At 60.7% G+C, this 110303-nt stretch carries 124 protein-coding genes and 2 pseudogenes (2 of these 126 only partly in view); 93 read left to right on the forward strand and 33 right to left on the reverse strand.

Annotation, left to right across the window (positions count from 1 at the left end):
* Positions 1 to 372, forward strand: the 3' portion of a protein-coding gene (locus LDL32_RS03110; protein WP_233064448.1) for a phage scaffolding protein. 126 nt of this gene lie to the left of the window's left edge; only the last 372 of its 498 coding nucleotides appear in the window; the start codon falls outside the window, past its left edge; the stop codon is at positions 370 to 372.
* Positions 373 to 378: 6 nt separating this feature from the next.
* Here the strand turns inward: LDL32_RS03110 and LDL32_RS03115 are convergent.
* Positions 379 to 612, reverse strand: a pseudogene (locus LDL32_RS03115) (IS5/IS1182 family transposase); the annotation flags it as partial.
* 670 nt (positions 613 to 1282) lie between these two features.
* On the opposite strand from LDL32_RS03115, the gene LDL32_RS03120 reads away from it, so the two are divergent.
* From LDL32_RS03120 to LDL32_RS03160, 9 genes are all read left to right on the forward strand, one after another.
* A complete protein-coding gene (locus tag LDL32_RS03120; protein WP_233064449.1) occupies positions 1283 to 2635 on the forward strand; it encodes a DUF4043 domain-containing protein in 1353 nt (450 codons plus the stop codon).
* Positions 2636 to 2714: 79 nt separating this feature from the next.
* Positions 2715 to 3317: a hypothetical protein gene (locus LDL32_RS03125; RefSeq protein ID WP_233064450.1), complete on the forward strand. Its 603-nt coding sequence runs from the start codon at positions 2715 to 2717 to the stop codon at positions 3315 to 3317.
* A complete protein-coding gene (locus LDL32_RS03130) occupies positions 3317 to 3967 on the forward strand; it encodes a hypothetical protein (RefSeq protein ID WP_233064451.1) in 651 nt (216 codons plus the stop codon). The genes LDL32_RS03125 and LDL32_RS03130 overlap by 1 nt, the downstream gene beginning before the upstream one ends.
* Before the next feature lie 120 nt (positions 3968 to 4087).
* Positions 4088 to 4948, forward strand: coding sequence for a hypothetical protein (locus LDL32_RS03135; RefSeq protein ID WP_233064452.1), 861 nt, complete (start codon positions 4088 to 4090; stop codon positions 4946 to 4948).
* 164 nt (positions 4949 to 5112) lie between these two features.
* Positions 5113 to 6594 (forward strand): phage tail protein, encoded by a 1482-nt coding sequence (locus LDL32_RS03140; protein ID WP_233064453.1) that lies wholly within the window; start codon positions 5113 to 5115, stop codon positions 6592 to 6594.
* Between the two features lie 71 nt (positions 6595 to 6665).
* Positions 6666 to 7097 (forward strand): hypothetical protein, encoded by a 432-nt coding sequence (locus LDL32_RS03145; protein WP_233064454.1) that lies wholly within the window; start codon positions 6666 to 6668, stop codon positions 7095 to 7097.
* A gap of 16 nt (positions 7098 to 7113) precedes the next feature.
* The gene (locus tag LDL32_RS03150; protein ID WP_233064456.1) at positions 7114 to 7425 is read left to right on the forward strand and encodes a hypothetical protein; all 312 of its coding nucleotides are present in this window, start codon (positions 7114 to 7116) and stop codon (positions 7423 to 7425) included.
* 14 nt (positions 7426 to 7439) lie between these two features.
* A complete protein-coding gene (locus tag LDL32_RS03155; protein ID WP_233064457.1) occupies positions 7440 to 7598 on the forward strand; it encodes a hypothetical protein in 159 nt (52 codons plus the stop codon).
* A 147-nt stretch (positions 7599 to 7745) separates the two neighbouring features.
* On the forward strand, positions 7746 to 8249 hold the full coding sequence (locus LDL32_RS03160) for a hypothetical protein (protein WP_233064458.1): 504 nt from the start codon (positions 7746 to 7748) through the stop codon (positions 8247 to 8249).
* A 571-nt stretch (positions 8250 to 8820) separates the two neighbouring features.
* On the opposite strand, the gene LDL32_RS03165 is transcribed toward LDL32_RS03160, so the two are convergent.
* Both LDL32_RS03165 and LDL32_RS03170 read right to left on the reverse strand, forming a co-directional pair.
* Positions 8821 to 9657 (reverse strand): IS5 family transposase, encoded by an 837-nt coding sequence (locus LDL32_RS03165; protein ID WP_233064459.1) that lies wholly within the window; start codon positions 9655 to 9657, stop codon positions 8821 to 8823.
* Positions 9658 to 9687: 30 nt separating this feature from the next.
* The gene (locus LDL32_RS03170) at positions 9688 to 9837 is read right to left on the reverse strand and encodes a hypothetical protein (RefSeq protein WP_233064460.1); all 150 of its coding nucleotides are present in this window, start codon (positions 9835 to 9837) and stop codon (positions 9688 to 9690) included.
* A gap of 136 nt (positions 9838 to 9973) precedes the next feature.
* Between LDL32_RS03170 and LDL32_RS03175 the strand changes: the two genes are divergently transcribed.
* From LDL32_RS03175 to LDL32_RS03240, 15 genes are all read left to right on the forward strand, one after another.
* Positions 9974 to 10894: a hypothetical protein gene (locus LDL32_RS03175; protein ID WP_233064461.1), complete on the forward strand. Its 921-nt coding sequence runs from the start codon at positions 9974 to 9976 to the stop codon at positions 10892 to 10894.
* A 9-nt stretch (positions 10895 to 10903) separates the two neighbouring features.
* Positions 10904 to 11113 (forward strand): hypothetical protein, encoded by a 210-nt coding sequence (locus tag LDL32_RS03180; protein WP_233064462.1) that lies wholly within the window; start codon positions 10904 to 10906, stop codon positions 11111 to 11113.
* Entirely contained in the window at positions 11110 to 12267 is a 1158-nt protein-coding gene (locus LDL32_RS03185) for a hypothetical protein (RefSeq protein WP_233064463.1), read from the forward strand. Before LDL32_RS03180 ends, LDL32_RS03185 begins: the two co-directional genes overlap by 4 nt.
* Complete coding sequence (locus LDL32_RS03190; protein WP_233064465.1) at positions 12260 to 12937, forward strand: phage baseplate assembly protein V; 678 nt, start codon at positions 12260 to 12262, stop codon at positions 12935 to 12937. Before LDL32_RS03185 ends, LDL32_RS03190 begins: the two co-directional genes overlap by 8 nt.
* Before the next feature lie 178 nt (positions 12938 to 13115).
* Complete coding sequence (locus LDL32_RS03195; protein ID WP_233064467.1) at positions 13116 to 13478, forward strand: phage tail protein; 363 nt, start codon at positions 13116 to 13118, stop codon at positions 13476 to 13478.
* A gap of 42 nt (positions 13479 to 13520) precedes the next feature.
* Positions 13521 to 14645 carry a baseplate J/gp47 family protein gene (locus LDL32_RS03200; RefSeq protein WP_233064469.1) on the forward strand — a complete coding sequence of 375 codons (1125 nt, stop codon included), beginning with the start codon at positions 13521 to 13523 and terminating at the stop codon, positions 14643 to 14645.
* The gene (locus LDL32_RS03205) at positions 14638 to 15264 is read left to right on the forward strand and encodes a hypothetical protein (protein WP_233064470.1); all 627 of its coding nucleotides are present in this window, start codon (positions 14638 to 14640) and stop codon (positions 15262 to 15264) included. Before LDL32_RS03200 ends, LDL32_RS03205 begins: the two co-directional genes overlap by 8 nt.
* On the forward strand, positions 15264 to 16838 hold the full coding sequence (locus LDL32_RS03210) for a hypothetical protein (RefSeq protein ID WP_233064472.1): 1575 nt from the start codon (positions 15264 to 15266) through the stop codon (positions 16836 to 16838). Before LDL32_RS03205 ends, LDL32_RS03210 begins: the two co-directional genes overlap by 1 nt.
* 9 nt (positions 16839 to 16847) lie before the next feature.
* Positions 16848 to 17339 carry a hypothetical protein gene (locus LDL32_RS03215; protein ID WP_233064473.1) on the forward strand — a complete coding sequence of 164 codons (492 nt, stop codon included), beginning with the start codon at positions 16848 to 16850 and terminating at the stop codon, positions 17337 to 17339.
* A gap of 61 nt (positions 17340 to 17400) precedes the next feature.
* On the forward strand, positions 17401 to 17829 hold the full coding sequence (locus LDL32_RS03220) for a hypothetical protein (RefSeq protein WP_233064474.1): 429 nt from the start codon (positions 17401 to 17403) through the stop codon (positions 17827 to 17829).
* Entirely contained in the window at positions 17826 to 18239 is a 414-nt protein-coding gene (locus LDL32_RS03225) for a structural protein (RefSeq protein ID WP_233064475.1), read from the forward strand. Before LDL32_RS03220 ends, LDL32_RS03225 begins: the two co-directional genes overlap by 4 nt.
* On the forward strand, positions 18236 to 18577 hold the full coding sequence (locus LDL32_RS03230; protein WP_233064476.1) for a hypothetical protein: 342 nt from the start codon (positions 18236 to 18238) through the stop codon (positions 18575 to 18577). The genes LDL32_RS03225 and LDL32_RS03230 overlap by 4 nt, the downstream gene beginning before the upstream one ends.
* Before the next feature lie 146 nt (positions 18578 to 18723).
* On the forward strand, positions 18724 to 19302 hold the full coding sequence (locus tag LDL32_RS03235; protein WP_233064477.1) for a hypothetical protein: 579 nt from the start codon (positions 18724 to 18726) through the stop codon (positions 19300 to 19302).
* Positions 19299 to 19433, forward strand: coding sequence for a hypothetical protein (locus LDL32_RS17820; RefSeq protein ID WP_255673774.1), 135 nt, complete (start codon positions 19299 to 19301; stop codon positions 19431 to 19433). The genes LDL32_RS03235 and LDL32_RS17820 overlap by 4 nt, the downstream gene beginning before the upstream one ends.
* A gap of 230 nt (positions 19434 to 19663) precedes the next feature.
* Entirely contained in the window at positions 19664 to 20467 is an 804-nt protein-coding gene (locus tag LDL32_RS03240; RefSeq protein WP_233064478.1) for an MgtC/SapB family protein, read from the forward strand.
* 39 nt (positions 20468 to 20506) lie between these two features.
* Here the strand turns inward: LDL32_RS03240 and LDL32_RS03245 are convergent, their stop codons facing one another.
* Positions 20507 to 20878 carry a DUF952 domain-containing protein gene (locus LDL32_RS03245; protein ID WP_233064479.1) on the reverse strand — a complete coding sequence of 124 codons (372 nt, stop codon included), beginning with the start codon at positions 20876 to 20878 and terminating at the stop codon, positions 20507 to 20509.
* Positions 20879 to 21053: 175 nt separating this feature from the next.
* Here LDL32_RS03245 and LDL32_RS03250 point away from each other — a divergent pair, with 175 nt between their 5' ends.
* The 3 genes from LDL32_RS03250 to LDL32_RS03260 all read left to right on the forward strand — a co-directional run bounded on the left by LDL32_RS03250 (position 21054) and on the right by LDL32_RS03260 (position 22231).
* On the forward strand, positions 21054 to 21329 hold the full coding sequence (locus LDL32_RS03250) for a hypothetical protein (RefSeq protein WP_233064481.1): 276 nt from the start codon (positions 21054 to 21056) through the stop codon (positions 21327 to 21329).
* A gap of 164 nt (positions 21330 to 21493) precedes the next feature.
* Entirely contained in the window at positions 21494 to 21889 is a 396-nt protein-coding gene (locus tag LDL32_RS03255; protein WP_233064483.1) for a hypothetical protein, read from the forward strand.
* A gap of 84 nt (positions 21890 to 21973) precedes the next feature.
* A complete protein-coding gene (locus LDL32_RS03260) occupies positions 21974 to 22231 on the forward strand; it encodes a hypothetical protein (protein ID WP_233064485.1) in 258 nt (85 codons plus the stop codon).
* Positions 22232 to 22379: 148 nt separating this feature from the next.
* On the opposite strand, the gene LDL32_RS03265 is transcribed toward LDL32_RS03260, so the two are convergent.
* Entirely contained in the window at positions 22380 to 22541 is a 162-nt protein-coding gene (locus tag LDL32_RS03265) for a hypothetical protein (RefSeq protein WP_233064487.1), read from the reverse strand.
* A 325-nt stretch (positions 22542 to 22866) separates the two neighbouring features.
* Between LDL32_RS03265 and LDL32_RS03270 the strand changes: the two genes are divergently transcribed.
* Positions 22867 to 23301, forward strand: coding sequence for a hypothetical protein (locus tag LDL32_RS03270; RefSeq protein ID WP_233064489.1), 435 nt, complete (start codon positions 22867 to 22869; stop codon positions 23299 to 23301).
* 102 nt (positions 23302 to 23403) lie between these two features.
* Here LDL32_RS03270 and LDL32_RS03275 read toward each other — a convergent pair whose 3' ends face one another.
* Positions 23404 to 24114 carry a sulfotransferase family 2 domain-containing protein gene (locus LDL32_RS03275; protein WP_233064490.1) on the reverse strand — a complete coding sequence of 237 codons (711 nt, stop codon included), beginning with the start codon at positions 24112 to 24114 and terminating at the stop codon, positions 23404 to 23406.
* Between the two features lie 182 nt (positions 24115 to 24296).
* Here LDL32_RS03275 and LDL32_RS03280 point away from each other — a divergent pair, with 182 nt between their 5' ends.
* Positions 24297 to 24479 carry a hypothetical protein gene (locus LDL32_RS03280; protein WP_233064492.1) on the forward strand — a complete coding sequence of 61 codons (183 nt, stop codon included), beginning with the start codon at positions 24297 to 24299 and terminating at the stop codon, positions 24477 to 24479.
* 248 nt (positions 24480 to 24727) lie between these two features.
* Positions 24728 to 25516 (forward strand): SDR family NAD(P)-dependent oxidoreductase, encoded by a 789-nt coding sequence (locus LDL32_RS03285; protein WP_233064493.1) that lies wholly within the window; start codon positions 24728 to 24730, stop codon positions 25514 to 25516.
* Positions 25517 to 25833: 317 nt separating this feature from the next.
* Here LDL32_RS03285 and LDL32_RS03290 read toward each other — a convergent pair whose 3' ends face one another.
* Positions 25834 to 26010, reverse strand: coding sequence for a hypothetical protein (locus LDL32_RS03290; RefSeq protein ID WP_233064494.1), 177 nt, complete (start codon positions 26008 to 26010; stop codon positions 25834 to 25836).
* A 284-nt stretch (positions 26011 to 26294) separates the two neighbouring features.
* Positions 26295 to 26627 (reverse strand): hypothetical protein, encoded by a 333-nt coding sequence (locus LDL32_RS03295; RefSeq protein WP_233064495.1) that lies wholly within the window; start codon positions 26625 to 26627, stop codon positions 26295 to 26297.
* Positions 26628 to 26972: 345 nt separating this feature from the next.
* Between LDL32_RS03295 and LDL32_RS03300 the strand changes: the two genes are divergently transcribed.
* Entirely contained in the window at positions 26973 to 27824 is an 852-nt protein-coding gene (locus LDL32_RS03300) for an SDR family oxidoreductase (RefSeq protein WP_233064496.1), read from the forward strand.
* Between the two features lie 98 nt (positions 27825 to 27922).
* On the opposite strand, the gene LDL32_RS03305 is transcribed toward LDL32_RS03300, so the two are convergent.
* Positions 27923 to 29110 carry a lipase family protein gene (locus tag LDL32_RS03305; protein ID WP_233064497.1) on the reverse strand — a complete coding sequence of 396 codons (1188 nt, stop codon included), beginning with the start codon at positions 29108 to 29110 and terminating at the stop codon, positions 27923 to 27925.
* A 91-nt stretch (positions 29111 to 29201) separates the two neighbouring features.
* Between LDL32_RS03305 and LDL32_RS03310 the strand changes: the two genes are divergently transcribed.
* From LDL32_RS03310 to LDL32_RS03325, 4 genes are all read left to right on the forward strand, one after another.
* A complete protein-coding gene (locus LDL32_RS03310) occupies positions 29202 to 29828 on the forward strand; it encodes a TetR/AcrR family transcriptional regulator (RefSeq protein ID WP_370636629.1) in 627 nt (208 codons plus the stop codon).
* A 323-nt stretch (positions 29829 to 30151) separates the two neighbouring features.
* Positions 30152 to 31216, forward strand: a complete 1065-nt coding sequence (locus tag LDL32_RS03315; protein WP_233064498.1) for an SDR family oxidoreductase — start codon at positions 30152 to 30154, stop codon at positions 31214 to 31216.
* Positions 31217 to 31599: 383 nt separating this feature from the next.
* A complete protein-coding gene (locus LDL32_RS03320; protein WP_233064500.1) occupies positions 31600 to 31902 on the forward strand; it encodes a general stress protein in 303 nt (100 codons plus the stop codon).
* A 185-nt stretch (positions 31903 to 32087) separates the two neighbouring features.
* On the forward strand, positions 32088 to 32465 hold the full coding sequence (locus LDL32_RS03325; RefSeq protein WP_233064501.1) for a PRC-barrel domain-containing protein: 378 nt from the start codon (positions 32088 to 32090) through the stop codon (positions 32463 to 32465).
* A 288-nt stretch (positions 32466 to 32753) separates the two neighbouring features.
* On the opposite strand, the gene LDL32_RS03330 is transcribed toward LDL32_RS03325, so the two are convergent.
* Entirely contained in the window at positions 32754 to 33155 is a 402-nt protein-coding gene (locus LDL32_RS03330; protein ID WP_233064502.1) for a hypothetical protein, read from the reverse strand.
* Between the two features lie 664 nt (positions 33156 to 33819).
* Between LDL32_RS03330 and LDL32_RS03335 the strand changes: the two genes are divergently transcribed.
* From LDL32_RS03335 to LDL32_RS03345, 3 genes are all read left to right on the forward strand, one after another.
* The gene (locus LDL32_RS03335; protein WP_370636743.1) at positions 33820 to 34851 is read left to right on the forward strand and encodes a LacI family DNA-binding transcriptional regulator; all 1032 of its coding nucleotides are present in this window, start codon (positions 33820 to 33822) and stop codon (positions 34849 to 34851) included.
* Between the two features lie 84 nt (positions 34852 to 34935).
* Positions 34936 to 35799, forward strand: coding sequence for a shikimate dehydrogenase (locus LDL32_RS03340; protein WP_233064504.1), 864 nt, complete (start codon positions 34936 to 34938; stop codon positions 35797 to 35799).
* A gap of 39 nt (positions 35800 to 35838) precedes the next feature.
* Positions 35839 to 37332 carry a sugar porter family MFS transporter gene (locus LDL32_RS03345; RefSeq protein WP_233064505.1) on the forward strand — a complete coding sequence of 498 codons (1494 nt, stop codon included), beginning with the start codon at positions 35839 to 35841 and terminating at the stop codon, positions 37330 to 37332.
* A 215-nt stretch (positions 37333 to 37547) separates the two neighbouring features.
* Here LDL32_RS03345 and LDL32_RS03350 read toward each other — a convergent pair whose 3' ends face one another.
* Complete coding sequence (locus LDL32_RS03350; protein WP_233064506.1) at positions 37548 to 39983, reverse strand: TonB-dependent receptor domain-containing protein; 2436 nt, start codon at positions 39981 to 39983, stop codon at positions 37548 to 37550.
* 395 nt (positions 39984 to 40378) lie between these two features.
* Here LDL32_RS03350 and LDL32_RS03355 point away from each other — a divergent pair, with 395 nt between their 5' ends.
* Genes LDL32_RS03355 through LDL32_RS03370 form a run of 4 tightly spaced genes read left to right on the forward strand, consistent with a single transcriptional unit; the run spans position 40379 to position 45222 of the window.
* Positions 40379 to 41539 carry an acyl-CoA dehydrogenase family protein gene (locus LDL32_RS03355; protein ID WP_233064507.1) on the forward strand — a complete coding sequence of 387 codons (1161 nt, stop codon included), beginning with the start codon at positions 40379 to 40381 and terminating at the stop codon, positions 41537 to 41539.
* A gap of 47 nt (positions 41540 to 41586) precedes the next feature.
* Positions 41587 to 42981, forward strand: a complete 1395-nt coding sequence (locus tag LDL32_RS03360) for an NtaA/DmoA family FMN-dependent monooxygenase (protein ID WP_255673777.1) — start codon at positions 41587 to 41589, stop codon at positions 42979 to 42981.
* 32 nt (positions 42982 to 43013) lie between these two features.
* Complete coding sequence (locus tag LDL32_RS03365; protein WP_233064510.1) at positions 43014 to 44279, forward strand: MFS transporter; 1266 nt, start codon at positions 43014 to 43016, stop codon at positions 44277 to 44279.
* 37 nt (positions 44280 to 44316) lie between these two features.
* Complete coding sequence (locus LDL32_RS03370; RefSeq protein ID WP_233064511.1) at positions 44317 to 45222, forward strand: TauD/TfdA family dioxygenase; 906 nt, start codon at positions 44317 to 44319, stop codon at positions 45220 to 45222.
* Positions 45223 to 45508: 286 nt separating this feature from the next.
* Here LDL32_RS03370 and LDL32_RS03375 read toward each other — a convergent pair whose 3' ends face one another.
* The 4 genes from LDL32_RS03375 to LDL32_RS03390 form a co-directional block, all read right to left on the reverse strand.
* The gene (locus LDL32_RS03375) at positions 45509 to 45898 is read right to left on the reverse strand and encodes a flavin reductase (RefSeq protein WP_370636630.1); all 390 of its coding nucleotides are present in this window, start codon (positions 45896 to 45898) and stop codon (positions 45509 to 45511) included.
* Between the two features lie 89 nt (positions 45899 to 45987).
* Positions 45988 to 46581 (reverse strand): alpha/beta hydrolase, encoded by a 594-nt coding sequence (locus LDL32_RS03380; RefSeq protein WP_233064513.1) that lies wholly within the window; start codon positions 46579 to 46581, stop codon positions 45988 to 45990.
* Between the two features lie 527 nt (positions 46582 to 47108).
* Positions 47109 to 47408: a plasmid stabilization protein gene (locus LDL32_RS03385; protein ID WP_233064514.1), complete on the reverse strand. Its 300-nt coding sequence runs from the start codon at positions 47406 to 47408 to the stop codon at positions 47109 to 47111.
* Between the two features lie 128 nt (positions 47409 to 47536).
* Complete coding sequence (locus tag LDL32_RS03390; protein ID WP_233064515.1) at positions 47537 to 47680, reverse strand: hypothetical protein; 144 nt, start codon at positions 47678 to 47680, stop codon at positions 47537 to 47539.
* Positions 47681 to 47881: 201 nt separating this feature from the next.
* Between LDL32_RS03390 and LDL32_RS03395 the strand changes: the two are divergent.
* Positions 47882 to 49485 (forward strand): annotated as a pseudogene (locus LDL32_RS03395) (B12-binding domain-containing radical SAM protein).
* 156 nt (positions 49486 to 49641) lie between these two features.
* Here LDL32_RS03395 and LDL32_RS03400 read toward each other — a convergent pair.
* Positions 49642 to 50679, reverse strand: a complete 1038-nt coding sequence (locus LDL32_RS03400; protein ID WP_233064516.1) for an AAA family ATPase — start codon at positions 50677 to 50679, stop codon at positions 49642 to 49644.
* Positions 50680 to 51253: 574 nt separating this feature from the next.
* Positions 51254 to 51718 carry a hypothetical protein gene (locus LDL32_RS03405; protein WP_233064518.1) on the reverse strand — a complete coding sequence of 155 codons (465 nt, stop codon included), beginning with the start codon at positions 51716 to 51718 and terminating at the stop codon, positions 51254 to 51256.
* A 714-nt stretch (positions 51719 to 52432) separates the two neighbouring features.
* On the opposite strand from LDL32_RS03405, the gene LDL32_RS03410 reads away from it, so the two are divergent.
* Positions 52433 to 53497, forward strand: coding sequence for a hypothetical protein (locus LDL32_RS03410; RefSeq protein ID WP_233064519.1), 1065 nt, complete (start codon positions 52433 to 52435; stop codon positions 53495 to 53497).
* Between the two features lie 180 nt (positions 53498 to 53677).
* Here the strand turns inward: LDL32_RS03410 and LDL32_RS03415 are convergent, their stop codons facing one another.
* From LDL32_RS03415 to LDL32_RS03440, 6 genes are all read right to left on the reverse strand, one after another.
* On the reverse strand, positions 53678 to 55705 hold the full coding sequence (locus tag LDL32_RS03415; RefSeq protein WP_233064520.1) for a DUF262 domain-containing protein: 2028 nt from the start codon (positions 55703 to 55705) through the stop codon (positions 53678 to 53680).
* A 1-nt stretch (position 55706) separates the two neighbouring features.
* Positions 55707 to 57164 carry a DUF262 domain-containing protein gene (locus LDL32_RS03420; protein WP_233064521.1) on the reverse strand — a complete coding sequence of 486 codons (1458 nt, stop codon included), beginning with the start codon at positions 57162 to 57164 and terminating at the stop codon, positions 55707 to 55709.
* A gap of 77 nt (positions 57165 to 57241) precedes the next feature.
* The gene (locus tag LDL32_RS03425; RefSeq protein ID WP_048856220.1) at positions 57242 to 58078 is read right to left on the reverse strand and encodes an IS5 family transposase; all 837 of its coding nucleotides are present in this window, start codon (positions 58076 to 58078) and stop codon (positions 57242 to 57244) included.
* A gap of 92 nt (positions 58079 to 58170) precedes the next feature.
* Positions 58171 to 60276, reverse strand: a complete 2106-nt coding sequence (locus LDL32_RS03430) for an AAA family ATPase (protein ID WP_233064522.1) — start codon at positions 60274 to 60276, stop codon at positions 58171 to 58173.
* Positions 60277 to 60356: 80 nt separating this feature from the next.
* Positions 60357 to 60680 carry a hypothetical protein gene (locus LDL32_RS03435; RefSeq protein WP_233064523.1) on the reverse strand — a complete coding sequence of 108 codons (324 nt, stop codon included), beginning with the start codon at positions 60678 to 60680 and terminating at the stop codon, positions 60357 to 60359.
* 65 nt (positions 60681 to 60745) lie between these two features.
* Positions 60746 to 61744, reverse strand: a complete 999-nt coding sequence (locus LDL32_RS03440; RefSeq protein WP_233064524.1) for a YafY family protein — start codon at positions 61742 to 61744, stop codon at positions 60746 to 60748.
* Positions 61745 to 61829: 85 nt separating this feature from the next.
* Here LDL32_RS03440 and LDL32_RS03445 point away from each other — a divergent pair, with 85 nt between their 5' ends.
* The 4 genes from LDL32_RS03445 (at position 61830) to LDL32_RS03460 (ending at position 69437) form a co-directional block, all read left to right on the forward strand.
* Positions 61830 to 62036: a hypothetical protein gene (locus LDL32_RS03445; RefSeq protein ID WP_233064525.1), complete on the forward strand. Its 207-nt coding sequence runs from the start codon at positions 61830 to 61832 to the stop codon at positions 62034 to 62036.
* Between the two features lie 152 nt (positions 62037 to 62188).
* Positions 62189 to 64825, forward strand: coding sequence for a PD-(D/E)XK nuclease family protein (locus LDL32_RS17925; RefSeq protein WP_305069316.1), 2637 nt, complete (start codon positions 62189 to 62191; stop codon positions 64823 to 64825).
* Positions 64822 to 68220, forward strand: a complete 3399-nt coding sequence (locus LDL32_RS03455) for an exodeoxyribonuclease V subunit beta (RefSeq protein WP_233064527.1) — start codon at positions 64822 to 64824, stop codon at positions 68218 to 68220. The genes LDL32_RS17925 and LDL32_RS03455 overlap by 4 nt, the downstream gene beginning before the upstream one ends.
* 404 nt (positions 68221 to 68624) lie before the next feature.
* The gene (locus LDL32_RS03460) at positions 68625 to 69437 is read left to right on the forward strand and encodes a mechanosensitive ion channel family protein (RefSeq protein WP_233064529.1); all 813 of its coding nucleotides are present in this window, start codon (positions 68625 to 68627) and stop codon (positions 69435 to 69437) included.
* A 271-nt stretch (positions 69438 to 69708) separates the two neighbouring features.
* On the opposite strand, the gene LDL32_RS03465 is transcribed toward LDL32_RS03460, so the two are convergent.
* Genes LDL32_RS03465 through LDL32_RS03475 form a run of 3 tightly spaced genes read right to left on the reverse strand, consistent with a single transcriptional unit; the run spans position 69709 to position 73466 of the window.
* Positions 69709 to 71943 (reverse strand): xanthine dehydrogenase family protein molybdopterin-binding subunit, encoded by a 2235-nt coding sequence (locus LDL32_RS03465; protein ID WP_233064531.1) that lies wholly within the window; start codon positions 71941 to 71943, stop codon positions 69709 to 69711.
* 12 nt (positions 71944 to 71955) lie between these two features.
* Positions 71956 to 72963, reverse strand: a complete 1008-nt coding sequence (locus tag LDL32_RS03470) for a xanthine dehydrogenase family protein subunit M (protein WP_233064533.1) — start codon at positions 72961 to 72963, stop codon at positions 71956 to 71958.
* Positions 72960 to 73466 (reverse strand): (2Fe-2S)-binding protein, encoded by a 507-nt coding sequence (locus tag LDL32_RS03475; RefSeq protein WP_233064534.1) that lies wholly within the window; start codon positions 73464 to 73466, stop codon positions 72960 to 72962. The genes LDL32_RS03470 and LDL32_RS03475 overlap by 4 nt, the downstream gene beginning before the upstream one ends.
* Positions 73467 to 74068: 602 nt before the next feature.
* Here LDL32_RS03475 and LDL32_RS03480 point away from each other — a divergent pair.
* The 3 genes from LDL32_RS03480 to LDL32_RS03490 all read left to right on the forward strand — a co-directional run bounded on the left by LDL32_RS03480 (position 74069) and on the right by LDL32_RS03490 (position 76810).
* Complete coding sequence (locus LDL32_RS03480) at positions 74069 to 74452, forward strand: hypothetical protein (RefSeq protein ID WP_233064535.1); 384 nt, start codon at positions 74069 to 74071, stop codon at positions 74450 to 74452.
* A gap of 102 nt (positions 74453 to 74554) precedes the next feature.
* Complete coding sequence (locus tag LDL32_RS03485) at positions 74555 to 75058, forward strand: ferritin-like domain-containing protein (protein ID WP_233064536.1); 504 nt, start codon at positions 74555 to 74557, stop codon at positions 75056 to 75058.
* A 447-nt stretch (positions 75059 to 75505) separates the two neighbouring features.
* Positions 75506 to 76810 (forward strand): MFS transporter, encoded by a 1305-nt coding sequence (locus LDL32_RS03490; protein WP_233064537.1) that lies wholly within the window; start codon positions 75506 to 75508, stop codon positions 76808 to 76810.
* 21 nt (positions 76811 to 76831) lie between these two features.
* On the opposite strand, the gene LDL32_RS03495 is transcribed toward LDL32_RS03490, so the two are convergent.
* Both LDL32_RS03495 and LDL32_RS03500 read right to left on the reverse strand, forming a co-directional pair.
* A complete protein-coding gene (locus tag LDL32_RS03495) occupies positions 76832 to 77368 on the reverse strand; it encodes a sugar O-acetyltransferase (protein WP_233064538.1) in 537 nt (178 codons plus the stop codon).
* 60 nt (positions 77369 to 77428) lie between these two features.
* Positions 77429 to 77773: a hypothetical protein gene (locus tag LDL32_RS03500; RefSeq protein WP_233064539.1), complete on the reverse strand. Its 345-nt coding sequence runs from the start codon at positions 77771 to 77773 to the stop codon at positions 77429 to 77431.
* Positions 77774 to 77841: 68 nt separating this feature from the next.
* Between LDL32_RS03500 and LDL32_RS03505 the strand changes: the two genes are divergently transcribed.
* From LDL32_RS03505 to LDL32_RS03525, 5 genes are all read left to right on the forward strand, one after another.
* Entirely contained in the window at positions 77842 to 78963 is a 1122-nt protein-coding gene (locus tag LDL32_RS03505; RefSeq protein WP_233064540.1) for a metallophosphoesterase, read from the forward strand.
* 513 nt (positions 78964 to 79476) lie between these two features.
* Positions 79477 to 79764: a hypothetical protein gene (locus LDL32_RS03510; protein ID WP_233064542.1), complete on the forward strand. Its 288-nt coding sequence runs from the start codon at positions 79477 to 79479 to the stop codon at positions 79762 to 79764.
* Complete coding sequence (exbB, locus tag LDL32_RS03515; RefSeq protein ID WP_233064544.1) at positions 79761 to 80501, forward strand: tonB-system energizer ExbB; 741 nt, start codon at positions 79761 to 79763, stop codon at positions 80499 to 80501. The genes LDL32_RS03510 and exbB overlap by 4 nt, the downstream gene beginning before the upstream one ends.
* A 16-nt stretch (positions 80502 to 80517) precedes the next feature.
* Positions 80518 to 81021: a TonB system transport protein ExbD gene (gene exbD / locus LDL32_RS03520; protein WP_233064545.1), complete on the forward strand. Its 504-nt coding sequence runs from the start codon at positions 80518 to 80520 to the stop codon at positions 81019 to 81021.
* Between the two features lie 101 nt (positions 81022 to 81122).
* Positions 81123 to 81875: a TonB family protein gene (locus LDL32_RS03525; RefSeq protein WP_370636744.1), complete on the forward strand. Its 753-nt coding sequence runs from the start codon at positions 81123 to 81125 to the stop codon at positions 81873 to 81875.
* Between the two features lie 108 nt (positions 81876 to 81983).
* Here the strand turns inward: LDL32_RS03525 and LDL32_RS03530 are convergent, their stop codons facing one another.
* Positions 81984 to 82841 (reverse strand): LysR substrate-binding domain-containing protein, encoded by an 858-nt coding sequence (locus LDL32_RS03530; RefSeq protein WP_233064547.1) that lies wholly within the window; start codon positions 82839 to 82841, stop codon positions 81984 to 81986.
* Between the two features lie 89 nt (positions 82842 to 82930).
* On the opposite strand from LDL32_RS03530, the gene LDL32_RS03535 reads away from it, so the two are divergent.
* Together LDL32_RS03535 and LDL32_RS03540 are read left to right on the forward strand one after the other, a co-directional pair.
* Positions 82931 to 83632, forward strand: a complete 702-nt coding sequence (locus LDL32_RS03535; RefSeq protein ID WP_233064549.1) for a haloacid dehalogenase type II — start codon at positions 82931 to 82933, stop codon at positions 83630 to 83632.
* Positions 83633 to 83653: 21 nt separating this feature from the next.
* A complete protein-coding gene (locus LDL32_RS03540) occupies positions 83654 to 84445 on the forward strand; it encodes an aldolase (protein WP_233064551.1) in 792 nt (263 codons plus the stop codon).
* Here LDL32_RS03540 and LDL32_RS03545 read toward each other — a convergent pair.
* The 4 genes from LDL32_RS03545 to LDL32_RS03560 all read right to left on the reverse strand — a co-directional run bounded on the left by LDL32_RS03545 (position 84433) and on the right by LDL32_RS03560 (position 89280).
* Positions 84433 to 84684 (reverse strand): hypothetical protein, encoded by a 252-nt coding sequence (locus LDL32_RS03545; protein WP_233064553.1) that lies wholly within the window; start codon positions 84682 to 84684, stop codon positions 84433 to 84435. The genes LDL32_RS03540 and LDL32_RS03545 overlap by 13 nt on opposite strands.
* Positions 84685 to 84716: 32 nt before the next feature.
* A complete protein-coding gene (locus tag LDL32_RS03550; protein ID WP_233064555.1) occupies positions 84717 to 87137 on the reverse strand; it encodes a TonB-dependent receptor domain-containing protein in 2421 nt (806 codons plus the stop codon).
* 873 nt (positions 87138 to 88010) lie between these two features.
* Entirely contained in the window at positions 88011 to 88505 is a 495-nt protein-coding gene (locus LDL32_RS03555) for a hypothetical protein (protein ID WP_370636631.1), read from the reverse strand.
* A 37-nt stretch (positions 88506 to 88542) separates the two neighbouring features.
* Entirely contained in the window at positions 88543 to 89280 is a 738-nt protein-coding gene (locus tag LDL32_RS03560; RefSeq protein WP_233064559.1) for a S24 family peptidase, read from the reverse strand.
* Between the two features lie 215 nt (positions 89281 to 89495).
* Between LDL32_RS03560 and LDL32_RS03565 the strand changes: the two genes are divergently transcribed.
* The 34 genes from LDL32_RS03565 to LDL32_RS03725 form a co-directional block, all read left to right on the forward strand.
* A complete protein-coding gene (locus LDL32_RS03565; RefSeq protein WP_048852497.1) occupies positions 89496 to 89801 on the forward strand; it encodes a helix-turn-helix domain-containing protein in 306 nt (101 codons plus the stop codon).
* Positions 89798 to 90634: a ParB N-terminal domain-containing protein gene (locus tag LDL32_RS03570; RefSeq protein ID WP_233064560.1), complete on the forward strand. Its 837-nt coding sequence runs from the start codon at positions 89798 to 89800 to the stop codon at positions 90632 to 90634. Before LDL32_RS03565 ends, LDL32_RS03570 begins: the two co-directional genes overlap by 4 nt.
* On the forward strand, positions 90631 to 91095 hold the full coding sequence (locus tag LDL32_RS03575; protein WP_233064562.1) for a hypothetical protein: 465 nt from the start codon (positions 90631 to 90633) through the stop codon (positions 91093 to 91095). Before LDL32_RS03570 ends, LDL32_RS03575 begins: the two co-directional genes overlap by 4 nt.
* Complete coding sequence (locus tag LDL32_RS03580) at positions 91095 to 91850, forward strand: hypothetical protein (protein ID WP_233064563.1); 756 nt, start codon at positions 91095 to 91097, stop codon at positions 91848 to 91850. Before LDL32_RS03575 ends, LDL32_RS03580 begins: the two co-directional genes overlap by 1 nt.
* A 19-nt stretch (positions 91851 to 91869) precedes the next feature.
* Positions 91870 to 93810, forward strand: a complete 1941-nt coding sequence (locus tag LDL32_RS03585; protein WP_233064564.1) for a transposase domain-containing protein — start codon at positions 91870 to 91872, stop codon at positions 93808 to 93810.
* 65 nt (positions 93811 to 93875) lie between these two features.
* Positions 93876 to 94829: an AAA family ATPase gene (locus tag LDL32_RS03590; protein ID WP_233064565.1), complete on the forward strand. Its 954-nt coding sequence runs from the start codon at positions 93876 to 93878 to the stop codon at positions 94827 to 94829.
* Positions 94829 to 95203, forward strand: coding sequence for a hypothetical protein (locus tag LDL32_RS03595; protein WP_233064566.1), 375 nt, complete (start codon positions 94829 to 94831; stop codon positions 95201 to 95203). The genes LDL32_RS03590 and LDL32_RS03595 overlap by 1 nt, the downstream gene beginning before the upstream one ends.
* Positions 95204 to 95205: 2 nt before the next feature.
* Positions 95206 to 95523: a hypothetical protein gene (locus tag LDL32_RS03600; RefSeq protein ID WP_233064567.1), complete on the forward strand. Its 318-nt coding sequence runs from the start codon at positions 95206 to 95208 to the stop codon at positions 95521 to 95523.
* Entirely contained in the window at positions 95520 to 95852 is a 333-nt protein-coding gene (locus LDL32_RS03605) for a hypothetical protein (RefSeq protein ID WP_233064568.1), read from the forward strand. Before LDL32_RS03600 ends, LDL32_RS03605 begins: the two co-directional genes overlap by 4 nt.
* Positions 95849 to 96097, forward strand: coding sequence for a hypothetical protein (locus LDL32_RS03610; RefSeq protein WP_233064569.1), 249 nt, complete (start codon positions 95849 to 95851; stop codon positions 96095 to 96097). Before LDL32_RS03605 ends, LDL32_RS03610 begins: the two co-directional genes overlap by 4 nt.
* Positions 96094 to 96375: a hypothetical protein gene (locus LDL32_RS03615; protein ID WP_233064572.1), complete on the forward strand. Its 282-nt coding sequence runs from the start codon at positions 96094 to 96096 to the stop codon at positions 96373 to 96375. Before LDL32_RS03610 ends, LDL32_RS03615 begins: the two co-directional genes overlap by 4 nt.
* Position 96376: 1 nt before the next feature.
* Positions 96377 to 96676: a hypothetical protein gene (locus tag LDL32_RS03620; protein WP_233064574.1), complete on the forward strand. Its 300-nt coding sequence runs from the start codon at positions 96377 to 96379 to the stop codon at positions 96674 to 96676.
* Positions 96673 to 97335 (forward strand): DUF3164 family protein, encoded by a 663-nt coding sequence (locus LDL32_RS03625; RefSeq protein ID WP_233064576.1) that lies wholly within the window; start codon positions 96673 to 96675, stop codon positions 97333 to 97335. The genes LDL32_RS03620 and LDL32_RS03625 overlap by 4 nt, the downstream gene beginning before the upstream one ends.
* A gap of 7 nt (positions 97336 to 97342) precedes the next feature.
* The gene (locus tag LDL32_RS17980; protein ID WP_370636632.1) at positions 97343 to 97585 is read left to right on the forward strand and encodes a Lar family restriction alleviation protein; all 243 of its coding nucleotides are present in this window, start codon (positions 97343 to 97345) and stop codon (positions 97583 to 97585) included.
* 226 nt (positions 97586 to 97811) lie between these two features.
* Positions 97812 to 98255, forward strand: a complete 444-nt coding sequence (locus tag LDL32_RS03630) for a regulatory protein GemA (RefSeq protein WP_233064578.1) — start codon at positions 97812 to 97814, stop codon at positions 98253 to 98255.
* Between the two features lie 112 nt (positions 98256 to 98367).
* A complete protein-coding gene (locus LDL32_RS03635; protein WP_233064580.1) occupies positions 98368 to 98568 on the forward strand; it encodes a hypothetical protein in 201 nt (66 codons plus the stop codon).
* Positions 98565 to 98948, forward strand: a complete 384-nt coding sequence (locus LDL32_RS03640) for a hypothetical protein (RefSeq protein ID WP_233064581.1) — start codon at positions 98565 to 98567, stop codon at positions 98946 to 98948. Before LDL32_RS03635 ends, LDL32_RS03640 begins: the two co-directional genes overlap by 4 nt.
* Positions 98949 to 99006: 58 nt before the next feature.
* Positions 99007 to 99612: a glycosyl hydrolase 108 family protein gene (locus LDL32_RS03645; RefSeq protein WP_233064583.1), complete on the forward strand. Its 606-nt coding sequence runs from the start codon at positions 99007 to 99009 to the stop codon at positions 99610 to 99612.
* A 76-nt stretch (positions 99613 to 99688) separates the two neighbouring features.
* Positions 99689 to 100063, forward strand: coding sequence for a hypothetical protein (locus tag LDL32_RS03650; RefSeq protein ID WP_233064585.1), 375 nt, complete (start codon positions 99689 to 99691; stop codon positions 100061 to 100063).
* A 33-nt stretch (positions 100064 to 100096) separates the two neighbouring features.
* The gene (locus tag LDL32_RS03655; protein WP_233064586.1) at positions 100097 to 100348 is read left to right on the forward strand and encodes a hypothetical protein; all 252 of its coding nucleotides are present in this window, start codon (positions 100097 to 100099) and stop codon (positions 100346 to 100348) included.
* 2 nt (positions 100349 to 100350) lie between these two features.
* Positions 100351 to 100656: a hypothetical protein gene (locus LDL32_RS03660; RefSeq protein ID WP_233064588.1), complete on the forward strand. Its 306-nt coding sequence runs from the start codon at positions 100351 to 100353 to the stop codon at positions 100654 to 100656.
* A 3-nt stretch (positions 100657 to 100659) separates the two neighbouring features.
* The gene (locus tag LDL32_RS03665; protein ID WP_233064590.1) at positions 100660 to 101235 is read left to right on the forward strand and encodes a phage protein Gp27 family protein; all 576 of its coding nucleotides are present in this window, start codon (positions 100660 to 100662) and stop codon (positions 101233 to 101235) included.
* A complete protein-coding gene (locus LDL32_RS03670; RefSeq protein WP_233064591.1) occupies positions 101232 to 102806 on the forward strand; it encodes a hypothetical protein in 1575 nt (524 codons plus the stop codon). Before LDL32_RS03665 ends, LDL32_RS03670 begins: the two co-directional genes overlap by 4 nt.
* Entirely contained in the window at positions 102803 to 103033 is a 231-nt protein-coding gene (locus LDL32_RS03675) for a hypothetical protein (RefSeq protein WP_233064592.1), read from the forward strand. The genes LDL32_RS03670 and LDL32_RS03675 overlap by 4 nt, the downstream gene beginning before the upstream one ends.
* Positions 103030 to 103383 (forward strand): hypothetical protein, encoded by a 354-nt coding sequence (locus tag LDL32_RS03680; RefSeq protein ID WP_233064593.1) that lies wholly within the window; start codon positions 103030 to 103032, stop codon positions 103381 to 103383. The genes LDL32_RS03675 and LDL32_RS03680 overlap by 4 nt, the downstream gene beginning before the upstream one ends.
* Positions 103380 to 103625: an acyl carrier protein gene (locus tag LDL32_RS03685; RefSeq protein WP_233064594.1), complete on the forward strand. Its 246-nt coding sequence runs from the start codon at positions 103380 to 103382 to the stop codon at positions 103623 to 103625. The genes LDL32_RS03680 and LDL32_RS03685 overlap by 4 nt, the downstream gene beginning before the upstream one ends.
* Positions 103625 to 105325, forward strand: coding sequence for a DUF935 domain-containing protein (locus LDL32_RS03690; RefSeq protein ID WP_233064595.1), 1701 nt, complete (start codon positions 103625 to 103627; stop codon positions 105323 to 105325). The genes LDL32_RS03685 and LDL32_RS03690 overlap by 1 nt, the downstream gene beginning before the upstream one ends.
* Positions 105318 to 106610, forward strand: a complete 1293-nt coding sequence (locus LDL32_RS03695; protein ID WP_233064596.1) for a phage minor head protein — start codon at positions 105318 to 105320, stop codon at positions 106608 to 106610. Before LDL32_RS03690 ends, LDL32_RS03695 begins: the two co-directional genes overlap by 8 nt.
* Before the next feature lie 136 nt (positions 106611 to 106746).
* Entirely contained in the window at positions 106747 to 107256 is a 510-nt protein-coding gene (locus LDL32_RS03700) for a phage virion morphogenesis protein (RefSeq protein ID WP_233064597.1), read from the forward strand.
* A gap of 207 nt (positions 107257 to 107463) precedes the next feature.
* A complete protein-coding gene (locus LDL32_RS03705; protein WP_233064599.1) occupies positions 107464 to 108468 on the forward strand; it encodes a phage protease in 1005 nt (334 codons plus the stop codon).
* A complete protein-coding gene (locus tag LDL32_RS03710) occupies positions 108455 to 108910 on the forward strand; it encodes a hypothetical protein (protein ID WP_233064601.1) in 456 nt (151 codons plus the stop codon). The genes LDL32_RS03705 and LDL32_RS03710 overlap by 14 nt, the downstream gene beginning before the upstream one ends.
* 9 nt (positions 108911 to 108919) lie before the next feature.
* Positions 108920 to 109870, forward strand: a complete 951-nt coding sequence (locus LDL32_RS03715; RefSeq protein ID WP_233064602.1) for a Mu-like prophage major head subunit gpT family protein — start codon at positions 108920 to 108922, stop codon at positions 109868 to 109870.
* A 3-nt stretch (positions 109871 to 109873) separates the two neighbouring features.
* On the forward strand, positions 109874 to 110173 hold the full coding sequence (locus LDL32_RS03720; protein ID WP_233064603.1) for a hypothetical protein: 300 nt from the start codon (positions 109874 to 109876) through the stop codon (positions 110171 to 110173).
* Positions 110173 to 110303, forward strand: the 5' end (the start) of a protein-coding gene (locus LDL32_RS03725; RefSeq protein WP_233064604.1) for a gp436 family protein. The gene runs 292 nt beyond the window's last position; 131 of the gene's 423 nt are visible here — the first part of the coding sequence; its start codon is at positions 110173 to 110175; its stop codon lies off the right edge, out of view. Before LDL32_RS03720 ends, LDL32_RS03725 begins: the two co-directional genes overlap by 1 nt.

Here is a 110303-nt window from a genome sequence, read left to right on the forward strand (position 1 = left end):
ACCGAGCAGGCCAGCACCGCCCGCACCCGCGCCAGCCGCGCCGTGATCCGTGCCGAAGCCCGCGCCATGGCCGCCCGCATGGGGGCGGTGGAACCGGCCGATGTGGTGCGGCTTGTCGATCTTTCTGCCGTGACCCTGACCGAGGACGGCACGCCGCAGGGGCTGGACACCATAATGGAGGCCGCGCGTGAAAGCCGCGCCTACCTGTTCACCCCGCCCCGGCCAGCATCGGGTGCCGACACCGGTACCACCGCATCCGGCCCCGCACCGCGGGCAGGCGACCCCGTCGCGTTCGATGCCCGCACGGCGGGTGCGCGCGATGTGAAAGCCGCCGCCAGCGCGGCGGGCCTGCGCTGGCCGGTCGCAACCTAGAGGGGGTTATGCACCTTGGGTGAGCATAGCTGCATTTCTAGGCATGAAGCACGCGAACGCAATGGCATGGAGACTTGCGAGTGTTGAAGCGTAACGCTCGTAATCTTTGACGAGCCTACGACAGCGTGTTGCCCCGGCAGGTTTCTCGCCGGTATATTCCTGATCGACATAGGCCAGTTCAACGCTCTCGTCCGTCGCATCCTGAATGGTGGCGGCAAGACGTCCCACCTCGGCGCGATCAGGGAAGCAGGAAATCTTTCCATCGTCCGGTAGTAAGCAGGTCATGTCAGAAAACGCGGGGACGCCATACGCGCTATACGTCCGGTTACAACGCGCACAGGGTGGCTGGAAAATCTTTCAGGTCGATGCGGGCACCGAAGACCCGCTTCCTGATTGCAGTTGTGCAATAACGCAAATACTGACAGTCGCAATATTTACCTGCCCGGCAGGCGCCATAATGGGAGAGGCTTGCCCCGCCGAGGTTGCCGCTTTTTATTCATGATGCTGAAATCTGTCAGTACGTGGATGAATAATGGGACAGCAAGTATGTTTGAAAACCAGAGCAGTCGTGGAACTGTACCAGAATAAAAAATGATAGAATTTTTTGGGTGCCGCCTTTTTTCAAAAAGGCGGCGTTCTTTGGAGCGTTCTGAACCAGTAACTTGCTTATGATTGCAAGGTGGACCCGTGAGGCCGACAGGCCCCACGCCTCATAGGCCGCCCTTTGCCCGTTCCGCGTCCGTCATGCCACGCGGAACAGGTAAGGGGCCTGCGGGCGACCAGACGCGCCGCACCCCCTGATTCCTTCACCCGGCTCCTTCATGGCACAGTCCGCCATGGCCGCCCCTGCCGCCGCCAGTGCAGTCCTGCATGGCGGCTTTTTTGCGTTCTTTCAAAGGAAATGAACTTCATGGCCATTGCCAATTTCCCCGCCGCCCTGCAGCCGGTCATCCAGCAGGGGTTCCTCTCGCGCGCGTTTCAGGATGCGCTGCAGTCGCGGCTGGGCTTCCGCTCCATTGCGGACCAGATGGAATTCCCCGCCCGCATCGGCCAGACCATTACCGATACCCGCGCAGGCCTGCTGCCGCCAGCAACCACACCCCTCAACCCCACCGCCAATACCAGCTTCGATAACGGCATGACTCCTGCACAGTGGTCGGTGGAGCAGTACACGCTCACCATCAACCAGTACGGCAACACGATGGACCTCAACCAGGTGACCGAGGGCGTGGGCATTGCCAACCAGTTCCTGGCCAATGCCTCACGCCTTGGCATCAATGCCCGGCAGACGCTGGATCGCCTGGCACGCAACGCACTGTTTGGTGGCGCGCAGAACGGGGTGGGCGGCTATCTGGGCGGCAATACGCGTGTTACCACCACGCTGGGCGCAGCGGGCAGCGTGGTTGCGGTGGATGATATCCGTGGATTCCAGAATATCCTTTCTGACGAAGGGCAGGTGATTTCAGTCGGCACCAGCAACGGCATGACGGTGACCATCGGGGCCGGGTCGTACACGCTGGTGGGCACCACGCCTGACGCCACCAATATCTCCACCGCGCCTGACGGGGTTTCGGGCACGCTCACGCTTTCGGGCAATGTTTCGGTGCCGGATGGCACAGCGGGCAACGCGGTGGTGGCGGCCACCGCCCCGCTGGTGCTGCGCCCCGCCAGCCGCGCCACCACCGCGGCACTTGTATCGGGTGACCTGCTGACAGTGCAGACCATCCTGTCCGCACTGGCCACGCTGCGCGACAACAACGTGCCCACACCAGATGGTGGGGTGTACCACTGCTATCTGGACAATGCGCAGCTTCTGGGACTGTTCCGCGACGCGGACTTCAAGCTGCTCTATCGTGGGCAGTACGGGTCCGACACGTACCAGACCGGCCAGATCTTTGACCTGCTTGGCGTGCGCTTCATTCCCACTACCGAGGCCCCGCAGCAGGCAAGCCTTGGGGCAGGCGCAATCCACCGCGCGATCATCTGCGGGCAGGGCGCACTGATCGAGGGCGATTACGCCAATATCGGCACCCATTACGCCCCGCTGCTTGATGGCGGCGAGCTTACGGATGTGGAAGGCGTTTGCATGATCACCCGGCCGGCACTGGACCGGCTGGCGCAGATCATCGCGCAGTCCTGGTCGTGGATCGGCGGTTTTGCACTGCCGACCGACCTTACCGCCAACACGACGGTCATTCCGACCGCCACCAACAGCTACCTCAAGCGCGGCGTGGTGATCGAAAGCCTGGGCGCGGGCGCGTAACACCCGCGCGCAATACCGGGGTGGGGGCGCTACAGGCTGCCCCCGCCACAGTGGACCAGCATGCACAGCGGGGGCAGACATGACCGATACCACCACCCTGTCCACGGATACGGCAGGGATCACGACCGCAGATGCAGGCACGCCCGGCACCAGCAGCCCGGCAACCGCCGGCACAACCATTGTCACGGCAGCAGCCGGTGCGACAGGAAGCAGCACGACAGGCACGAATACCACAGGCACGGCAACGGTTGGCGCTACAGCCGGGAGCACCGTTCCCGCACTGCCCACCGCCGCCACCATGGCCGATACGGCACTGATGGAGGGCGAACTGGCACAGGCACGGCGCTACATGGGCTACCCTGCGCTGGGCGGACAGGATAGCGGCATGCAGTCCTGGCGGTTTTTCCGTGTCTATGGCTTCAATGAATGGCGGCTGCGCAATCTGGCCCCCACCGAGTGCGCGCAGGCCCGTGCCTTCATTGCCCAGTGCCAGATATTGGAAGGCGCAATCATGGCCGCCACCGCCAGTCTGGATACCGACCGCGCTGCTGTATGGACCCGCAACCGCACGGAAGTAACCGACCGGTTCACACTATATACGCGCTGGCGGGTGCAACTGTGCAACTTTCTGGGCGTGCCACCAGGGCCGGGACTACGCGGGGCGGGGGAGATCATCATCTGATGGACCAGACCACCCTGTGCCATCTGGCGGCAAGGGGATTTGCCCGCGCGGCCAGCCGCATTGGCGCCCCTGCCATACAGTACCGCCCCGTCACGCCCGCAAGCCCCTGCGCCACACCTCATGCACAGGTCATGGCGGCCTTCAGCAATGACCGCGCTTTCGGCTTTGCCGGGCCTGCACTGTGGGATGTGCCCTTTGTCTTTGCACTGCTGGACACGGCAGATGTACTGGCGGGTGACATCGTGATATGTGGCGCAGACACGTATTTCATCGCGCGGGCCGAACCGTTCCGTCCGCCTTTATGCGTGTTATGCAACGCGGTGGTGGCCATCAGCACCACCACGGCCGTCGTGGCGGATGTGGCCAGTCCGGGTGGTTACGCTACATCTGGCGATGTATCGGCGCAGACCACAATCGCCTCGGGCTGGCCAGCAATGATCCGCCCAGGCAGCGGGGCAGGGGTACCGGGGCCGGTACAGCCTGGTACCATCCATACAGGTGGCTACGAGATGTTCCTGCCTGCCATCCCCACCCTAACCCTGCAGCCCGCCATGTGGGTCAGTGACGGGGCAGGCAGTCGCTACACCATTGGCGGGGCACGTGTCAGCCCATGGGGCATGCGCTGCCAACTGGGCCGCCAGCAGGTCTGAGCCAATACCAAATCGTAAAGAATTTTCCGGATGCCGCCTTTTTGAAAAAACAGTCGCCAGAACTTCTGTTCTTTTCTGAATACTTCCCCGCCGGGTCATCAGCACAGGAACCCGACCAGAATGGCCGATATCGCCACAATCTCCACTGCCATCGCCACGGCGCTGGCAACCACCCTGTGCCCCGATGGTACCGCCAGCGGGGCCATAACCGGGCGGCCGCTTATCATCCGCCGGGGTGGGCTGACACAGGCTGATCTGGGCAATGCCGCCCACACCCTGCAGCAGGGATGCGACTTCATCGGCGTAGCCGACCTGCCGGAAAGCTGGACCCGGCTGGATGAACCGCTGGGTCGCCCCTGGCGGCCGGACAGTCAGACCCCCGCCACCGCTACCATCAGCGTAACCGGCACCACCGCCACCGTATCCGTTGCCAGCGGCACTACGCCATCAGGCACGGTGGGGCTGCGTGTGGGCGGACTGGCAGGAATGGCGGGCACGGCGTGCAGCCTGCATGTGGCGGTGGCAGGTGATACGGCTTCCGGTATTGCGGCCCTGCTGGCCGTAGGCCTGCCGGGCGCCCTGGTAACCGGGACCAGCCTGATACTGCCCGCCGGAACCACCGTGCAGGCCATCAATGCCGACACGCGGGCGGCACGGTGTGTGGCACGCAGGCAGCAGCAGATGTTTGTCATAACCGCATGGTCGGCCCTGCCCGAAGCGCGTGACATACTGGGACAGGCCATAAGTGATGCGCTGGCCCTGACTGACTGGCTGACCGATGCACACGGCTCCACCTTCCGCATGGAGGCCCGCGCCACCAGCAACGACGACACGGCCATGAACCGGGGCCTGTTCTCCCGCCCCGCACGCTATCTTGTCACGTTTGATACCGACCTGACCCACACCACCCCCGTCATGCTGGCGGGCGGTGTGGGCATTGGCCCCGCAGTCGTGGCGGGCGACGTGCTGCTTGATAAATAAAAACAGGAGTTTTCGGCTGGTGCCTTTCCGAAAAAAGGCTTCACCAAAACTCTCCTGACAGTTGCAGCCCGTTTTCCAGACCAACTGATCAGACGATCCCTGAACATCCGCCTGACCCGTTTCGCTCAATACGCGCATCCGCGCCCTACAGGGGAAAGACCCGCATGACCATCTACCAGTCCGGCCAGCTGAACACCAACAGCCTGAATGTGCCTGACCTGTATGTACAGATCCTCAAACCGCAGAGCATTGCGCTCAACGGCGTCTCGACCGGGCGGATTGGCCTGGTGGGCACCGCCACATGGGGGCCGGTGGACACGCCGGTCATCGTAAGCACGATGGGGGACTGCCTGTCCGCCTTCGGCCCCAAGCAGGCGCTGGCCAGCGATATCGGCACGGCGGTCAGCATTGCCATCATGCAGGGTGCATCGGACTTCCGCTGCGTGCGCGTGAGCGATGGCACGGATGTGGCCGCCACCGGCACGCTTGACGGCGTTACATTTACGGCGGTCCACACCGGCAGCGCGGGCAATGCAGTCAATGCTGCACTGGCACCCGACCCCATCATCACCACGAACTACACCCTGACCATCAGCCACGCCACCCTGGGCAGCCGCAGCTACCGCGGGACCACATGGACAGTGCTGGCAGCAGCCATAGCGGGGGACAGCACGGCGCTTGTGCGCATTGGCCTGCCTTCTACCGTGCCGGTCCCTGCTGCCGGGTCGGTTACACTGGCGGGGGGCACGGATGGTGCAACACCCACCACTGCGGCCTTTGTCGGAACTGATGGCGTGACCCGTACCGGCCTGTATGCCCTGCGCGGGCAGGGCTGCGCGCTGGGCCTGCTGATGGGGGTGAGCGACAGCACAAGCTGGACCACACAGGCCACCTTTGGCCTGGGGGAAGGAGTTTACATGATCGCCTGCGGCCCCGCAGGCGACGGCATTGCCACGGCGGTGGCTGCCAGGGCTGCCGCCGGGCTGGACAGCTACGCCGTCAAGTTGATGTTTGGTGACTGGCTGTGGTGGGATGATGACACCAACGGCACGATGCTCGTACCGCCGCAGGCCTTTGTCGCGGGCCTGCTGGGTGGGCTGTCGCCCGAGCGCTCCAGCCTGAACAAGGAACTGTACGGCGTAGTGGGCAGCCAGAAGGCGGGGCTGGTCTCGGGCGGGACAAGCCAGACCTATTCCACCGCTGAACTTTCGGCCCTGTTTGCCGCAGGCATCGATGTGATCTGCAACCCGGCCCCCGGCGGCAGCTACTGGGCGGTGCGCGGTGGCATCAATACCTCCAGCGATGATGTGACCGATGATGACAGCTACACCCGCCTGACCAACTACATTGCCGAAACACTGAACGCGGGCATGGGCGCGTTTGTGGGCGAGGTGATCAGCACCACGCTGTTTGGCGATATACGCGCAGTGCTGCTGGGCACGCTGTCCAACATGGCAGGCAACGGCATTCTGGCCAGCGCATCATGGTCAGTGGTGTGTGACGCCACCAACAACCCGCAGGCCGAGACCGCGCTGGGCTACGTACGCGCCGATGTGCAGGTGCGCTACCAGGGCATCAACCGCTTCTTCGTGGTCAACCTGCAGGGTGGGGCAAGCATGACACTCAGCACCGCCACCGCCAGCTAGACCACGCCCACCCCCTTGCGGGCCGCGCCCTGCCTGCGCGGCCCCGTTTTTTTTTCCTGATGGAGCGATGAATGTCTACCAAACCCTTCAATATCGGCCGCGACTGCCGCGTGGTGCTGGTTTATGACGGCAGCCGCATCGATTTGCCCACGGTTACAGGCTTCAACGCCCAGCAGCGCACCCACCAGCTGACCTCCAACCCGCTCAACGACATGCCGCTGTTCTATGACGTGCCGGGGGGCTGGGGCGGGCAGTTCACTTTCCAGCGCGACAGTGCGGGGGCGGATGACCTGTTTGCCGCGATTGAAAGCGGCTTCTGGTCAGCCGGCACGGTGGTGCTGGGCAGCATCTACCAGTACGTGACCGAATGCGATGGCACGCTGAGCACATATGAGTTCATCGGCGCATCCCTGCAACTGTCGGATGCCGGGCGCTACCAGTCCGAAACACTGGTGACACAGACCATCACGTTTACCGCGCGTGCGCGCAACCGTGTATCCTGAGCAGGGGCCTGAATGCATGACGGAACAGACCATAAAGACCGCTGATGGCCGCACGCTCACCTGGCGCGAGCGGGGGCCGGGCGACGTGCTGGCATTGCTGGAATTCGGTCCTGCCAATCCCACCACGGCATGGATGGAATACGCGCTGATGATCAGTTCGGTGGAAGCGATTGATGGCGTGCCCGTGATCCGTCCCGCCTCGCGCGTCCAGCTTGAACAGCTTGCCAACCAGATCGGCAATGCCGGTATTGGCGCACTGTCCGCCGCACTGTTCGGCACGGATGGGGCGGAAGCGGCACGGGCGGAGGAGATGGCGGCAAAAAACTGAGTCGGCATCCCGTTGTGATCGAGGTCGCGGCCCTGGTCAGGAACGGGGTGCCGTGGAGTGTTGCCATGGACATGCCGCGCATGCGGCGCATGGCTTTTTTTGTAGCCTTCGGGGAACTGGCAGGCGGGCGATATGACTGGAATGCGCAACGATGGGAAGAACCCGATAGCTGATCGCTACCGGGCACTGATACACCTTGCCACCTGCCTGCGCGGCGGACCGATCATGCAGGGCGGGAGGGTATTCACACCACCCGGCGGCAGCAGGGGGACGGAGGCCATCGCGGCACTGGGTCGGATATGGAAGCAGGGTGTACGTGCATGCCTGCCAATATACAGGCCCGGCCCGGTTTCCGCGCTCCTGCCGCACGAACGGATGACCGTGCGCATGCCCGTACCGAACAGGGATATGCCGCGTTCTTCATCCATGCCTGCCCTGCCACCCGCACCATCGGCCTCCATGTCGGTCATACCGCCTGCGATGCAACCGGTGGGCATGACCACAGGCGCTGGCGGGGTGATGGCCACACCGCTGCCGTCGCCGGGCATTACCGTTACAGACAGGCTAAAAAGGCAGGCCCTGCCTCTTGTTACCAGCTGGACAAACCGGAATGCACGGTCCAGCCCCATTCTGGTGCCGTATCCACTACCTGCCATGCCCGCTTCGGACCAGATGGCAGCGGGGCAACGCGCATCGGCATCCGGCCTGCCCACATGGCCCGTGCCGCCACCGATGGAACGTGGAATGATGGACATGTCCATGCCTGCTACGGCACGGCAGGATGGATCATGTACGTCCGCTCCCGGACCAGCACAACAGACTGACATGTCATCAACAAGCCCGCCCGGACTGAACCATCCCACCGCCTTGACCACTTTTATCCTGCCAGACCGGCGGCAGGAGACACGAACCGGGCAGCCCGTTCATCCACCGCATTACGCAGCCCTGCAGGCGAATGTGACGGGCAAACGTCCTCACATATTTCAGCAGAGCAGGATGAGGGCGTCCACCAGGTCCATCCAGGACCGCGCCCGGAACAGTCGCAAAGCTGATGGCCTGTCGCCCGTGCCTCAGGGTTACGGCAGGGTGGAGGTGCCACGTGGCATCACGACAGGGGCCGTGTCCATGGTCGCCATGCAGGCCCGGACCATACAGGGAATGGACAGCAGGTCACGTCTTCCAGCTGTGAACGAAAGACGTTGCATCCTGCCCCGGCCATTCCTGCCGCCTCGGGGAACAGGACTGCCAAAGGGGCAGCCGGCAGGCAGGCCTCCCTTCATCCACCCCGGACCTGCCGGAGGCGGGGATAACATCCCCCTTCCATCGGTAAATGGTGAAGGAGGTGGGGCGGTATTGCAGGTTACCATTCCTCTTAGAGCCCGATCCGAAAGTTTTTCAACCCTGACAATGCCTTGCTGTCCGTCGTGTGAGCATTCGGATCGAGGCGATCAATGTCCATGCGGTTGAGGAAGCAATGGATTGTTCCCAATCTTTGGCGAGCCGCCTGCACCGTCCCAGCCATGCGAATGTCCGTTCCACCACCCAGCGACGCGGCAGGATCTGAAAGCCCTTCGTCGTATCGGACCGCCTGATGATTTCGAGGGTCCATTTTCCCATGGCGGCGAGCGCGTTTCGCAATTTGTCGCCAGCATAACCGCCATCAGCAAAGATGTGGCGCAGCCAGGGAAAGCGCCTGCGTATCGCTGCCAGGACATCAACGGCCCCATCACGGTCCTGGATGTCGGCGGCATGAACGAGGAGAAAGATCAGGAAGCCGCAGGTATCCGTCACGATATGGCGCTTGCGGCCCTTGACCTTTTTCCCCGCGTCATAGCCTGAAATCCCGCCACTTTCCGTGGTTTTCACCGACTGGCTGTCAATCACGCCTGCGCTCGGAGAGGCGTCACGCCCCTCGATCTCGCGCAGGCTCATGACCAGCACCGTATTCATGGCCTCGAATACTCCGGCATCACGCCAGGCGTAAAAATAGCGCCTGACGGTCGAGACCGGCGGAAAGCATTTCGGCAGCAGACGCCACGCGCACCCGGCCGAGGCTATGTAGAGCATCGCGTTGACCACCTCGCGCATATCCGTCGTGCGCGGACGACCGCCCCGTTTCGCAGGGGGCACAAATGGCATGATCAAAGTCCACTCCCCGTCCGTCATGTCCGATGGATATCGCAAGCCTTCCCGGCTATACTCGCGCCGGGCAATACCAGTCCATGTCACCATTCACTCCATCTCTTCGCAAAGACGGATGAATCACAACAGGCTGGTATTGTTCAAAAACTTTCGGATCGGGCTCTTACGCTGGACCAGCATGTGCTGGCCCATGCCATGGCCCGGATCGACACCAGTCGTGCCCTGCACGAACATCGCGCCACCGGCACCGCGCCTGATGTCCTGCGTCACACGCAGCTGCCTGGCCGCTCCATAGGGGCGTAGGGCAGGAATGCCCGGAAATTCTACGGGGCCTTGGGGAGGGTAACGGCTTCATCCCGTATGCCGCCGCCATGTGCGGCTTTTTTTCATTATGCCGGGAATCACCATGTCCCTCACACTCATGAATGCCGAGACCGCCATCGGATCGATCGGACGGCTATGGGCGTCCGCACCCGTTACTATTGGCGGGCTGACCCTGACCGGTATGGAAGTGCCCCAGTTCATACGCGATGGCGGCACCCAGCAGGTAGCTGTTCACCGTCTGCCTGGCGGCAATAAAATCGTTGATGCCGTGGGCAACGACCCCGACCGGCTGGAACTGAGCGGCACCTTTGTCGGCCCGACCGCCCTGGCACGGGCGCGTGCACTCAAGCAGATGCGGATCGCGGGCCTGCCGGTAGCCTTCAGCGGGGCCGGACTGTCGCTTATGGTCAGGATTGTCCAGTATGCCTATGACTACCGGCAGAAGGGCGTCGTCATTCCCTATCGACTGGTACTGGAGCAGCCAGCCCTGGCTCCTGCCGCAGGCACTCTTGCATCCGGGCTGTCAGCGCTGGTGGGAACGGACGCAGCCTCCGCCCTGTCCGGCATTACCGCTGCGATAAGCGATGTCTCGACCATTGCTGACAATATCACAGGCCAGCTGTCAACGGTGGTGGGACAGGTAACACCCATTGCCGACATGGCCGGGGCGGGTGGCGTGCTGGCTGGCGTGCAGGACAATCTGGCCGCGGTGGGCGGCCTGTCGGGAGCGGGGGTCAATCTGGCCTCTGCGCCCGAAAGTGCGGCCAGCATGGTATCAGGGCTGGAATCCGCTGGTACCGGGCTGAATACCGCTATCAGCGAAACCGGCATGAATCTTGATTCCATAAGCCCCGGCAATGCGACGGAACTATCCACCCTGACCCAGAACGCGTCTGTGCACAGCGCGTCCGTCACATCCGGGGCGCTGGTCAACCGTGCCTATGCCAACACGCTCTCGGCCACTGGCAGCGTGCAGGACGGCCCGCTGGTAACGGCAAGATAGGAAACAGGCATGGCAACCACGATCAGGGTTACGGCAGCAGACATATCACTCTATCACGTAGCGGCACGATGGCTGGGGGATGCAGCACAGTGGTGGCGCATTGCCCAGCTCAATGGCATGGTGGATCCCGACCTGTCGGGCTTTGCAATGCCGGTGGGTCTCGTGCTGCCAGCGGCTGATGCATCCCTTGGCAGCGGCGTGCCGGGGGTGACCTCATGAGCACGGACATGACCATCACCGCGACGCGTCCCGCCACATGGCGCGCCCCCCGCGCCCGACTGCTGGTAAACGGGGCCGAGAGCACACAGACCGGGCTGGAGCGGTTCACGCTTACCCGCACCCGCTACAGTCGCGCCGACACGCTGGAGATGACGCTGGCGCTGGACCGCACGCAAGCCGGTGCCGGCCTGTGGTTTGACGTGGCTTCTGCCGGCAATGGCATGACGCTGCCCGATATCGACATCCAGCTCCAGATGCGTGACGCGGCACAGGCCGGTACACCGTGGACCACCATGTTCCAGGGCATTGTGGACCACGTGGAATGGAACCCGGCGGAAACGTCGGTACACATCCAGTGCCGCGACTATCTGGCAAGACTGCTGGATATGCGGGTGCTGGATGGCTGGATGAACATGACCGGTGCCGATGTGGTCAGGGCCATGGGCACGGCGGCGGGACTTACGCCCAATGTTGTGATGTCAGACGGCATGGTTGGCCAGTTCTGGCAGGTAGAGCACAAGCGCATGGCGGCAGCAAGCCACGGGCGGTTCCAGACCGCATTCGACCTTGCCAGTGCCCTTGCCATACAGGCCGGGTGCGACCTGTATGCCGACGGCAAGACCCTTGGCTGCACGCCCTATCCCGCAGCCAGCGCCAGCAACACGCACGTTCTGGATTATGTCGATACCAGCCCCACGGCTCCCATCATCATGGGTGCGAGCAATCTGCGCTTTGCCCGTGACTACCAGATTACCAGGGGCGTGAGCGTGCATGTAATGAGCTGGGACAGCCGCCAGCGCACGAAGGTGGATTATTACTGGTCCGCCGCCGGGGGCACGAGCCTGCCCCCGGCAAGCACGGGCACCGTGCACAGCTTCAGCATGCCCGGCGCACGGCTGGATACGCTCAGGGAATATGCCCGGACACGCTACAACCAGATTATGGCGCATGCGCGCACCATCACCGGAACCATTCCCGGGTGCATCACGCTTGCCCCACGGCAGTTCATGCAGGTCAGGGGCACTGGCACGACGTGGGACGGTACGCTGGATGTCGATAGCGTGACCAGCAGCTTTTCATACCAGGGTGGCTTCAGCCAGCACGTCACGCTGCGCCGCCGTGACACCATTACGGAAGAAGACGATAATGGTTGATACCCGCATGCTTGCCGCCAACATGGCCAATGCGCAGGCGCAGCCCGGCCTCGGGCTGGTCAGTGCCGTTGACCCGCTCAATCACGCCGTAAAGGTCACGGCCCAGCCCGCGGGGGTGGAAACCGGCTGGATACCCTATGCCGCCATGCAGGTCGGTACCCTGCGTATCGCCTGTGTGCCCGACATTGGCACGCATGTGCTGCTGGTCCGGCTTGAAGGCGATGGAGAACACGCGGTCTGCGCCTGTCCCGTCTATGATGCCGTGATCTTGCCCCCTGTATCCCCTGCCACCGGCCATGTGGCCCAGCCGGGGGAACTGCTGGTGGTGGCGGGATGCGGTGCCCCCCCGACGGGTGACGATACGACGCCGGGTGCTGTTTCCCGGAACGCGCCATGGTGGCACTTGACCAGAGATACGATCTATAGCGGGGCAGGGAATACGACCGAGACCCTGACCAATGGCTCCAGGGCGTGGAAGGTAGATGGTGTCACAATGACGCTGGACACGAACGGTCTGACCGTTACCGGGGGGCCCATCATTACCGACGGGAACATCACCGCACAGGGCACGGTTACGGGTCAGACCGATGTAAAAGCCGCCGGTATTTCCGGCAAGAGTCATATCCATCCCGTTACTACGGTCCCTGGCGCTACGGAGGCACCACAATGAATCACGACGTCATTCCATTCTGTCGGGTCATGTTTCCCGACCGGCCACCTGACCCGTTGGCCATGCCCGCCTGTCCTGAACATGCGGTCAGGAGGAAGGAGGGCATCGTGACCTGTCGTAGCATGGCAACGGCCACCACGCGGGAGCCGCACGGCTTGCCAAACGCGATGGAGCCGTCATGAGCGCCCTGTCCCACACCATGGGCGGCGACCTTGACCTGTCCGGCACGGGCGGCGTGGCTGTAGTGAGTGGTGCCGAACAGACCCGACAGGCCCTGCTGCGCCGCCTGTGCACCAATGCGGGAACCTATATCTGGCAACCCAATTACGGTGCGGGCCTGCCCGCGCGTGTGGGGAGCGTGATGGACGAAGCGGGTATCCGCGCACTGGTGCTGGAACAGATGCAGGCCGAGGCCGGGGTGAACCAGACCCAGCCCGTCACAGTCACGGTAACCAGCCCCAAGGTCGGGGCCTACCTGCTGGCCATTTCCTACACGGATGCCGCCACCGGGGCGGTGCAGGAACTGACATTGAGCACCTGACAGGCGGTTCTCCGGAGCCGCCTTTTTTTATTGGAGGCCCGCTTGGCCATCACCTTCCAGTCATTCAGGACCACGCTGGGCAACATGGTCGCAAGCGCACAGGGTGCGTGCCCGTCGCTGCTGGACCTCAATGTCGGCTCCCCCGGCCGCGCCATGCTCGAAGCGGTGGCGGGGCTGGGGCTGTGGTTCCAGTTCATTGCGCTGCAGGTCCTCTCGCGCACCCGGCTTGCCACGTCCATCGGGTCGGACGTGGACAGCTTCGTGGAGGATTTCGGCCTCACGCGCGAACCGGGTACGGCCGCCACCGGCACCGTCACCTTCACATCCTTCACACCCGCCAGCCAGTCGGCCACGATTGCCGTGGGCACCACGGCCAAGACCGCATCAAACCTGATCTATGATGTGGTAGAGGACAGCACGAACGCTGCATGGTCGGCAGCCGACAGCGCCTATGTCCGCCCGGCGGGCACGGCATCCGTCACGGTGCCGGTGCAATGCGAGGCAACCGGCACCACAGGCAACGTGGCGGCGGGCGCGATCTGCCTGCTGGGCACGGCCATATCCGGCATCGATACGGTCACCAACACCGCGGCCCTGACCAATGGCAGCGATGGCGAGACGGACGCTGCCCTGCGTGCGCGGTTCGTGGCCTACATCAACAGCCGGTCCAAGGCCACGATTGCCGCCATGGAAAACGCGGTGACCGATGTTTCCGCCGACCTGATCTACCAGGTGGTGGAGAACGTGGACACGTCCGGCGCCGCGCTGCCCGGCAACGTGGTGCTGTTTGTCGATGACGGGTCGGGCGACGTGTCCGACAGCGTGATCGATGCGGTCTATACGGCCGTTGATGCGGTGCGCCCGGCGGCGGTGTCCATTCAGGTGGTGCGCCCGGATGTGGTGCGGCCCGCCGTGGCCATGACCGTCAGCGTGGACGCCACGGGCGACCTTGCCACGGTGCAGGCCACGATCAGCACCAATGTCGCAACCTACCTGAACGGGTTGGCCATTGGCACCGCGGCCAGCTATTCGCGCCTGATCCAGATCGCCTATGCCGCCAGCACGTCCGTCACCAATGTGACCGGCGTGACCCTGGCCGGCGGGGTGGTGGACCTGCCCGCAACCATCGGCACGGCCTACCGGGCCGGGGCGGTGGCGTTTGGCTGACATATCGCAAAACGGGTTCGCCCTGCGCATCCGGCGCCTGCTGCCGACCGGGTGGTTTCTACCGCCACCCGCGACAGGCACCGCGGAACAGGCCCCGGTGCTCAATGCGCTGCTGCAGGGCTTTGGCAGCGTGTTCGCATGGATATGGGGCCTGCTGGCGGGAACGGCGGACCAGACCCGCCTGGCCACCATGTCCGGCGCCTTCTTGGACATGTTCGCCGCCGATTTCTTCGGCACCATGCTGACCCGCAACCCGGGCGAGAGTGATGACGCCTTCCGCACCCGTATCGAGGAAGCGCTGTTCCCCTCGCTGGGCACCCGGCCCGATGTGGTCAACACCATTGCCGATGAAGTGGGGCAGGCCGGGCGCGTGATCGAACCGCGCAACGCCACCGACTGCAAGGGGCTGGGCAGTCTGTCTGCGCCCGCCACTGGCGGTGGCTACGGCTATGGCGTGGCGGCCCTGCGCTATGGCTCGCGCGCAGCCCCTTTCCAGCTTTTTGCACAGTTGCCGACCGGCGACACGAACCCGCCCGCAACACAGACACTGGACCGCATTGCCGATGTGATGCCCGCAGGCACCATCGCATGGGTTCAGGACGTGGAGAACCCAGACTGATGGACAGGCAGATCGTCTACCCCGCCCAGATTCCGCTGGACAGTGACCAGTTGAACGCCCAGCGCAACGCCTATGTGGGCATCGGCCAGCTTGCGGCCATGGCTTACGGGTGGGCCACGGTTTCCGCCAGCGGCTTTGCCTGCACGCCGGGCAGCGGGCTGGTCGTGACCATCGCGCCGGGGTCGCTGCTGGCGCCCGGCGTAGTGGATGGCGCGGCCTATGGCACGCTGACGGCCGTAGGCAGCGCGCTTGTGCGGCAGTATATCAGCCGCGATCCCGTCACACTGGATGTGCCGGGGGCAGGGGCCACCTGCACCGTATATGTCACGCCCGCCACGGTGGACGCGGATGACACCGTCCTGCCGTTCTACAACGCCGCCGATCCGTCCGTGACCTATGCCGGGGCCGATAACAGCGGAAAGACAGCACCCACCGTGCGGCAGGACGTGGCGCAGATCGGCGTTGGCACATCCGTGCCCGATGGCGCGTATCCGCTATGGACCGTCACGGTCCCGGCCGGTGCCACGGCCATCACGGCAGACATGATCGCGCAGGCCGGTGGCGCACCGTTTTACGACACCATTCCCCAGTTGCAGGCCGCCAAGCAGGATGCCCTTGGGTTTGTGCCCGTGAATGGCCAGTGGGCGCTGGGAACGACTGCGTATCAGGTGCTTGGCCTGACCTACCTGATCAGCGCGCAGCGGCCGCAGTATTTCTATCAGGACGCAACGGGGGCGCAGCATGCGGGTGGCGCTCTGGCCCTGTATTCGGATGTTACAAGCGAGACCGAGCGTGCCGAAGATGTGGAGTCCGGTCTTGTTTCCGGTATCTGGGCAAAAGGAACTTCTGCCTATCAGATCACCGGCCTGACCTACCTGATCAGTTCCGCCCGCCCGCAGTTCTTCTATCAGGACGATAGCGGCAACCAGTACTCGGGAGGCCTGATTGCTCTTTATTCCGACGTGACGGCCGAACAGGCAGCGCGAGCTAGCGCCATTAGTGCTGAGGCCACGGCACGCGCGAACGCCGATGCCCAGCTTGTATCCGGCGTGTGGGCCAACGGTACGGGGCCGGGGCAGGTTCTGGGCATGACCTACAACCTGACTTTCGTCGGCGGTGCGCGCCCGCAGGTCTTCTACAACGACGCCAGCGACAACCAGCAGGTCATCGGGCTGGCCACCTATAACGATCTCTCCGGCTATGTCCCGAAGGGTGGTGTGCAGTACGGCCAAACGTGGGATGTGTGGACGCCTTCCGCCAATCAGGTCACGAACCTGACCCTGACATTCACATGCGCATCCGGCGGGCTGCTGATGATGTCGGCCGGCGTTTATCCGTTCAGCGCACAGCCCAGCAATGGCGGTTCCTCAAATACGGGATCGGATGTCAACCTGATCCTGGACGGCACCAGCGTGTATGACGACAACGTGCGCAGCGCCACGCATGAGGACGTGCCGCAACTGGTGGGCGCGGGCACGCATACCATCACCCTGCAGTATACGGCCAACACCGCCACGTCGGGATGGGTGAGCCAGCGCGCGAAACTGTCCTACTTCTTCATCCCGACCGAATGAGGCCGCGCCATGTCCACATCTGATACCATCCAGAATTACATCCTGTACCGGACGGCCGCATCCGGGTGGCAGGCGGTCGGCTATGTCATTGCCGCCATGCAGCTTACGGCGGAACAGGCGACCGGGGCGGGGACGGGTCTGGCCTACGTGCTGGACGCGGCGGGCAAATATCCGGCTGGAAGCCTCTATCCGGTACCCTCCACGGGGTATGCGCTCACCGGGCCATCCACGGCAACGGCTGGAACGGCCCTGACGCTGACCCTGACGCCCGACAATTACGGCCCGGACACGGCAACGGCGGTGACGCTTTCCGATGGTGGCGCGGGCGGCACATTCTCATCCGCCACGGTCACATTCGGCGCGGGCGTAAAGACCGCCCAGACCGTGACCTACACGCCGAAGGCGGCGGGCAGCGTCACCATCAGCGCCACGAACAGTGTCGGCCTGACCAACCCGTCGGCTCTTGCCATCACCGTCGGCGCGGCGGCTGCCACAACCTGACCGCCCCCACGATCCGCGCCTGCCAGACCGCCCGCGAGGCGGTTTTTTCATGAGAAGACGAATGAGCGAAACCACTACACTGACCCAAGGCGGCCCGGTCATGCCCCAGCGCTGCGCCACGATCGAGGATCTGGCCCGCGTGCGTGAGCGGCTGGCCAAGGTCGAGGGCGGCCACGACAACCTGCGCGACGGGCTGAGCACGCTGTCCCAGCAGTTTACCGACCTCAGGCGCGACCTGACGCAATCCGTATCCGACAACGCCGCCCAGACCCGGCGCGAGATCATGGAGCGCGTGGACGACATGACCGACACCGCCACCGAGCGTAACAACGAAATATCAGGCAGGCTGGCGCGCATCGAGGGCGGCCTGAAGCTGACCTCATGGGTCACCATGACCTTCATCGTGCTGGCCACCGGCCTGCTGGGCTGGGGGCAGATTGGCGATGCCGCGTGGTCGTTCTGCAAACGCGCGTTCGGGTATGCGTCATGAGCGCATACATTCCCCGCGGCATCCGCAACAACAATCCGGGCAACCTTGATTACGTGGGTCAGGCGGGCGCGCATCTGGAAACCGGCGTGGCGGAACCGCGCTTCGCGGCTTTTCCGACCATGGCAGACGGCATCCGCGCCCTGCGTGACCAGTTGCTGCGCTATGCCGAGCGCGGCCTGACCACGATTGCCTCCATCATCTCGGTCTATGCGCCTGCCACCGAGAACGTGACCAGCGCCTATATCGCCGGCCTGTGCCGCCAGATGGGCGTGCAGGCCGATGCCGTGCTGGACCTGCGCGATCCGGCCACCATGCTGGGGCTGATCGAGGGCATCGCCACCATGGAAAACGGGCCGGGGCATATCAGTCCGGTACAGATCAGGCAGGCGCTTGGGGGAGGGGATACATGAACACCACCGCAAAACTGGGCGGTCTCGGGGCCGCCATCGGGCTGCTGCTGACCGAAGTGCCGGAACAGTATGCGCTTTATGTCGCGCTGTTCATCATCGTATGCGCGGCGGCTACGGCGCTTGTCCCGCCGCCCCACACGGGAAGCCGGTGGGCCGTGGCCTATCAGGTCATGACCACCATCGGCCTGAACATCGGCTGGGCGGAAAACCACTTCAAGCCGGGGCAGTCGGGGGTGCGCGTGCCAGTTGCGGACAAGCCCGCAGCCAAGGCGGCGGTTTCGGCGGCCGGCATTCCGGTCCTGAACAGGAAGGGTCAGCCCGAGGCGCCATCGAAATAGGGAAGACAGCCCCAGCGCTTGGGTGGATGGCCGATGCAATCCGGGGCTGCATGATCAATCATACGCAACTTTAGGGCGATAATATGTCCTGAATTGCAACCCAAGGTAACCGCCCGCGAGGCGGTTTTTTTTATTGGAGCCACATCATGAACCCGAACCTTTCCCGCCGGTCCCTGCTGCGCGCCGGGGCCGGAACGCTGGCGGCTGGCCTGCTGGCAGCCTGCACGACCACCAAAAGCGGCACCACGACCACGATCACCCTGAACGTGGCCGAGGTCGTGGATTACGGCAACGCCATCCTGTCCTTCTCCAGCACGGCCATCAACGTGTCATTCGTGGCATCGGCCATGGGCACGGCCAATCTGGCGCTGGCTAACACGGTCATTGCCTCGCTTAAGTCCGCCCTGACCGCGTTCCAGTCAGCCGCAGGATCCAGCACGTCCGTCAGCTACGACAGCGCCAGCGTCAAGACGGCGTTCGACAGCATCCTGGCGGATATTGAGAAAGTGGACACGCTGATCATTTCCACCATCACCGGCACGGCGACCCGCCTGTCCAGCAACGTCGTATCCGAAGCCAAGACAGCGGCAGGGGCGGCAGCAACGCTGATTGATCTGCTCAAGGCCATGGTGGATGTATCCGGCCTGCGCCTGCGCAGTGCTGCACCCGTAGACCCGGATGCGGCCATCGGGCAGATTGCCGTATTCGTGACCACCATGCCATGAATACCTTTTTACAGGGTATGCTGGCTGGCGCCGGGGGTATGGTTGTACTGATCGGCCTGCTGGTGATCATTCCGCTCCGGCTACGGGCGTGGCTGCTTGCCACGCGGCAACACGACAGAGGCCTGTGCTGACGTAGCCACCATCGACATTCCACATGGGAACATTGCCTTTTCGGGCAGGACTGCAACCCCGGTGCCTGGTGGATGGCCGATCGCGACCGGGGCTGCCCTGAGTATTATAACCCACTTTGTGGCAATTGCATGGAGATCATGTAACAACAATCACGTCCCTGTTGCACATGCAGACGGATACCGCTGGTCTGTACACGCAACCGTACGGACACTGTACTGTTCTGGTATGCATGACCGCACCGCCAGAATTTACACATCCCGCCATGGGCGAGGGATGGCTCCAGCTAGGGGAACTGGCGCTGGCCTTCGTGCTATCGGCACTGGTGGGGCTGGAACGGGAGTTCCGGCAGAAAAGTGCCGGCCTGCGCACCTATACACTGGTGGGGGTGGCGTCCGCGCTGTTCATGCTGGTGTCCAAATACGGGTTCAACAATGTACTGGAGGCCGGGCAGGTAGTACTCGATCCCTCGCGCATTGCGGCACAGGTCGTGTCGGGTATCGGGTTTATTGGCGGTGGCGTGATTTTCATGCGGCGCGACGTGGTGCGGGGACTGACCACGGCGGCCTCCGTATGGCTTACGGCAGCATTGGGCATGGCATGTGGGGCCGGGCTGATCGCGCTGGCAGTCGCCACAACCGTTGGGCATTTCATTATCATGCTCGGCTTTCCGCGTCTGAGTCATCTGGTGCCGCGTGCCCATGCCGCACGTGCGGTAGGGGTCTTCATAACCTATCCTGATGGCCATGGCCTGTTACGCACCATCCTGAGCCGCTGCACGAAACTACGCTTTACCATTCACCGTGTGAAGGTAGAGCAGCCAGCCACCAACATTGATGACGACGTGCTGGCCGACCTGCGTGACCGACACCACAACACCACCGCCCAGCCCCCGGATCCCGCAGCCGCAGGCATGGTCACGCTGTTCATAAAGGTGCGGGGCAGACGGCCCATCTCCCACCTGGTAGCGGTCCTGTCAGCCATTGACGGTGTTGCCGGCGTGGAGACGGACGAGCCGGATAACGACCCCGAGTGAACCCGCCAGAAGCATGCTGGGTCCGAAGGTCTGTCCCTTTCAGCTTGCAAGACCTGAGATATTACCCGAAACCGGCAATCGTAATCCGTCCGTCTCGGTACGCACGACAGGACAGGCGGCGACCACCGCCTTCATGGGCAGGGTGGCATACAGATGGGGAAAAAGCTGTCCACCGCGTGACGGCTCCCACCGTACCAGCGCAGGGGCCAGCAGGTCCAGATCCACCGCAACCAGCATAAGCCCCTCGCGCCCCGCAAAATGCCGATCCAGCGTGCCCATCACCTGCTCACCCGTTGAAAGGTGAATGAATCCGTCCGCTACATCGGCGGGAGAGCCGGTAAATGTACCTGCATGGAGAAGATCCCCATATTCATCCGCACTCAGGATTTTGTAGGCGATATGTTCGGTCATGCTTGGCGTGTCCTGTTCTGTTTGCATGGCAAGCATAGGCGAGCCCTACATGACTTTCCAACCTTCTGGCGCGAACAGGACGGGCAAAGCGGTGGCCCATGCAGAGCGTGTTTGATCGCATAACTCTGTGGGCACAGATTAAGCCGTGTGCCAATGCAGCTCTGACAGACCAGCCATGAGCAACGCGCTGGTCCATGCCCGATATCAGCAGGATATGTGGAACGGCCGTGCATACCCTGTAACCATCAGGCTGACGCAACCGGAAAAAAAGACATATAATCTGGCGGCAAGATCCGTCAGTAGCCCTATGGGCATGATTTTGGTCATAAGCCACACAGATGCTCCAATGGAGAGCATGACAGACTATACGGCGCATGAAGCCTTACCTGAAATCAAGCCGGAACGAAAAGCAGCCGTGACGGCTGACGGCCGCCACATGCTACCGCTTTAACGCCATCATGGGGAGCGAGGAGGGGACTTTCTCATGGTCGGGACAGGGCAAGAGCAATTATGGGCTGGTCTTTGTCGGCGTGACGCGTCACCTTGATGAAAAGAGAGTCCCTTTTCCACACCGCGTGCGCGCGGGCCAGACAGAGAATAAGGCTTTGCATTGCGATGCGCCCCGATAACGACAACACCGGACCGGCGGTCCTGCATTTCCCACGCAGGAATATTTTCTCCCCCCCGGAGGCATCGGCCTATCTTGGTATCCGCCCGTTCCATCTGCGCATCATGAAATGGCTACGCTGCGGGCCGAAAGCCATTACCATCAACCGCCAGACAGTCTATACCGAGGAAGAACTGCGCAGCTTCCGCAACACGTTGATGAGCGCCGTGGGTGTAACCGAAAATGGTGGCACATATCGTGAACTGACGATAGGCGAACGGGCGTTTGTGACCGATCCGCTTATTACCCTACTTACACGCAACCTGATCTGGCGGCGTGCGATCCTGATCACGCTATGGAGCATGATGGGGCTGGGTATCGGCATTGACCTGATCCTGTTCTGACTCAACCCGTCATACCGTAACAAAAAAAGGGGCGCCCCGGCAGAGGCGCCCCCTTTTTATGCTGGCAGCAGATTACTGCTGGCCATGATCTTCATGGTGATCGCCGTGCTCATCGCCATGTTCGCCGTGTTCTTCATGGTGCTCACCATGTTCCTCACCGCGTTCCCCGCCATGTTCGTTACCGTCATGCCGGCCATGACCACCGTGGTGGCGGCCATGTTCGCCGTGACGCTGTTCGCCATTATTGTCTTCAGCGTGGGCAACGACCGGCAGGGACAGGCCAAGAGCAGCAGCAAAAAGAAGTGCTTTTTTCATGTAATTCATTTCCTCTTTATCAGCTGATTTTCTCAAATCAGGCTAACCTGTATATAATGTTTACCTGACACGAGAAAAGGCTTTGCCAAAATTTCATTTGTAACAGAATGCATCACAGGACTGTCCATGCGGCAATACCTGTGCGTGGCACAGATGCCCGACCCAGGCATCCGTCTCAGGTTTCATCATGGCGAAAGGCATCATCGGGTATGGCGTAGACCGCATCATGCGGACGGGCGTAGCCACGCCTGTTTCTCCACGCATGAATCAACGCTTCGCGCCATTCCTCATGCGGCTCTTTACGGGGTTTGGGGGTGGAATCGGATGTGACATTCATGATCCGGAAACCTCTTAAAAAGCCCGCACAAACGCAGGCACGCATTCTTAACAAATACCCTTCCATACAAGTGTGATGATTGTATGAATCTCTGTCGCCCTAAATTGAGCCAGACAGGATAGTGACACGGGAAAGGAATAAATACCTAATTCCGGAACTGAACTTTCATCGTGCAGTATATTGATGATCGTATTCCACTTTTCTCAACTATTTCGTATGGCAGGTTCATTATTTGTGCATGGCTGTTCCTGTTTGTAACAATGTTGGGGCTTACATTTTTGGTCATGAAGGGCAAGATTCATGAAGTCGAACCCAAGGAGACATCATGAAACGTTCAATCCTGTTTGCACTGGCGCTTGGCGCTTCCATGCCGCTTGCAGCGCACGCACAGTCCTTTGACAACAATCAGGGCGGCCACGGCCATCATGGCGGCGGTGAGCAGAATGGCGGCGGCTGGGGCGGTCGTGGCGGCGACAACCAGAATGGCGGCGGCGAGCGCGGTGGCCGTGGCGGTGAAGGCCAGAACGGCGGTGGCTGGGGTGGCCGTGGTGGCGACAACCAGAATGGCGGCGGTGAGCGCGGTGGCCATGGCGGTGAAGGCCAGAACGGCGGTGGCTGGGGTGGCCGTGGTGGCGACAACCAGAATGGCGGCGGTGAGCGCGGTGGCCGTGGTGGTGAAGGCCAGAACGGCGGTGGCTGGGGCGGCCATGGCGGCAGCGAACATGGCGGTCGCGGTGGCTGGAACAACAATTCCAACTGATACTGCCTGACAGGATCAAGGCCCGGCTGGTTCCGGGCCTTTTTTCTGTTCCATGCGTACCGATGGAACCTTGCGGGTAACCCGGCTGGCCAGATACGGCTGTCAGGCCCGGGACGGTAACGGCGTGGCGGAGCCTGCCATGCAGGATGCGATCAACGCATAATCCATATGATAGATCTGGCGAAGCCGCGCAATCTGGTCGAGGCGCAGCGTGGTTATGTCATCCGCCTTGGTTCCCCCGTTGATATGTCCGACAGGATTCGGCGTGTAACGGCGGACAAAGGCCTCTATGCCCATCATGTCATCAAGCATGAACAGATGGTTAACAGCCTGTTGACCATGCCGGTCGGTTACATACCACGCCTGTGGGCGGAAGATATGGTCGACCTCGTAAGGCAGGAGGGCACGGGCAATATGGTCTAGTGCTTCGTCAACACCACCAAAATTCATATAGGTGCTTCGAAAGCCGCGTGAGACGCTGCGCAGCGCGCTACCCCCGGCACGCGCATAACGGTAGGCTGACAGGAAGCGCTGCACGGGGTCACGCAATATGGCAAAGGATGGCAGACCCGCAAGCTGCGGCATGCGGCGGTTGAAATAGCGTATGGTCTCATGCCCCACATCCATGTCATAGAGGGCACGCGTCAGCGATGTGCCCGCGTTCTTGGGAATATGAATGAACAGCACGCCAGCCCTGCGCACCTGCTTCATCCGGCGCAGCCGCTTGGGGCCTGGCGGATAGGGAATATGCAGTTCCGCCAGCCGTTCATGCACGTCACTGGACATTTTTACACGAAGAACAGGCTGTAACATGGTTTGCATGCTATATTAATCACGCGGCAAATCTGGTCATAGTGTTTATAAATGTGACGAAATAAAGCAGGCCATTTCAGACTGTAATGCTCCCCCGTGCAAATTTCCGGTGGCTACCACCGGCAGTGCACATTAGGCTGCTCCTCTGGTAAGGCCAGCATGCAGGAAAGGAGAGGGGCAACATGATCAGGGACGACGAAGATGGTATCCTGACGGAGCAGGGGGTACTGATGGGTGAAATACGCTCCGATATGGAAAAACTTGGCACCATGCTGGAGGATAACGGACCGATTACCAATGCGTTGCGTACACAGGTATCCATGATAGCAGACAAGCTGGATGCGCTATCCGACCTCATGCGCTGATCCTGCCGCCAGTTTCATGGTCCCGTGCTGGTCCATGGCCATGTTCTGGTGGGTTCATGCCGCCGTCATCACATGGCTTTGAATGGATTTCTGGCGCTGCGGACCGACTTTTACGGTGTTCTTCCCGTTTTCCTGTAATTCGCCCGGTCGGGTGATGGGTCAGGACGCGCGGCTGTCTGCCGACAGGGGGGGCGTACAATGCCGCCGGTTTCTGGCCCCCGGATTTTTTATTTATGGAAAGAGAAACCATGCAGATCGACCTGACGGGCCGCACAGCCATTGTAACGGGTTCGACCGGGGGGATAGGACTGGCCATTGCCAAAGGGCTTGCCGAAAGCGGGGCGCAGGTTGTGGTCAATGGCAGGCGCGCGCCTGCGGTGGAAAAGGCGGTCCGTGCCGTGGCGGCATCGGGTACAGGGCAGGCCATGGGCTTTACGGGGGATCTGGGCACGGCGGAAGGCTGTGCGGCGCTGGTAGCGGCATACCCTTCCTGCGATATCCTGATCAACAACCTGGGTATTTATGAACCCGGTGATTTTTTTGAAACCCCCGACACGGACTGGACCCGGTTCTTTGAGGTCAATGTCATGTCCGGCGTGCGACTGTCGCGTGCGTATCTTCCCGGTATGGAAAAAACAGGATGGGGCCGGGTGGTGTTCATCTCCTCCGAATCGGCATTCAACATCCCGGTGGAAATGATTCATTACGGCTTCAGCAAGACAGCACAGGTTGCCATTGCACGGGGGCTTGCCAAGCGCATGGCGGGCACGAGGGTTACGGTCAATTCCGTGCTGCCGGGACCAACCCTGTCGGAAGGGCAGGCGGAAATGCTGAAGCCCGAACAGGAAAAAACCGGCCATTCCCTGGAGCAGCTTGCAGCGGCATTCACCATGGAGCACCGCCCCGGTTCCATTATCCGCCGCGCCGCCACGGTGGAGGAAGTGGCGAACATGGTGGTCTACCTGTCATCTCCACAGGCTTCTGCCACAACCGGGGCGGCAGTGCGGGTCGATGGTGGTGTGCTGGACACGATCTGACCTGTGCCATGCACTGAGATCATACGAGCCTAAAATCTATTTTTCTTGAACTATTATATGATTTTTAGGAATATTTTCCATAAGCCCTTTCCATCGCGACGAAAATACATGATCGTCGCGATGGCAGCCCCGCTCCTGATCGACCATCCATCCTGAAGGAGTGGGGCTGTCCCCATCGCTTGCGGTATATGATCCGCTGGATGGAAACGACCACGCATAGACCGGGGTCGCTCCAACCGCTCCCGTGCTTCACACCGGATACACACGGTAGGCGACATGTTTCATCAACCGGATATCCCGGGCTTCGGGAAGGGGTGTCAGGAGATGCCTTGTCCCGATTGCCTGTCTTCCGGTTCACCATCCGAATCAAGCATCTGCAGCAGGCTGTCGGGCAACTGTTCATGCAGGACCGACCCGAACCGGTCATGGAGGCCACGCTTCAGCCATCGGCCGAACATATCCCTGCCTTCCTGAAAATCGGGGTCGTCGCTCATTTCTACATACTCCCCCTTCCATCATGCCCAGCCCTGCTGGTACTCCCGTGCCCACACAGGCATACGGCCGCCTGTAGCAGGCAACCATGCCTTCACGTATGAAGAAACGCGGTTATCATCGGCTATGTCAGATCTGGTGGGCCTCAGGGCTTTAATCCATGTCCACCAATGGCTTCCTGCTCACGTCCATTCCATCGGCATCCGCATGGCGCGGGTAAACCGGACCTGCCAACTCGATGGCTGGCAGAGGAGCGACATCATGTTGATGCCGCCTCTTTCCATCCTTACTGATTCCGGAGGGCTTCCGCCTCTTCTTTCCGGTCTGCAAACGGTACCTCACGCCGGTCATCGAGTTCATCCTGGCTACCGCCGGAATTGCCCAGATTTTCCTCCACCCATGCCTGTTCCACCGGCTGGCCGTTCTCATCAAGGGGAACAGGCGACTCAACAGGAATCTGCCCCGCATCGGGATTGCTTTCCATCCCGATCAGTTCGGATGCCGCCTCCGTATAGGCTTCCGGTCCACAACCGGGCTTGCCATCCGCTACCCACATTTCCTTCGCCTTGGTGGTAATGCGCGCTTGTGTCTTGGCAGAGGTTTCCAGCGGGTTGTCCATATCTCATATCCTTGCAAAATCTTTTAACAGGATGCCTGCGACCCGTTCGGTCCGTTACAGGCAACAGCGGACATCTCTGGCGCACGGCGCGCGGTTCCGGGTGCCATGGGCCTGAATATGACGGCTGCTTTCTGCGTCAGTACACGTAGGATAAAGCTTTGATGCATGTAAAGTTCGACTGGTTGTGCTGCATCTGCCAGATGGCCGCCTCCACCCGCTTTTTATCAAACCATCCGCGCGCTGGATCATTAAGCCTCCTGCACGCGGCCATCAGGGTCGCGCCATGCACGGACGGGCGGCCCGTATCGGGCTGCCACGCCAGGACATGAAATGGAGAAAGACGGCATGGGCAGGACTGTTCTCATCACCGGAGCGGGGTCGGGCTTTGGCAGGGCGGTGGCCCTGCAGCTGGCTGCACGGAACTGGAAGGTCATCGCGGGGGTGGAAATTCCGTCGCAGATATTCCAGCTGGAGCAGGAAGCCGCACATCACGGCGTGGGACTGCAGGTTGAAAAGCTCGACGTGACCGATCCCGCTGACCGTGAACGGTTCAGCACGCTGGATGTCGATGTCCTGCTCAATAACGCGGGTATTGGCGAAGGCGGATCAATGGTCGACATACCCGAGGAGAATTTACGCCGGCAGTTCGAAGTCAATGTGATTGGCCCGGTGCAGCTTACGCAGATGATTGCCAGACGCATGGCGGCACGCCGGGCGGGCAGGATTGTTTTCATGTCGTCCTGCGCGGGGCTGACATCAGATCCGTTTACCGGCGCGTATTCCGCATCGAAACATGCGATCGAGGCTATTGCGGAAGCGCTGGGTAAGGAACTGCAGGAATTTGGTGTGGCGGTGGCCACAATTAACCCCGGCCCGTTCCTGACCGGATTCAATGACCGCATCTTCGATTCATGGAAAAGCTGGGAAACCGATCCGGCACGCAACCTGTTCGATTACACGCGCATTGCCTATCCCTACAGGCAGTTTGGCATTGAACCGGTTGTGGAGACGACGGTGGGTGTAATCGAAGGCACGATAAACAGCTACCGCAATGTGGAACCGCGACAGAATGCGGAAATGCAGCGTCAGCAGATGGATGCGGCATGGACCAGGAAATCCGATGAAAACCTGGGAAAGCGCTTTGCCATGGTTGAAACCGCCTATGCAATGCAGCCCGGCATGCCGGCAGAGGGATAGGGCAGCCCACCTATGGGTGCGCCAATCCGCACATCCATGAGCCGCGCCGGTTCATGTCGATACACAGGCGCGGAAATGCCGCCGTGCCTGTGGTCCGGTCATTCAGGGACAGGGCTGCATTGCGGCGTTACGGCTTGGTCTGACATGACGGCCTGCGTGAAGGCAGCGGAATCAGGCAGCGAGGCATTGACCGTCTGGTCATGGCTGAGTCCCTTGTAGACATGTGCCTGAACCACCGTTCCCGCAGCACAGGCGGCCTTCACCAAGCCATATTGCAACGGTGGCGGCACGTCGCGGTCTAGTTCCCCCGTGCCGATAAACAGCGGCCGGGTCAGTCTGAGCGTCGGGTATTCCATGGCCGCCAGCGCCGGGGCAAGAGCTTTGGCAAAGCCTGGCTGCAACGAATTGCCAAAGGTCAGGCCGTCTTCCTTCACCCGGTCGGTCAGCTGGTAGACGCACAGCTTCGCCGCATCACGGTAGGCGGGCATGGCCTTGGGGGTAAAGGCGTCTTCTGGCCTGAAGGCATGGTCATGACCCGCCAGTCCCTGCGCCAGGTACAGCGTATAGACCATGACCGGGTTATACGACGCGCCCGGTGTGGGGGCCGCCATGATCTGCTGCATCAGGGCAGGGGTAATGTATGGTGCACCCGTGGCCACGGTGCCCCGGATATTCAGTTCCGGCGCGTAGGTCGGGGCAAAGGCGGCGGACGCAAAAGCCGCGCCGCCACCCTGTGACTGGCCCACGATCATGATCCTGTCCTGCAGTCCCGGCACTGATGCCAGTGCCGCACGAACGCCATCAAGCAGGCTGTAGGCCTCCACCCGCGTATCCAGATAGGCATGGCCACCGGGTGTGCCCAGTCCCTGATAGTCGGTGCCGACCACCGCAAAGCCGCGTTTCATCCATGCGGACAGGTACTGCCGGTTGCGTTCACTCCAAGGGTTGCCGGACGGAGCGCAATGATCCGCGACACCCACGGTACCATGTGCCCACGCCACGATAGGCCAGCCGCCAGCAGGCGGCTTGCCCGGCGGCAGGATGACTTCTGCCGTGACGGGCACAAGACCCGTGCCCGTTACACCGTTGGTGGAAAGATAGGTGATGCGCAGCGCCTGCCCCGCATCGGGCAGGCTGAACGCTGCCGGCAGGGGGGTGGAAGCCGTAAGCATGCCCGCATGGGCCTGGCCGGGAACAGACGCCGCACGGGCATGGATACCCGGCGCCACAAGACAGAACCCCATCAGCAGACGGGTGGCGAGGTAAACGGAGCGGGAGAAACGCACGCGATATCCTTCCTGGAATGGCCGGGCTTGCACATGATCATCGTGCAGGTTTAAACTTTACACTGTAAAGAATGATCGTCAGGGAATGCGGATGTCAAGTACCGATGACACTGTCTGTGCCCGCATGGCGCCGTCAGCACCCTCCGGCCAGCCAGTCCGGAAAACCTACCACCACGGCAATCTGCGCGCGGCCCTGCTGCATTCGGCCCGTGACCTGCTGGAAAAAAAGGGAATCACCGCCCTTGGCCTGCGCGCGATCACGCGGCATGCGGGTGTATCGGCTGCAGCGGCCATACCGCATTTCGGCAACCTTGCCGGACTGCTCAGCGTGCTTGCAACCATCGGGTATGAGGAACTGGCCCATGCCCTTGCCCCCACGCTGGGCCAGGGCACACAGCAGGCGGCGGGCATGGCTTACATACGTTTCGCCATGGATAATCCCGGCCTGTTTACCCTCATGTTCCGTAGTGATGCCATTGACCGCACGGAACCCGGTCTTGTCCACGCATCCGCACGAACATCCGCCATGCTGACCCAGTTGATCGGCAGTCTGCCCGGGCCCCATGCCGCCCGGACACGGGCCGGGACGCGGGCGGCTTTGTGGGGCAGGGTACACGGTCTTGCCGTGCTGGCGATAGATGGCCAGCTTGATGCCCTGCCAAGCCTTGAAGGACAGTCCATGTCGCTGGAAGCGCTGGTCGAGGACGCATTGCGATAGGTCGGCCTGACTGATGCCCGTCTGGCCGCATTGGGCATCTTTCGGGCAGACTGGTCCGGTTGCCACGTTTTTCCCCATTTTCGGGATGAACCGCCGGGCTGGCCTGATGCCGTGCGCGCATTGTGATCCGGGCACGGCAGGCATCTTTTGGTGGGTGGTCTTCCGCAATGGGTGCCTGACGGTGCATATCGGTCAGGTGTGCGGAATCCATTGGGCAATTTCCGGAAATTTCGTGGCAACCGGGGCACGAAAATGTGCCGGATTGTCATTTGCAGCGTTTCCCGACAGCGTGTGAAATCCACGTTTCATTCAGGGAGGGGCAGATGGCCCATACGGCTCTTGTTATTGGTGCGACGGGCATTGTCGGCCAGAACCTTGCCAACCGGCTTGTTGCCGAGGGCTGGAGTGTCCATGGTCTTGCAAGGCATGTCGAACACCTGCCTGGTACCATCATTCCGGTCGCGGCTGACGCGCTCGACCCGGCTTCCCTGCGGACCGCACTGGCGGGGACCGTTCCCACGCACGTCTTTTTCACCACATGGACCCGCCGCGCGACGGAGCGGGAGAACTGCATCGCCAACAGCGCGATGGTCCGCAATGTCCTGGACGCACTGCCGGAGCCGGGCGCCCTTGTTCATGGCAGTCTTGTCACCGGGCTGAAGCACTATCTTGGTCCGTTCGAGGCTTATGCACAGGGCGCGCCTCCACAGACTCCTTTCCGTGAGAGCATGCCGCGGCTGGACGTGGAAAATTTCTATTACAGTCAGGAAGACGTACTGTTCGAGGCAGCCCGAAGACTTGGCTTTGCATGGACGGTCCACCGTCCGCACACGGTCATCGGGTATGCGATCGGTAATCTCATGAACATGGGCACGACACTGGCCGTCTATGCGACACTGTGCCGCGAGACGGGGCTGCCATTCGTCTTTCCCGGCTCACCCGCGCAGTGGGGTGGTCTGACGGACGTGACGGATGCCCGCCAGCTTGCCAGCCAGATCCTGTGGGCGGCCACCAGCCCCGCCGGGCGCAACATGGCTTTCAATGTCGTCAATGGCGACGTGTTCCGCTGGAAATGGCTGTGGTCCGAACTGGCTGCGTGGTTTGGCATCCGGGCAGCGGATTATCCCGGCCATGCCACATCACTGGAACAGCTGCTGGCGGGGCAGGGGGCTGCCTGGGCGGATATCGCACGCCGACATGACCTGCGGGAAAGTGCATTCGACCGGCTGGCATCGGCATGGCACACCGATGCCGATCTGGGTCGTCCCATTGAATGCGTGACCGATATGAGCCTGAGCCGCAGGCTTGGCTTTACCGACTACCGGTACACACCGGACTCTTTTTTCGACCTGTTCGAACGACTGCGCGCCGGGCGTTACATTCCCTGACACCACATGTTCCATCCGGCTGACCGCACCAGCCTGACGTATTTGACAGAATGGATGCGCGGCAGGCGTGCGATCAGGCCGGATACGGGGCATACCCCGCCTGCACGCCCTGCCACCGATGCCGGAACAGGGCAGAGGTATGGTTATAGACAATAATTATGAATAATTCAGTCTAATTATATTTCACAATAGGGCCGGTTTCGAAATATAATATGGAATTCATATTTTTATATTGTTTCCACGATTATCCGCAACCATGAATGGGATGTGCCGTTGAGCCTCCCACAGCGTGCATTTTCGGGATCGCTTTCTTGCCAACCTGCTGGAGCGCAAGGAAAAACAAGGGTCCCCTGTAGCCGCTGCGATATGGAAAGGTGAAGATCATGAGCTATCATATCTCCCTGCATGACCGTACCGGCCTGCCCGCAATGGCCCCGGCTGACAGCCGCGGGGGTGGTGGGGCCGCCCACAATCCCGGCAACTTTGCCAATGACCCGGCCCGTGCCGCCGAAGCGGGGCACAAGGGGGGGCAGCACAGTCACGGCGGCACAGGCCACACACCGGAAAAAACGAAGGAAGCCAGCCACGCGAAGGGCACGCACGGTTCGGGCAACTTTGCCGATGATCCGAAGCGCGCGGCAGAAGCCGGGCGCAAGGGCGGCCAGCGCAGTCATGGCAAGACATGAATGATTCTGGTGGGGCAGTAGCCGTAACACGGTCCTGCCGCCCGCCTTCAGGAACGCATCATCCGTTCGCGCAAGCGTGCATGAACCGGCACATACGCCTGATGACAGGTCGATGGGTCGGCAGCCCCAGCCATGGCGGGTGGTACGCGCGGAACGGCCAGTATGAAAAGCAATGGAGAAACATCATGTCCGAGACAATGACAAATGGACTGGGCGACAAGCATGACCTGATCTCCTCCGATCAGGTCGAAGGCACGGCCGTCTATTCCCCGGCAGGCGAAAAGCTTGGTACGGTAAGGTATTTCATGGTCGATAAGATCACAGGCGAGGTTGCCTATGTCGTCATGAGTTTTGGCGGGTTCATGGGCATGGGAAACAGCTATCATCCCTTGCCATGGAAATCCCTCAATTATGACCGCAACCGTGGTGGCTATGTTGTCGCCCTTACACACGAACAGCTTGAAGCCGCACCCGCCTATACCGAAAATACATCGCCGGACTGGAGCAACAGCACCTACGGCAGCCAGATCGATACCTATTATGGTGGATTGCCGCGCCCATAAGGTTCCCGACAGGCATCAGGAACCAGAAATGACGAAAATCCCGGGACATCCCCTTTCCGGGGAAGGCTGTGTTGCGTGAAGCTGTCCGCAAAGGATCTTCATGCCTGCATGCCGTAAAGGAGCCCGGACACTGAAATGCAGGTCATGGTCATGCCATACCTGCATTTTTTTATCTCAGGTTGGGATGATTATCCTGCCACGCCCGTCATAGCCCGTGCTTTACCGTCCCGCCTGCATGCCGTATCCGGTCATGGCAAGACGGTAATACAAAAAGACGCTTACCGTATCTCAGTCATATACGACATCATCCGGCCAGGTCTGTTCCTGCAGGGCCAGTGGGTTGATGCGGTTGACCTGACGTTCTTCCGCGATCCAGCCGGGAATGGTGTGAATCTCACCATGATGATCCAGAATGAGCAGGACGTGGCCCAGGTCATACGTCATCTGCCCGGATGCATTTGCGTGCATCGGACAGAACAGCAGCACACCTTTCACACTGTCCCGACCGGTATCAATCTCTATCCATAGATCAGGCAGTCTTGCCCCCATACGGGCGCGTACACGCCCCATCCGTTCCCATATTCCCTGCAGGACTTCATCTTCCTTGAACTCATGCAGTATCATGTACTGCCGTGGGGTCAGGTTGATATCCTCAAGCTGGTCTGCCGTGATCAGGGCTGTCATGACCATGGTTGTCTCTCCATACGGCGGGTGTGGGTATTTCCCGCCATTGTCATCTGTCCGGATCATCCATCATATACGCCGTAATGGCAGAACGGACGCCCCAGCGCCATGTCCGGCAGTAACATGACGAACCGGCCCATGACGTCAGGCAGACTGGCACGCACAGACGAACACGCCGGTCATGTCCAGTCCATCATACGGCAGTACCTATATTGGAACATCCATGCCATAAAAATGGTGTGAATGCGGGACTGCCATGCGCGGCAGACCGCTGTATCGGAAAAAATCGACATAACCCGGAATACCGGCGGACATCGTACGAGTTTTCCCACCACCCGTCGGCGTACTGGCCGGAGGGCATGGATGCCTGCCGTCCGGCACAAGCAGCGGACATGAGGCGAGCGAGATCACGGTCATGCTCTTCATCGACACGTGATGTTGCTGATGCCCTTTATGGTCCCGGCCCCGCTAACCACCGTGAACGTCCCGGTCGAATTCCATCTTCACCAGAACCAGTTCCCGGAATTCGTGAACGGGTACGGCCTGATATCTGTGTTCCGCCCGCATCGTGTCCTGCGGGGACTGGGGGCGAAAAACGGGAAAAAAGACACGGACCGGACCCGCGGCATGGCGCTGACGCGGGGGTGGGGATAAACTTGATCCCAGCCATATAGGGCAGGAGCAGACCGCCATTCGCACCATTACGTCCATTGATGTCGCCCGGGTTGCCGGGGTATCGCAGTCAGCTGTGTCCCGCGCGTTTTCTCCCGGTGCCAGCATCTCGCCCGAAACCAGGCGGAAGGTGCTGGAAGCGGCGGCCAGTCTTGGTTACCGGCCCAACCGCATTCCGGCCATCATGCTCTCGGGGCGGTCATACATGGTTGGCGTGGTCATCGGCGGACTGGAAAATCCGTTCTATGCCACGGCCATTGAACGCCTGGCGACCGCCCTGCGTGAAAGTGGCCTGCAGGTGCTGCTCATGCATGTGGATGATGCCCTTACGCTTGACAGCGCGCTTGACCAGTTGGTCAGTTACCGGATCGATGCGGTCGTGACCTCACTTGCAATCGGGTCGGAAGCCGTGGCACAGGCGCTGTGCGCGCTTCGCATTCCGGTTGTCTGCTTCAATTCATCGCTGGTGGGGCCGTGGATTTCAACGGTCAATTCCAACAACCACGGGGCAGGGCGTATCGCCGCACGCCTGATGGTGGAACGGGACGTGACGCGCCCGGTCTGGCTGGCTGGTCCCACCAAGAACGCGGCCTCCCGCGCACGTGGCGAAGGGTTCCGCATGGAGCTGCAGGAAGCGGGAATTCCTGAAACCGAACGTATCCGGCTACAGGGTAACGATACATACGACAGCGGGTACGAAGCCATGCGCCGGCTGCAAGAACGGGGCATCCGGCCAGAGGGTATTTTTTCCAGCAACGACATGATGGCCTGCGGTGCAATCGATGCCCTGCGCGAAGAAATGGGCCTGCACTGCCCCGATGACGTGATCATCATGGGATATGACAACATTCCGCAGGCGGCATGGCGCAGCTATGGCCTGACATCCTTCGACCAGCGCACGGGGCGGATGGTCACGCGCGCCATGGAACTGCTGGATGAAGCCCTGGAAAAAAAAGACAGCCCCTTTTCACGCACATGTGTCGTTGACGCGCAGTTGATCGAACGCAACAGCACGGCCCGCACTGGCTGACTGATTGGGGCTTGCGCCCGGACATGAAAAGCGTGTTGTCTTGCATAGCTATGCAACGCAACACCCATCTGCTAGGAACACCGCATGAGCACCCAGAATTTCCGCAGCATTCTGACCGGTTCGTTTTCCACCCCCTGTGCCGACAATCCCACCGTCGCCATGATAGAGGCGGCTTACCGCCACGATGGCATCGATGCGCGCTACATCAACTGTGACGTCAAGGCCGCGCATCTGGCTGCGGCGGTAAAAGGCGCCGTTGCCATGGAATGGGCGGGCTTCAACTGCTCGCTGCCGCATAAGGTGGCCGTTATCGAATATCTGGATGAACTGACCGAAGCCGCACGGATCATTGGTGCCGTGAACTGTGTCGCCATACGCGATGGCCGGCTGGTTGGCACCAATACGGATGGCAAGGGTTTTCTTGCCTCACTCAGGGACGTGGTTGATCCGGCCGGCAGAAAGGTCTTCATGCTTGGCGCGGGTGGAGCGGCCCGGGCCATTGCGGTGGAACTGGGATTGGCTGGCGCCGCGCACATAACGGTCGCCAATCGTGATGCGGCCAAAGCCGAAACCATTGCAGCCGTGGTGCGCGACAATACCGGAAGCGACGCAACCGGCAGGCCATGGGCGGGCAAGGCCCGCATCCCCGCAGGCACCGATATTGTCATCAACGCAACATCTGTCGGCCTGGGGGACGCGCGGGCCATGCCTGAAATCGACCTTGACACGCTGGCAAAGGGGCAGGTCGTGGCAGATGTCATCCCCAATCCGCCCCTGACCCGTTTCCTGCGCGAGGCCCGTACACGGGGCTGCACCACGCTTGATGGTCTGGGCATGCTGGTCAATCAGGGCGTGATCGGCGTGGAATTCTGGCTGGGCAGAACCGTGGATGCAGGCGTGATGAAACAGACCCTGCGCGATATTTTTGGCGCCTCGGACGCAGGCTGAAAGACGGCATTCCTGACATTGTGAAAAGGAAATCCCGGCATGTCTTCCACCCCGGACATCCAGCATATCTCCCGCCATCACGCGCACAGACGCGCCCTGTCCGCGCTGGCGGATCTGGTGCATCGGGGGGACCAGACGCTGTCGGCGCGCCGGTATGTATCCATCGCCGCCGCCGTTGCCGCCGTGGGTGGCCTCCTGTTCGGATATGATACCGGAATCATCGCATCCGCCCTGATTTTTGTGACACAGACATTCTCACTCTCGACAGCAGGGCAGGAATGGGTTGCAGCGGCCCTGAACATCGGGGCGATTTTTGGAGCCCTGCTCAGCGGCCCGGTATCGGACCGGTGGGGGCGACGTCCGGCCATCATGGCAGCGGCTGGCGTTTTCGTCGCCGCATCAATGGGGTGCGGGCTTGCGCCTGATGTCGGTGTCCTGATTGCCGCGCGCCTGTGGCTGGGTGTTGCGATTGGCGCGACCACGCAGATCGTGCCGGTCTATGTGGCGGAACTGGCCCCGGCGTCACGGCGCGGGGGGCTGGTGTCACTGTTCCAGCTTGTCTTTTCGCTTGGCCTGCTGCTGGCTTTCCTGGTGGGATATGAACTGTCCGGCGGTGCCCAGTCATGGCGGGTGATGTTCATGCTGGGGGCCATTCCGGCAATCCTGCTTGCGCTTGGCATGCTTTTCCTGCCCGAAAGCCCGCGCTGGCTGCTGCATCATGACCATGAGCAGCGCGCCGTCTCGATCCTGTACAAATTGCGCGGACATACGGATATTGTCCGTCAGGAACTGGATGATGTCCTGACGGTAGATGCGGCGGAAATACCCGGCACCCACGGGACGGGCCTGAAACAGCGCTGGATCCGCCCGGCTCTGGTGGCCGCACTGGGCATCGCGGCATTTTCCCAGTTGTCCGGCCCCAATGTCATTGTCTATTACGCGCCCATCATCCTGTCACAGGCCGGGCTTGGCCATTCGGCAGCGCTGCTGACGTCCGTTTCCGTCGGCGTCACATCCACGATCACGACGGCCATGGGCATTGCACTGATAGACCGGATCGGCCGCCGCCGCATGATGCTGTACATGCTGCCGGTAGCGGCCCTGTCGCTGTTCGTGCTGGGGGCCGTGTTCCTCAGTTCCGCGCCTCTTGCCGGGGTTCGTCTGGTCCTTATGGTCGCATCCCTGCTGGGTTACATATTTTTCAATTTCGGCTCGCTCTCCGTGGCGGTCTGGCTTGTGGCCGCTGAAGTCTTTCCCCTGTTCGTTCGCAGCAAGGCCATGGGCATGGCGAGCGCCACGGTATGGCTGTCCGACACGCTTGTCTCCCTTGTCACATTATCACTGGTTGAGGCACTGGGCACGACAGGTACCTTCTGGCTGTTCGGTTTCATCAATGTCGCGGCCTTTGTCTTTGTATGGAAATACGTGCCGGAAACCGCCGGAACCACGCTGGAAGAGATCGAAAGCGCGCTGCGATCCGGCACGTTCTACACGAATATGACCAACCGGACCGCCCCACGCCCGAAGTCCTGACCATGCAGGCGACGGCCATCGTGTCTCTGGCCGGGAACGCTGGGCCTATGGGGTGCGCGGGATCGGGCAGCCGGTTGTTTGCGATTGATCTTTCCATGCCTGCCGCCCATTCACAGCACTGGCGGCGTTGTGACCACGCAGGGCGAGTGGGCCTGCCAGCGTTGATGACAGGCCCGATCTTTTGAAGGCTGATGGCTGCCAGCACGGCCATCATGTTAGAAATCGGCCTTGATGGACCCAAAAAACTGACGTGGCGCGCCCAGTGCGACGGACTGGTAATCACCACTCATGGGAAAGCCGTTCTGCCCCATGGTCGAAATGTAGTGCGCATTGGTTATATTATAGATATTCAGATCAAGCGTCAGCCGGTGCAGGATCGATGAATCCGTCCGGTGATTGACAAAATGGGTCAGGTCATACTGAACCCCGACATTGGTCAGCCAGTATGACGGCACCTTCTCATCCCCCGTATAGCTCAGGTTCCGCCTGCCGATATACTGCACGTCCGCGTGGATCTGCGCATCGTGCCAGTGATATGAAAGCTGGCCCTTGTACATCAGCCGGGGATAGGCCACGACCTGCTGGCCTTTTACATTATAGGTCGTAACGCCAGAACTGGTGGTTTCTGCAACATTATCGGAATAGGTGGCATGGTCGTAGCTGATGCTGCTGGCCACCTCCAGGCCCGCAACCGGGCGTACCGAAAAACCGGCATCCACCCCGTTCATCGTAACGGCGCCGACATTCTTGATCACCGTATAGGGGTTGTTGGGACTACCGGTAGAGATCTGCTGCAGGCGGTTTGAAAAATCGGTGTGATAGGCATAGACCGAACCGGAAATCAGTCTGGACGTGTAGCGGTAGCCTACAGCATAATTCCAGTCGGTTTCAGACTGGATACTGCCGCGGGAAGCCTGATAGGCGGCCTGTGTGGTCGCAAATGGCGATGCGCCGCTGTTATAGGCCGAAACGGGCAGGACCTTCACGTTTTCCGCCACGTCAAAGTAAAGCTGGTGCCCCGGCAGAAAGGACCATTGCCCGCTGATATGCGGCAGGAAAGGCTTGGCCGTGGTCAGCCCGTCACCACCCGCAATGGCGGTGGTGCGGGTATAGGTTTCCCAGTTGGCGGGGGCACTGACACGTGTCGTATTCAAAACCGAGCGGAAACCGAAGTGAAACGCAAGGTTTGATGTCGGGTGATACGTATCCTGCACATAGGCCATGAAGGTATTGGTATTGAATATCTGCTCATATTCCTTGCGGTAATATCTGTTGTCGAGATGCAGGCCATCCACCGGGGTGGCCGTGCCATTCTCGACGTCCGACAGCAGGGGTTCGTCATAGGCGTTCTTGTTCTGGGTGTATCTGGTGTTTTCAAACCATACACCACCATTGATCGCGTTTTTTGCAACCTCGTAAGACACGGAAGACAGCACGCCAAAACGGTTGGTATCGGGAATGGTCGCCTGTTCCACAAAGGGTGCGCCGGTGGTCGATTCAATCAGCGGGCTGGTAACGGTACCAACCTTGTAGGAACGGTGCCCGTAGAAGGTGGTGTTCCAGCGCACCCTGTCGGTCAGGGCCAGATCCGCAGTGACGCCACCAAAATATTCCCGCTCCATGCCCGCGCCATCATAATAGGATGCCGTGTAGGGAGAGGACAGCCTGCCATACGCCGCCGGTACCGCCCCGCCGGGCCTGCCATTGGCGGCCAGGGCAAGACGATAGGCCGTGGCATAGCCGTTGGGCGTGCCTTCGAGGTTGTCTATGCCGTAATTGCCGCTGTTGAACATGTTCATGCTGTAGTCCTGATAGTTCTGCATCTGCTCGTTACTGTAATCAAAGAAGGCAGAAATCCTGCTATCCTGACCGATGGGCTGGACAAACTTGCTGTTCACCTGTTCCATGAACTGATCCTGGCCACCGCGCCATTTCCGGGTGTCATTGCGCATGTACGATACCCAGAATCGCGTGCCAGAGCGGTTGAGGTCACCGCTGTCAGCCCGTACGAAGGTATGGTACATCGCGTTGCTGCCAAAGGTCTGCGCCACGGTGCCGCCAGCCTTGTGCGACGGATCACGCGATACGAACTGCACCGTCCCCCCCAGGTTGCTGATGCTGGCCGCCCCTTCCGACCCGGCCGAGGCGGATACATCCATCCGGCTGATATTTTCGGAAGAAATGGCCGAAGCCGGGCTCAGTCCGTTGGAATTGGACCATTGCTGGTCACCCAGCGGCATGCCGTCCATCGTCATGCCAATCTGGTTCTGGTTGAATCCGTGCATCAGGAATGACGTGGCCCAGGTATTGACCCCCTGCGGATCGGCCGAATTGTACATGACGCCGGGCAGGACCGTCAGGGCCTTGAGCGCGGTCGTACCGGGCACGAAATCGGCAATGGTGGCTGAAGTAACCGGCGTTACGACCCAGTTGGCCTGCCTGCGGCTGCGCACATCCACATATTCCGTGCCCGCGTGCGCGGGGGTGCGCGATGCCGCCCTTGCGGTGGCTGGCCGCCGGCTGGCTGCGGGGTCGCGCGTAACGGCGCTGTCCTGAACATCCGCCGCCCAGGCCGGTGCGCATCCAAAAACCACAAAGCAGATCGTAAGGGCAACGGGGCCGGAACTGGACGGTACTCTGGTTTTTTTCACGATACACTCCTCAAGACCCGAAAGGGAGCGGGGCCTCTGGCGGGATATAACTATTTTTAATAGTGGATATATGCAACGCATCACTCAGATTCGTCGCTTACATACGAATCACCAGATTTATGAACGAGTCAATATCGTTGTAATTTTAATTATACGATCGGTGTGAAATTTAATGGTTGTTAAATCACGATGGTACTGCCAACGTGAATGGAGAAAACAACTATAAATAATCGTTGTTTTGGATGGATCGTACCCTGTCCGGGCGGGGTTTCCGCCCGTCAGGCACGGCCCATCCTTTCCAATTCAGGAGTCAGATTGTGGTTACAGCGGTCCAGACATTTTATCCCGCACGCTCCAGAACCCTGTGGGGCGACGACGCGCAGCCGGCATTCCAGGTGGCACAGGAAAGGTTCGCCCCCATCCTGGATAGCATCCGCCAGGCTGCCGTACAGGCGGAAACCGAGCGGAAACTGCCGTTCGAAGCCATTACCCTGCTGAAAAACGCCGGTTTCACCGCCATCCGCATTCCCGTGCGGTTTGGCGGTCTGGGACTGTCACTGGTCGATCTGTTTGAATTCGTCATCGACCTCGCAGCAGCGGATTCCAACATAGCCCAGGCGCTGCGGGCCCATTTCGGGCTGGTGGAACACCTGCTTTGCGTGCCGGAGGGCGATTACGCCACCCGCTGGTTCACCCGGCTGGGCCGGGGCGAAATCGCGGGTGCCGCCGCGGCCGAGGCCCCTCATGCCAGCCGCGACCGGTTCGAGACCAGCCTGACCGAGCACGATGGCCTGTGGCGCATCAATGGCACCAAATTCTTTACCACCGGCTCACTCTACGCTGACTGGCTGACCGTCACCGCCACGACGGCGGATGGCCGCACGGCCAAATGCATTGCATCGCGCCATGACCCGGGGCTCGAAATAGTGGATGACTGGGACGGAATCGGCCAGCGCCTGACGGCAAGCGGCACGGCACATTTCACCAACGTGAAGGCACAGGATAACGAATATCATTTCGGCAATACCGAATTCCCGTATTCGCAGGCGTTCTTCCAGCTCTACCATCTTGCAACCGCAGCAGGCATTGCCCAGGCGGCCGCACGCAGCGTGGCGGACGCCGTAAGACAGCGCAAACGCGGTTTTACGCACGGTAACAGTGAAACACCGGCAACAGACCCGCAGATACTGGAAATTGTTGGCAAGGTATCCTCGGCGGCCTTTGCCGCAACGGCCATTGTCCGGCAGGCGGCCCGTGCCCTGCAGGCCGCTTATGAAAGCGGCGAGCCCGAGCGTGGTCCCGCCGTCATCAGGGCGGAACTGGAAGTCTGGCAGGCGCAGGAAATCATCTTTCCCCTTACGCTGGAAGCAACCACGCTGCTGTTCGATACGCTGGGGGGCACCGCAACCCTGCGCCGTACCGCGCTGGACCGGTTCTGGCGCAACATCCGCACCATTGCCTGCCATAACCCGCGTGTCTATCGCACCCGCGTGGTGGGCGACTATGCGGTAAACGGCACGCTCCCGCCCGAACAGTGGCGGGTCGGCACGGTCTGAACCGGCCCGATCAAGCAGAAATACCAGAAAAAGGGTAGGGGGTTACAATGCCCAGCATTTCGCCGGAAAATAATCATATAATACTGAATGCCTTTACAATGGCGACGGTTTCGCACCTGAATTACGGATTATGGCGCCATCCGGATGACCAGACCTATCGCTATACCGAAATTGAGTACTGGGTCGAACTGGCACGCTCACTGGATGAGGCCGGGTTTGACTGCCTGTTCATTGCCGATGCACTGGGGCTGATCGATGTTTACGGACACAGCCCGGATGCCTCGCTGCGTCATGGCATCCAGTCGCCGCTGATTGACCCGCTGCTGCTGGTGTCCGCCATGGCGGCGGCCACACGTACGCTGGGGTTTGGCATAACGCTCTCCACGACGTACGAGCACCCTTATCTCGCAGCGCGGAAATTCACGACACTGGACCACCTGACACGGGGGCGCATTGGCTGGAATGTCGTGACATCCCAGCAGGAAAGTGCCGCACGCAACCTGCTGGGGCTGGAGCAGCAGGTCCCCCACGGCGAACGCTACGCCAGGGCCGAGGAGTTCATGGACGTGGTCTACAAGCTCTGGCAGGGATCGTGGGAGGATGATGCCGTCATACGGCAGTCCGGCCCGGGCGTGGACAGCATCTATACCCGCCCCGAAAAGGTCCATGCCATCGGGCATGAAGGGCGGTATTACCATGTGCCCGACGGCCATGTGGCACAACCCAGCCGCCAGCGCGTACCGCTGGTGCTGCAGGCCGGTACATCCCCGCGCGGATCCGAATTCGCGGCCCGCCATGCGGAGGTGGTGTTTGTCGTGGGCGCGGGCGCGCAGGGCGTGCGCGACAACGTGCGCCGGATCAGGGACCTTGCGGCCGGTTACGGGCGTGACCCGGCGAACATCAAATTCGTGACGGCCGTGGCCGTGGTGACCGATACAACGGAACAGGCCGCACGGGCCAGGCTGGCGGAATACATGCGGTATTATGATCCGGTTGGCTCGATCATCCATTATTCATCCATGACGGGTGTCGATTTTTCCCGCACGCTGCATGATGAAGTGCTGCGCTACCAGCCGACACAGGCCAGCCAGTCCGTGCTCAGGCAGTTCGATCCTGCCGTAAGCGGGCGTGAGTGGACACTGGCGGAAGCCGCCAACCCGCAAAACGGCTTTGGCCGCGCGCGCACGTTTGTCGGCGCCCCCACGCAGGTCACGGACGAGATCGAACAGTGGCTGGAGGATTCCGAAACCGATGGCATCAACCTGATCCAGCTTGTGAATCCGGCCAGCTACCGGGATTTCGGGGAACTGATCATTCCCGAACTCCGCAGCCGCGGGCGTGTCCGCCCCCGTTCCGGCCTGTCACTGCGGGAAAAGATATTTCCCCATAACGGTTCAGCCCGGCCGGGCAGGGACCATCCGGCGGCACGTTACGCCTTCTGAAGCACCGGCCGCTGCCCAACAGGATACATGCCATGGAAGCCATACGGCACGAAGCGGGACGCACCCCGCTGGATTTCGGATTTCAGTATGCGGGCCTGCTGCTGTTCATGATCGGGGACGGGGTGGAGGTCGGCTATCTTTCCCCCTATCTCGTCAGCCTGGGGGTGAACGAACATCATGTCGCCCTGCTGTTCACGGTCTACGGGCTTACGGCCGCCATGGCGGCGTGGGCGTCGGGCGTGCTGTGCGATATATTTGGCAGCAGGCGTGTCATCGTGGCCGGTATCGTGCTGTGGATCGTACCGCAGGGCGTTTTCCTGGCCTATGCCATTCCCCACCGCGATGCGGCGTCCATCCTGCTGAGCTACGGCATACGTGGCGCGGGCTATCCGCTGCTGGCCTATGGAATCCTGACCCTGATCATGAAGGAGGTCAGGCAGGAACGGCGCGGCTTCGCATCCGGCCTGTTCTGGTTCTGCTTTACATGCGGGCTACCCACCATGGGCACGATCATTGCACAGCTGTCGCTGCCCTTGCTGGGTGAATACCGTACGCTCTGGCTGGCGTTCGGGGCGGTACTGGCCGGTGGCGCACTGGCGCTGGTCTCGCTTGTGGAAAGTCCGCGCCCGCCAGCCAGCCGCAGGGGCAGCGCAATAAAGGGGGAACAGATCGCGCGTCTTGTCATCGGCCATCCCTCCCTTGTGCTGACATGCGTGGCACGTGCCATCAATTCCAGTGCGACGCATGGCATAATCGTTTTCATGCCCCTGTATTTCATCAATGACGCGGGCATGACGAAGAACCAGTGGATGCTGTTCCTTGAGGTCATCTTTGTCAGCAATATTGTCTTCAATGTTGTATTCGGCGCGTTGAGCGACCTCATTTCCTGGACGCGGACGGTCATCTGGGTAGGGGGCGTGGGCAGTGGCGTGACCTGCCTGCTGCTGTACTGGGTGCCGCATCTGTACGGTCATGCATCCCCCTTTTATGTCTATCTGACCGGTGCCCTGTTCGGGCTGGCACTGGCGGGTTACGTGCCGCTTTCCGCCATGGCGCCATCGCTGCTGCCCGCCAGTCCGGGGCTGGCCATGTCCTTCCTGAACTTTGGCGCGGGCTGCAGTGTCTGGCTGGGGCCGCTGGTGGTCTATGTATTCCAGCCCAGCCTTGGCGTAGCGGGGGTCATCTACATCTATTCCGGGCTGTTCTTTTTAAGCGGCCTGCTGGTTTCATGGATCAGGGTGCCCGCCCTGAACACCATTGCGCCACGGAACGTGTCGACCGTCAGGCTGCGTGCCTGAACACAGATCTTCATTCATTGGACAGAGGAGAACAGGAATGTCTTCCATTCCGGCTACCCACGATCTCAGGGTGGAAAAGGCAGGCGCGCGCCTGGGCGCGGTCATACACGGCCTTGACGCGACACAGGTCATTCCCCCGCACAAGCAGGCGTTCCTGCTTGATGCGCTGGTCAGGCACAAGGTCATTTTCCTGCGCGACCAGTTTCTGGATGACGAGCAGCATGAACGGCTAAGCCGTGTTTTTGGCACACCGATCCTGCACCCCACCATATCGGCCCCGCCGGGCACGAAATATACGTTCGAACTCAGGTCCCGTAATGGCCGTTCGACGGATTCATGGCATACGGATGTCACCTTCGTCCCCAATTATCCGAAGGCATCCATACTGCGCGCCATTGAAATTCCCCCTTATGGCGGGGCTACATTATGGGCAAATACCGCCACCGCCTATGATGACCTGCCCGAAGCACTGAAGCGGCTGGCAGACACGGCATGGGGTATTCACTGCAATGATTACGACACCAATTATTACAAGTTTGATTCCCGCAAGGAGGAAATAGCCGACTTCCGCGCCGAATTCATTTCCAGGATATACCGCACGGAACACCCCGTGGTGCGCGTCCACCCCGAGAGTGGCGAACGTTCGCTTGTCCTGGGGCACTTCATAACCGGGCTGAAGGGTTTCCCGACCCGGGAGGCAAACCGGATTGTCGATATCCTGCAGGATTACATAACGCAGATTGAAAATACCGTCAGCTGGAACTGGAAGCCGGGCGATGTCGCCATATGGGACAACCGTGCGACCCAGCATTATGCCCCGGCTGATTTTGACAGCCACCCTCGGGAACTGCGTCGCATCACGGTAGAAGGCGACGTGCCTGTCAGCGTGGATGGGCGCAGGAGCCGGCTGGTTACTGATCCGGATGCACGCGACGCCAGTTGAGCCGGACCGTCCCGGCGGAAGCGGGGCACGCCAGCGGCCAGCACGGGCAATCCCCCCGTGCTGGCCAGACAGGACAGTGAAACGATGCGCTGGCCCTGATGCTATCGGGTATTCACGGCGGCCAAAAACCATGAAAGCACCGGTTGAACCATGCCAGCCCGGTTTTTTCCCGCATGTGAATCCAAATGGCCTGCACGGCGCAGGACATCGTGCCGACCCGATACAGGGACGGCAGCAATGCGGTAACCCGGTATAGCGGGTGCATAAAGCAACAATGGCGCGCCGGTCATGCCCGTGCGCCATGTTGTAGCGGCCGTGAATTTTTTCCGTGCTTCGGCGGCCGCTGGCAACGATACCGGCGATAGTTTCCTGCCCCTGTGCCAGCAGCCTGATCCCTATGAGACACCCCTACGCACAAAAAAGCCGCATGCGAACGCTTGGAGCGGTTCAGACAGACCAGCACCGTAGATGGATCATCGCTGACGCGGGTAATGGCCGGTACCGTCAGGCCGTGCTGCCCGGCGGGACCATTGGGGGTGATGACTGTAAACGGTGCCCCCAGCCGGCTCATGGCATCCCGAAACAGATCGCTCCGTCCGGTCGTACTAGCAGACAGTATCAGTCCGTATGCCGGACGTCCTTTGTGGCCCGGCAGCAGGGCGCCGCCGGGCACCATGGTCCATGTCGGGAAGATCAGGCAGAAGCCTGAGCGCAGGCAGTCTGCCGACGGTTCCGGCAGGTCACGGCACCGGATGCAGGGGAGCGTTATCGGCGGGGAAGGGTACGTGCAAAACCGGCCAGTGCCGCCATGCCCGCATGCCACGGGCCGACATTCGAGGTATTTCCGATATGTCCCAGACTACCGGCATCCACGACCGTTGCGTTCCATTGCCGGGCGAGGGCATGCGCCCGGTCAACGCCAAGCCATTCATCATTACGGCTTGCAACCAGCATGGCAGGAAAGAAAAGCGGGGCTGTGGGAAGGGGTGAAAATCCGGTTATGCGGGCGACATCGGGACCGTCATGGTGGTCGATATCGGCTGGCGCAACCAGAAAGGCACCGGCCACGCCTGCCAGTTCCTGATCCTGCGCCAGCCGGGCAACAAGAACGGCACCGAGGCTGTGGGCCACCATGATGACAGGCCGGGCGGCATGCCGCATGGTGCGTAACAGGCCATGTTTCCAGTCAGGGTAATGCGGGCGCGCCCAGTCATGCTGGACCGCGCGGTGCACATTCACACCGCGAGCCCGCAGAACAGTCTCCCACCGTGACTGCCAGTGGACAGGTGGCGAACCGTCCAGGCCAGGTACAATAACGACATCGAACCCGGCAAGGGCATAGGCCAGTTCGGCCTCCATGCCAGCATGCTGATCATCAGGGAGCTTGCAGGGGCGTGCAGACCGTGACGCACCGGAAAGCGGCAATACAGGAGGCTGGACACCATCCCCATGCCCGGCTGCGGTGACCCGATCCGGGGCAGGGGCCGTATATGCTGCGGGCATGAAACCGCGGACTGGTGCATCGGAAGCGACTGTTCCCGGTTGAGTGTTCATATGCCTTAATCTCAATACGGTCCGTGAATTACCATACTAATATATCACATTGTGCAATATTTTATAGTGATATTTTTAATTATCAGAAAAATCCGTGCGCCATACCCATGCATGGAGTAATCCATTCATTCATACAGGACAGCAAAAATCCAGCCGTCACAGGGAACAGGCACGGCAGGCTTCATCCGTAGCCCACGGCTCCGGCGCGCCCGGTTCCCGATGCCGCCTGTGGTTTGGCTATCTGATTTTCGTGAAGGATCATACGGACGGGTTGGGTCCCGCAGCCTGATCGCTGAACCCGCTACGCTCCGGTCAGTTCGGGGCGGTTCATTCTATTCCGCATCGCTGTTGCCGCGGGTTGCGCCGGCCTTCCGTGCCGAGCCGGCGGGTGCTTCCGCTGACCGGCGGGCGGCGGCACCAGCCTTTCCACCCCTGCTGGCAGGTTCGTGCGTAACCCCGTGGCCTCTGCCTGCGCCGCTCTTCCTGCCGCCACCCGTTTCCTTGTTGACGGTGGCCCAGGCACGGCGCTCGGCCTCATCCTGGCTGACGCCACGCTGTTCGTAGCTTTCCTCGATATGTCCGGCCTGTCGCTTCTGCCTGTCCGTATAGGCGGATTTGTCACCACGTGGCATGATCCATGCTCCCGTTTCCTGCATCCGGCATGGCCTTCATCCGCGTGAGGAATGTAAAGACCACCTGTGATGACAATGCCGGATGGCGGAAAAAGTTTTCGTGGTTCCGGTGCTTCGCATCGTGTCCGCTACCTGTCTTCAGATGGTGCGCCAGGATCACGCCGCGCGACGGCGCGCATGGCGTCCGGACCTTCAGGCCACGGCAGCTTCAGCACCACAAAACCGCAGCGCCCCGTATTCCCGTAACATTTTGCAAGAAGAGTATCCTTCATTGTAAATGCCTTTTTATCGCTATTGTGGGACAGGACGTGTAGAAATGTTCTTTCATCCACATGGAAGATCCATATGACGACCGTTCGCCGGAATAATGCCATTTCACCAGAGATGGATCAGTCCGTCCGCATGGGCCCCAGAGCAGGCCGGGGAGGCCGTTGCAATCATGAAGAGGAGGCAGGTCAGGGGACTTCATCATAATGACCGATCCCTGCAAAGTCCTGATGATCTTCCCGCTTTTCAACGCCCATTCATTCTGGAACTACAAGGAGGCCTGTGACCTGGCCGGTGCGCGCTACCCGGCGGCACCCCTTGGCCTGATTACCGTCGCGGCCCTGCTTCCCGGACACTGGGAAGTGCGGCTGGTCAATCGCAATACCGAAGAACTGACGGATGAGGATTTCGGCTGGGCCGACATCGTGATGACCGGCGGCATGCTGCCGCAGCGCAACGATACCCTGAACATTATCGGGATATGCCATGCCCTTGGCAGGCCCGTGGTGGTTGGCGGTCCCGATGTCACATCAAGCCCCGCCCTGTACAGTGCCGCAAATTTTCAGGTTCTGGGCGAAGCCGAGGAAATCATGGATGATTTCATTGCGGCCTGGCGGGGCGGGGCGAGGCAGGGCGTGTTCGAAGCCCCGATGGGCAAGACGGACGTGACCCGCAGCCCGCAGCCCCGTTTCGACCTGCTGAAGCTCGACCAGTATCTGCATGTAGGCATCCAGTTTTCACGCGGATGTCCGTTCAGCTGTGAATTCTGCGACATTATCGAACTTTATGGCCGGGTGCCGCGCACCAAGACGAACGGCGAGGTCATGGCGGAACTTGATGCCCTGTACGCGCTCGGCTATCGCGGGCATGTCGATTTTGTCGATGACAACCTGATTGGCAACAAGAAGGCACTCAAGAAATTCCTGCCTGACCTGAAGCGCTGGCAGAAGGAAAAGAACTTCCCCTTCGAATTCTCGACCGAGGCATCAATCAACCTTGCCGATGATGCCGACCTCCTGCGCAGCCTGTCGGAGACGAATTTCTTCGCCATATTCGTAGGCATCGAAAGCCCGGACACGGACTCCCTGGTGCTTATGCAGAAAAAGCAGAACACAAGGCGCAGCCTGCAGCAGAGCATCGATACGATTCACAAGGCCGGGATTTTTGTCAACGCGGGCTTCATCGTGGGATTCGACAGCGAAAAGGGCAGTGTTGCCAAAGGTATGATCGACTGTATCGAGGATACGGCAATTCCGGTCTGCATGGTCGGCCTGCTGTATGCCCTGCCCACAACCCAACTGACGCGCCGCCTGCTGGCCGAAGGCCGTCTCTTTTCGGGAAGCGGGGAGACACAATCGGGTGACCAGTGCACTGCCGGCTGAATTTCGAGACAAAGCGCCCCCGTCGCGACGTACTGAGCGATTACAGGACGGTGCTGGCGGCGATCTATGACCCGGTCGCCTATTTCGGCCGTGTACGCAGGCTTGGCCGGATGCTCGGGCGCAAACGGGCGCATCGGATGGTGAAGGGGGACCTGCGCAGCTTCGTCCGGCTTCTTTTCCGCATTCACCGGGCTGGCCCGGGGACGGCCAGGCAATTCTGGCGCATGATGCTGGACTGCGCGGTGCATAATCCGAAGGCGCTGCCTTACGTGGTGATGACCAGCGCGCTCTATCTGCATCTCGGTCCGTTTTCGCGGCAGGTCATCGGGGAAATTGACCGGGAGATCGAAAATGTCGACGCGGGACGCTGGCAGGCACCGCCAGTCCTGCATCCCGTAGCGGCAATAGCGGCCCCCGTACCCGCCTGAGCCATGCGCGACGGCCGTCAACATCCCCCGTACGCCTGACAGGACGCACCCCGGCAGCAGCAGGTCAGGCGTACCGGGCCATGTTGACGAGGGCTGCAATGCGTCGCCCCCTTGCCCATATTTCCCGTATGCGGCAGGAGGCAGGGCAGGTCGGCCCTAACGCCTGAAGCCGATGGATGCCTTCTCCACGGCACGGGTAAAGGAAATCCGCCCGCTTCGCGGTTGCCACAGGGCTGCACGGATCTGGTATTCGATCACCGCTTTCAGTTCACGAATATTGTGGTTCGCTTCATAAACGCGCCTGATCTCGTCCATGTCAGGCACGAACGTAAAGCAGTCAAGATTATAGCGCGATGTCACATCCCGGATGACATGGGGCACGATCCTGTCCAGCTGATCACTGTCGGGCGCCTGTACTGTCAGCATTCTCACACGTGTCATCATCGGTTCAGGTATGGTGTGCACGCTGTTGCATGTCATGATATAGGACAGGTAGCCCAGGTTGATGCTTTCTTGCAGGCAGTTATCCTTGTGCACGGATGCCGTTTCACGTTCCAGCAGCGGCAGGAGTGCCGCATACGGATCCGCACCACGGTGGTCGACCCCCATCTTCTCTACTTCGTCAAGAAGGACGAGGTTATTGATAACCCTGTTCTTCTTGAACGTATCGGCGTAAAACCCTGGGCGGGATTCGGAATAGCCCTGTTCCGAACCCAGCAGGGCCATGTTGCCGCTCATGCCGCTGCATGACAGCATGTCGAACCCGGCGTTGCACAGACCTGCAACCCGCAGGGCAAAGCGCGTCTTGCCTATTCCCGGCGGCCCGTCCAGAAGCAGGGGTGGGAAGTAGAACGGCACGGCCCCGCGGCGGCTGAGGCACACGAACGAGCATATATAGTCAATGGCTTCCCCAAAATTGGGGAATTCCGCGATCAGGGTTTCGTATATGAATTCCGGGGTATTGACGACCGGCCGCCCCGGCAGCGCATCAAGCAGATACAGATAGCGCTCCCTCAGCCGTTCATTATCGTAAAAGCCCTCACTTCCTGCCAGGGGAGCAATGTGTATGCCGTACGTATCGGCCCGGATTTCGTCTTCATTTTGCTCCGCACTTTCTGTTCCAAAGTCGAGCGCGAGCGCATCAATGTCAAAAAACGGATAGTCGTGGCCGCTGTTCGGGATGGATGCCTTCATATCGTCTGGGTTATGGCTGTTATCTGCCATGGGCGATTCCTCAAGGTGCGTGAATGGAGATTATGGTCCCTTCACATTCCTGACAGCATTCCGCCATCGCACTGACGCTTTCCAAGGAAAGATCGTCTAAATAAGAAGACCAGTTTTTCTTATACACACCCCAAACAGAAATTAAAATTAAATAATGTTCATGATCGTGTAGTGGAACAGTGACACCTGTTTCCCGCCCCGGTTGCATTGGGGAAGACAGGAATATGCATGATTTCATACGATCTTATAATAATACCAAGTATTTATAGACTTTTTAGTATAACAGGGTCATCTTTTATTGTGCGCATGCATAAAAGATGCGCTGGCACTGGATGCGGAGGGGACGGATCATTCTGCTCCGTCATTCCGATTCCGGGATCACATAAAACTCATGCGGCAAAATTTTACCGTTAATATTAGAATTTTATATTTAAATAAAGAAAATATGCATTACCCTGCTACATTCACATCAGCATTATAAATTCGCAATACATGGTTTTAAAATATTTTTATCAATCAATTAATGAACAGACATTTTTATTTTTTATTGGTCTACCGATCCCGGCTGTTCGATAATAATTCTCATGATCCAGCTTTTCCCACCATCAGCGGTTGTCATCACAACCTGATATGTTCCGTTATTGGGGATGATGATATGGTCAATCGGCGTATCCGTTGCGGGCCACGTAATATTCTTGTCATCATAATGCTTGAGCGACACGGTCATCGGCACAACAGGTGTTGCCGTGATTCCGCTTATAATCGCCGCTTTCTGAATATCCTTGGGTAACAGGCTTTCGATCGCCCTGATATCAACATCACCCCCGCGGTTGGAGGGAATGCTCAGGATAACGGAAATACACGCTTCGTATTCCTTATAGCTATCACTGGTGCAGGGTGTCTGGGTGGTCACACTCGCGGGAGTACCATCCGGCAGCTTTACGTCGGTCGCATATGCGTGGCCGGCCATCAGTAGCACCGGAACAAGGGCAAGAAAACTTTTTCTCATAGTGCGAGATACCTTACGGGAAAGCGGGACAGACTCACAATCCCATTTAATAGTTCAATTTTTTTCGTCTGCACAGGATATGGTGAACCCACGCCCGCCAGTCGATATACTATTCCATGATTGCACATTTTCAACGTAAATTCCGTTCATGCGCCGCGCACGCGTATGGAAGGCGCGGCACGGCCAGAACAGGAATCCAGGCACGGCTCCCCGCAATGACCACATGCAGAAAATGGCGCATGCCGGACGCCTATCTTGGCATTTTGCGGCATGAGACACCCGCAGCCATTGACTCAGGTACCTGCACGCAACCTGCCTTTTTGCGGGAGCAGGACAGGGAGTATCGGGCGGCGGCCATTTCGTCTTTGCACCACATTGCGGCCTGCTGAACATTTTCCGTGGATTGCCCGGTATGCCCACGCAGTAAAATCAGATAGGGGACAAAAACAGGGTCTTTTCCATCAGAGTATGTGCAACGCGATATGCCTTGCGTATCATTACCGAAAAACATCAGATCACCGGGGCGGTCGCCATTTTCGGCCATCATCTGTTGCCGGATAAAAATCAATGTCGATACAATTTAACCAAACCGCATGCTATCATGACATGGAGTGATCAGATCAGTCCAGGGAACCGACGGTTCAGCCACTAACGATAAAGATAGTCAGACTACGAAACAGCACGCCATACCAGAAGATGCAGAGCTATATATTTATGAAAAAACTCAAGGTTATTCCACTCGTTTTTTTATTGAGTGGATGCTATGGCGTCGGTTCCCAGAGACTGGACCGTGATCAGCTTGATTATTCCCAGGCGCTGATCGGTTCTTCCAAGCAGCAGACGCTTCTGAATGTCGTTCGCCTGAGGTATGCCGACACCCCGGGTTTTCTGGACACAACCCAGTTGATCTCTGGCTATCAGTTGCAACGCAATATTTCCATCGGGGTGGGGTCCGATTCCAACCCGATCCGGCCTGCGGGGGCGATCGGGGCGCAAATACAGGAAAGCCCGACTTTTACATTCCAGCCAGTTACGGGCGACGCATATGCGCAGAGTTTCCTGCGCCCGCTTCCCCCCGGCAGCCTTCTGCCGCTGGCCATGGGTGGCCTGCCCATAGATATCCTGTTCCGGCTGTCGGTCCAGTCAGTCAATCTCATCAATAACGCAGGGGCGATAGGCGGTGATGTAGGCAGGGGATCGCCCGAATTTTTTGAACTGATCTACGATCTCCGTCGATTGCAAATCGCGGGGCTTTTAGGCATACAGCTTGAACATAGCGAAGAAATACCGGGGAAAACGCCAGCTTTTGATCGGGTATTCCTTACGGTATCGTCATCCAATGATCCCATTCTGGCCGAAGTCGTGAAAGCCACGCGTCGTTTCTTTGAAATGGGCCCAAAAGATGAGCGCGTAGAGGTCATATATGGAGCCGGAAGGCCGCAACATGGCCAGATCAGGCTTCTGACACGCACAATGCTTGGCGTTCTGGGGCAGATTGCCTATCAGATTGACGTCCCACAGGAAGATATTGATTCCGGACGTACACTTCCCAAAATCATCCTGATTGGACGCAATACGAAGCCAACGGTTTTTGTTCATGTAAGCAATGAGCGGCCCCGTTTTTCTTTTGTAGAGATAAAATATAATAACAAGTTTTATTATATATCCGATACAGATTTTTCCAGCAAACTGGGTTTTACAATGCTTCAGATCCTGATGGAACTGTCAAAAACCACCAAGAATCCTGGCGCGGTACTGACAATCCCCGTCAATGGATGAAGATGCATGTTTTACTGACAACTCCCGGCAATCCGGGTCGTCACGGCCTGGCCTGATCCTGCCAGGCCGCACGATTGATGGTGACAGTAAAGAATGAAATGCCATTCTTTACCGTCCCGCATCCCGCAGTGCGGGAAGCCAGTCAGAGCCCGGCCAGTCCCGCCTGTTCTTCCAGACGTATCACCCGCCTGTCCCGTAATGCCTTCTGATGAAAAATTCCATTTTACGCTTGTGGCTGTCGATATCTTCCACTTCAAGGTAAAGAGACATTTTTTCTTTCACGAGGGAAAACAGATAGGCAAGCTTTATTGAATCATATTTCTCTTTTTCAAGAAACTGTTCTCTTTTTTCTATTACACTCCGATTGCTGTAGGCGCTGTTGGCACCTGCATTGATCAGGGCAAGATTGCCAAATCCATGCACGACCCCATCGGCAATACGGGTGGAAGACGTGGGGTTTTGCGGAAAAACATGTTCGACCGAATTTTTTGATGTAATACGATACGATAGGATTTTCTTCTCATCCAGACAGGCAGGGCACTGTCCCGTTGCCGCATCTTTCCACAGAATATATTCAAGCTTCTGAAACCAGTAATGGGAAATACCCGGATATTGGGCCTGCATCAGTCCTGTAATGACCGTTTCTGCCATTTCGATTTCTGACGTATTATCATCAGATAGCAGGTCAAAACTTGTTTCCTTCTGGTGTGTGGCGCAGGAAAGCAGGTTATCGATTTTTTCCAGCATGCGCGTTACCTGGTCTGCCGTCTCGTAATCACCTGTCACCAACCGCCCCAGGAACGGAGTCAGCCAGTATTGCGTGCTGTGTTCCGTTGTAAAATACCGTACACTCTGCAACTGCGCCAATATGGTATGGCCAAGGGGTGTACCACTTTTCCCCGGCATTGACCGGTACAGGTTGGCCTGTGCACGCGCGCTTTCTTTTGCCACCGGCAGGCAGTACAGATTGTTATCCGCCTCTGGTATTCTTTTCATGACCCACTGGTCAAACTGATGGCGTACGCTCCACAGACATTCAATAAAGCCCCGTGCATCCCCATTCCTGTCGTCATTTTGCAGATTGTCCAAAAAAGGTCTGAAACTTCCGTTCAGATGATCGGGGCTGACATGCGCAATATCCTTGGCCTCAATTCCCTCGGCTTTTTTCCAGTTATGGATACGCAATGCATGGAGCAGTAGCTGCGGGAAGGTGATGATGGATTTTACGAGCCGGATATGATCCGGGTCCTCATCCTCCTGCCTGCGGGTTGATGGGGCCGATCCGTGCTGCTGGCCCGTGGTAGCCAGAATCTGCCGCAGGCTCAGGGCTGGTGTCGCTTCAGGGCTGGACTCATCAAGATGGAATCTGGTGGCGTCATACACCTTCAGGTCCTGGTAGGTGTATTGCTGCCACGCAGCGCCGGGAAAGACCTGTTTCAGATTATTTTCAAAAAAACCGTTCATGTTTTCACAGGCCTGCCAGATGGCATCATAATCCATCCGCTGGGCAGCGGGGATCATTTCCAGAAGACGCGCCTTTAGGATGTCGGATGCCTCAAGCTGTATTCCGCTTGTATTGAGCGCCGTAAAAAGCTGGTTCAGGTCCGTTCCCGGTGGCACAATATTGTTGACCCATCTTACATTATTGAATAGATACCAGCCAAATTTTTCCAGCTTGTCCCTGCCCGTATCCTTCAGCTTGAGCAGGTAATCCGTAGCCGTAGCCAGAGCATCGCGCATATGCCTGAGATAAGGATCCTCAACGGACAGCGCGTGACCGGTCCTGTCATGCGGCCAGGAATGCAGAAAATCACGCACCTGTTCACGAATGGCGAAGTTCAGGCGGATGTCACCATCACTGCCCGCCAGATGCACGAATTCCGCCAGTACATTGTCCGGTTCCAGCGCAGTGCACGCCAGGGCGATGAGAAACAGCGTCGTCATGCGCTGCTGGCCATCGATCAGTTCATAGCAGGGGGGCGTACCATCTTCCGGAACATGATTTGCGGTAATCAGGGTGCCTATGAAATAATGCCCGTCAGGCCCCCGCGCCATGGACGCATGGATATCTTCCAGGAATTTTTTCACTTCCTCCCCAGGCCATACATAAGGGCGCTGGTAGCAGGGTATTTCCAGTCGGGCCTGGGCCAGATTTAGGATATTGGCTGTCTGTATTTCGGTTTTTACTTTTGTCTGTACACTTGTCATATCAGGATACCCGGTATGATGGGAGAGAAACGTGGCACCTGAACTGCGCCATGAGAAAATTGTCGTAGGTACGTATTATTTCATCTACTTTTTCAGGAGATGTGCTTCCGAATAATTGATAAACACTTTCAACAAAATATTTCTTGGTCCTGCCGCCTTCCAGCCCATCGTGATCAACGCTGTATTTATAGGCAGTCAGGTATTGCATCAGTTCGACATGATTGAAGCTGTAGGCAATGTGGTCCAGAATGGCCTGCTCCCTACAGAAATTCCGGACGCCGGGTTCCGTCACGCGGCTTTTTGTCACACGCAGGCTGAAGATCAGGCGGAACAGCCACAGACATGCCTCGGGCAGGTTTTCCATACCGAACCGGCTGGCATAAAGCAGTATCGCGGTTTCATATAATTCGCGCAGGTAGTTACTTTGTGCCGACTGCCTGACTATTTTTTCATGCAGTGCATGCACCAGATCCCCGTCTGGCCTTTTTTCAGGAAAAAGGCTCTGGTACAACCTACTGAAATATAGCAGGTAATGAATGGTATTGACCCCGTCATGCAGTGGCTGGCGCAATGCGTACCCCTGATGCGCCACGGTATGTGACACACCCCCCGTGGGCAGGTGCTCGACCACGCTCGGCCGATAGGCATTATCCTGCGTCCCGCGCTGCGTACGCTCGGCAAATTCGGCAATGATGTCGTTGCGCGGGTCGGCCCTGTCAAACGTGCGGTAATGCAGGGATGTCCAGAACCGGCCGCGTATCAACCGGTTGACCACGGGTGTCAGAACATCCCCCGTGCTTTCCCACAGGCGCGCATAATGATCCGGCTTTAACGGTGGCGTAATGGCCCGCAGGTGATGGGCCTTGATAATATCAATACCCGACAGGCGCACACCGCCGGCATTCAGTGTCTGGAAAAAGCGCCAGGCCTCATCTTCATCCTGCGTTATGATCACGCTGACGTTGATCCTGTCCAGCTTCACGGCCAGTCCATCGTGAAGCAGCCCTTCCAGCAGGACAAAATTGCGCCTGATCTGCTCATGGCTGGCCGGGGCGCGGTATTCCAGTTCTGGCACGGGGCATTTCTGACCCTGCAGTTCCAGCACCGCGCACAGGATGGCCATGGTGGTCAGGCGTTGCTGGCCATCAATGATGTCCAGTATCAGCTGCCCGTGTTCATCCTCATGCTGATGCAGGACAATGCTGCCAAGGTAGAAGGCAATGCCATTGTCGGATTGATCTGGCCGGAAATACTGCCGCAGGTCATCTTCCAGCTGTCTGACCTGCTTTTCACCCCAGCAGTATGGCCGCTGATAGACCGGCAGGTTCAGCCTGCCATCAATGCTGTCTTTCGTTCTGTCAAACAGATCCGCAAGCGTGATACTGACAGAGCGCGGATCATTGTCGATTCTGGTACAGAAATGGGATTCACCTTCTTTTTTCTGGTAATAATTCGGCACCTTTTCAGATTCCTTTAAAATTCACTCAATATTCGTTATCTTATGGATGATCCATAAGAGCCCGATCCGAAAGTTTTTCAACCCTGACAATGCCTTGCTGTCCGTCGTGTGAGCATTCGGATTGAGGCGATCAATGTCCATGCGGTTGAGGAAGCAATGGATTGTTCCCAATCTTTGGCGAGCCGCCTGCATCGTCCCAGCCATGCGAATGTCCGTTCCACCACCCAGCGACGCGGCAGGATCTGAAAACCCTTCACCGTATCGGACCGCCTGATGATTTCGAGGGTCCATTTTCCCATGGAGGCGAGCGCGGATCGCAATTTGTCGCCAGCATAGCCGCCATCAGCGAAGATGTGGCGCAGCCAGGGAAAGCGCCTGCGTATCGCTGCCAGAACATCAACGGCCCCATCACGGTCCTGGATATCAGCGGCATGAACGAGGAGAAAGATCAGGAAGCCGCAGGTATCCGTCACGATATGGCGCTTGCGGCCCTTGACCTTCTTCCCCGCGTCATAGCCCGAAATCCCGCCGCTTTCCGTGGTTTTCACCGACTGGCTGTCAATCACGCCCGCGCTCGGAGAGGCGTCACGTCCCTCGATCTCGCGCAGGCTCATGACCAGCACCGTATTCATGACCTCGAACACTCCGGCATCACGCCAGGCGTAAAAATAGCGCCTGATGGTCGAGACCGGCGGAAAGCATTTCGGCAGCAGACGCCACGCACACCCGGCCGAGGCTATGTAGAGCATCGCATTGACCACCTCGCGCATATCCGTCGTGCGCGGACGACCGCCCCGTTTCGCCGGGGGCACAAATGGCATGATCAAAGTCCACTCCCCGTCCGTCATGTCCGATGGATATCGCAATCTTTCCCGGCTATACTCGCGCCGGGCAATACCAGTCCATGTCACCATTCACTCCATCTCTCTGCAAAGACGGATGAATCACAACAGGCTGGTATTGTTCAAAAACTTTCGGATCGGGCTCTAAGGATGAAAACCTGCTTTCAGGCACAGAAGCCGATGGCGCGCGGCCGGTCGCGGCCACGGGTTTCTTCTGCCAGCTGCCTGACCAGCTGCTCTGCAGAAAGAGGGCCGCTCATGAACGCCATGCGACGACAGACAAGCGCGAAGTCCGACGGGGTCAGGGTATCGACATGCCGCAGCCCTGCGGGGGCCGGGGTGCCAAAAAACCGCTCGAACGCCATGGCGGCCTGGCTGGCGGTCAGGTAATCGAAGCGCGCCCTGAACAGGAAACGCCGCAGGCAGGCCGGATCAAGCCTGCTGGCCAGATTGGTCGTGCAGGCAAAGGGCAGGGGATGATGCTCCATCCATGTCAGCATCTCGTTTACCTGGCTGACTTCCCATGCGCGCTCGGCGCTACGCCGGTCCCCCAGCAGGCTGTCCACCTCGTCGAATATCAGGAAAGAGCCGCTCTCCCGCGCCTCGGCAAAGGCTGCTGCGATCTGGCATTCGCTCTGGCCCACATACTGGCCCAGCAGGTCTGATGCGCGTTTGTGCACGACCGGCATGTCCATGACCTGCGCCACATGTCGCACCCACGCGCTCTTGCCCGAGCCTGGCGGCCCGGAAAGCAGGAACGAGATGGCCCGGGGGCAGCCCGGCTGGCTTAACTGCGCGACAAGTGCAGGCAGGTCGCAATCCGCATTGACCAGATCCGGGTCATACCCCGCAGGCGCCGTCTGTTCCGCCTGTGGCCCGATCCCGCCATTGGTCGCGCGCGCAATGCTGGTGGCAACAAGGCTGGCCGTAGCCGACCCTCCACCCGCCAGCCGGGTTGAACGCAGGGCATTGCGGAAGATACCGGGGGCCGCCGGAATGGAACGGGCCAGGGTCGCGGCGTCGCCCTCACTCAGCGGAACCTGTTCGCTCCGCGCCATGTCCCGCCACAGCCGGGCGCGCACGGTTGCACCGGGCTGGCGCATTTCCACGCACAATGCCATCCGCCGGGCAATGGCGGGACCAAGTGTCCCGACATCATTGACCGTCCAGATAACAGGTGTCTCCGCGGTTTCCAGCAGGCGATGGAAATAGACGCGACTGCGCCCCTGACGCACGCCAAACCGGTTGGCGGCGATCAGGTCCTCCGCTTCGTCAAACAGCACGACGGAGGGCGTGGTGTTCAGCAGGCGCAGATTGCAGCGCAGGTCGGCCAGCCGTTCCCCTGCCGCGGGTTCGGCCCCCGCGCTCCCCACCTCACCTGCGGAATAGAGCATGGCCCCGATCTGTGCCGCAAGGGTTGCCGCAAATTCGGTCTTGCCCGTGCCCGGTGGCCCATACAGCAGGATGTTGATGCCCTTTTCATGCGTCGTTACGGCATGACGCAGCATCTGGCAGGCCACTTCCGCCAGTTCTCCCAGATGCGCGAAAGCCGGCCAGGGCAGGCGGGCCTGACGCGGCCTGCCCAGCAGCATGGCCCGCACGTCATCCACCACCGGCATGTGCCGGGCAACCAGTCCGGCCAGACGGGGCAGGAGGGTGATGTCCCCTTCCTCATCCACCGCCAGAAGGCCGCTTGTCTGCAACCGGCCATCAGGCATGAGTGCCCGGGCAATGCGGCACCTGTCGCCACCGGTCATCATCCCGAACAGTGTTGCGTCGTCGCACAGCCCCATGTGGCGTCCGTGGTTGCGCACCAGCCCGTCCCAGAACTGTTCGAAATGATGATCCACCTGATAGAGCAGGGCAATACCCATGATCCCGGCTTCATCTTCGTTCAGTCCCAGAGTACGGCGCAGGGCCACAAGCCATGTACCGACATAGTCCGTGCCGGAACCATCCTGCGCGCGGGGTGCCGCAAGCCCCATTCCAAGCCGTGTCCATTCCCGGGCAGTCACCGGCCTGTCACCGTTACGCCGGGAAATCGCGGGCAGGATGCTTTCCGGCAGGCCAAGCCGGACATGATTTTCAACCACGCATTCGACAAGGACGCCGGCATCGCGCTCATGGCGCGAAAGCGCGCCATGGACACGGACAAGGACACCCAGCATGAAGCGGGCACCGTCATCGGATCCGCCATCAACGGCCTTGCCGTGGATCAGCGCCGCCGTATGCTTCCTGCGGGATCGGATGGTCTGTGGATAACCTGCCATGCCTGTTGTCACCTCCGGATAATGGGATATGCGAAAAAGAAAGATCGCCACACAAGCGCGGGCAGGGGCGGAAACGACGCCTAGCGCCACCGGCGGCGGTAGCGATGGCCGACGGTAATCAGTTCGTCCTCCCGACCGACAATGGCGTAGAGTGTGTCCATCCGCTCATCGGGCATGCACTCGCCATCGGCCAGCAATTCCTCGTGGCACCAGCGCGGCAGGTAGACCATTTCCGTCCCCTTGCCCGCGGGGCGGCGGATGCCGTGTTCGAGCAGGCGGGCGATCATGGCGGGACGGATGGCACGCTGCTGCCCGCGCCTGCGGGCATGCGTCGTCACTGGCCCGATGCCATGTCTGTCCGGGTGGGGCGGGAATGAATGGGTTTCATGGGTCATGCAGGCCATTGCCGTCTCCTTTCTGCGCCGTGACAGAAGGAATGGCAGGCCGATACGTCAGAAACGGTCGTCGGTTACGACGCCGCCTGTTCCGGAGCAGGCATGGCGTGATGCTTCAGGGCCTCGGCCAGCAGTGTATGCAGTTCCCCGCGCAGGGCGGGGGGCGAGAGAACCTGAACCGTCCGGCCCCACGTAAACAGGTGATAGGCCAGTTCCCGCAGGCCGCCCGCATGGAAACGCACCACCAGGGAACCGTCGGGCAGTTCCTCATGCGTCTGGGTCGGATGGAACAGGAAACGAGCCGCGTCATGGGCGGCGTCCGGGCTGAAGCGTAGCACGATGTCGCGTGGCTCATCCTGATAGACGCCGAAGGAGCGCGATGCGAAGTCGGCTATGCTCCAGCCCTCGGGGGGCGGATCAGCCATATCGGTCATCGTGATGTCTTCCATGCGGTCCAGCCGCCATAATGCTGGCCGCTCCTTTCCCGCGCTGGGGCCGACAAGGTAATAGGAACGGCCATACAGCAGGCCCCACGGGCTGACCGTCCGGACATGGTTGGCGCCATTGCCATAGCGGAATGTCAGGCCGCATCCGGCCTTGAGCGCCGTGCGGATCGTATCCAGCGCAGCCGGGTCCGCCAGCGGGCGTGGCCCGGCCTGCATGGCGTGGCCTTCGGCCATGACAAGGGCATTCAGGTCCGGCGCCATGCGCGAACGCAGCGTGGGGCGCAACGCCGCACGGATCTTGGCCTGCAGGCTTTCCAGCAGCCGGGCGCGCGTCATGTCCCCCCTGGCATGCAGGGTGGTGATTGCGGTATGCAGCTCGGCCATCTCATCCACCGTCGGCGCCTGCATGAAGCCATCCAGCCCGCCGGAAATGCGCAGGCGCTTGCCCCGGCCATCAACAATTTCCTCGATCTGGGGAAAAAGCTGCTCCACCGCCACCCGCATGCGTTCGACCGTGCGGCGGTTCACATGCATGGCGGTCGCCATTTCATCCAGTGTCATGCCCTCGGCGCTGCCCGCCAGAAGCCGGGCGAGGTCAAGCAGCAGGGCAGCTTTTTCATGGCGCATTTTCGGGAATTTTCCAGCTATGACCGTTTCTGTCGTAGCGTGCCCCCATGCTCGTGCCGTCGTCAAGATACAGGAGGCACGACCCATGGCCATTGCCACAGCAGTCCAGCGCGGACATTTCGTTTACGTTTATGATGAAAAAGGGCGCCAGTTGACCGCCATTCCCGCAGGCAGCCAGCCGGGGGACGGGCTTCAGGGCTATACGGGCACGACAGTCAGCGTGCGCCGTGGCGCCTTCATTTATGTGCATGATGAACGCGGGCGGCAGGTGTCCACAACCCCGGCGCGCTAGGGGCGGCTGCCCCTGCATGGCGGCTCCGGGCGGGGCTGCCATGCAGGCGGTATCTTTTTGGAACGATGCGTCCATGCCACAAGCGGCATGGAACAGAACCGACCGGATGGGATCATAAAGGCGTGTACGAACAGGATGCGGCGGCCAGGGGCATGAAAAGACGGACCCTTATCGTACACGACCGTCATGCCATGCGGCAGTGGCGGCTGAAGGCCGCGCGCGCGGGCTGGAATGGCCTGCAGGTCATGACATTCGGGCAGGTCATTGCCCGGCTGGCCGGTGGCTTTGCCCGTGAGGTGGACGAGGAAACATTGCGTCAGGCCGTACAGGCGGCCCTGCGTGACGTGCGGCTGGCAGAACTGGCGCGCATCAGCACCCTGCCGGGCATGGCCAGTGCGGTAACCGGGACCCTGCGGCGGGTATGGGGCGCGGGTATCGACCTGTCGGCATGCGGCGCGGGCCATCCCCGGATTGCCGAAATGGCGCAGATCGAGGCCGCCGTCCTTGCAGCCCTTCCGCCCGGCTGCCTGTGCCCGGCCGAAATGGCGCGACGGGCCTGTGCACGGCTGGCCCATGCACCTGCGCTGCTCGGGCCTGTAGAAATCATGGACGTACCCGACCTTTCACCATGCTGGCGGCCAACCGTGCAGGCCCTGGCGCGGCACGTGCCCGTGCAATGGCACGCCGGGCCGCGCCAGGTGCCCGCATGGCTGGACGGAACGGGCATAACGGTCGTGACCACCGGGCCAGCCACGCCGGATGTGACGTGCTGCAGCGCGGCGACCCCCCATCATGAAGCCATCGAGGCCATGCGCTGGGCACGCGCGCTTATGGCATCCGGTCAGGCGAAGCCCGAAGAAATCGCCATCGCCACCACCAGCGCGGGTGATCATGACGCAAGTTTTCTCAGCCTGCGGGCCGATGCGGATTTCGCCCTTCACTTCGTGCACGGCCTGCCCGTTACCGCAACACGGGATGGACAGGCGGCGGCAGCCCTGGCCGATATCGTGGCGCGTGGCCTGTCACGCCTGCGGCTGCACCGGCTGGTCAGCCTGACAGGCGCGGATTCTCCGATGCTGACGGACCTGCCGGAAGGCTGGATACGTATTCTGGGCACAGCACCGCTGGATACGCCCGATGCCTGGGGGCGGCTGCTGTCCGGCCGTTCGGCCGGGGACTGGCCCGACGGCATGGACCACGGCCCCGCCCTGCGGGTGCTGGTTGACCTGCTGCACCGTGGCCCCCCGGGCGCGGGCGAGATGGGCGAACGCCTGCTGGCGGGGCGTGCGCGCGTGATCTGGCGGGCGGCACTGGCCGCAGGGCCGGCACAGTCGGTTGACCTGACGGTGGAGGGGATGCGGCTGGATGACAGTACGGATCCCTGCACATCGGTTGCATGGATGCCAGCGGGCGCGCTGGCGGCGTCACCCCGCCGGTTTGTCAGGCTGCTGGGCCTCAATTCCGCGCGCTGGCCGCGTAACGCGGGTGAGGACAGGCTGCTGCCCGGCCACATCATCCCCGCCACCGAACTCAACCCCATGCCGGTCGGCATGGCGGACCGGCAGTCCTTTGCCACGATCATGGCGACAACCGGCGCGCATGTGGTCCTGTCGCGCGCACGGCGCGGCAATGACGGGCGGCTGCTGGGCCGTAGCGCCCTGCTGCAGGATTACCCGGCCGGGACCTACCTGCGCCGCAACCGCGTGCCTGCCCATGCCTGGTCCGAAACGGACAGGCTGACGGCACGCCGGGGCGAATTCGCCCGCACATCGCAGGCCCGGTCCGCCACGGCGTGCTGGCATGACTGGCTGCGCCCCGACATCACGCCGCATGACGGACTGGTCCGCGCGGACCATCCGGCCATGCAGGCCATCATGCAGCGCACGCAGTCCGCCAGTTCGCTGCGCATGCTGCTGCGTAACCCGCTGGGCTTCATGTGGCGCTACGGGCTGGGTCTGAATGCCACGCAGGAAGGAAAGGACAGCCTGATGCCCGACGCCATGGCGGTGGGCAACCTGGTCCACGCCACGATGGAACACGCCCTTGTGCTCATGGCGCAGGAAACACGGCCCGATCCGGACCGCAACGCCATTGCGGAACAGGCGCTTGCGGAGGCCACGGCGCAATGGCAGCGAGAAAATGCCACACCCCCCGGGCTGTTATGGGACCATCTGCTCGACACCGTACGCACCATGGCGCGATGGGGCCTGCGCATGACCTGCAAAGACATCGCTGGCTGCCGGTCCTATGCTGAAGTGCCCTTTGGCGGCATTTCCGCCAGCCGGGACAGGCAGGCCGCATGGGATACGACACGGCCAGTCCCCGTTGCCGATACGGGCTTTTTCATCAATGGCTATATCGACCGGCTGGATATCGCCGCCGATGGCCGGCAGGCCTGGGTGTACGATTACAAGACGGGCCGCGCGGCGGGCGAGGATACCGTGCTGAAGGGTGGCGCTGAACTGCAGCGCTGCCTGTATGCCTTTGCCGTGCAGGCATTGCTCGGCGCCGGGGTGCAGGTTGATGCGACCCTGCTTTACCTGCGTGATGAAACCATACTGCGGCTTGATGCCCCACGGCAGGCCCTGGCGGACCTGACCGGTTACCTGCGCGCCGCGCGCCGGACCATGCTTGCGGGTCATGCGCTGGCCGGCCCCGACACCGGCGGAGATTACGACGACATGCGCCTTGCCCTGCCGGCGGGGCCTGTCGCCTATCGCAAGCGCAAGGAAGCGCGGGCGAACATGATTCTGGGCGATGACGCCATTGCAGTCTGGGATGCACCATGATGGGACAGATGCACTTGCCGCTGAAGGATGATGTCGCCCGCAGGGCGGCGATTGCGGATATTGCCCGCTCTTTCCTTGTGGAAGCCGGGGCGGGATCGGGCAAGACTGCCGTGCTGGCGGGCCGGATCGTCATGCTGCTGGCGGGCGGGGTCCATCCACGCCATATCGCGGCGGTCACCTTTACGGAACTGGCGGCCAGCGAACTGGTCACGCGCATCCGTACCTTTGTAGACCGGCTATGCCGGGACGATGTGCCCGCCGAACTGCGCGTGGCCCTGCCACATGGGCTGGACCCGGCGCAGCAGGCCGCCCTGTCGGCCGCAGCGGCCGATATTGATGACATGACATGCGGCACCATTCACGCTTTCTGCCAGCGCCTGATCGGTCCCTATCCGGTCGAAGCCGACATGGACCCCGGCGCCGTACTGGTGGACCCGGGCGAGGGTGGCCTGATCTTTGGTGAAATTACCGAACACTGGCTGCGCGATGCCCTGTCGGGTCACGATGACAGCCTGATCGCCGCCATGGCGATTGAAGACCCCGAAGGCACACTGGACCACATCAACACGATCCTGCAGTGCCTGCGCGCCCGGCCCGACCTTGTCACGCCTCCTGGAGCGGATCTGGCCACGGCCATGACCGACTGCATACGCGCGCTGGAAGCCTTCACGGCCTTCTGCAATGAGGAAGGCCGGATAGAGGCCGAAACATGTGCCCTTGGCACGGGCTTTGCAGCACTGGCGTCGATTGCCCGACAGGTACGGGATGCGGACACCCCCACCCACCGCATCCGCCTGCTGCGGACCCTCCCGCCCGAGGCCGCGCGCAAGGGCAATGGCGGATGGAAAGCCTACCGCAAAAAAGGCAGGTGGATAGCGGTTGCCGCCGCGAACGCTAGGCCAAAGGCATATGGCGAGGACCTGAACACCCAGGCCACGGCGCTGTACGCGGCCTGCCACGAAACATGGCAGGCGGGACAGGCAGCCGTAGCAGCCCATGTGCTCGATGACCTGCTCGGGCTGCTGCGTCCTGTCATCGGTCGGTTCCGTGACCATAAACGGGCGGTCGGGCTGCTGGATTTCGATGACCTGATTTTCACCGCCCGTACCCTGCTTCGTGATCATGCGGCGGTCCGTCACGCATTGGGACAGCGTTTTTCCCACGTTCTGGTTGATGAATTCCAGGACACCGACCCCGTGCAGACCGAGATATTCTGGAGGCTGTGCGGCGAACCGCCCGCGCGCGCGCCGGATGCCCCATGGACCGAATGGAAGATCCGTCCCGGCGCCCTGTTCCTCGTCGGGGATCCCAAGCAGGCGATCTACCGTTTCCGTGGGGCGGATGTGGGGGCTTACGTGCTGGCGCGCGACCTGTTCCATGCCCAGCATGGCACGCGCGGGGTCATGTCGATCACGACCAATTTCCGCTCCCGCGCGCCGATCCTCGATTACGTCAATGACTGCTTTGCCCGTCCCCTTGCGGCGGGTAACGGGCAGCCGGGCTTTACCGCACTGGATGCCGTCATTCCGGGGCACGGTGCCGACACGTGTGTTGTCGCACTGGATATTCCGGTGGCAGGCCCGGACGGCAGGGCATCCGTGGACGCCATGCGCCAGGCGGAGGCCCGTGCCGTCGCCCGCCTGTGCGGCGGCCTGATCGGGCATGCAAGCGTGCGTGACCGCGAAAGTGGCGAACTGCGGCCCTGCCGCCCCGGGGATATCGCCCTTCTGGCCCCCACCGGCACCGGGCTGAATCATTACGAGGAAGCCCTGGAGCAGCTTGGCATTCCCGTGGCGACGCAGGCCGGCAAGGGCCTGTTCCAGCGCCAGGAAATACAGGACCTGATCGCATTGACCCGCGTGCTGGCGGATGCCCGTGACACCCTTGCCTTTGGCGCGTTGCTGCGTGGGCCGCTGGTCGGGCTGACGGATGAGGACCTGCTGGACATCGTGCACACCCAGCCCCGCAACCCGGATATGCCCGACCGCCTGCCGGTGCTGCGCGTCACGCTGGATACGGCATGCATCGGGCATGAACTGGCCCGCACGGTCATTGAAAAATTGCAGTCGCTGCGCCGCCGCATGCACGCCACCACACCGCATGACCTGCTGGCGCAGGCCATCGACATGTTGCGCATAAGACCGGTGCTGATGGCGCGGCTGGGCCGCCAGGCCGAACGCGCGCTGGCGAATGTGGACCTGTACCTGACCTTTGCCCGCGCCTATGATGTACGCGGCCTGCGTGCCTTTGCCGATGCCATGAACACGGCATGGACCAATGATGCACGCGATGCCGAAGCCCGCCCGGATGCACAGGAGGAAGCCGTCGCGCTATACACCGTACATGCGGCCAAGGGACTGGAATGGCCGATTGTGGTGCCGCTCAACACCATGTCCGGCACGCGTGCGGTCAGCGGTGCCGTGATCGCACGCGGGACGGGACACCTGCATTATCCGCTTATGGGCATAGCGCCAGCAGGCCATGACACGGCATGCGAGCGGGAAGCGGCGGAAGCGCGGCGCGAACAGATCCGGCTGTGGTACGTAGCCGTGACCCGCGCGCGCGACATGCTGGTCCTGCCGCGTTTTGACCTGCCACTGGCCGACAGGGCATGGATGTCGCTGCTGGAACTGAATATCGGGACCCTGCCACCCATTGCCCTGCCAGATGAGAGCGGTCCATATCAACCCGTTGCAGATATGACGGAAAATGCCCAGACCCGCGCGGTCTTCATGGCGGAAGCGGGAGTCATCGCACAGGCGACGACACGCCTGGCATGGAAAACACCCAGCCGGGATGAGGGCGCGGCTTCTCCCGTGCCGGCCACCCCCGTTCCACACATCCTGCTGCCCGGCGGTGAGGGGGCGGAGGAGATGTCTTATTCCCCGCGGGTTCCCGCCATCCGGGGGAGCAGCGAACGTGGCATCCTGCTGCACAAGCTGCTGGAGGAAGTGCTCAACCACGAAACCCCCGACACACCGGAAGCCCTGCAATCGCGTGCGTGCGCCCTGCTGGCGGAGGCAGGCTGCCCCCTGGTGCAGGACCCGGGCGAGGGGACGCACGCCGGGGAACTGGCGCAATCCGTGCTGCGTGCCCTCAACGCGCCCGAAGTCGCACGGCTGCGCGGCGCGATGGTTCCGGAATATCCGCTTTACATGGCACGTGACGGCGCGGAGGGCACGGACGTCATTGCAGGGATTGCCGATGCGGTCGTACCCGGGGAGGATGGGACGCCCGCGGTCATCATCGACTGGAAAAGCGACGTCAGTCCAACCCCCGCGACGATGCTGCATTATCAGGTTCAGGTCCGGGCCTATATGGACATGACGGGGGCCAGGCAGGGGCTGATCGTCATGGCGACATCCGGCATCGTCATTACTGTCGATCCGTCATGACCGTCGCATGCAACGGCACCGGATGATACGATGCGCCCGGGCTTGGGGACGCCCATGAAAGCCGGGCGCAATCCCTGCATCCGCTGGAACACCACGATTTTCCCGAGCAGGTATTCATGGTCCGCACCACATGGGCCAGCCGGTGGCGGGCGTCCGGTTCAGGGACGCCATGCCTGTCCGGGCCTGTGCATATGCGGTGGCCTGTCGCATCGCCGCCGTTACGGCTTCTTGATGCTTCCATAACACAAAAGGCTGCAATGCAGGGCCGGAGCGTTGATACGCTTCGCGGTTGCGGCAGGAGCCCTTCTGAAATTATCTTGTAAGAGCGTAGTGGTGACGACCGGGCATAAAACATCTTACGATACCGCCACACGGTACAAGCAAAAGACGGATCAGGGACAGACATGGAAAAGCAGGTTCATTCACTTCTGGAGCAGGTCGACGGATTGCTTCCCGTTCTGTTGGGATATGCGGGGCAGTTTTTACTGGCGCTGATCGTTCTTTTCGTGGGCTGGAAACTTGTCAACACGGTTACGCGGGCGACAGGCCGCATGATGGAGGCCAGCCATATAGAGCCGACATTACGCGGGTTCCTGCTGAGCGTGATCGGGCTGTTTCTGAAAGCCCTGCTGCTGATCAGTGTGGCATCCATGGTCGGCATTGCAACGACATCGTTCGTGGCGGTTCTGGGTGCTGCGGGTCTGGCGGTTGGCATGGCACTGCAGGGCAGTCTTGCCAACTTTGCCGGTGGGGTGCTGATCCTGCTGTTCCGTCCGTTCAAGGTAGGGGATTCGATTACAGCGGGTGGCAGTTCAGGCACGGTGACATCAATCGAGATGTTCCGTACCGTGCTGCTTGATGCCAATAACGAGATCATTTACGTCCCCAACGGGACATTGTCGAACAACATCGTGATCAACAGTTCGGAATCAGACCGGCTTGTGGGTTCGGTCAGCCTGCTGATCGATTATAACGATGATCTGGACAAGGCGCGCGCGCTGCTGCTCGGCCTTACGGAAGGTGACGCGCAGGTGATCAAGAACCCGGCACCGTCCGTTTCCTTCCTGCCGAAGCCTGCAAACATTCAGGTCACACTGGGGTTCTGGTGTGCGCCGGGCGATGTGTCGGCACTGGTCGCGAAATATTCCGAATCCTCGATCAAGGTGCTTCAGAAGGAAGGCTACCGCCTGGGCGTCACGGCACGAAACGCTGCGTGACTGCGCCCGGTTTCACGATCCTGCCCTGAAACCTGGCAGGGTATGGGCGGGGATCGGACGTCCTCCCGCCCCTGATGGCCGTTTACGGCCCGTAGGATGCCATCCGGCAGGGCGGTGCGGCTCCGGATGGGTGCATCCATCATCGACAGACCCGGTTATTCCGGCCGGATCATGTCGTCTGGCATGGTCCCGGAATGCTGGCGCACGCCCTGCGGAACAGCAGTTCCTGTCAGATATGGCGCCGGTGTCTTCCGCAATCGGGGCTTCATCTTCAGGCGCCGGGCATGATGGGCAGATTGCGGTACCGCCTGCCGGTCGCATGGAAAATGGCATTGGCAATGGCAGCAGCCGTCCCGCACATGCCGATCTCGCCCACGCCCTTGACCCCGAGCGGACTGACTTCATCGTCCTGCTCATGGACGAACAGTACGTCCATGTCCGGAATGTCGGCATGGGCAGGAATATGATACTCGGCAAAATTGTGGTTCATGAAACGGCCGACGCGCTCATCCATCAGGGAGTCCTCGTGCAGCGCCATGCCGGTCGCCATTACCATTGCGCCGCGTATCTGGCTTGCGGCGGTTTTCGGGTTCATGATCCGACCGGCGGCAACAGCATTGACCAGACGGGTCACCCGCACGGTGCCCAGTTCCTGATCCACACGTACTTCACAGAAGACCGCGCTATGGGTGAAGCGGGCCTTGCGCATCTGGCTGATTTTTCCCCGTAGTCCCGGTTTTGCGGTTTCCTCAGCTTCAAGCATGTCGTGCCCCGTCAGGGACAGGGCATCGGAAAGGGAAAGGCTGACCGCACCATTTTCCATCATGCCATGCAGGGCACCGCCTTCCAGTGTCACGGTATCCTGATTGACCCAGGGGGGTGCGTTTTTACTTCCGGCAAGCGCCCTGACCAGCTTTTCACGCAGGCTGTGGCAGGCAAGCCAGACGGCGGCACCGGCGGATGCCGCTGTCCACGATCCCCCTTCCGTCGGGCAGTCCGGCAGGGTGGAATCCCCCAGTTCGACATCAATCTGGCCAAGGGGCATGCCAAAAACTTCCGCCGCGGTCTGCGCCAGGATGGTACGGGTCCCGGTGCCGATGTCGGAGGCAGCGGTGGCAATATGCAGCCGCCCACTCCTATCCAGCCGGGCGCGGGCCGAAGTTGGGGAAAACATGGCATCCCATATGCCCGTCGCCATACCCCAGCCGATCAGTTCCCGGCCATCGCGCATGCTGCCGGGCGGCATGGGGCGGTCATGCCAGCCAAAATGCCGCGCGCCCTGCATCATTGCATCCCGCAGCGCCTTGCTGGTCAGCTTCATGTCATGCATGGCGTCGATATCGGAATAGTTGTGCAGACGGAATGCCAGCGGGTTCATGCCACAGGCATGGGCCATTTCATCGATGGCCATTTCCAGCAGGTTCACACCGGTTGCCGCCCCCGGTGCACGCATGTCGCTGGAAGTATAGGTGTCACGGGGTGCTACCCTGTAGTCAGCCGTGGCGTTCGGGCATCTGTAATTGATCAGCCCCCAGATCACGATGTTTTCCATATTGTGTTCAAAGCGCGACGTATCGGTCACGCCTTCGACAATCATGGACTGCAGCGTTCCGTCCCGGCTGGCGCCAAGGGCAATGTCCATAATGGCTTCGGGGCGGAAGGTGTGGGTAAACATCTGCGGGCGCGTCAGGGTCACGCGCACCGAGCGGTGCAGCATCCTTGCGGCCAGCGTGGCGATGAAGACATTATACACCGCCCGCAGACCCGAACCGAACGCCCCGCCCACATAGGGATTGCGCACCCGTACCTGGTCTTTCGGAAGCGGGAGGGCACTCACCAGATAGGCCTGCACCGCCTGCGGGCCCTGCGTCTTGTCCCAGACCGTGAACGTGCCATCGTCTTCAACAATGACGGTCGTGGCGTGCATTTCCATCGGGTTGTGGTGTTCGGGTGCCAGATGATAGCGCCCCTCGACCTTTATCGCGCTCAGGGCATAGGCATCGGCGGCATGGCCCCGGGATCTGGGCGGCACGTAATTGCTGCGTGTCTTCGGCGGCATGTATTTCTGGTGCAGGGCGACTTCAAAATCCGCGTTATGCGGCCATCGCTCATAATCGACCCTGACCAGCATGGCGGCTTCACGCGCGGCCTCGAATGTTTCGGCCAGAACGACGGCGACGGGCTGTCCGTTGAAGTGGATTTCACCGTCATGCAGCGGCCGGTAGGGGCTGCCCGGCACACCCAGACCATCCATGTAGGATTTTTCGAACAATGCGGCGTGGGGCCGGTTGAGGTGGGTCATGATCTCGACCACACCGGGAACCAGCCGCGCCTGGGCATCATGAACGGTTTCAATCCGTCCGCGCGCGATGGGGCTGTTGACCACCACGCCGTACAGCATGCCCGGCGGATGGGGCTCGGCTGCGTATTTCGCCTGTCCGGTAACTTTTGCAATACTATCGACCCGGGAGGCGGGCTGCCCGATTTGCGTGGATATGACATTCATGGAACCTGTCCTTCAGCAGATGGTCTTGTCTGTCTGGGATTGCGGCGTGCCGGATGCCGCCTGCCACAGCGCGCGTTCGACCACGCGTGGGGCCAGCCTGATCTTGGCGGCGTTGTCACGGTCCGCCACGGCGCCGCGCAGAAGAAGTTCGGCCACATCGCGGAACAGCGCATGCGACGGCGGCCTGCCATTCAGCAGTGCCTCGGCTTCCGGCACGCACCACGGTTTTGTTCCCACGCCGCCCAGTGCAATGCCGCCGCGCCGGATCAGGCCATCTTCCACCTGCAGGCCCACGGCCACCGAGACGATGGCAAAGGCAAACGACAGCCGGTCACGGATCTTGAGATAGGTATGATGCGGACCGAACGGTGCGGGGGGCAGGTCGATGGCAGTCACGATTTCACCGGGTTGCAGGATATTGTCGCGCCATGGCGTATCACCTGGCAGGCAATGGTAGTCACGCAGGCCAACCGTGCGTTCACCCCCCGGACCATACAGGTTGACCGTGGCGTCAAGTGCCGCAAGCGCGATGCACATGTCCGACGGAAACGTGGCGATACAGTCATCGCTCGTGCCCAGGACGGCCATGATCCGGTTACGTCCGCCACGCGCGGCGCACCCCGTGCCGGATGCGCGCTTGTTGCAGGCCATGGCGGGATCATAAAAATAATGGCAGCGTGTCCGCTGGTTCAGGTTGCCGCCATTGGTGGCGATGTTGCGGATCTGCGGACTGGCCCCCGCAAGGATGGCGGAGGCAAGCAGGGGATATCTCTCGACCACAAGGGGATGGGCCGCCGTATCGGCATTGCTCACCAGCGCGCCCAGGCGTAGGCCGCCATCGGGCCGGGCCTCGATACGGGTCAGTGGCAGGGACTTGATATCGACTACATGGACCGGACGTTCAACATCCGATTTCATGAGGTCAATCAGGTTTGTCCCGCCCGCAAGGAAGCGTGTGTGTTCCATCCCGCGGCAGGCTTCCCGCAGGGTGGCGGGACGGGAGTACGAAAAACTTCTCATGCCGCCTCTCCGGCCGGGGCGGGATGCTGCCGGGCCACGACGCGTTCAATGGCGTCGATTATGCCGTTATAGGCCCCGCAACGGCACAGGTTACCGCTCATGAATTCGCGAATTTCCTCGCGGGAACGGGTATGGCCTTCTTCCAGCAGGGCTATGGCCGACAGGATCTGCCCGGGCGTGCAGTAGCCGCACTGGAAGGCATCTGCATCAATGAAAGCCTGCTGCATCGGGTGCAACTGCCCGTCCTGGCTGATCCCCTCTATCGTCGTGACCATGGCATCCGGAATCGAGACGGCCAGGATGAGGCAGCTTTTGACACGCTTTCCATCCAGCAGCACGGTGCAGGCACCGCATTGCCCGTGATCACATCCTTTTTTCGTGCCGGTAAGGTCAAGCCGTTCCCGCAGCAGGTCCAGCAACGTGACGGATGGCGGCAGACCGGCATCATAACGCTGGCCATTGATCTGGAGGCGGCAGGGCACGGCATCAGGCACAGCGGTCATGGGAGGGCGCTCCAACGGTTATATGGTTTTTGCGGATCAGTATTGGCTTAAGCAATCCAGGCGGCGGCGGTTGCGGCGGTATGTGCGAAACCGGATGCATAAAATTTTTCCTGCGTGGCACATGACTGCCGGCCGCCGCCATAACCGGCAGTATGCGGAATTCATGGCGCGAAGAATGGTTCCGTACGGAAATCCGTCAGGTAAATATCGGAATTTTCATATAAAACCATTTTTCGGGAATGATATTACACCCATGCCGGAAGCACCCCTTACCGGGTACAGGGGCATAGGTTTGGCCCGTACAGGTAGATACGGACGCCACGGACCGGCAGTATCCCTGCCATTTTCCGTTGAAGATGTCTGACATATCCATCTGCATTGCAATGCTCCTGACTTACATCGTCAAGCATATTACAATATCCAGGCCACGATCGGCTTTAACATGAATTTATAATTGAAATATTTTAAATATACCATAATTTCTTTATTTACAGAAATATCATCTTTTTCTCTGATTTTTTGAAACCGGGTTCAGGCCGGGTGGTTTGTCATGGGACGGTCGGATGAACGACCGTTCCCTATCAGAAAAAAGGAATAGACAGATGGCAAATCAGGGCGGCAGCCATGAACAACACGTCAAGGCCGGTGAACAGAGCCACAAGAACACCGGCACCACGCATGGCGAAAAGAACGAAAGCACCCACAGCACCGGTACCCGGGGCGGCACACACGAACAGCACGTCAGGGCCGGGGAGCAGAGCCACAAGAACACTGGCGCCGCGCATGATGAAAAAAGCGCGGATACGCACGGAACCGGCACCCGGGGCGGCACGCACGAACAGCACGTCAGGGCCGGGGAGCAGAGCCACAAGAACACCGGCGCCGCGCATGATGAAAAAAGCGCGGATACGCACGGGACCGGCACCCGGGGCGGTACGCACGAACAGCATGTCAAAGCGGGCCAGCAGAGCCACAAGAATACCTGACATCACGCCGGATACCGGGGATGACGGCAGCCGCCATCCCCGGACACTGAATGCCCTACGCCATTCAGGCGGACGGCATGTTTCCCGAAATGGAGAAGATCAATGAGCCTGTTTTCAAAACCGATAGAGACCCTTGATGATCTGTTCGTGCATACCCTGCAGGACATCTATTATGCCGAAAACCAGATCGTCAAGAACCTGCCCACCATGGCTGAAAAGGCCGCGGCGCCGGAACTGAAGGCCGCCTTCCAACACCATCTGACAGAGACGGAAGGCCACGTACGCAGGCTGGAGCAGGTATTCCAGATGCATGACCAGCCCGTCAAAGGGGTTACATGCAGGGCCATGGATGGAATCCTGGCCGAGGCAAAGGAGATTATTGGCGACTGCGATGACCCCGAGGTCCGTGATGCTGCCATGATCTCGGCTGCCCAGGCTGTCGAGCATTATGAAATAACCCGTTATGGCAGCCTGATCGCCTATGCCAGACAGCTGGGTCGGCCGGACTGCGCGACGGTTCTGGAGCAGACACTTGCGGAAGAAAAATCTGCGGACCAGACACTGACACGCCTTGCACAAGCGGGCGTAAACCAGCACGCCGCCTGATGGTCGATCCATTTTCAACTGAAAATCCTGTTCAGCCGGTGCGCCAGGACCATCAGTCCCTACAGGCCGGAAACCGGACGCTGCGCGGTCTTGCATGTCAGGGATGTTCTGGATCCTTTCCTTCATGGTCCGGGCATTGCCTGCGAACACGATGACAAGGGCGTCACAGGCCCATTCCTGATCAGGAATGGTGAGCGGCAGGTCCCTGCCATCATCACCGTACAGGATGGGCAACATGCCACGGGGGCTGATACATCGGGCCTACATCGTCTGTTTAAAAAAACCTGTTCGCCATGATTTTCAGGCAGGCCGGACCCTTCCTTGCGTTTCCGCGGGCGGGCAGTTCCGCTCCTGTTCAAGACATACCGGCTCCGGCTGAATGGCTTGTCGTTTTGCCAGCGCATGATAGCGTACGTCCGGATCAGGAATTTCGTGAACAGGTTAATAATGGCAGACAGGCAGGCGCTTCCCCTGAAGGAAAGGATGGCTTACGGCTGTGGTGATGTCGCCTCCAACATGATGTGGGGCATGACATCATCCTATCTGATGTATTATTATACGGACATATATGGTCTGCCGCTGGCCGCCGTATCGTGGATACTTCTGGTGGCCCGTGTTGTCGATGCCTTCTGCGATCCGGCCATCGGCTACGCTGTTGACCGTCTGGGCGGCCGGATCGTGCCACGACTGATCCGGGTCCTTGCCATTCCCTTCGGCCTGACGGGCTTCATGTGCTTTCTGGCCCTGCCGTTTCCACCTGCGGGCAAGATCCTGTGGGCGGGAGTGACCTATATCGCATTCGGTGCAATCTATTCGTGCATCAACACGCCCTATGGCGCGCTGGCCGTCATGATAAGCCGTTCGGCAACGCAGCGCGTCGGTCTTAATGCATTCCGCATGATGGGCTGCCAGGCCGGGTCGCTGTTTGTGGCGCTGCTGACCATTCCCGCCATAACGTGGCTGGGTGGGGGCGACAGTGCGGCGCAGCACCGGCATGGCATGGCGCTTTATGCGCTGACGCTGTCGGTTCTGGGCAGTGTTTTATGGCTGTGCGTGGCGCGTGGCTGCACCGTGCGGCACCCGCCTGCGCCCGTGCGGCAGGATCTGGTGGTAACGCTGCGCCATCTGTGTGGAAACCGGCAGTGGGTGCTGAGCAATCTGCTCGCGTTCTTCTATTTCGTGGGGCAGGCGGCGCTTTTCGGGTTTGCCCTGTATTACGCGCGCATCATCCTTGGCGGTACGGAGCAGCTGGGGGCCAACATCATTACCTTCATCACCGTCCTGCTGTTTGCGGGCGTGCCAGCATGCGTTCCGCTTGCCAGACATCTGGGGAATATCCGCAGCGGGATCACATGCCTGATGGTGCAGGGGATGGCCTATCTGGCCATGGCCGTGGCGGGCACGTCCATGACCGGTTTTTTCCTGTCCGTCAGTTTTCTGGCGCTGGCGCAGGGGGTTATGTCCCCGCTGTATTATACCCTGCTGGCACAGGCGGTGGATGATGGTGATCCGCGCACCTCGACCGGGTCGGCAGGACTGGCGTATTCGATCAATACATGGGTCACCAAGCTGGCGATGGGCCTGACCGGCTTTGTTCTGGCGCAGTTCCTGTCACAAGGCCATTACATTGAGGGCGGGGTCATTCAGCCACCGGAACTGCCGGTATGGATTACGGCGGGATTTGTCTGGCTGCCGCTGGGGGCGGTATGCGTGCAGGCCCTCTGTCTGCTGGCATGGCGCGACAGGGGCTGAGTCTTCTGCCTGGCCGGGTCATCAGCCGCGTAACACCCGTGCCGGATTACCCGCCACCCTTGCGCCGGTGGCGACATCGTGCGTGACGACGCTGCCCGCCCCGATAATCGCATCATCCCCGACTGTAATGCCGGGTAAAATAATGGCACCCCCACCGATCCAGACATTTCTGCCAATGGTGACGGGGTGGCCGGATTCCAGCATTTTCTTGCGCAATTCGGGATCCCGGGGATGATCGGCAGCAAGGATCTGTACGCCGGGGCCAATCTGCGTGCCGTCGCCGATTTTGACCGGCACTACGTCAAGCACCACGCAGCCGAAGTTCAGGAATACGTCATTGCCCAGGAATATGTTATAACCGTAATCACACCAGAACGGCGCGCGTACGGTAGCGTTCCGTCCAACAGCACCCAGCTGCTCATGCAGAAATCCATCCCGTCCGTTATACCGGGCCAGCCATTGGGCACAGTGCGCCATGTCGCGCTGCAATTCGGGGTCGCTGGCAACATACAGGTCGCCCGCCAGCATCTTCTGCTTTTCAGTCCGTCGGGACATCATATCGGCTCACGCAGTGCCGCGCGGCGACGGAGCAGGCTGAAAGTCCGAAAATCGAATTTTTCACCCCTGCCGTTCCTGCAACAGCAGGTCGCTGATGATTGCCCATGCCCTGTCCATCAGGTCATCGTGCATTCGCTGGTCTCCGCAAATGTCAATTCTTGAGCACATCCATACCAATCTGGAAAGACCTTTTACCAACAGGTTCCGATGTGTTTGGATGTTCCTGAAAGTGTCGGCCCCTGCATGCCCCGCCACCTGCGTCTGGCCCATGATGAATGGCAGCACCACTGTTCGCCCGGTGGTCAAAGCCCGGTGCATGGCAATGTTTCTTTGGAAAAAACCGGATGCGGACATTCCCCCGGGCATTTGTGATGCAAGGACAGACATCTGACCGGTATGTGCCATACTGCATGCCCGGGCGTAGGGTACAAAAGGCGTACCCCCTGCGCTTTCATGCAAGGATATCGATCATAATGCGCCTTGTTGTTTTCAGTCTGCCCCTTCTTGTCGTGATCCTGAACTGGCTCTGGCCGTTACCTTTGCCTTTGGGCCTGAAGGGGCTTGCAGCCGCCTTGGTGGTCGTAGCCGCACTTTACCACTACTGGTCCCGGCTTTCCTCGGGGTCGGTCTTTGCGCCGGAATTCCCCCGGCCTGTGGTCATCCTGTTCAACTGGGCGTTCGGGGCGATCGCATTTCTTACCCTGTTCCAGATCGCGCTTGATCTCGAGGCATTGCTGGTTGCGCTGGTAATGTGGCAGCCGGTGCATATCCCGTTGGCAGCGCGGATGGTCGCGGGTGGTCTTGCCGGGGTGCTTTCCGCCATCGGCGTCGCCAATGCACTGCGGGTGCCGCCGGTCAAGGACGTGAGCGTGACCATTCCCGGCCTGTCGCCAGCGTTTGACGGCTATCGGCTGATCCAGCTGACCGACATGCACATCAGCCAACTGTTTCCCGCCAGATGGGCACGGGCCGTTGTGGAGCGCACCAATGCAGCCGGGGCCGACCTGATTGTCGTGACGGGCGATTTTATTGACGGCTCGGTAGCCATGCGCCGGGCAGACGTGGCACCGCTCGCATACCTCCATGCACCGGATGGCGTTCTGGCGGTCCCGGGAAACCATGAATATTTCTTTGATTACACCGACTGGATGCGTCACCTGTCGGAACTGGGCCTTCACATGCTGCTGAACCGCCATACGGTCATTACAAGGGCAGGGGCCAGACTGGTCATTGCCGGCGTTACCGACCGGTCGGCACCCGGGCATGGACAGGCTGGTCCCGATCTGGCCGCAGCCCTTGCAGGCCGTCCCGCCGGGGCGCCGGTCGTACTGCTGGACCATCAGCCCGGAGATGCACGGGCCGCCGCCCGAAGTGGCGTCTCCCTTCAGCTGTCGGGGCACACGCATGGCGGGATGATCCTCGGTCTCGACCGTCTCGTCGCACGCGGCAATAACGGGTTCGTCTCCGGGCGCTACGATCTGGGGGCCATGACGCTTTATGTCAGCAATGGCACCGGGCTGTGGCCGGGCTTCGCACTCCGGCTGGGCAGGCCATCTGAAATCACCCGTTTCCATCTCCGGGCGGATAAGGTCTGACCCGGCGCCTGATTGCAATGACCCCGGCCACGGGGAACGCCCGATCGCGGTACCAAGGCAGACGTTTTCGGCCTGGGGATTATGGCCTGCACAATGGCATGCCGTTTCAGGGCAAAGCCCGGAACCTGCCCGGCCAGCGGTGTCCTGTCCCGGCTGCGCGGGTGCGGATGCCGGCTGCCATGTCGGCGCGAACCGCCATGTGAACGGCACGGTAACCTGTAGCCGGTAGCGTGTGAAAAACAGCCCTCCCGTTCGTCTTGGCAGATAGAGAGGATGTTCCGGCAGCCGTGGCGGGGTGTGCATGCGTTTTCCGACGCGTCAAGGGGGGCATCATGCGATGGGACGGAACGGACAGGAATGGTGCAGAATTAATTTGCGATTGATTCTCACAATCATTATTGTTCTTTTGTCCGTATGACACTTCATACCCTCCGCCGCCGGTTCACCGTCCATGAGTGGACCGGCCCTGTCTTCACCATCTTCCTTCTGGCCGTGTGCGTAACCGGATTGCCAATGTTTTTTTCCGAGCAGATTTCCAACAGTTCCGTCGGGAATGACGACCGGACCCATGACGTTCTGCCACCCGGCACGCCCGTCGCCGTGCCACGTATCGCAATCTGGCCATGGCCGGACGCACCGGGCGCATTGACCGCCCCCGGCCTGCTGTCCGCCCTGCCGGGCCAGTACGGCAGCTGGCCCGTCCTGCCCGGGGCTGCTCTTGCCATTCCCCCCATCGTGACGGTCGCCTGCCTGATCCGGGCATGGCGTAGCAACCCGTCTGTCAAAGGAGGTCGTGCATGACCCCGATTTCGTTCGCCCCATGGGACATGTTCCTCAACGCCGGTCCCGTCGTCCGGTGCGTGATGAGCCTGCTGGGTATCGCCAGCATGCTGACATGGACCATCTTCATCGCCAAGTCGGTCGAACTGCTGCGCGTGCGCCTGACATTGCGCAAGGCGGAAAAAGCGCTGGAGGAGGCCAATACCCTTGATCTGGGCGAGGAATGGACCCGCACCAACACTTCCATCGCCCACACTCTGGTCATGGCGGCCGAGACCGAGCGCAGCCGTTCGCGCGACATTCCCGATGATGGCGAGGGGCTGAAAGAACGCATCGCACTGCATCTTGAACGGCTGGAAGCTGCCGAAGGACGCAGGCTGCTGCGTGGCACCGGCATGCTTGCCACCATCGGGGCGACATCGCCCTTCATCGGCCTGTTCGGCACGGTGTGGGGCATCATGACGTCATTTACCGGCATTGCGGCCAGCAGGGCGACCAGCCTGGCCGTGGTGGCCCCCGGCATTGCCGAGGCCCTGCTGGCAACCGCCCTTGGCCTGGTTGCCGCCATCCCGGCGGTGGTGATCTACAACCACCTTGCCCGCCAGACAGCGTCATGCCGGGCGCAGGTGGCGGACCTGGCCGCGCTGGTGATGCGCCTGGTCTCACGCGATCTGGGCCGGACGCGGATGGTCATGGCGCAGGACCATGTCGTGCGGCTGGACCCGCAGTTGCGCAACGCCCTCGCGGCGGCGGAATGAGGGAAGGAGACGGATCATGGCCATTCGTATCCGCCACGCTGATGAAAGTCCGCATGAAGCCAGTGAAATCAACGTAACACCATTCATCGACGTGATTCTGGTGCTGCTGGTGATCTTCATGGTCACCGCCCCGCTGACCACGGTGAACGTGCCGGTAGACCTGCCATCATCTACCGAAAAGCCCGCGCCGCGCCCGGATGCCCCGGTATTCCTGACTGTCAGGGCCGATCATGGTCTGGCACTCGGTGAAGATGACGTCACCATGGATGGCCTGGTGGGCGCGCTGGAGAGTGCGACCAGGGGCAACAGGGATGAACGGATTTTCCTGCGCGCCGACAGAACGGTGGATTACGGCACGCTGATGGGCGTGATGGACAGGCTGCGTACCGCCGGATACCTCAGGGTAGCGCTGGTCAACCTGCAGCAGCAGGAGGAAGGCAGCGCCGCGGGCATGGCGACCGTACCGGGCGCTGACCGCGCGCCCCGCGTGACCGGCAGCGGGGCAGGGGACGCACCGTGACGGTCGCGACCGACATGCGGGCTGCGGCGCAGGAGCCTGCCACGCCTTCTTTCACGCACTGGCAGGAAAACCGGCACCGACAGGCCCGGCACGCGGAGACCATGCGCTGGGGCCTGTCTTTTCTTGCGGTGCTGGCGGTAACGGGGGGCACGGTGGCATGGGTCATGCGCCTGCCCCCGCCGCCCGTGGCAGTACCCGAACCCCCGCCCGCGGCCATCGCGATAGACATGGCGCCCGAACCGGTTTCCACCCCCACACCGTCGACTGATGCGCCGGTCGGTCCTAGGCAGACACTGTCCATTCCCGATCCAGCGCCGGCCGAGCCACCCAAAATCACAGCCCCGCCGTCGCCCGCGCCCAACCCGCCGGTTCCGGTGCCCGGACCCGAGAAACCGCGCAAGGTGGTGAAGCCGCACAAACCGGTCCCGCAACTGAAAAAGCCCGTTCCGGACAGGACACCACCGGCCGAGGCCACGACCGCGCCGCCATCATCGGACGCGCGGCTTGCGCCAGCACAGGCAGCACCCGCGCCCGGTTCCCCTTCAGCCCATGCAGCCCATGACCCGCTGACATGGCAGGGCGCGCTGCTGGCGCAGCTGGAAAAATTCAAACGCTACCCTATCGCTGCAATGAGCGATCGGCAGGAAGGCGTGCCCACCGTGACATTTTCCATGGACCGCGCGGGCCGTGTGCTCTCGGTCAGGCTGGCCAGCAGTTCCGGCCACCTCATGCTGGATCAGGAAGCCATCGCACTGCCCAAACGTGCCCAGCCATTACCCGTCCCGCCCGACAGCGTGCCGGGGGACCCCATCACGCTGACCGTTCCGGTTGAATTCTACCTTCATCAGAACTGATCTTGATCGGTCGCGAAAGATTATGGAACATGCCTGTATTGTCCGGCCATCGTCATTACGCACCTGATTTCGGCTGTACCTGCCCCGGCAACGCTTGCCCGTCCGTTTTCAGGGTGCAAGACTGTCGATCAGGAATGCGCCCAGGGCCCTGGCCTCGGCCGAGAGCTTCGACTGCCCCTTGACCAGCGCAAGCTCGGAACTGGGCTGTGGCTCGAAGCCTTGCGCGGCGCTGAGTACACGGTGCTCGGGCAACACGGCATCCGACGGCAGCAGGCTGATCCCGAGACCCGATGCGACCGCTGCCTGCACCCCCATCAATCCCTGGCTTGTATAGGCAATGCGCCAGCGCCTTCCACTGCGTTCAAGGGCACGGATTGCCCGGTCACGATAGATACATCCCACCGGGAAGACCGCGAGGGGGACCGGATCGGCTTCGACGGCGCGTGCAGCGCCTTCCACCCAGATCACCTCTTCCGTCCAGCTGGCCAGGCATGCCCCGTCTCCCGGCTCGCGCTTGATCAGCGCCAGATCGATCTCGCCGCCGTCAAGCAGGCGGCGGAGTTCGGCGCTCCAGCCGCTGATCGTATCCAGCCGGAGATGGGGAGAGGCTGCGGAAAAGCCCGAGAGCAGGCCAATCAGCCGGCGGCCCGCAAAATCTTCAGGAACGCCTAGCCGAACCGTCTTTGGCGCTGACGGCCTGCGCATCGCTTCCGAGGCTTCCTCGGCTGTCAACAGCAGCCTGCGGGCATAGCTAAGCAGAAGTTCACCGGACTCCGTCATCCGGACACCCCCTGTCGACCTGTCGCGCAGCAACAGCGTCTGTCCGATATTGGTTTCAAGCTTCTTGATCTGCAGACTCACGGTTGACTGGGTCAAATGCACCCGTTCTGCCGCCCGGGTGAAGCCACCGGAATCAACGACAGCCACAAATGTCCTGAGAAGATCGAGATCGAAACCGAACGTCATTTTAAAAACCAATAAAGATTATTTCGACATTTAATTTCCAAATGACCTGCCAGTTTGTCAATATCCCCGCATCAACGGAGATAACGAATATGGCACTTTCGGGCGCCCGGCCGGGCTGGCTGACCTTTGACTGCTACGGAACATTGATCCAGTGGGACGAAGGGCTGCTCGCGGCAATGGATCGCATCCTGTCCACCAAGGGCGACAACATCGACCAGCGGGCATTCATCGACATATACGACCGCCATGAGCATGCGCTGGAGAACGAACGCCCACACCGGTCATTCAGGCAGGTGAGCGCTCTGGCGCTGGAAAAGGCGATGGGTGAGTGCGGACTGGCCTTCCGGCCGGAAGATGCCGAGATCCTGACTTCATCAATCGGCAGGATGCCGCCGTTTCCCGAAGTCGTCGAAACCCTTGGGCGACTGAAGAATGCAGGTTTTAACATCGCCATCATCTCCAACACCGATGATGCGATCATTTCAGGCAATGTTGCCCAGCTCGGCGGCCATGTTGACCGTGTCATCAGCGCCGAACAGGCAGGCGCCTACAAGCCTTCCGCGCAGATTTTCCGCCATGCCTGGAAAGAACTCGGGATAGGCATGGACGAGCTCGTGCATATCTGCGCCAGCCCGCATCTTGACCTGGCGGCCGCCCGCGAACTTGGATTTCGCAGCATCTGGGTGGATCGCGGCACGGGGCGCAGGCCGCTGGATGACTACCACGCCAACGAAGTCGTTCCAACGCTTGACAGGGTACCCGGCGTGCTCGCTGCCGCCGGCTGGATGTAACGGATCATTGCGGAGAGAGATATGGCTCACGAACTGAATATTCCCAGGGTCGCCCCGACCGTGCCGCGCGACCTGCCGCTCGATACGGACGAGATCAGGAAAGCCCGGGCGGATCTGGCCGCTACCCTGCGTATGGCAGCAAGGCTCGGTCTTGAGGAGGGCATCTGCAATCACTTCTCGGCGGTCGTTCCCGGTCATCCCGATCTCTTTCTTGTCAACCGCCTTGGCTGGGCCTTTCAGGAAGCTACGGCCTCGTCGCTGCTGATCTGCGATTTCGAGGGTAACGTGGTGGCTGGTGATGGCGTGCCCGAGGCAACCGCATTCTTCATCCACGCACGACTGCACAAAATGTCGCCGCGCGTCGGAGCGGCCTTCCACACACATATGCCCAATGCCACCGCGCTCAGCATGATCGAGGGCGAACCGCTTGTCTGGGCGGGCCAGACGGCGCTGAAATTTTATGGCCGTGTCGCGGTCGACGAGAATTACAACGGTCTGGCCCTCGACGAGCGCGAAGGCGACAGAATTGCCGCTGTCCTTGGCGATAACGACATTCTGTTCATGAAGCACCATGGCGTCATGGTCTGCGCCCCGAATATCGTCGAGGCCTGGGACGACCTTTACTATCTTGAGCGCGCTGCCGAGGCGCAGCTTAAAGCCATGAGCACCGGGCGCCGTCTCGTGCCTGTTTCACCAGATGTCGCCGCTGCTGCGGCCGGGCAGATGCGCAGGGGCGATCCGGAAAGTGCCCGGTTGCATCTGGAAAGCATTCGACGCATCCTCGACCGGGAGGCTCCGGCTTACCGCAAATGAGCCCGGACCCGCTTCCCGCCAGCGCTGGTGTAATGTTCAGGCGCCGTGCTGATGACGAAGGCGCCAGCCGCCACCACGATAATCCGCGCCGGGTGACACGGGCCCGGGCAGCAGGTGCGTGCCCGGGCCGGAGGGCGGATGCCCCGGTGTGCCATGAGCAGGGGCAGCGCCACCAGCGGGGGCGCTGCGGAAACCTGCCGCGTTGCCAGCATGGCCATGCCCGTCAGCGTGCCTGACATGGCCTGTCTACGGGTCCGTATGGCCCGTCTTTTCAGAAGCTTGCGCCAACAGTCAGGAAGAACATGCGCGGTGCCATCGGATATGCCGTGTACTGCCCGCTTGCCTGTGATGTGTTGAGGGTGGACCAGGCGCGGGTATTGGTCAGGTTGGTGATGTTACCCTGTACCTTGAGTCCCTGCACATGCGGAATACCCTTGATGGTATAACCGGCATTGATGCTGAACAGGGCATAGGATCTGACCGAAAGATCGTTGGTATAGGTCGTATAACGGCGGCCGATGACATCGCCGATGAACTGGCCGTAGAAATTGCCCCAGTTGGTGGAGGCCACGAATTTCTCGGTCCAGTCAGGCAACCCGACGACGTTCTTGCCAGCGGTCTGCACCCGCGTCGTGCCCGAGAAATAATCGTCGTTATAGACGGATTTGTTATAGGACAGCGCATTATAGAACGAAAAATGCGGGCCGAACTGCGCCGTAAACGAAAAATCCATGCCATCGGTCGAAACGGAGCCGACATTGGTCAGGATGGTGGATGACCCGATAATGTAGGAAACGTTGCTGTTGTAAGCCGATGAGGCCACGGCAAGCAGGCGGTTGGAGAAATGGACGTGATAGTATTCAAGCTGCCCGCTGATATGGGTAAGGGGGCCGAGCCTGACACTCCGATTGGTACGCAGACCGGTTTCATAGGTCCATGACGTTTCGGGCTTGCCATTTTTCTTGAAGTTTTCGAACGCACTCTGGCTGGTCATGCCCCAGGGGCTGGCATTGCCATAGCCCGTATCCTGGAACGAACGCATGTTTTCCTGAATGTTGGCAAACCACTGCTCATGCGGCGTAAAATTCCACAATGCGCCAAAGGAAGGCAGGAAGGGCCTGACCGCTGCAATCCGGCCGCCCGGAATGGTCTGTGCGGTTTTGGGAGAAAGCGATCCTGGCAGGGCCGCAACCGGCAGGGTGCCATTGGTATAGACCAGTTCCGACTTGAAACCCGCATTCAGCATGAAGTTTTTGGTAATCTGCCAGCTGTCCTGCAGGTGCGTGGTCCAGGTATTGGTATAGAAATAGTTGGTGTACTGGTGGATCAGCGGATTCTGCTGCCGGTCATAGGGCGTGGTGGGATTGTTGATGTCAAAGGCATACCAGCGCCGGGCCTGGGTGTTGTCGTTGCGCTCGTACCAGCCACCCAGTTCGATATGGTGGTGCCCGACCTCGTACCGCAGGGTTGACATCAGGCCGCCCCGGTTATCCCAGTATTCGGTCGTGCGTGTCGCCATGCCCGAGCCACCGAATACGTTGGACAGGTCGGATGCGGACGCATTGGGGAAATAAGCCCCGAAAAGGGTAGGCAGACCGGCCGCGCTGATCGGACCGGCCACGACGCCTTCACCCATGTCATGATGGTAGTATATCTGGTTGGTCCAGTGGAGGTGTGAATTAAAATCATGCGTCCACTTCGTATAGGCCAGAAAGTCCTCACGCTGGGCGTCGGAATAATAATTGCGATAATTGTTGCCCGCTATATTGGCCGAATTCTTGTAATAATTCACGGCTTCGTTCAGGTTGGGATACAGGAACGGACGCACATACATGCTGCCCCCCGATGGTTCGACAATCCCGTCCTCATTGGGTTCAACCTTGTCGGACAAGTCAAAGAAAGTCGTGATCCTGTCTTTCGACCCGTCATGCACGAACTTGGCGTTGACCTGATTGCCGCCCTGATGGCCGGCAAAGTCCCATGCCCGTGCATCCTGCCGCGCCCATGAGACATAGGCCGAGTTGTTATGGCCAAAGTCGCCTGTATCAACCCGGGCAAAGGTGCGGAAGGTCGACCAACTGCCAAAGGTCTGGGAAAGCTGGCCACCCGCCTTGTGCAGCGGGTCCTGCGTGGTGAATTCCAGCGAACCGCCCAGGTTGCTGGTCGAGGCCGTACCCAGCGCGCCGGCGCCCGTTGCAACGGTAGCGGAACCGATATTCTCGCTTATGGCCGCACGCTGGGGGGAGAGACCGTTATAGTTACCGTATGACTGGTCGCCCAATGGCACGCCATCAAGCGTAAAGCCAAGCTGGTTCTGGTTGAAGCCATGAATGTAGAGTGATGAATTCTGTTCGTTATTGCCCCACGGATCAGCATTTTCAAACACGACGCCCGGCAGGATTTCCAGTGCCTTGACCGGGTTGATGCCGGGCAGGATGCGCTGCAGCTGGGTGCGGTTGACAGTCTGTTCGGAGCGTGTGCGACGGGCGGTTGCCATGATCTGCTCGACATTGGCAGAAGAAGACCGCGCATTATCTTTTGGTGCCCCATCTACAGTTTTATGCGGCGCCCGTTCAGGCTTTTTATCCCTGAGGGAAGGCTGGACCGTCTGTGCATGGGCTGTGGACAGCGCCAGGGCAGAGCAGAACAGGCCAAAGGCAACATGACCATTACGCAGTAACTTCGTCGGCACCTGATGGTCTCCTGAATTAGAATACAGGTCATCATCTATCGGCGCATTTATGCCATTTCATGTGAAGGTTTCATGACGGTGCGGTAACGCCACACCAGGGGAATAAACCGTTTTATGCGCATGAATTTTTTATGACAGATACTTATATAATATTTTAAAATGTCAAATTATTACTGTTGTGCCTTCTGGCTTGCATGAGATGTTTTATCAATGGATAACACTGCATTCTATTTAAAAAATTTATCGAATTATCCATTGATTTGGATAGTTGCCATACCGTGCCGCACACCTGCAGGGAAAGCGGGCTTCAGCCTGTCGTAGCGTGTTGCGATACCCCTGAATCAGTCTGACAAAGAAGCGTTCAATTCCGTTTCTGCTCATGTAAGGAAAAAAGCGGTTTTTTACTTTCACCATGACCGATATGATTCCCCATTCCTGTCTTAAAGTGGAACCACGCAATATGTTTGTCGGCAATGAAGCCCGGGCCGTAACTGCATCCGGGATCAGGGCCCATGTAGTGAATTGAGCGACGATTGGTAATTGACGGCCCTGTACGGTGGCAAGGCCGTCAATTGCCTGTTCTTGCTGTCTGAAAATCAGATAATGTAGTTTGCGCCATTTTTTTCCGTTGGCGCATCGGATACCGCGGGTGAATGACCATCGCATTCCGGCCGGGCCTATCCATCTGATCCTTGACGGGATTGGTGAAAAGAGGCGCCAAAGCCCTATGCCCCCCCCACATGCCGCTGCATGACCGCTTCATCCGCTGGAGCCGCCTCGATATCTGGGCCGGAGCTTTACTGCCCTGACGGAACGGACAGACGGGGGGCGGCACCTGATGCACGGCCCATGCGCCTGATTACGGGCATGCTTCTAAAACCTGTCGTCGGACTGGCAGATTTCCAGTGCCATACCAGCAGCCTTCAGTTGTTCATGTATGGCGGGCCTGATCTGTGCATCCGTCAGCACATGATCGAAAGTATCGAGACTTGCCAGTCGGTAGAGCCCACCCATGCGGAACTTTGAACTATCCACCAGCAGGACCGTCCGATCACAGATATCCATGAGGATACGCTTGATCTTGATGGTGTCCGGGTTGTTCTGGAAGGCGGTGCCGTCATGGATGACGGACGTGGACAGGAACATTGTATTGGCATGCAGGCTGTCACCGGACAGTAGGAACTGAACTTGGAGGTTATCCGGGATTATCTGGGCCAGACGGGGATTTCGGGGGATGGGTCGGCTGATTTCTGCCGGGTGCGGCGATTGCAAGGGTCGCGATGTGGATAACTTGCGGGGACAGACAGAGTGGAACTTGTCCCGAGTTATCCACAGATTGAGACAGTAGGAATGGAACCTGACTGTCAATTTGGTAGGGGCGTCCTGAACGTCTCTTAAAGACCTCTTAGAAGTTCAGTTGGAAGCGCCCTACCACACGTCCGATGATGCGCATGTCTGCGTCCATATCGGTGCCCATCCATCCTACGCGGTCCAGAGGAACCTGGAAAGGCTGGTAGCGCGGGTTGTCGCTGCTGACGGATATGTTGAATGGGTCTTTCATGGAAAGGCGCTTCACCATGAGCAGGCCCTGTATGGTGATTACATACACGGCTTCAACAAAATTCTCAGTCTCATAATTAACCAGAATAGTATCCCCGGCATTTAGGGACGGCATCATGCTGTCGCCCTGAATGCGGACAAAGAATACCTTCCTGCTAAAGACACCCAATACAGAGCTTAGGAATGACCGGGATACAGAATAACTCTCTGACCCTACCCATTCTTCTGGAATATTACCGCGACCGGCAGATGGTTCCGCGTCAAAGAACTTCACTTCCAAAGAATCATCGGCAGAGTTGGCGGCCGGGATACTGGCTACAGCGCCGTTGCCGGTTTCTGGACTGCCCTTGCCCTCAGCAAGCCAGTCCAGAGGCACATTACATGCCTTTGCCAACGAGACTAGCGCACTCACCCTCATCTCACGTCCCGCCAGATAAGCGTTGAGCGTTCCGAACGGAATGCCCGATCGGTTGGAGACCCGACGATTGCCGCCCGCATCTTTTACTGCCTGCTTGAGGCGCTGGGAGCGTTCTTCAATGAGGCGTTTCAAGATTTCAGGGTCGGAATTCTCTTTATGAAGCATATTCTCGGAGCCGGTAACTTTATCTAGTGTTATTTCAACGAGTTATCCCGAACGAGAAAGATTACAGAAAATTTAGGTTCGGAATGAGGAATATTGGTTCCACGAATGAATAACCTGCGTCATACTCCGGCTTATCGGTATCGGATTAGTCTCCGACCGATGGTTGAAAAGAAAGGGCGGTTGCCGCCGCCCTGAATCGAGTTAGGAGTATGAGTATGGCACAGAAGCCATGCGGAATGCACGTGGAAGACATCAAGTCCGCACTGCGCCAGCAGTACGGCAGTCTTGTCAGCATTTCCCAGCAGTTGGGCCTGAACCCCAACGCCATCAGCGCGACCCTTTCCCGTCCTGGCTATTCCGTCAGGACGGAGCGGCGCATTGCCCAGCTTCTGGGCATGAAGCCCCATGAGCTTTTCCCTGATCGTTTTCATGTTGATGGCTCCCCGATTTCTTATGTCGTTGATCGGAAACCTACCCGCCGCATTCCGGCCAGTCTGCGTCAAAACGGGGTGGCGGCATGAACGTCAAAAAGATCAAGCTGGCGGATATTGATCCCCGGATTGAGGGGCGCATCCGTCCGATCAATGAAGGCTATGCCGAGATACTGGCAGCCAGCTTTGCGGAGCGCGGGCAGGATACCGCCATTGAGGTCCGGCACGGATCGGGCGAGGAAGGCGCGCCCAAGTATATTCTGGTTGCCGGTGGCCACCGCTTCCGTGCGGCGGAACTGGCGGAATGGACTGACATCAACGCCAGCATCAGCAAGCTGAATGCCGATGAAGCGCGGCTCAAGGAGATTGATGAAAACCTACTGCGGCAGGAACTGGATGTGCTGTCGCGGGCGCGGAGCCTGTATGAGCGGAAGGAGCTTTATCTTAAGCTACACCCGGAAACGCAGCACGGCGGTATGAGGAAGGCAGATCAAGTTGCAACGGTTGCAACTTGCCCAATTCCCCGCTTCGCGGTTGACGCTGCCGCCCGCATGGGCGTGAGCGAACGCACTGTGCATGGGTATATTTCCCTGTATCGCGCCCTTCAGCCGGAAACGGTGAAGGTGTTGCAGGGCACCGCACTGGCCGACGACCGTGCGGAACTGCTGTATATCGGCAAGATCGAAAGCCCGATTGAGCAGGTTTCCATCGTCAAGAAGGCGCTGGAAGCCGAGAAAAAGCCGTCTGAACTGGCCATTGACCCCACGCCTATCCCGACCGAAGCGATGTGGCTCAAGCTGGGCAAGAAAGAAGCGGCCCGCGTGCTGAAACTGGACATGCCTGCGCGGCGCGTCCTGCTGGATGAACTGGTCAAGGCCAAGGTCATCACCCGCGATCAGATTGTTATGGAAGGTGCGGCATGACCCGACATTCCGATGCGCCGCAGCAGCTTTCCCTGCTGGACTGGGTGCCACCCAATCCCGTGGTGCGGTTTGACCCGCGCCTGATCCGGGCCAATCAGTTCACGTCGCGCCTGTCGCGCGCCATTTCCGTATCGCTGGAAACGTGCGGACGGACGCGGGAGCAGATTGCGGAAGAAATGTCTGCGATGTTGGAGCGGCCCATCAGCATCAACATGCTGAATGCGTATGCCAGCGTGCAGCGTGAGGGTCACCAGATCAGCGTGCCCCGGTTTGATGCGCTGATTTCCGCAACACATGACCGGCGGCTGCTGGAATTCATGGCGGAGCCGTTCGGCTGGGCCGTGATTGAGCGGCGTTACCTGCCCGCCATCGAACTGGCGGCGGTTTCTGAACACAAAAAGGAGCTTACGCGGCGGGAAAATGCCCTGCGGCGGCAGGCTATGCGTGGGGGTAGCTGGTGATGAACGATACGACGAAAAAGGGCGCGCAGCAGATGCCGCATCGTGAAATCTTCCTCCCCGAAGGCGCTGGAAGTCTTGGCGGCCGGAAGATCGACTCGCTGGAACTGGCGGAGGAAGCGGTGAGCCTGCTTTGCAGCGATATCCTGCGGGAAATCTGCACGACGGGGCATCTGACCACGGCAACCTATGAAATGGTGACGGAACTGTCGATTGCGCATGGGGCATTGGCGGAAATGATCGGCATCATTTATCCCGATATCAGCATTGAACGGCTTGCGGAAGGTATGGAGCCGCAAGGAATGAAACCGCTTGCGGCCGATTTTTGCGCTAGCGCCGGGGTGGATTTTGGCTCTGACGCAGCGGCGGTAAAGGATCATGCGGACCGCCGGGCATTTGTGAAGGCCGTGCAGGACGAGGCGCAGGAAAAAGCCGACGCGACCCGCAAAGCCATGTCCATGCAGGCGATGATTGATGAGTTAAATGTATGGCGCGATGCCTATTGCGGTTGCCGCGGCCTGCTGATGGAAGTTGTGCAGATGCTGGCGCGCAATCCGCTCGCCATGACTTCCATGATTTCCACGGATGAAAAGGCTGTGCAGCGCGTCATGCGCCTGATTGCATCGCCTCACGCTGTTGCCGATATTCTCACCATGCAGGTTAACCCTGAGCGTCGGGAGGAATTTTCCAATACCCTGACGGCTGAAATGCGCATCAGCGGGTGGCCGGAAGCGGATGTATCCGATGCTGACGCGTGAATGGGCAACCGTTCGGGAGATGGCAGACTTGGGGCTGCCGGGAATACCGGATGCCAGCGCCCTGCAAAAGCGGGCGACTGGGCATCGCTGGAACCGCCCCGAATGGCGCAACATTTCATGGCGTCCGCGCGAGGGTTCGGGTGGTGGTGTGGAATACCACTATCAGGTGCTGGATCGCGTCGCCCAGTTGACGTGGGTCACGCGGTTTCAGGATATGTCCGAGGCCAACGAACGGGCGCGCATTGCTGACGACGATCAGCGATATGCCGAGGAATGGCGCTGGTTCGAGCAGAAGCATGAAGGGCAGAAGGCGAAGGCGCTGACGATCCTCGGCTATCTGGATCGCATCGAGCGCCTGACCGACAGCGGCCTGTCAGTCGAGGAAGCGGTGCACGAGGTCCGCCTTGCGGCCAACCTGTCACGCACCACGGTCATGAACTGGCGTCGTCGGGTGGCTGGCGTGCCGCGCCCCCACTGGCTTCCGTTCCTTGTCAGCAAATGCCAGGGCAATCCCGGCAAGCGCGCCTTGTGCGACGCGCGGGCGCTGGACATCTTCAAGTCGCTGTGGCTCCGGCCCGAAAAGCCAACCATTGCGGCCTGCTATGATGACCTGAAGCAGATCGCGAAAGCCGAGGGGCTGACCGTTCCCAGCCAGCGGACCTTTGCCCGCTGGATGAAGGAACTGGACCCGATGGTCGTGACGCTGGCGCGTGGCGGCAGGGAGAGCCTGAAAGAGATGCTGCCAGCGCAGGAGCGTGACCGTTCCTACATGCACGCACTGGAAGCGGTGAACGCCGATGGCCACAAGTGGGACATCTTCGTTCTGTGGCCCGATGGCACCATCGCACGCCCCATGATGGCCTGCTGGCAGGATCTGTATTCCAACCTGATCCTGTCATGGCGCATCGACAAGTCGGAGAATACCGACGTGATCCAGCTTGCGCTGGGTGACATGGTGGAGAAATGGGGCATCCCGAACGAGGCGTATCTGGATAACGGTCGCGCTTTCGCATCCAAACGCCTGACGGGCGGTGCAAAGACGCGGTTCCGGTTCAAGGTCACGGAAGACGAGATCAACGGCATCATGACCGTGCTGGGGATCAAGATACACTGGACCCAGCCCTATTCCGGCCGGTCAAAGCCGATTGAACGCGCCTTCGGGGATATGGAAAGCCGGATTTCCAAGGATGTGCGGCTCTCTGGTGCATATGTGGGCAAGAACCCGCTGGCCAAGCCGGAGAACTACCGCTCCAGGGCGATCCCGCTTGAGGAGTTTCTCAAGATCGTCTCAGAGGGCATTCAGAAGCACAATGCACGCCCTAACCGGAATACGGCAGTGTGCGCCGGGAAAAAGAGCTTTCTGGATGCGTTCATGGAAAGTGTGGCGGTCCACCCGGTCAAGCGGGCAACGGAAGCACAGCGGCACTTGTGGCTGCGTGCGGGGCATAAGGTTACGACCCACAAGAAGGATGGCTCCATCCAGTTCATGCGCACCCGCTATTATGCGCCCTTCCTTGCGGAACACCTTGGGGAGCAGGTGGCGATCCGATACGACCCGCAAGACCTGACACAGGACATTTACGTCTATTCACTGGCGAACGTCATGCTGGGGAAGGCATCGGTGGTGGGTTCTGTCCGGTTCAATAGCGTGGCGGATGCAGCGCAGACAGCACAGGCCGGGCGTCAAATTCAGAAGGCTACCAAGATGATCCTGGACGCGGAGCGGAAGCTGTCGCCATCCGATCTGGCGGACCTGATGAACAAGAGCGCGCCGGAACCGGAAGAAGACCTTCTGGATACCAAGCTGGTGCGCCCATTCTATCCGAAGCCAACGGTTACGGCTGGGAATACCGCCATCACCCTGGAACCGAACGACGAGGAAGAAGACTGGCTGATTGAAGCCAATCGGCAGGCGCGACCCGAGCGCAATCACCTGCGGATTGTCGATACTGAAGAATAACCGCGCTGCGGTTCTGAATAACCAAACTCAAACGGCCTGAATACAGGCCAAGAATACTGGAAATCATGGATAAAGAACAGATGGACGCCCTGCGTGTGCAGGTGCGTGAGCAGATGGACGCGCATAATCTGCGCATGCGGCAGGTCTCGAATGCCAGTGGCGTGGCCTATTCCACCCTGTCAGCATGGCTGAACGACACCTATTCCGGCGATAACCAGGCGACTGCCGAGAAGATGACGCGCTGGATTGAAGGCATGGGCGCGCGGGAACGCACGCAGGCAGCGACCCCGATTGTTCCGGGCTTCATCATGACCCGCACGGCCAAGCGGTTCATGGCGATCATGGAAAGTGCGCAGTATGAGGTCGATATGGGTCTTGTCGCGGGCAATGCTGGGGTCGGCAAGACCATGGCAATTCAGGCTTATGCCGGACAGAACAACAATGTGTGGGCCATTACAGCCGATCCGACCATGACCAGCCCGTCTGCCGTGCTGGATGAGCTGATGTATGTCGTGGGGTGCCATGAGCGCGGGGGACGGAAAATCCGCATCCTGATCCGCCGCCTGACCGGCACGCAGGGGCTGATTGTCGTGGATGAGGCGCAGCACCTGACCACCCGTGCGATTGAGCAGCTTCGCACCATCCATGACGTGGCCGGGATCGGCCTTGTCCTGTTCGGTAACCTACCATTGAACGAAAAGATCGAAGGGCTGGGGCGCACATCGGAATATGCCCAGCTATTCAGCCGCATCGGCCTGCGCCGGAATGTAAAATCGCCCATTCAGGGAGATATGTGCCCGCTACTTGATGCGTGGGACGTGAAAGATGAAGTCGTCAGGAATGCCGCCAAGGCCATCGGCAAGCGTGAAGGCGGTCTGCGCTCCATGACCAAAGTAATCAAGAACGCGGTCAAGATGGCGCGGGCCAGCGGGCGCGACCAGATCACGGAAGATGACCTGGAACGGTCGTTCAGGGAGCACATGACGGGAGAATTCCCGAAGGTTCGGGGGGCTGTCTGATGTCGAAAGACAATAAAAATATCATCGGATACTACATCGCCAGTCCGATCACAGAGGAACAGGGCTGTCGTTTTAGCGTGATCGGCTATCGCGGCGTGATGGGCGGGCTGGGAAACGCGACTTCCCTGCGCCTTGCCCTGGAAGACATTGGGACTGCCGTTCATGAAGAAGAGAGCATGAACCATGCCTGCGCAGTTCAGGTCGCGCTTATCAAGAATGCAAGGAAACAGCGGGCTGTATTGCAGGCAGATATTGATTGTTTGCGCGATGCATTCCAGCAGATTTGCGACAATCGCAACCTTCCTGCACCGCAACTGGCGGAACTGGCGATCAGGCTTGCTGACGAACATGCCGCTAGCGAATGGAGGGTGTGAGCATGTCGGGAAGTAAAAACGAGTTTGAACAACAGATTGCGAGAATAAGGGCACGGGGCCTGCGCGTTAGGCGCATTGTAGATGCGCTGGCCGTGAGCGATACCGGCGCACGGGAATTCGTGGATAGCATTGTCTGCGCAATACGCGGGCCGGATCAAGAAGAAATCGGACGGCTCAAGCTGGCATATGGAATAGCAGCACATGCGCTGGAACTGGCGGAAGAACTGTCCAGAATTGGGATTGCAAACGCCGATCCCGCCTTTGTCAGGCTTGTCGATGAAGCCAGAAAGGCTGCCCTCCATTGGGGGAAGGAGCCATGAGCCTACAAACCACAGCCGCGCGCCCCGTCCAGGCTGCTCCGATCCCCGTCACCATCACGGTCATGGACGCCTTGCATGCCGTAACCATCGGCACGCCACTGGACCAGCCCGACCGGTTCGATGCGCTTTACCGTGATCTTATGGACCTTCTCGACGGCTTCCACCCTGATGCGGGCATTGATGAATGCCTGATGGTGGTGGGTCACCCCATGAACCAGATCGCGGGCCGCGAAGAACGCCGCGACGTGATGGCCCGCTTCTTTGAACTGCTGGCCCCTACACACCTGACCGCCGGTGAAATCCTGACCGGCCTGGAGACACGCGCATGACTCACATGACCCCACTGGCGCAGCTGCGCCACAGCACAGGCAGCATGCGGGAAACCGCAATCCGCATGCGCGAAATTAAAGGCGACCGCACCCTGACGGCAGCCGAACTGCACGACCTGGGCGACTGGCTCCTGCGGCAGTGCATTGAGATTGACGGGGCCATCGGCACCGCAGCCCTGGCCGGGCACCTGCCGCACCTGGGCTGCGTTGTTGTCGAGGGTGAATGCAGGGAGATCGGGGCATGAGCGACGGATATACAGCTATTACTGGCCGCAATCTGGTCACGACCGCAGCCGTTACCATCGACTTTATTGAGAAGGGTCATGAAAAGTGGGAAGGAAAGGGGCCGAACGACCTGATAGACGCGATCCATAAAGCGTTGTCTGACGCTGCGGATGCCGCCAATTCCGGGAATTTTCATGCGTACAGTCATCAGACGATGCGTGCAGCGGCATATGCGCTTCTTCTGGCGACAGTAACGTGCGCCGTGGCCGACCAATCTGCGCCGTCGGCAGTTCATTGATATGACCTGCACTGCATATTGCAGCAGGGATGGGGTCATCGGCATTGCCGATGGCCTTCACTTCCCCGATGCCTGCCTGCCCATCGCCACCGGATCGCGTGGGCATCTGTCCTTCCAGATCGAGGAACTGGGCGAACGCACCCGCAAGGGCCGCGCCTTCCGCGTGCCCGGCGTGACCGGCCGCGAACGCGACCATGTGGCCTACACCGCCGTCCAGACCTTCGCCGCCACCATCCTGACCCGCAACGCCAGCCTGCGCCGCTGGCCGCTCAACCTGAACCACAAGGAAATCCGCTCATGAACGCCACCACACTTGCCGTCACCCCGGAAGCCGTACGGCCTGTGTACCAGCCTTCCCGCGAAGGAATGGTCCGCAACACACGCGGCAGCGAAACCCTGCGCCAGCATGTGCCGGTGCGCTGCCTTCTGCAGAACGATATTACGGTGAAGATGGTTGAGGGCGCACGTGCGCTGCGCGATCTGGTCGCGGAGCAGAAGCGCCAACTCACGGAAGATGCCGAGCTGTATGTCCGGTCGATGATGGCACTCTACAACGCCAACCCGACAGGACGCAGGGGAGGCTTTACCATCACCTCGTATGACGACCTGCTGAAGGTCGAATTCTCCGTCAGTGATTACCGCGCGGTCGATGGCGCGGTCGTCGCAGCCCAGGCGCTGGTGGCCGAAGTGCTGAACGATCTGATGGGGCAGATTGATCCGTGGATACGTGACCTGCTGGACAGCGCCTTCAACCGGGATGAACGGACCGGGAAGATCAACGTGGAGAATCTGCAAAAGCTGAAAAGGGTCGATATCCCCCATCCCAAATGGCCGGATGCGTGCGCCGCGATTGAGGATAGTGTCCGCATTACAGGGTCGCAGTCATACCTGCGGTTCTATGAGCGCGACAGGCAGGATGACAAATGGCGCGCGATCAGCCTGCAATTTTCGGCATTGTGAGGGGGCGATGATTAAGCTGACAGACAGAGAAATTGCTCGGTTGGGACTGCTACCGTGCCCCTTTTGTGGAAGTAAGGCGGAAATTGAGTGCTGGCATGGGGGCAGTCCAACAAAGCAGATGGTGTCATGTAGCGGGAATGCGAATGACGAACTGATATGTGAAGTATCGCCAATGGTAACGGGAGAAACTCCCGAAGAAGCCGCAGAACATTGGAACCGGCGCCACACAGGACGTAAGGCGGCCACATGAACAACGCCTTACCCATAATCGGGCTGTTTGCAGCCCTGTTGTTCCTGACCTGGGGCGTGCTACATTTCTGCCTGCTGCACGACCCCAATTTCGACAACCCCGTTTACGCCAACTGCATACGGGGGGCTGCACAGCCCCCACGATTGCGAACTGCGCATCCTCGACAGGCAGACCGCCCGGGACAGGGCGCGGCATGTAGCGCAGTCAGCAAAAGGGAGCGAGTGACATGACCAGGACCGACCCGCAGCGCGGCGCGATCTATGCCAAGCTGCACATCGCCCGCAAGGAACTGGCACTGCCGGATGAAGCCTACCGCGACATCCTGTACCGCATGACCGGCCATACCAGCGCGAAAGAGGCCACAACGCCTGCGCTGGAGAGGGTTCTGGCCCATTTCCGCACGCTGGGTTGGAAGCCGAAGAAAGGCAGCCTGTCCAGCAGCGACAAGCCACATGTCCGCATGATCTATGCGATCTGGAAGGACATGGGCCCAATGCTGGACAGCGGCGGCACGCGCGAAGCCCTGCGTGCCTACGTCCAGCGGCAGACCGTGACGCCAGACCATCCCGGTGGCATCACCGCTCCCGAATTCCTGGACGGCACGCAGGGACGGAAGGTGATTGAGGGTCTGAAGCGGTGGAAAGCACGACTTGAGAAGGGTTTGAAATAGTCTTTCGACACGTCACAATATCCGTACCAAGAGACGCCGCCCCTATCCGGGGCGGTTTTTTCGTTTACAGACAATGCCGGATGCCTGTTTATAAAAGGGACGATTTCGCTTAATGATTACTGATGACGATCTGAACGCCCTGCGCGGCAAAATCCGTTCCATCGTCCGGCAGAGTGTCATTGCCGGACGGCATGCCGCCAGTAGCGAGGACGCGGCACGCATTCAGGACCAGATGATCGCGGCAAGTGAACGCACGATCATGCTGGATATTGTCGCCCTGCTGGCGAAGCATGATGGTAAAGAGGTGACATGAATATCCGTCCGCCCGCACAGATTGACTGGATTGTTGCCGATGTCGGTGAAGACGTGGCGCTGTCCTTTGTCGAAAGTGCGTGCGGGCGGCGCATCTGGGTGCCGCGTGAATGGCGCGGGTCCGATCTGGCCATGACATACGGGGAAGATATTGCCCGGTGCCTGTCCAGCCATTATGGCGGTGAATACATCAAGATACCGATCTGCCGCGCATGGCGTATCCTGCTGTATCGCAAGATGGGCCTGTGTATTGACGATATCGCGCACCGGGCTGGCGCTGACCGGTCATGGGTCAAGAAAGTGCTGGCCAACGGCCCGTATATCCCGCCGCCGCAGCGTGCTACGTGGCGCAATGATCCGGCGCAGATGCCCCTGCTCTGACCGGCGGGGCGCTTAGTCGCCCGTGAAGCCCTTCGCCTGTCGCGCGTAACGTGCCGACATGCAGACCAACTTCATCACAATCACAGATTTCACCCTTGGCGAAGAGGGTCTGTACCAATGTTGCAAGAGCGACAGCGGTAACTGGACCGGCGGCGCGGTAGGGCACGGCTTCCTTGTCGGCACCATGCGCGGCATATCCGCCGCGACCATGGTGCGCTGGCTGGGTGGTAAGCCGGGTCAGGTCACGGGCAAGGTCATGCAGTCCATTGACGTGCCGACCTTCCAGGCCATCGCCCGCGCCTTTTACTGGCGGCCACTGAACTGCGACCTGCTGCCCGCAGGACTGGACGCCATGGTGTTCGATTTCGGGTTTAACGCAGGCATCCGCGTGGCAGCGCGCCAGTTGCAGGCTGCGGTCGGCATGAAGGGCGCAGCCCTTGATGGCGATATCGGCCCTGCCACCATTTCCGCCGTGCTGGACGCCATGGGCAGCCCTGCCGGTCCGCACCTGATCGGCACGCTGACCGACATGCAGGCCGCCTATTACCGCAATTGCCGCCAGTTCAACGTCTTTGGCGAGGACTGGATTGACCGCACCATCAGGCGCGAGGCGCTGGCGAATGCCCTGGCGCAGAAAGCCGCGAGAGCGCCTGCCGCCGCGTGACCCTCCATACGGTCATGCGGGCGCGCATGGCCGTTTTCATTCCGGCGAGGACGCAGCGCCAATTTCGGGAAAATCCATGTCCATCAAATGGAGTGCGATCCTGCCGGGCCTGTTTTCGGTCCTGGGCAATATCGGCAGTGCGGCGGCTGGCAACAAGCTGGCTACCTACAACGCTGCCGCCGTTACGGCGGTCAAGTCCGCCGTGACCAAGGTGGATGGTGGCGTTGACCACCTTCAGGCCGCGTTCACCAAGTGGGAAGACGCCAACCCGGTGGCGCAGGAAGCCATCAAGGGGACCGTCAGCCTGCTGCGCGGCCTTGGCGTCACGGTCCCTGACCTCGATGTCGTGACCACGCATGTAAAGGCCGCCGTGGCCGACCTGTCCGGCATTCTGGTGCCGCAGGACACCCCGGCGCAGGTCGCGACCGCAGCCCCCGCTGCTGCGGCCTGATCCGTGCAGATGATGACCCCGGCCACGCCAGGTATGACGCCCGCTGTGCTGATCGTCCTGATGCTCGTCGGGGTCATCATCACCCTTGGCTTTGTCCTGGTCATGTCCCGCCACCGCAACCTTGCCATCCGCCACGAGGCGCTGGCGCAGGATGTCGGCACGCTCAAGGCCACCATGACCACGGTATCCGCCCAACTGCTGGAAATCAGCCAGGACGGGAAACACAACGCGGAATTGCTCCGCACCATCATTCGCGGAACCATTGAGTCCGCCAGCAGGAAATAACCATGAGCGCCGCCGAAGCCCTGATTGAAGACCGCCGCCTGCGCATCCTGAAATCCCTTGAGGAAATGCAGGACCGCCGCCTGAACGAGGACGTGCTTGTGCGCATGATTGCCGCAAGCGGCCAGTCCATCGACATCGACACCCTGCGTGCCGACCTGACATTCCTTCAGCATCAGGGCTGCGTCGCCATCGAGAAGCTGCCCCGCATGCATGGCGACCTGTGGGTGGTGAACATGACCGACAAGGGCGCGCGCGTGGCATCTGGCGTGCAGCGCCTGCATGGTGTCGCCCGCAACCTGATGTTCTGACCCATGGCGCGTCCTTCATCCATCGAGCGCGAAGACGAGGAAATCCGCGAGGAAATCGCGAAGGCCCGCGCGCACGGCATGACGATCGACGAAATCCTTGCCCTTCTGCGTGAAGGCTACGGCAAGGATTTCAGCCGGTCCGCCATGGGCCGCCATTGCCAGAAGCTGGATAAGCTGGGTGCCAAGGCGCGCCAGTCGCGCATGGTGGCCGAAGCCCTTGCGCGCCAGATGGGCGACGCAAACGTATCGCGCCACATGCGGGCCAATGTCGAGATGCTGCATGGCGTCATGCTCAACCTGTTTTTGGCAGCGGAAAGCCCGGACGGGACCGCCAGCAAGAAGGGTGCCGAAGCCCTGAATGGTGATCCCGAAGGGCTGATGTTCCTTGCCAAGACGCTGGACCACCTGGCCAAGGCCAGCAAGACGGACACGGAATTCGTGGCGAAAATCGAGGAACAGCACGAAGCGCGCCTGCGCAGGCAGGTGGAACAGACCGTCACTGCCAACGCCAGACGCCAGGGCCTGTCCGCCGAAAGCGTGGCCGCGATGCTGGATGGTGCATTCGGGGTAAAGAAATGACCGCAACCACCAGCCCGATCTTCCTGCAATACCAGTCCGCCACCATGGAGGCGGTCATGAACAACCGCGTGGTGGTGGTGGAAAAGTCCCGCCGCACCGGCCTGTCGTGGGCTGCGTCGTTCATTGCCGACCTTGTGGCGGGCATGGACCCTGCCGCTGGCGGCATGGATGTGTTCTACATGGGCTATAATCTGGAAATGGCCCGCGAGTTCATTGATTACTGCGCGGAGCACGCGACGATGCTTCAGGTCGTCGCCAATTCGGTCAATGAATCGTTCTTCCGTGATCCGGGAAACCCTGAAAAGGACATCAAGGTTTTCCGCATGGATATGGGATCGGGCAGCAAGATACTGGCCCTGCCATCCGTGCCGCGCGCCCTGCGTGGCATGCAGGGGCTGGTCATTATTGATGAAGCAGCCTTCCATGATGACCTGGACGAACTGCTGAAGGCCGCCCTGGCGCTGCTGATGTGGGGCGGCAAGGTGCTGATCATCAGCACGCATGACGGCGATACCAACCCGTTCAACACGCTGGTCCAGGGCATCCGTGCTGGCCGCAATCCTTACCGCCTGCTGCGCATTACGTTCGATGACGCCCTGCGCGACGGCCTGTATCGCAAGATATGCCAGAAATCCGGGGAGGAATGGAGCGCGGAGAAAGAGGCGGCGTGGCGGCAGGAGATTGTCCAGTATTACGGCGATGACGCCGAGGAAGAACTGTTCTGCATCCCGTCACCCAGCACCGGCAGCGCCATCCCGCTTGCGCTGATCGAGGCGCGGACGGTGGAGAACATCCCCGTGGTCCGCTGGTCGTGCAAGGCGGAATTTGCCCTTGCCCCCGATGCGGTGCGCGCCAGTGAAACCCAGCGGTTCTGCGAAAGCGAACTGCTGCCCCTGCTGGCTGCACTGGACCCGAAGACGCCGCATGTCTTTGGCGAGGATTTCGCCCGTTCTGGTGACCTGACGGTGATCTGGCCCATGGCGGTGGAACGTTCCCTGCTGCGCCGCACGCCCTTCATCGTGGAACTGCGCAACGTGCCGTTCGAGCAGCAGAAACAGATCCTGTGGTTCATCCTTGACCGCCTGCCGCGCCTGCGCGCGGGCAAGATGGACGCGACCGGCAATGGACAGTGGCTGGGCGAAGTGACGGTCCAGCGATACGGCAGCCGGATTGAGGCCGTGAAGATGTCCGAGGGCTGGTACCGCGACAACATGCCCGCCTTCAAGGCGGCGTTCGAGGACGCGCGCATTACCGTTCCGGCTGATCGGGAAATCCATGATGACATCCGCGCCCTGAAGGTGGTGCGCGGCGTGATCCGCGTGCCTGACCAGCGTGCGACCAGCAAGGATGGCAGCAAGCGCCATGGCGACGCCGCCGTGGCCGGTGCGCTGGCCTATGCCGCCAGCCGCGCCGAACCCGAGGAATACGGCTACCGCGCCGTCCCGTCCCCTTTTGCGCCAGGCGGCCTGTCTTCTGACCCCGACCGCTGGCCCATTGAGGACGAGATCGCGGCAGATCGCGGCGGTATCCGCATGGCCAATTTTGGTTTGAGAGGAAGCGTGCAGCTATGACCTACGCCCCATGGATTGCGGCAGGCGTGATTGCCATCATCGCCTTCATCAGCTTCCTGCTGATCCGCAATGACGCGAAGAAAGCCCAGAAAGGCACGGACGAAAGCAGCGCCGTCGCCACCGCGCAGGATACGACCACCGTTGTGGCCGCCATGGCGCAGGCCGGTGCGGACGCGCCCACCACCGACAGGGCGCTGGACGCCCGGCTGGATGCGGGGACGGCATGACCGATCCCCAGCCCCATTACCCCAGACTGTCGGACCTGGTGCTCAATGATCTGGCACGCCTCCAGAAGCCTCGCCCGCCTCGTGATCCGCGCCTTGGCGCGGCAATACTGGCCATTACGATTTCTGCCCTGGCTGTTCTGGCTCTGGCGGGCTGCGCGCACCCTGCGATGCGCCCGGTCTGCATCCCTCTGAAAGCCTACTCAGCGGGTGATGAGAAGGCTCTTGAAGCCGAACTGAAGGCGCATCCCGACATGCCGGTCACGCATGATGTTGTCCGTAACTGGCTGGGCATGCGTGATGAGGACCGGGCATGTCTCGCAAAGGCACGCACGGCCCCTGTCGGGCCATGAGCCGCACATCACGCAAGGTGCGGCGCATCGTGGCGGCGGTTGCCATGCGCCCGCGCCAGACCGTGCTGCGGCATGTGCTGCTGGACGACGGGCTTGGCCTGGACATGCTGGACCGTCTGGAAATCGTGGTGGCGTGCCAGAACGCCACCGGCGCTTTCGTGGAAGGTGAAGGGGACTGGCGGACAGTAGGCGACGTAATCGACGCCTGCCGTAATGCCGTGATCTATGGGGAGTGCCGGTAATGGCGCAGCTACTTGACCAGTATGGGAAGCCGGTCCGCACATCGGACCTGACACGGCAGGTTTCCGGGCCGACGATGCTGGGGCAGCGCCCCGCCATCATCACCACGCCCATTGGCGGCCTGACGCCTGCGACCCTTGCGGCCCTGCTGAACGCCGCCGATACGGGCGACAGCCTGGCGTGGCTGGAATGCGCGGAAGAGCTTGAGCGGCGTGATCTGCATTACCTGGGCGTGCTGAACACCCGCAAGCGCACCATTGCACAGTTGCCGATTACCGTAACCCCGGCCAGCGATGATGATGCGCACAAGAAGCATGCGGATTTCGTCAGCGCCTGGCTGGACCGTGGCGTGCTGGAAAAATCCCTGTTCGACATGATGGACGCGGTGGGCAAGGGCTGGTCGGTCCATGAAATCGTCTGGCATGCCGAGGCCGGGAACTATTACCCCGAGGAACTGGCCTTCCGTCCGCCCCGGTTCTTTGAAGTGTCCTATCAGGATGGCGAGACAATCATGCTGCGCGACGATCCCGGCTGCACGGCCCCGCCATCAGCACCTGGCGGCATCCTTCAGGAAGGCTATACCGCGCTGGACCCGAATGCGTTCGTGATCCACCGCCATCCGTCATGGTCGGGCCTGACCCTGCGCGCGGGGCTGACGCGGGCGGTGTGCTGGGCACTGCTGGCCAAGATGTTTACCATGCGCGACTGGGGCGTGTTCGTGCAGAATTACGGCCTGCCCGCCCGGATCGGCCGGTATGGACCCGATGCATCCGAAGAAGACCGCAACGTGATGTTCCAGGCGCTGACCGACTTTGGCGGCGCGTTGGCGGCGATGATGCCCAAGGGTATGGATTTCGAACTGGTGGAACCGAAATCATCGGGCGGCCATGAACTGCACATGCTGCGCGCGGAGTTCCTGAACAGCGAGATCAGCAAGGCCGTGCTGGGGCAGACCGGCACGACGGACAGCAAGCAGGGTGCCCACGCATCCGGCGCGATCCACCGCGAGGTGCAGGAAGACATTGAGCGCGCCGACGCCAGCCTGCTATCGGCCACCATAAGCCAGCAGATCGTGGCGCGCATGGTGGCCTTCAGCTTTGGCCCGCAGGACGAATACCCAAAACTGCGCATCGGCAGGCCGGACGAGGTGCCGCTCGATACCCTGATCAAGGTCGTGCAGTTTGCGGGGCCGCAGGGCCTGAAGTTCCCGGCGCAGCCTTTCTATGACCGGATGGGCATGGAAGCCCCGCAGGAAGGCGACAGCGTGTTCGGCATGGTTGCCCAGGCGCAGCCGGTGCAGCCCGCGCACGTCCTGCCTGCCCAGGACAGGCCCGCGCAGGTCATGCCCCCGCGTGACCCCAACCCCACGCCCGCCAGCCCGCAGGCGGCGGACCAGCAGGAAATCACCCTGCATACCCGGCTGGGAAAGCTGTTGAGCCGACATGTGCGCGCCGATGGCACGCATATCATCAACCTCATGACCCAGCGCCTGGCGCGCGATGCGGAAGCGGGCCTTGCGCAGATGACGGACGCGGTGCGGGCCGAGGTGGAAAAGGCGGGCACCATGGCCGGGCTGGAAAAGACGCTGGCGGGGATGGACCTGCCCCATGACCAGTTCCAGCAGGCCATGCAGGTGGCGCTGATGGTGTCGGAACTGGCTGGTGAGGCTATGGTGCTGGACGAAATGGCGGCCAATGGCTGACACGGCCGTCAGCGCCGCCAAGCTGCCGCCCCGTGATGCGCTGGCCTTCCTGCGCCAGAAGGTGCCCGTGCCCGCTGCGACCTGGACCGATTTGTGGCATGAGGCGCATGACGTGTCGTTCGCTGTGGCTGGGGCCACGTCAAAAGCCATCGCGCAGGATTTCCAGAATGCCGTGATCCGCACGATGGAGGCGGGCGGCACGCGGCGCGAGTTCCTCAAGGAATTCGATCCCATCGTAAAGCGGTATGGCTGGGAGCATACCGGCACGCCGGGCTGGCGCGCGTCCATCATCTACGACACCAACGTCACCACGGCCTATGCGGCGGGGCGCTACCGGCGCATGACCACGCCGGAATCACTGGCGCTATATCCCTACTGGCGCTACCGGCACCACACCTGCCAGCATCCGCGCCCGCAGCATGTGGCGTGGGATGGCATGATCCTGCGTGCTGATGACCCGTTCTGGAACACCCATTACCCGCCCAATGGCTGGCGCTGCCACTGCACGGTGGAAGTGGTGTCGCAGCGCATGCTGGACCGCAACGGGTGGGAAGTATCTGACAGTCCGGTGATCGAGACGCGCCCATGGCGCAACCCGCACACGGGCGAAATCCTGCATGTCCCCGTCGGCATCGACCCCGGCTTTGCCTACAACCCCGGCAAGGCGTGGCTGATGAACGAAGGCGCGCGGGTGGTGACCGAACCCACGCCAAAGCTGCGCCCCATGCTGCCGCCCGCGCAGGATGCGGGACCGGCGCGTCCTGTCCCGGCGCGCCCCGTTGCACCTGTCGTGGTGCCCGAACTGCCGGGCGTTGCGCCAGCACCCAAACCTGTTGCACCCGAACCCGTGCCCGATGTTCCGAAGCGCCAGAAGGCGCAGCAGGATGCCGTGGTACAGCTGCTGCACAAACCGGTCGGCAGCGTGGAAGCCGGAACGCTGCCCGATCATGTGCGCCTGGAACTGGGTGGCAGGGAAGATGGCGTGCTGCTGTCTGGCGAGACGGTGGAGAAGCAGCGCAGCCATCACCCGGACCTGACAGCACAGGATTACCTTGCTCTGCCCGAAGTGCTGGCCAACCCGACCGTCGTGGCGCGCCAGGCCGACCGGCGCATCCTGCTGTTCCACTGGATGGGCAGGCTGTATCGCGCGGCAATCAAGACCACGCTGGATGGCAGCGAAAATTACGTGATGTCCTTCCACCGCACCAACCCCGAAGCCGCGCACAAGGCGCTGCTCAAGCTGGATATCCTGCATGGCCGGATCGAGGATGTGGAGGAGAAGTAACGGCGCGCAGCATGGGGCCAGCCACAAACCCCACAAGCGGTACGACCCCGAAAGGCCGCCCTACGGCAGGCTGAATTACACCGTGTCCCTGCGCGCCGCAGACTGAATATAGCTGCGTTGAAGGAAGATTTCCACCATGGCGTTCATTTCCATCTCCGGTAACACCGATCCCATCCAGTCTGCGCTGGACGCCATTGCCGCCATCGGCACGCGCCCGCAGGCCGTGCTGGACGCCATCGGGGGCGAATTGCGCGACAGAACCGTGCGGCGGATGGAACAGGGTGTCGATCCCGATGGCATTCGATGGGAGAGTTACGCGGCGCTTAATCCGCTCTATGAGCTGGACAAGAAGACTGACCACATCCTGATCGAGAGTGGCGACCTGCGGGACAGCATCCATCCCGAAGTCGAGGGGAATGCCCTACTGGTCGGAACGAACCTGATTTACGGTGCCATCCACCAGTTTGGTGGCATCATCCAGCCCCGGAGCGCCTTGCAGCTATCCTTCGTCATGGGCGGCGAACTGTTCCACGTCGATAACGTGCATATACCCGCGCGCCCCTACCTTGGTCTGGGCGTGGGCGACGAGGCCGTCATCATCGACCGGCTGGACGAATTCCTGTCCATTGCGATGCGCGGGCGCTAGTGCGCATCGGCCTTTTGGTTTTAAGAGACCCGTAAGAGGGTTTAAGAGGGGGTAGGATGCGTTTTTGCGTGTCCCGCGTCCGATTGAGCGTCCATCATCGTCGCACGCGCCTGTAGGGCGAAAAATCCGCATCGCCCCATTTGCCCCGCCATAGGGGCGACTTGGCGTCCGTGACGGCCCGTTCGAAAGCCCGTCATGCTGCGGGCAATGAACACGACGCTCCATTACCACACCGCACTGCCGACGACAGATAATGGCAAGGTGCCGGACTGGGTCCACCTGCTGCCGGTCGGTGCGTTCTCCGGCGTGGACGGGCGCGGCCCGTACCGGGTGGAAGATGCTGCGGCGCTGATCACCCATTCCATGGAAGCCGAGGGCGGCAAGCTGCCCATCGACGAAAACCATGCCACCGACCGTGCCCTGATATCCGGCGGTCCGGCCCCCGCAGTGGGCTGGATCATCGAACTACAGGCGCGTGCGGATGGCATCTGGGGGCGCGTGGACTGGACCAAATCCGGCCGCGCCATGGTTGCCGACCACGCCTATCGCGGGATTTCCCCCGCCTTTGCCACCCCCGGCGGCGTCGTGACCCGGATTGCGCGCGCGTCCCTGACCAATGCGCCCAACCTGAAAATCAACACCCTCCACACCACGCAGAAGGAACCGGCCATGCTGCCGCTTGAAGATGTCCTGAAGGCGCTTGGCCTTCCGGCCACGACGACGAAGGAACAGGTCATTGCGCATCTGAAGGAAATGAAGGGGTGCATGAGCATGCACTCCCAGCTTGCCCCGCTGGCGGGACTGGACGCCAGCGTTTCCCCCGAAGCCCTGGTAACGGGCCTGCGCGCGAAACTGTCCGATGTCAGCACCCATTCCCGGCAGCAGATCGAGGCGCTGACCGGCCAGATCGCGGAACTGAAGGCGGCTGGTGCGCTGGCGGCGTCCACCCACGCCATTGAGCAGGCCGCGCGCACCAAGGTCATTTCCGCCGAGACGAAGGCCGATCTGATCACGCTGCACACGACCAGCCCGCAGGCGGCCGAGCGCATCATCACCGGCTTGCAGGATGTGCCGACCAGCGGACTGAACCTGCATACGCGCACGGTGCCCAGTGCTGGCGGAAATGCCGCTGAAATCACCGCCATGGACGCAGACCTCGGCGTCACGGAAGACGAAGTGAAGAAGTGGGAGGCGTCCAATGCTCGCCGCTGATCGCGTCATCCCCGAACGCAAGATCGCGCCGGGGCCGGAGTTTCCGCACATGGTGGCGGCGGGCTTCCGCCTGTTCCGCAATTCCATCACCGCCGTGTGCGCCGATGGCACGGTCGTGCCCGCTGGCAGCGCCAACACGCCATCGCCACTGGTGGCCATCGTCGGCATGGCCACCGCGCAGTACGACAATACCGGCGCGGCAGGACTGGTGCCTGACATTGATACCGCGCCCGACGTGTGGATCAGGAAAGGCTGCTGGGCGCTGCCGTTCGACGTGGCCCCGACATGGGCGAACGTGAACGCGCCTGTCTACGCGGTCGATGATGAGACCGTGACCCTGACCGAAAATGCCGGAACCGAAGCGGCCCCCGTCAACCGGCTCCAGGTTGGCACGCTGGCGGGCCTTGAGGCCGACGGCACCCCCTATGTCCTGATCCCGTAAGGCAGACCCATGGAAATCAATATCGGCAACATGAACGCGCTGACCGCGCGCGTGAATACCGCCTTCAACAAGTTTCTGACCGTGGCCCCGCCCATGTATCAGGAATTCTCCATCATCGTGCCATCGTCGGCTGGCTCGAACGTCTATCCCCGCATGGCGGAAATCCCCGGCATCCGGGAATGGGTGGGCGACCGTGTGGTGCATGAACTCGAAGCCAACGGCTTTGAAATCCGCAACCGCACGTTCGAGGAGACCTTCTCCGTCCGGCGCGAAGACCTTGAGGACGATCAGTTCCATGTGCTGACCCCCGCCATCCAGCAGCTTGGCTACAACGCCGCGACGCTGCCCGATGAACTGGTGTTCGACACCTTCCAGGCGGGAACCACGAAAAAGGGCTGGGACAACCAGTATTACTTCGATCCCGAACACCGGAACTATGACGAGGGCGGGAAGCTCACGTCCTATTCCAACCTGCACACGCCGCAGCAGGGCGAGAGCGCGGGACCGGCGTGGTATGCGCTGGTATGCGACCGCCCGCTCAAGCCGATGATTTTCCAGACGCGCCGCCCCTTCGTGATCACCGCGAAGACGTCGCTTCAGGATGGTGTCGTGTTCGTCAAGAACCGCTTCATGTGGGGCGTGGACGGGCGGTGCAATGCCGGGCTTGGGCTGTGGCAGCTCGCCATCCGCTCCACCCGTCCGCTGAACGTGGATACCTGGGCTGCGGTCAAGGCGTCGTTCGCCAGCCTGCGCCGGAAGGACGGCGCGCCCTACGGCCTGGTGCCCACGCACCTGCTGGTGCCGTCCAACCTGGAAACGCAGGGGAAATACCTGCTGAACGCGGATTTTGTGCCGACGCTGATTTCCGGGTCCACGGCAGCGGCCTCCACGTCCAACCCCTACAAGAACGACGCGAAGCTGATGGTCTGCCCGCGCCTGTCCCAGAGCAATGGAGGCTGATGAATGACCCGCAAGTCTGAAAAACCGGAAGAACCCGACCAGGGCGGTGCCGATACCACCCTTGCGCTGAAGGACAGGGCGGATGCCCGCGCTGCTTTTACCCGCAGCACTTTCATTCTTCAAAAGGATGGCCCGCTGGAAGTTGCCCCCGGTCACGTCATTGTGGTGTGCCGTGACCCCGGCCTGCGACGCGGCGGCATCAACCACCCCCCGCTGCATGTCTACGCGCCGGGCGAACTGGACGATGGCCAGCTTCGCGCCATGGCGGGTGAACCCGCGCTGGAAGTGATCGGGGTCGGCTGATGGCTTACGCCGCCCTGGCTGACATGCTGACGAAGTATGGCAACGCCGAACTGATCGCCGCCACCACCGACCTGGACACGCCACTGGACACGATTGACCAGGGCAAGGTGCAGGCGGCACTGGATCAGGC

This window comes from Komagataeibacter sp. FNDCF1 (genome assembly GCF_021295335.1).
Classification (GTDB): Bacteria; Pseudomonadota; Alphaproteobacteria; order Acetobacterales; family Acetobacteraceae; genus Komagataeibacter.

Excerpts from the sequence above, each read along its gene's own strand:
- LDL32_RS03530 (WP_233064547.1), bottom strand. The coding sequence starts at position 82,841 with ATGACGTTCGGTTTCGATCTCGATCTTCTCAGGACATTTGTGGCTGTC.
- LDL32_RS03365 (WP_233064510.1), top strand. The coding sequence starts at position 43,014 with ATGGAAGCCATACGGCACGAAGCGGGACGCACCCCGCTGGATTTCGGA.
- LDL32_RS03250 (WP_233064481.1), top strand. The coding sequence starts at position 21,054 with ATGAGCAACGCGCTGGTCCATGCCCGATATCAGCAGGATATGTGGAAC.
- LDL32_RS03470 (WP_233064533.1), bottom strand. The coding sequence starts at position 72,963 with ATGAGAAGTTTTTCGTACTCCCGTCCCGCCACCCTGCGGGAAGCCTGC.
- LDL32_RS03120 (WP_233064449.1), top strand. The coding sequence starts at position 1,283 with ATGGCCATTGCCAATTTCCCCGCCGCCCTGCAGCCGGTCATCCAGCAG.
- LDL32_RS03705 (WP_233064599.1), top strand. The coding sequence starts at position 107,464 with ATGAACACGACGCTCCATTACCACACCGCACTGCCGACGACAGATAAT.
- LDL32_RS03700 (WP_233064597.1), top strand. The coding sequence starts at position 106,747 with ATGGCGTTCATTTCCATCTCCGGTAACACCGATCCCATCCAGTCTGCG.
- LDL32_RS03235 (WP_233064477.1), top strand. The coding sequence starts at position 18,724 with ATGAACCCGAACCTTTCCCGCCGGTCCCTGCTGCGCGCCGGGGCCGGA.
- LDL32_RS03545 (WP_233064553.1), bottom strand. The coding sequence starts at position 84,684 with ATGTCAGGCACGCTGACGGGCATGGCCATGCTGGCAACGCGGCAGGTT.
- LDL32_RS03490 (WP_233064537.1), top strand. The coding sequence starts at position 75,506 with ATGGCAGACAGGCAGGCGCTTCCCCTGAAGGAAAGGATGGCTTACGGC.
- LDL32_RS03605 (WP_233064568.1), top strand. The coding sequence starts at position 95,520 with ATGAGCCTACAAACCACAGCCGCGCGCCCCGTCCAGGCTGCTCCGATC.
- LDL32_RS03510 (WP_233064542.1), top strand. The coding sequence starts at position 79,477 with ATGTTTTTTTCCGAGCAGATTTCCAACAGTTCCGTCGGGAATGACGAC.
- LDL32_RS03460 (WP_233064529.1), top strand. The coding sequence starts at position 68,625 with ATGGAAAAGCAGGTTCATTCACTTCTGGAGCAGGTCGACGGATTGCTT.
- LDL32_RS03715 (WP_233064602.1), top strand. The coding sequence starts at position 108,920 with ATGGAAATCAATATCGGCAACATGAACGCGCTGACCGCGCGCGTGAAT.
- LDL32_RS03650 (WP_233064585.1), top strand. The coding sequence starts at position 99,689 with ATGTCCATCAAATGGAGTGCGATCCTGCCGGGCCTGTTTTCGGTCCTG.
- LDL32_RS03345 (WP_233064505.1), top strand. The coding sequence starts at position 35,839 with ATGTCTTCCACCCCGGACATCCAGCATATCTCCCGCCATCACGCGCAC.
- LDL32_RS03570 (WP_233064560.1), top strand. The coding sequence starts at position 89,798 with ATGAACGTCAAAAAGATCAAGCTGGCGGATATTGATCCCCGGATTGAG.
- LDL32_RS03445 (WP_233064525.1), top strand. The coding sequence starts at position 61,830 with ATGGCCATTGCCACAGCAGTCCAGCGCGGACATTTCGTTTACGTTTAT.
- LDL32_RS03145 (WP_233064454.1), top strand. The coding sequence starts at position 6,666 with ATGTCTACCAAACCCTTCAATATCGGCCGCGACTGCCGCGTGGTGCTG.
- LDL32_RS03430 (WP_233064522.1), bottom strand. The coding sequence starts at position 60,276 with ATGGCAGGTTATCCACAGACCATCCGATCCCGCAGGAAGCATACGGCG.
- LDL32_RS03660 (WP_233064588.1), top strand. The coding sequence starts at position 100,351 with ATGAGCGCCGCCGAAGCCCTGATTGAAGACCGCCGCCTGCGCATCCTG.
- LDL32_RS03505 (WP_233064540.1), top strand. The coding sequence starts at position 77,842 with ATGCGCCTTGTTGTTTTCAGTCTGCCCCTTCTTGTCGTGATCCTGAAC.
- LDL32_RS17980 (WP_370636632.1), top strand. The coding sequence starts at position 97,343 with ATGATTAAGCTGACAGACAGAGAAATTGCTCGGTTGGGACTGCTACCG.
- LDL32_RS03295 (WP_233064495.1), bottom strand. The coding sequence starts at position 26,627 with ATGGACAACCCGCTGGAAACCTCTGCCAAGACACAAGCGCGCATTACC.
- LDL32_RS03245 (WP_233064479.1), bottom strand. The coding sequence starts at position 20,878 with ATGACCGAACATATCGCCTACAAAATCCTGAGTGCGGATGAATATGGG.
- LDL32_RS03125 (WP_233064450.1), top strand. The coding sequence starts at position 2,715 with ATGACCGATACCACCACCCTGTCCACGGATACGGCAGGGATCACGACC.
- LDL32_RS03525 (WP_370636744.1), top strand. The coding sequence starts at position 81,123 with ATGCGCTGGGGCCTGTCTTTTCTTGCGGTGCTGGCGGTAACGGGGGGC.
- exbB (WP_233064544.1), top strand. The coding sequence starts at position 79,761 with ATGACCCCGATTTCGTTCGCCCCATGGGACATGTTCCTCAACGCCGGT.
- LDL32_RS03380 (WP_233064513.1), bottom strand. The coding sequence starts at position 46,581 with ATGGAGGCCGAACTGGCCTATGCCCTTGCCGGGTTCGATGTCGTTATT.
- LDL32_RS03675 (WP_233064592.1), top strand. The coding sequence starts at position 102,803 with ATGACCTACGCCCCATGGATTGCGGCAGGCGTGATTGCCATCATCGCC.
- LDL32_RS03610 (WP_233064569.1), top strand. The coding sequence starts at position 95,849 with ATGACTCACATGACCCCACTGGCGCAGCTGCGCCACAGCACAGGCAGC.
- LDL32_RS03585 (WP_233064564.1), top strand. The coding sequence starts at position 91,870 with ATGGCAGACTTGGGGCTGCCGGGAATACCGGATGCCAGCGCCCTGCAA.
- LDL32_RS03405 (WP_233064518.1), bottom strand. The coding sequence starts at position 51,718 with ATGAGAAAAAGTTTTCTTGCCCTTGTTCCGGTGCTACTGATGGCCGGC.
- LDL32_RS03290 (WP_233064494.1), bottom strand. The coding sequence starts at position 26,010 with ATGAGCGACGACCCCGATTTTCAGGAAGGCAGGGATATGTTCGGCCGA.
- LDL32_RS03165 (WP_233064459.1), bottom strand. The coding sequence starts at position 9,657 with ATGGTGACATGGACTGGTATTGCCCGGCGCGAGTATAGCCGGGAAGGC.
- LDL32_RS03590 (WP_233064565.1), top strand. The coding sequence starts at position 93,876 with ATGGATAAAGAACAGATGGACGCCCTGCGTGTGCAGGTGCGTGAGCAG.
- LDL32_RS03425 (WP_048856220.1), bottom strand. The coding sequence starts at position 58,078 with ATGGTGACATGGACTGGTATTGCCCGGCGCGAGTATAGCCGGGAAAGA.
- LDL32_RS03685 (WP_233064594.1), top strand. The coding sequence starts at position 103,380 with ATGAGCCGCACATCACGCAAGGTGCGGCGCATCGTGGCGGCGGTTGCC.
- LDL32_RS03410 (WP_233064519.1), top strand. The coding sequence starts at position 52,433 with ATGAAAAAACTCAAGGTTATTCCACTCGTTTTTTTATTGAGTGGATGC.
- LDL32_RS17820 (WP_255673774.1), top strand. The coding sequence starts at position 19,299 with ATGAATACCTTTTTACAGGGTATGCTGGCTGGCGCCGGGGGTATGGTT.
- LDL32_RS03390 (WP_233064515.1), bottom strand. The coding sequence starts at position 47,680 with ATGAAGGATACTCTTCTTGCAAAATGTTACGGGAATACGGGGCGCTGC.
- LDL32_RS03630 (WP_233064578.1), top strand. The coding sequence starts at position 97,812 with ATGACCAGGACCGACCCGCAGCGCGGCGCGATCTATGCCAAGCTGCAC.
- LDL32_RS03455 (WP_233064527.1), top strand. The coding sequence starts at position 64,822 with ATGATGGGACAGATGCACTTGCCGCTGAAGGATGATGTCGCCCGCAGG.
- LDL32_RS03495 (WP_233064538.1), bottom strand. The coding sequence starts at position 77,368 with ATGATGTCCCGACGGACTGAAAAGCAGAAGATGCTGGCGGGCGACCTG.
- LDL32_RS03265 (WP_233064487.1), bottom strand. The coding sequence starts at position 22,541 with ATGAATGTCACATCCGATTCCACCCCCAAACCCCGTAAAGAGCCGCAT.
- LDL32_RS03280 (WP_233064492.1), top strand. The coding sequence starts at position 24,297 with ATGATCAGGGACGACGAAGATGGTATCCTGACGGAGCAGGGGGTACTG.
- LDL32_RS03320 (WP_233064500.1), top strand. The coding sequence starts at position 31,600 with ATGAGCTATCATATCTCCCTGCATGACCGTACCGGCCTGCCCGCAATG.
- LDL32_RS03240 (WP_233064478.1), top strand. The coding sequence starts at position 19,664 with ATGACCGCACCGCCAGAATTTACACATCCCGCCATGGGCGAGGGATGG.
- LDL32_RS03580 (WP_233064563.1), top strand. The coding sequence starts at position 91,095 with ATGAACGATACGACGAAAAAGGGCGCGCAGCAGATGCCGCATCGTGAA.
- LDL32_RS03540 (WP_233064551.1), top strand. The coding sequence starts at position 83,654 with ATGGCTCACGAACTGAATATTCCCAGGGTCGCCCCGACCGTGCCGCGC.
- LDL32_RS03160 (WP_233064458.1), top strand. The coding sequence starts at position 7,746 with ATGCCTGCCAATATACAGGCCCGGCCCGGTTTCCGCGCTCCTGCCGCA.
- LDL32_RS03230 (WP_233064476.1), top strand. The coding sequence starts at position 18,236 with ATGAACACCACCGCAAAACTGGGCGGTCTCGGGGCCGCCATCGGGCTG.
- LDL32_RS03385 (WP_233064514.1), bottom strand. The coding sequence starts at position 47,408 with ATGCCACGTGGTGACAAATCCGCCTATACGGACAGGCAGAAGCGACAG.
- LDL32_RS03310 (WP_370636629.1), top strand. The coding sequence starts at position 29,202 with ATGTCAAGTACCGATGACACTGTCTGTGCCCGCATGGCGCCGTCAGCA.
- LDL32_RS03435 (WP_233064523.1), bottom strand. The coding sequence starts at position 60,680 with ATGGCCTGCATGACCCATGAAACCCATTCATTCCCGCCCCACCCGGAC.
- LDL32_RS03300 (WP_233064496.1), top strand. The coding sequence starts at position 26,973 with ATGGGCAGGACTGTTCTCATCACCGGAGCGGGGTCGGGCTTTGGCAGG.
- LDL32_RS03220 (WP_233064474.1), top strand. The coding sequence starts at position 17,401 with ATGAGCGAAACCACTACACTGACCCAAGGCGGCCCGGTCATGCCCCAG.
- LDL32_RS03255 (WP_233064483.1), top strand. The coding sequence starts at position 21,494 with ATGCGCCCCGATAACGACAACACCGGACCGGCGGTCCTGCATTTCCCA.
- LDL32_RS03180 (WP_233064462.1), top strand. The coding sequence starts at position 10,904 with ATGGCAACCACGATCAGGGTTACGGCAGCAGACATATCACTCTATCAC.
- LDL32_RS03260 (WP_233064485.1), top strand. The coding sequence starts at position 21,974 with ATGATCTTCATGGTGATCGCCGTGCTCATCGCCATGTTCGCCGTGTTC.
- LDL32_RS03695 (WP_233064596.1), top strand. The coding sequence starts at position 105,318 with ATGGCTGACACGGCCGTCAGCGCCGCCAAGCTGCCGCCCCGTGATGCG.
- LDL32_RS03500 (WP_233064539.1), bottom strand. The coding sequence starts at position 77,773 with ATGGCACATACCGGTCAGATGTCTGTCCTTGCATCACAAATGCCCGGG.
- LDL32_RS03615 (WP_233064572.1), top strand. The coding sequence starts at position 96,094 with ATGAGCGACGGATATACAGCTATTACTGGCCGCAATCTGGTCACGACC.
- LDL32_RS03560 (WP_233064559.1), bottom strand. The coding sequence starts at position 89,280 with ATGCTTCATAAAGAGAATTCCGACCCTGAAATCTTGAAACGCCTCATT.
- LDL32_RS03210 (WP_233064472.1), top strand. The coding sequence starts at position 15,264 with ATGGACAGGCAGATCGTCTACCCCGCCCAGATTCCGCTGGACAGTGAC.
- LDL32_RS03645 (WP_233064583.1), top strand. The coding sequence starts at position 99,007 with ATGCAGACCAACTTCATCACAATCACAGATTTCACCCTTGGCGAAGAG.
- LDL32_RS03135 (WP_233064452.1), top strand. The coding sequence starts at position 4,088 with ATGGCCGATATCGCCACAATCTCCACTGCCATCGCCACGGCGCTGGCA.
- LDL32_RS03150 (WP_233064456.1), top strand. The coding sequence starts at position 7,114 with ATGACGGAACAGACCATAAAGACCGCTGATGGCCGCACGCTCACCTGG.
- exbD (WP_233064545.1), top strand. The coding sequence starts at position 80,518 with ATGGCCATTCGTATCCGCCACGCTGATGAAAGTCCGCATGAAGCCAGT.
- LDL32_RS03400 (WP_233064516.1), bottom strand. The coding sequence starts at position 50,679 with ATGAAGGCATCCATCCCGAACAGCGGCCACGACTATCCGTTTTTTGAC.
- LDL32_RS03140 (WP_233064453.1), top strand. The coding sequence starts at position 5,113 with ATGACCATCTACCAGTCCGGCCAGCTGAACACCAACAGCCTGAATGTG.
- LDL32_RS03415 (WP_233064520.1), bottom strand. The coding sequence starts at position 55,705 with ATGACAAGTGTACAGACAAAAGTAAAAACCGAAATACAGACAGCCAAT.
- LDL32_RS03535 (WP_233064549.1), top strand. The coding sequence starts at position 82,931 with ATGGCACTTTCGGGCGCCCGGCCGGGCTGGCTGACCTTTGACTGCTAC.
- LDL32_RS03620 (WP_233064574.1), top strand. The coding sequence starts at position 96,377 with ATGACCTGCACTGCATATTGCAGCAGGGATGGGGTCATCGGCATTGCC.
- LDL32_RS03640 (WP_233064581.1), top strand. The coding sequence starts at position 98,565 with ATGAATATCCGTCCGCCCGCACAGATTGACTGGATTGTTGCCGATGTC.
- LDL32_RS03275 (WP_233064490.1), bottom strand. The coding sequence starts at position 24,114 with ATGTTACAGCCTGTTCTTCGTGTAAAAATGTCCAGTGACGTGCATGAA.
- LDL32_RS03665 (WP_233064590.1), top strand. The coding sequence starts at position 100,660 with ATGGCGCGTCCTTCATCCATCGAGCGCGAAGACGAGGAAATCCGCGAG.
- LDL32_RS17925 (WP_305069316.1), top strand. The coding sequence starts at position 62,189 with ATGAAAAGACGGACCCTTATCGTACACGACCGTCATGCCATGCGGCAG.
- LDL32_RS03270 (WP_233064489.1), top strand. The coding sequence starts at position 22,867 with ATGAAACGTTCAATCCTGTTTGCACTGGCGCTTGGCGCTTCCATGCCG.
- LDL32_RS03480 (WP_233064535.1), top strand. The coding sequence starts at position 74,069 with ATGGCAAATCAGGGCGGCAGCCATGAACAACACGTCAAGGCCGGTGAA.
- LDL32_RS03600 (WP_233064567.1), top strand. The coding sequence starts at position 95,206 with ATGTCGGGAAGTAAAAACGAGTTTGAACAACAGATTGCGAGAATAAGG.
- LDL32_RS03635 (WP_233064580.1), top strand. The coding sequence starts at position 98,368 with ATGATTACTGATGACGATCTGAACGCCCTGCGCGGCAAAATCCGTTCC.
- LDL32_RS03285 (WP_233064493.1), top strand. The coding sequence starts at position 24,728 with ATGCAGATCGACCTGACGGGCCGCACAGCCATTGTAACGGGTTCGACC.
- LDL32_RS03330 (WP_233064502.1), bottom strand. The coding sequence starts at position 33,155 with ATGGTCATGACAGCCCTGATCACGGCAGACCAGCTTGAGGATATCAAC.
- LDL32_RS03475 (WP_233064534.1), bottom strand. The coding sequence starts at position 73,466 with ATGACCGCTGTGCCTGATGCCGTGCCCTGCCGCCTCCAGATCAATGGC.
- LDL32_RS03195 (WP_233064467.1), top strand. The coding sequence starts at position 13,116 with ATGAGCGCCCTGTCCCACACCATGGGCGGCGACCTTGACCTGTCCGGC.
- LDL32_RS03655 (WP_233064586.1), top strand. The coding sequence starts at position 100,097 with ATGACGCCCGCTGTGCTGATCGTCCTGATGCTCGTCGGGGTCATCATC.
- LDL32_RS03710 (WP_233064601.1), top strand. The coding sequence starts at position 108,455 with ATGCTCGCCGCTGATCGCGTCATCCCCGAACGCAAGATCGCGCCGGGG.
- LDL32_RS03225 (WP_233064475.1), top strand. The coding sequence starts at position 17,826 with ATGAGCGCATACATTCCCCGCGGCATCCGCAACAACAATCCGGGCAAC.
- LDL32_RS03680 (WP_233064593.1), top strand. The coding sequence starts at position 103,030 with ATGACCGATCCCCAGCCCCATTACCCCAGACTGTCGGACCTGGTGCTC.
- LDL32_RS03190 (WP_233064465.1), top strand. The coding sequence starts at position 12,260 with ATGGTTGATACCCGCATGCTTGCCGCCAACATGGCCAATGCGCAGGCG.
- LDL32_RS03565 (WP_048852497.1), top strand. The coding sequence starts at position 89,496 with ATGGCACAGAAGCCATGCGGAATGCACGTGGAAGACATCAAGTCCGCA.
- LDL32_RS03670 (WP_233064591.1), top strand. The coding sequence starts at position 101,232 with ATGACCGCAACCACCAGCCCGATCTTCCTGCAATACCAGTCCGCCACC.
- LDL32_RS03440 (WP_233064524.1), bottom strand. The coding sequence starts at position 61,744 with ATGCGCCATGAAAAAGCTGCCCTGCTGCTTGACCTCGCCCGGCTTCTG.
- LDL32_RS03315 (WP_233064498.1), top strand. The coding sequence starts at position 30,152 with ATGGCCCATACGGCTCTTGTTATTGGTGCGACGGGCATTGTCGGCCAG.
- LDL32_RS03575 (WP_233064562.1), top strand. The coding sequence starts at position 90,631 with ATGACCCGACATTCCGATGCGCCGCAGCAGCTTTCCCTGCTGGACTGG.
- LDL32_RS03215 (WP_233064473.1), top strand. The coding sequence starts at position 16,848 with ATGTCCACATCTGATACCATCCAGAATTACATCCTGTACCGGACGGCC.
- LDL32_RS03370 (WP_233064511.1), top strand. The coding sequence starts at position 44,317 with ATGTCTTCCATTCCGGCTACCCACGATCTCAGGGTGGAAAAGGCAGGC.
- LDL32_RS03325 (WP_233064501.1), top strand. The coding sequence starts at position 32,088 with ATGTCCGAGACAATGACAAATGGACTGGGCGACAAGCATGACCTGATC.
- LDL32_RS03465 (WP_233064531.1), bottom strand. The coding sequence starts at position 71,943 with ATGAATGTCATATCCACGCAAATCGGGCAGCCCGCCTCCCGGGTCGAT.
- LDL32_RS03185 (WP_233064463.1), top strand. The coding sequence starts at position 11,110 with ATGAGCACGGACATGACCATCACCGCGACGCGTCCCGCCACATGGCGC.
- LDL32_RS03360 (WP_255673777.1), top strand. The coding sequence starts at position 41,587 with ATGCCCAGCATTTCGCCGGAAAATAATCATATAATACTGAATGCCTTT.
- LDL32_RS03485 (WP_233064536.1), top strand. The coding sequence starts at position 74,555 with ATGAGCCTGTTTTCAAAACCGATAGAGACCCTTGATGATCTGTTCGTG.
- LDL32_RS03720 (WP_233064603.1), top strand. The coding sequence starts at position 109,874 with ATGACCCGCAAGTCTGAAAAACCGGAAGAACCCGACCAGGGCGGTGCC.
- LDL32_RS03625 (WP_233064576.1), top strand. The coding sequence starts at position 96,673 with ATGAACGCCACCACACTTGCCGTCACCCCGGAAGCCGTACGGCCTGTG.
- LDL32_RS03595 (WP_233064566.1), top strand. The coding sequence starts at position 94,829 with ATGTCGAAAGACAATAAAAATATCATCGGATACTACATCGCCAGTCCG.
- LDL32_RS03175 (WP_233064461.1), top strand. The coding sequence starts at position 9,974 with ATGTCCCTCACACTCATGAATGCCGAGACCGCCATCGGATCGATCGGA.
- LDL32_RS03340 (WP_233064504.1), top strand. The coding sequence starts at position 34,936 with ATGAGCACCCAGAATTTCCGCAGCATTCTGACCGGTTCGTTTTCCACC.
- LDL32_RS03375 (WP_370636630.1), bottom strand. The coding sequence starts at position 45,898 with ATGGTGCCCGGCGGCGCCCTGCTGCCGGGCCACAAAGGACGTCCGGCA.
- LDL32_RS03690 (WP_233064595.1), top strand. The coding sequence starts at position 103,625 with ATGGCGCAGCTACTTGACCAGTATGGGAAGCCGGTCCGCACATCGGAC.
- LDL32_RS03130 (WP_233064451.1), top strand. The coding sequence starts at position 3,317 with ATGGACCAGACCACCCTGTGCCATCTGGCGGCAAGGGGATTTGCCCGC.